Origin of the sequence: Streptomyces sp. NPDC037389, from assembly GCF_040636475.1 — a bacterium.
In the GTDB taxonomy this organism is placed as follows: Bacteria; Actinomycetota; Actinomycetes; order Streptomycetales; family Streptomycetaceae; genus Streptomyces; species Streptomyces hesseae.
This window is the reverse complement of record NZ_JBEZUS010000002.1, coordinates 316724-429594: the sequence shown is the minus strand read 5'-3', so window position 1 is coordinate 429594 and position 112871 is coordinate 316724. Positions and strand designations below refer to the sequence as shown.

At 72.4% G+C, this 112871-nt stretch carries 99 protein-coding genes and 3 pseudogenes (2 of these 102 running past the window's edge); 50 read left to right on the top strand and 52 right to left on the bottom strand.

What is annotated here, in order from left to right:
- Positions 1 to 613 carry the 5' portion of a thiolase family protein gene (locus AB0E98_RS05555; RefSeq protein WP_361698879.1) on the bottom strand. It extends 581 nt beyond the left edge of the window, so 613 of the gene's 1194 nt are visible here — the first part of the coding sequence; its start codon is at positions 611 to 613; the stop codon falls past the left edge of the window.
- Between the two features lie 154 nt (positions 614 to 767).
- On the opposite strand from AB0E98_RS05555, the gene hemG reads away from it, so the two are divergent.
- Positions 768 to 2204 carry a protoporphyrinogen oxidase gene (gene hemG, locus AB0E98_RS05550; RefSeq protein WP_361698877.1) on the top strand — a complete coding sequence of 479 codons (1437 nt, stop codon included), beginning with the start codon at positions 768 to 770 and terminating at the stop codon, positions 2202 to 2204.
- Positions 2205 to 2214: 10 nt separating this feature from the next.
- Positions 2215 to 2940 (top strand): hydrogen peroxide-dependent heme synthase, encoded by a 726-nt coding sequence (gene hemQ, locus AB0E98_RS05545; protein ID WP_361698875.1) that lies wholly within the window; start codon positions 2215 to 2217, stop codon positions 2938 to 2940.
- 67 nt (positions 2941 to 3007) lie between these two features.
- Here the strand turns inward: hemQ and AB0E98_RS05540 are convergent, their stop codons facing one another.
- From AB0E98_RS05540 to AB0E98_RS05530, 3 genes are all read right to left on the bottom strand, one after another.
- The gene (locus AB0E98_RS05540; RefSeq protein ID WP_361699358.1) at positions 3008 to 4570 is read right to left on the bottom strand and encodes an alpha/beta hydrolase; all 1563 of its coding nucleotides are present in this window, start codon (positions 4568 to 4570) and stop codon (positions 3008 to 3010) included.
- Positions 4571 to 4694: 124 nt separating this feature from the next.
- Positions 4695 to 5756 carry a DUF1996 domain-containing protein gene (locus AB0E98_RS05535; protein ID WP_361698873.1) on the bottom strand — a complete coding sequence of 354 codons (1062 nt, stop codon included), beginning with the start codon at positions 5754 to 5756 and terminating at the stop codon, positions 4695 to 4697.
- 6 nt (positions 5757 to 5762) lie between these two features.
- The gene (locus AB0E98_RS05530; RefSeq protein ID WP_361698871.1) at positions 5763 to 6677 is read right to left on the bottom strand and encodes a DUF4142 domain-containing protein; all 915 of its coding nucleotides are present in this window, start codon (positions 6675 to 6677) and stop codon (positions 5763 to 5765) included.
- A 341-nt stretch (positions 6678 to 7018) separates the two neighbouring features.
- On the opposite strand from AB0E98_RS05530, the gene AB0E98_RS05525 reads away from it, so the two are divergent.
- Positions 7019 to 7708: a nuclease-related domain-containing protein gene (locus AB0E98_RS05525; protein WP_361698869.1), complete on the top strand. Its 690-nt coding sequence runs from the start codon at positions 7019 to 7021 to the stop codon at positions 7706 to 7708.
- 28 nt (positions 7709 to 7736) lie between these two features.
- On the opposite strand, the gene AB0E98_RS05520 is transcribed toward AB0E98_RS05525, so the two are convergent.
- Entirely contained in the window at positions 7737 to 8135 is a 399-nt protein-coding gene (locus AB0E98_RS05520; protein ID WP_311610766.1) for a BlaI/MecI/CopY family transcriptional regulator, read from the bottom strand.
- A gap of 220 nt (positions 8136 to 8355) precedes the next feature.
- Between AB0E98_RS05520 and AB0E98_RS05515 the strand changes: the two genes are divergently transcribed.
- Positions 8356 to 10431 (top strand): transglycosylase domain-containing protein, encoded by a 2076-nt coding sequence (locus AB0E98_RS05515; RefSeq protein WP_361698866.1) that lies wholly within the window; start codon positions 8356 to 8358, stop codon positions 10429 to 10431.
- A 96-nt stretch (positions 10432 to 10527) separates the two neighbouring features.
- Here the strand turns inward: AB0E98_RS05515 and AB0E98_RS05510 are convergent, their stop codons facing one another.
- Positions 10528 to 11796 carry a hypothetical protein gene (locus tag AB0E98_RS05510; RefSeq protein WP_361698864.1) on the bottom strand — a complete coding sequence of 423 codons (1269 nt, stop codon included), beginning with the start codon at positions 11794 to 11796 and terminating at the stop codon, positions 10528 to 10530.
- Positions 11797 to 11944: 148 nt separating this feature from the next.
- Between AB0E98_RS05510 and AB0E98_RS05505 the strand changes: the two are divergent.
- The 3 genes and pseudogenes from AB0E98_RS05505 to AB0E98_RS05495 all read left to right on the top strand — a co-directional run.
- Positions 11945 to 12196: pseudogene (locus AB0E98_RS05505) on the top strand (amino acid permease C-terminal domain-containing protein); the annotation flags it as partial.
- 121 nt (positions 12197 to 12317) lie between these two features.
- On the top strand, positions 12318 to 14198 hold the full coding sequence (locus AB0E98_RS05500) for a hypothetical protein (protein WP_361698862.1): 1881 nt from the start codon (positions 12318 to 12320) through the stop codon (positions 14196 to 14198).
- Positions 14195 to 15139 (top strand): hypothetical protein, encoded by a 945-nt coding sequence (locus AB0E98_RS05495; RefSeq protein WP_361698860.1) that lies wholly within the window; start codon positions 14195 to 14197, stop codon positions 15137 to 15139. Before AB0E98_RS05500 ends, AB0E98_RS05495 begins: the two co-directional genes overlap by 4 nt.
- A 729-nt stretch (positions 15140 to 15868) precedes the next feature.
- Here the strand turns inward: AB0E98_RS05495 and AB0E98_RS05490 are convergent.
- The 9 genes from AB0E98_RS05490 to AB0E98_RS05450 form a co-directional block, all read right to left on the bottom strand.
- Complete coding sequence (locus tag AB0E98_RS05490) at positions 15869 to 17488, bottom strand: glycerophosphodiester phosphodiesterase family protein (RefSeq protein ID WP_361698858.1); 1620 nt, start codon at positions 17486 to 17488, stop codon at positions 15869 to 15871.
- Positions 17485 to 20028, bottom strand: coding sequence for a S8 family serine peptidase (locus AB0E98_RS05485; RefSeq protein ID WP_361698856.1), 2544 nt, complete (start codon positions 20026 to 20028; stop codon positions 17485 to 17487). The genes AB0E98_RS05490 and AB0E98_RS05485 overlap by 4 nt, the downstream gene beginning before the upstream one ends.
- A gap of 48 nt (positions 20029 to 20076) precedes the next feature.
- Positions 20077 to 21378 (bottom strand): hypothetical protein, encoded by a 1302-nt coding sequence (locus AB0E98_RS05480; RefSeq protein ID WP_361698854.1) that lies wholly within the window; start codon positions 21376 to 21378, stop codon positions 20077 to 20079.
- Positions 21371 to 22579 carry a hypothetical protein gene (locus AB0E98_RS05475; RefSeq protein ID WP_361698852.1) on the bottom strand — a complete coding sequence of 403 codons (1209 nt, stop codon included), beginning with the start codon at positions 22577 to 22579 and terminating at the stop codon, positions 21371 to 21373. Before AB0E98_RS05475 ends, AB0E98_RS05480 begins: the two co-directional genes overlap by 8 nt.
- Before the next feature lie 74 nt (positions 22580 to 22653).
- Positions 22654 to 24324: a GMC family oxidoreductase gene (locus tag AB0E98_RS05470; RefSeq protein WP_361698850.1), complete on the bottom strand. Its 1671-nt coding sequence runs from the start codon at positions 24322 to 24324 to the stop codon at positions 22654 to 22656.
- Positions 24321 to 24845, bottom strand: coding sequence for a gluconate 2-dehydrogenase subunit 3 family protein (locus AB0E98_RS05465; protein ID WP_361698848.1), 525 nt, complete (start codon positions 24843 to 24845; stop codon positions 24321 to 24323). Before AB0E98_RS05465 ends, AB0E98_RS05470 begins: the two co-directional genes overlap by 4 nt.
- A 2-nt stretch (positions 24846 to 24847) precedes the next feature.
- The gene (locus AB0E98_RS05460; protein WP_361698846.1) at positions 24848 to 26005 is read right to left on the bottom strand and encodes an HAD family hydrolase; all 1158 of its coding nucleotides are present in this window, start codon (positions 26003 to 26005) and stop codon (positions 24848 to 24850) included.
- 606 nt (positions 26006 to 26611) lie between these two features.
- Positions 26612 to 27334 carry a peptidyl-tRNA hydrolase gene (locus AB0E98_RS05455; RefSeq protein WP_361698844.1) on the bottom strand — a complete coding sequence of 241 codons (723 nt, stop codon included), beginning with the start codon at positions 27332 to 27334 and terminating at the stop codon, positions 26612 to 26614.
- Positions 27331 to 28242 carry a LysR family transcriptional regulator gene (locus AB0E98_RS05450; RefSeq protein ID WP_361698842.1) on the bottom strand — a complete coding sequence of 304 codons (912 nt, stop codon included), beginning with the start codon at positions 28240 to 28242 and terminating at the stop codon, positions 27331 to 27333. Before AB0E98_RS05450 ends, AB0E98_RS05455 begins: the two co-directional genes overlap by 4 nt.
- Before the next feature lie 103 nt (positions 28243 to 28345).
- Here AB0E98_RS05450 and lpdA point away from each other — a divergent pair, with 103 nt between their 5' ends.
- Together lpdA and AB0E98_RS05440 are read left to right on the top strand one after the other, a co-directional pair.
- Positions 28346 to 29761 (top strand): dihydrolipoyl dehydrogenase, encoded by a 1416-nt coding sequence (gene lpdA / locus AB0E98_RS05445; RefSeq protein ID WP_361698840.1) that lies wholly within the window; start codon positions 28346 to 28348, stop codon positions 29759 to 29761.
- Positions 29762 to 29971: 210 nt separating this feature from the next.
- Positions 29972 to 30892, top strand: coding sequence for a GNAT family N-acetyltransferase (locus AB0E98_RS05440; RefSeq protein ID WP_361698838.1), 921 nt, complete (start codon positions 29972 to 29974; stop codon positions 30890 to 30892).
- Positions 30893 to 30928: 36 nt separating this feature from the next.
- Here the strand turns inward: AB0E98_RS05440 and AB0E98_RS05435 are convergent.
- Together AB0E98_RS05435 and zapE are read right to left on the bottom strand one after the other, a co-directional pair.
- Positions 30929 to 31186 (bottom strand): annotated as a pseudogene (locus tag AB0E98_RS05435) (polysaccharide deacetylase); the annotation flags it as partial.
- An 87-nt stretch (positions 31187 to 31273) separates the two neighbouring features.
- On the bottom strand, positions 31274 to 32359 hold the full coding sequence (gene zapE / locus AB0E98_RS05430) for a cell division protein ZapE (RefSeq protein WP_361699356.1): 1086 nt from the start codon (positions 32357 to 32359) through the stop codon (positions 31274 to 31276).
- Between the two features lie 113 nt (positions 32360 to 32472).
- Here zapE and AB0E98_RS05425 point away from each other — a divergent pair, with 113 nt between their 5' ends.
- A complete protein-coding gene (locus AB0E98_RS05425) occupies positions 32473 to 33246 on the top strand; it encodes a pyrimidine reductase family protein (RefSeq protein ID WP_361698836.1) in 774 nt (257 codons plus the stop codon).
- 207 nt (positions 33247 to 33453) lie between these two features.
- Complete coding sequence (locus tag AB0E98_RS05420; protein ID WP_361698834.1) at positions 33454 to 33951, top strand: indole-3-glycerol phosphate synthase; 498 nt, start codon at positions 33454 to 33456, stop codon at positions 33949 to 33951.
- Positions 33952 to 34017: 66 nt separating this feature from the next.
- On the opposite strand, the gene AB0E98_RS05415 is transcribed toward AB0E98_RS05420, so the two are convergent.
- Both AB0E98_RS05415 and AB0E98_RS05410 read right to left on the bottom strand, forming a co-directional pair.
- The gene (locus AB0E98_RS05415) at positions 34018 to 34731 is read right to left on the bottom strand and encodes an ABC transporter ATP-binding protein (protein ID WP_361698832.1); all 714 of its coding nucleotides are present in this window, start codon (positions 34729 to 34731) and stop codon (positions 34018 to 34020) included.
- Positions 34728 to 35792, bottom strand: a complete 1065-nt coding sequence (locus AB0E98_RS05410; protein WP_361698830.1) for an ABC transporter permease — start codon at positions 35790 to 35792, stop codon at positions 34728 to 34730. The genes AB0E98_RS05415 and AB0E98_RS05410 overlap by 4 nt, the downstream gene beginning before the upstream one ends.
- Positions 35793 to 35986: 194 nt before the next feature.
- On the opposite strand from AB0E98_RS05410, the gene AB0E98_RS05405 reads away from it, so the two are divergent.
- The 4 genes from AB0E98_RS05405 (at position 35987) to msrB (ending at position 39760) form a co-directional block, all read left to right on the top strand.
- Positions 35987 to 37204: a sensor histidine kinase gene (locus AB0E98_RS05405; protein ID WP_361698828.1), complete on the top strand. Its 1218-nt coding sequence runs from the start codon at positions 35987 to 35989 to the stop codon at positions 37202 to 37204.
- Positions 37201 to 37842 (top strand): response regulator transcription factor, encoded by a 642-nt coding sequence (locus AB0E98_RS05400; RefSeq protein ID WP_361698826.1) that lies wholly within the window; start codon positions 37201 to 37203, stop codon positions 37840 to 37842. The genes AB0E98_RS05405 and AB0E98_RS05400 overlap by 4 nt, the downstream gene beginning before the upstream one ends.
- Positions 37843 to 37931: 89 nt before the next feature.
- On the top strand, positions 37932 to 39326 hold the full coding sequence (murC, locus tag AB0E98_RS05395; RefSeq protein WP_361699354.1) for a UDP-N-acetylmuramate--L-alanine ligase: 1395 nt from the start codon (positions 37932 to 37934) through the stop codon (positions 39324 to 39326).
- Between the two features lie 26 nt (positions 39327 to 39352).
- Positions 39353 to 39760, top strand: coding sequence for a peptide-methionine (R)-S-oxide reductase MsrB (msrB, locus tag AB0E98_RS05390; protein WP_361698824.1), 408 nt, complete (start codon positions 39353 to 39355; stop codon positions 39758 to 39760).
- A gap of 9 nt (positions 39761 to 39769) precedes the next feature.
- Here msrB and AB0E98_RS05385 read toward each other — a convergent pair whose 3' ends face one another.
- From AB0E98_RS05385 to glgX, 4 genes are all read right to left on the bottom strand, one after another.
- Positions 39770 to 40060, bottom strand: a complete 291-nt coding sequence (locus AB0E98_RS05385) for a DUF3303 family protein (protein WP_361698822.1) — start codon at positions 40058 to 40060, stop codon at positions 39770 to 39772.
- 118 nt (positions 40061 to 40178) lie between these two features.
- Positions 40179 to 41918, bottom strand: coding sequence for a malto-oligosyltrehalose trehalohydrolase (gene treZ / locus AB0E98_RS05380; protein WP_361698820.1), 1740 nt, complete (start codon positions 41916 to 41918; stop codon positions 40179 to 40181).
- Positions 41919 to 42000: 82 nt separating this feature from the next.
- The gene (gene treY / locus AB0E98_RS05375) at positions 42001 to 44376 is read right to left on the bottom strand and encodes a malto-oligosyltrehalose synthase (RefSeq protein ID WP_361698818.1); all 2376 of its coding nucleotides are present in this window, start codon (positions 44374 to 44376) and stop codon (positions 42001 to 42003) included.
- Between the two features lie 163 nt (positions 44377 to 44539).
- A complete protein-coding gene (glgX, locus tag AB0E98_RS05370; protein WP_361698816.1) occupies positions 44540 to 46687 on the bottom strand; it encodes a glycogen debranching protein GlgX in 2148 nt (715 codons plus the stop codon).
- Between the two features lie 272 nt (positions 46688 to 46959).
- Between glgX and AB0E98_RS05365 the strand changes: the two genes are divergently transcribed.
- Complete coding sequence (locus tag AB0E98_RS05365) at positions 46960 to 48210, top strand: SAV2148 family HEPN domain-containing protein (RefSeq protein ID WP_361698814.1); 1251 nt, start codon at positions 46960 to 46962, stop codon at positions 48208 to 48210.
- Between the two features lie 90 nt (positions 48211 to 48300).
- A complete protein-coding gene (locus AB0E98_RS05360) occupies positions 48301 to 49032 on the top strand; it encodes an exonuclease domain-containing protein (protein ID WP_361698812.1) in 732 nt (243 codons plus the stop codon).
- 48 nt (positions 49033 to 49080) lie between these two features.
- On the opposite strand, the gene AB0E98_RS05355 is transcribed toward AB0E98_RS05360, so the two are convergent.
- On the bottom strand, positions 49081 to 49395 hold the full coding sequence (locus AB0E98_RS05355; RefSeq protein WP_361698810.1) for a hypothetical protein: 315 nt from the start codon (positions 49393 to 49395) through the stop codon (positions 49081 to 49083).
- 187 nt (positions 49396 to 49582) lie between these two features.
- Between AB0E98_RS05355 and AB0E98_RS05350 the strand changes: the two genes are divergently transcribed.
- Positions 49583 to 50521: a zinc metalloprotease gene (locus AB0E98_RS05350; RefSeq protein ID WP_361698808.1), complete on the top strand. Its 939-nt coding sequence runs from the start codon at positions 49583 to 49585 to the stop codon at positions 50519 to 50521.
- 40 nt (positions 50522 to 50561) lie between these two features.
- On the opposite strand, the gene AB0E98_RS05345 is transcribed toward AB0E98_RS05350, so the two are convergent.
- A complete protein-coding gene (locus tag AB0E98_RS05345; protein WP_361698806.1) occupies positions 50562 to 51428 on the bottom strand; it encodes an aminoglycoside phosphotransferase family protein in 867 nt (288 codons plus the stop codon).
- 197 nt (positions 51429 to 51625) lie between these two features.
- Here AB0E98_RS05345 and AB0E98_RS05340 point away from each other — a divergent pair, with 197 nt between their 5' ends.
- On the top strand, positions 51626 to 52276 hold the full coding sequence (locus AB0E98_RS05340; RefSeq protein ID WP_361698804.1) for a LysE family translocator: 651 nt from the start codon (positions 51626 to 51628) through the stop codon (positions 52274 to 52276).
- Between the two features lie 21 nt (positions 52277 to 52297).
- Here AB0E98_RS05340 and AB0E98_RS05335 read toward each other — a convergent pair whose 3' ends face one another.
- The 13 genes from AB0E98_RS05335 to AB0E98_RS05275 form a co-directional block, all read right to left on the bottom strand.
- Complete coding sequence (locus AB0E98_RS05335) at positions 52298 to 53053, bottom strand: sirohydrochlorin chelatase (protein ID WP_361698802.1); 756 nt, start codon at positions 53051 to 53053, stop codon at positions 52298 to 52300.
- Positions 53054 to 53066: 13 nt separating this feature from the next.
- On the bottom strand, positions 53067 to 53957 hold the full coding sequence (locus AB0E98_RS05330; RefSeq protein WP_361698800.1) for an ABC transporter permease: 891 nt from the start codon (positions 53955 to 53957) through the stop codon (positions 53067 to 53069).
- Positions 53944 to 54717 carry an ABC transporter ATP-binding protein gene (locus tag AB0E98_RS05325; protein ID WP_361699352.1) on the bottom strand — a complete coding sequence of 258 codons (774 nt, stop codon included), beginning with the start codon at positions 54715 to 54717 and terminating at the stop codon, positions 53944 to 53946. Before AB0E98_RS05325 ends, AB0E98_RS05330 begins: the two co-directional genes overlap by 14 nt.
- Before the next feature lie 100 nt (positions 54718 to 54817).
- Complete coding sequence (locus AB0E98_RS05320) at positions 54818 to 55921, bottom strand: aliphatic sulfonate ABC transporter substrate-binding protein (protein WP_361698798.1); 1104 nt, start codon at positions 55919 to 55921, stop codon at positions 54818 to 54820.
- Positions 55922 to 56107: 186 nt separating this feature from the next.
- Entirely contained in the window at positions 56108 to 57436 is a 1329-nt protein-coding gene (locus AB0E98_RS05315; protein ID WP_361698797.1) for a GTP-binding protein, read from the bottom strand.
- Positions 57437 to 57438: 2 nt separating this feature from the next.
- Positions 57439 to 58356 (bottom strand): sulfate adenylyltransferase subunit CysD, encoded by a 918-nt coding sequence (gene cysD, locus AB0E98_RS05310; RefSeq protein ID WP_361698795.1) that lies wholly within the window; start codon positions 58354 to 58356, stop codon positions 57439 to 57441.
- Positions 58353 to 58919, bottom strand: coding sequence for an adenylyl-sulfate kinase (gene cysC, locus AB0E98_RS05305; protein ID WP_361698793.1), 567 nt, complete (start codon positions 58917 to 58919; stop codon positions 58353 to 58355). Before cysC ends, cysD begins: the two co-directional genes overlap by 4 nt.
- Positions 58916 to 59599 (bottom strand): phosphoadenylyl-sulfate reductase, encoded by a 684-nt coding sequence (locus tag AB0E98_RS05300; protein WP_361698791.1) that lies wholly within the window; start codon positions 59597 to 59599, stop codon positions 58916 to 58918. Before AB0E98_RS05300 ends, cysC begins: the two co-directional genes overlap by 4 nt.
- Complete coding sequence (locus AB0E98_RS05295) at positions 59596 to 59781, bottom strand: hypothetical protein (RefSeq protein ID WP_361698789.1); 186 nt, start codon at positions 59779 to 59781, stop codon at positions 59596 to 59598. Before AB0E98_RS05295 ends, AB0E98_RS05300 begins: the two co-directional genes overlap by 4 nt.
- Positions 59778 to 61475, bottom strand: coding sequence for a nitrite/sulfite reductase (locus AB0E98_RS05290; RefSeq protein WP_361698787.1), 1698 nt, complete (start codon positions 61473 to 61475; stop codon positions 59778 to 59780). The genes AB0E98_RS05295 and AB0E98_RS05290 overlap by 4 nt, the downstream gene beginning before the upstream one ends.
- A 130-nt stretch (positions 61476 to 61605) precedes the next feature.
- Entirely contained in the window at positions 61606 to 61689 is an 84-nt protein-coding gene (locus tag AB0E98_RS05285; protein WP_309471194.1) for a putative leader peptide, read from the bottom strand.
- Between the two features lie 128 nt (positions 61690 to 61817).
- Positions 61818 to 62414 (bottom strand): GNAT family N-acetyltransferase, encoded by a 597-nt coding sequence (locus AB0E98_RS05280; protein ID WP_361698785.1) that lies wholly within the window; start codon positions 62412 to 62414, stop codon positions 61818 to 61820.
- A gap of 24 nt (positions 62415 to 62438) precedes the next feature.
- On the bottom strand, positions 62439 to 63671 hold the full coding sequence (locus AB0E98_RS05275) for a GAF domain-containing protein (RefSeq protein WP_361699350.1): 1233 nt from the start codon (positions 63669 to 63671) through the stop codon (positions 62439 to 62441).
- Positions 63672 to 63932: 261 nt separating this feature from the next.
- Here AB0E98_RS05275 and AB0E98_RS05270 point away from each other — a divergent pair, with 261 nt between their 5' ends.
- The 4 genes from AB0E98_RS05270 to AB0E98_RS05255 all read left to right on the top strand — a co-directional run bounded on the left by AB0E98_RS05270 (position 63933) and on the right by AB0E98_RS05255 (position 68618).
- Positions 63933 to 65117, top strand: coding sequence for a YihY/virulence factor BrkB family protein (locus AB0E98_RS05270; protein ID WP_361698783.1), 1185 nt, complete (start codon positions 63933 to 63935; stop codon positions 65115 to 65117).
- Between the two features lie 196 nt (positions 65118 to 65313).
- Positions 65314 to 66411 carry a ribosome small subunit-dependent GTPase A gene (gene rsgA / locus AB0E98_RS05265; RefSeq protein ID WP_361698781.1) on the top strand — a complete coding sequence of 366 codons (1098 nt, stop codon included), beginning with the start codon at positions 65314 to 65316 and terminating at the stop codon, positions 66409 to 66411.
- A 213-nt stretch (positions 66412 to 66624) separates the two neighbouring features.
- The gene (locus AB0E98_RS05260) at positions 66625 to 68121 is read left to right on the top strand and encodes an AlkA N-terminal domain-containing protein (protein ID WP_361698779.1); all 1497 of its coding nucleotides are present in this window, start codon (positions 66625 to 66627) and stop codon (positions 68119 to 68121) included.
- A gap of 2 nt (positions 68122 to 68123) precedes the next feature.
- On the top strand, positions 68124 to 68618 hold the full coding sequence (locus tag AB0E98_RS05255) for a methylated-DNA--[protein]-cysteine S-methyltransferase (protein ID WP_361698777.1): 495 nt from the start codon (positions 68124 to 68126) through the stop codon (positions 68616 to 68618).
- A 52-nt stretch (positions 68619 to 68670) separates the two neighbouring features.
- On the opposite strand, the gene AB0E98_RS05250 is transcribed toward AB0E98_RS05255, so the two are convergent.
- Together AB0E98_RS05250 and AB0E98_RS05245 are read right to left on the bottom strand one after the other, a co-directional pair.
- Positions 68671 to 68991 (bottom strand): hypothetical protein, encoded by a 321-nt coding sequence (locus AB0E98_RS05250; protein ID WP_361698775.1) that lies wholly within the window; start codon positions 68989 to 68991, stop codon positions 68671 to 68673.
- Between the two features lie 57 nt (positions 68992 to 69048).
- Positions 69049 to 69633, bottom strand: a pseudogene (locus AB0E98_RS05245) (helix-turn-helix transcriptional regulator); the annotation flags it as partial.
- Between the two features lie 194 nt (positions 69634 to 69827).
- Between AB0E98_RS05245 and AB0E98_RS05240 the strand changes: the two are divergent.
- Both AB0E98_RS05240 and AB0E98_RS05235 read left to right on the top strand, forming a co-directional pair.
- Positions 69828 to 72257 carry a protein phosphatase 2C domain-containing protein gene (locus tag AB0E98_RS05240; protein ID WP_361698773.1) on the top strand — a complete coding sequence of 810 codons (2430 nt, stop codon included), beginning with the start codon at positions 69828 to 69830 and terminating at the stop codon, positions 72255 to 72257.
- Between the two features lie 166 nt (positions 72258 to 72423).
- A complete protein-coding gene (locus AB0E98_RS05235; RefSeq protein ID WP_361698771.1) occupies positions 72424 to 73002 on the top strand; it encodes an ATP-binding protein in 579 nt (192 codons plus the stop codon).
- Between the two features lie 123 nt (positions 73003 to 73125).
- On the opposite strand, the gene AB0E98_RS05230 is transcribed toward AB0E98_RS05235, so the two are convergent.
- Complete coding sequence (locus AB0E98_RS05230; protein ID WP_361698770.1) at positions 73126 to 74184, bottom strand: DUF2637 domain-containing protein; 1059 nt, start codon at positions 74182 to 74184, stop codon at positions 73126 to 73128.
- Positions 74185 to 74369: 185 nt separating this feature from the next.
- Entirely contained in the window at positions 74370 to 75221 is an 852-nt protein-coding gene (locus AB0E98_RS05225) for a (2Fe-2S)-binding protein (RefSeq protein ID WP_361698769.1), read from the bottom strand.
- A 118-nt stretch (positions 75222 to 75339) separates the two neighbouring features.
- Between AB0E98_RS05225 and AB0E98_RS05220 the strand changes: the two genes are divergently transcribed.
- On the top strand, positions 75340 to 76092 hold the full coding sequence (locus AB0E98_RS05220) for a GntR family transcriptional regulator (protein ID WP_361698768.1): 753 nt from the start codon (positions 75340 to 75342) through the stop codon (positions 76090 to 76092).
- A 114-nt stretch (positions 76093 to 76206) separates the two neighbouring features.
- Here AB0E98_RS05220 and AB0E98_RS05215 read toward each other — a convergent pair whose 3' ends face one another.
- A complete protein-coding gene (locus tag AB0E98_RS05215; RefSeq protein ID WP_361698766.1) occupies positions 76207 to 76974 on the bottom strand; it encodes a hypothetical protein in 768 nt (255 codons plus the stop codon).
- Between the two features lie 195 nt (positions 76975 to 77169).
- Positions 77170 to 78852: a PucR family transcriptional regulator ligand-binding domain-containing protein gene (locus AB0E98_RS05210; protein WP_361698764.1), complete on the bottom strand. Its 1683-nt coding sequence runs from the start codon at positions 78850 to 78852 to the stop codon at positions 77170 to 77172.
- Between the two features lie 226 nt (positions 78853 to 79078).
- Between AB0E98_RS05210 and AB0E98_RS05205 the strand changes: the two genes are divergently transcribed.
- From AB0E98_RS05205 to AB0E98_RS05180, 6 genes are all read left to right on the top strand, one after another.
- On the top strand, positions 79079 to 79966 hold the full coding sequence (locus AB0E98_RS05205) for a xanthine dehydrogenase family protein subunit M (RefSeq protein ID WP_361698762.1): 888 nt from the start codon (positions 79079 to 79081) through the stop codon (positions 79964 to 79966).
- Positions 79957 to 80436, top strand: coding sequence for a (2Fe-2S)-binding protein (locus AB0E98_RS05200; RefSeq protein ID WP_361698760.1), 480 nt, complete (start codon positions 79957 to 79959; stop codon positions 80434 to 80436). Before AB0E98_RS05205 ends, AB0E98_RS05200 begins: the two co-directional genes overlap by 10 nt.
- 4 nt (positions 80437 to 80440) lie before the next feature.
- Positions 80441 to 82819 carry a xanthine dehydrogenase subunit D gene (gene pucD, locus AB0E98_RS05195; protein WP_361698758.1) on the top strand — a complete coding sequence of 793 codons (2379 nt, stop codon included), beginning with the start codon at positions 80441 to 80443 and terminating at the stop codon, positions 82817 to 82819.
- Positions 82820 to 82893: 74 nt separating this feature from the next.
- Positions 82894 to 84354: an NCS2 family permease gene (locus AB0E98_RS05190; protein WP_361698756.1), complete on the top strand. Its 1461-nt coding sequence runs from the start codon at positions 82894 to 82896 to the stop codon at positions 84352 to 84354.
- Positions 84355 to 84392: 38 nt separating this feature from the next.
- Positions 84393 to 85535: an XdhC/CoxI family protein gene (locus tag AB0E98_RS05185; protein ID WP_361698754.1), complete on the top strand. Its 1143-nt coding sequence runs from the start codon at positions 84393 to 84395 to the stop codon at positions 85533 to 85535.
- A gap of 96 nt (positions 85536 to 85631) precedes the next feature.
- Entirely contained in the window at positions 85632 to 86291 is a 660-nt protein-coding gene (locus AB0E98_RS05180; RefSeq protein WP_361698752.1) for a hypothetical protein, read from the top strand.
- Between the two features lie 21 nt (positions 86292 to 86312).
- Here the strand turns inward: AB0E98_RS05180 and AB0E98_RS05175 are convergent, their stop codons facing one another.
- The 3 genes from AB0E98_RS05175 to AB0E98_RS05165 form a co-directional block, all read right to left on the bottom strand.
- Positions 86313 to 86756, bottom strand: a complete 444-nt coding sequence (locus tag AB0E98_RS05175) for an RICIN domain-containing protein (RefSeq protein WP_361698750.1) — start codon at positions 86754 to 86756, stop codon at positions 86313 to 86315.
- Positions 86757 to 86899: 143 nt separating this feature from the next.
- A complete protein-coding gene (locus AB0E98_RS05170; protein ID WP_361698748.1) occupies positions 86900 to 87451 on the bottom strand; it encodes a GNAT family N-acetyltransferase in 552 nt (183 codons plus the stop codon).
- Positions 87452 to 87470: 19 nt separating this feature from the next.
- Positions 87471 to 88157 carry an HAD family hydrolase gene (locus tag AB0E98_RS05165; protein WP_361698746.1) on the bottom strand — a complete coding sequence of 229 codons (687 nt, stop codon included), beginning with the start codon at positions 88155 to 88157 and terminating at the stop codon, positions 87471 to 87473.
- 94 nt (positions 88158 to 88251) lie between these two features.
- Between AB0E98_RS05165 and AB0E98_RS05160 the strand changes: the two genes are divergently transcribed.
- The 14 genes from AB0E98_RS05160 (at position 88252) to AB0E98_RS05095 (ending at position 103583) form a co-directional block, all read left to right on the top strand.
- Entirely contained in the window at positions 88252 to 89082 is an 831-nt protein-coding gene (locus tag AB0E98_RS05160) for a helix-turn-helix transcriptional regulator (RefSeq protein WP_361698744.1), read from the top strand.
- A gap of 20 nt (positions 89083 to 89102) precedes the next feature.
- The gene (locus AB0E98_RS05155; protein ID WP_361698742.1) at positions 89103 to 89450 is read left to right on the top strand and encodes a hypothetical protein; all 348 of its coding nucleotides are present in this window, start codon (positions 89103 to 89105) and stop codon (positions 89448 to 89450) included.
- Between the two features lie 90 nt (positions 89451 to 89540).
- Positions 89541 to 90011 (top strand): hypothetical protein, encoded by a 471-nt coding sequence (locus AB0E98_RS05150; RefSeq protein WP_361698740.1) that lies wholly within the window; start codon positions 89541 to 89543, stop codon positions 90009 to 90011.
- A gap of 623 nt (positions 90012 to 90634) precedes the next feature.
- Entirely contained in the window at positions 90635 to 93367 is a 2733-nt protein-coding gene (gene mgtA / locus AB0E98_RS05145; RefSeq protein WP_361698738.1) for a magnesium-translocating P-type ATPase, read from the top strand.
- A 58-nt stretch (positions 93368 to 93425) separates the two neighbouring features.
- On the top strand, positions 93426 to 94232 hold the full coding sequence (locus AB0E98_RS05140; RefSeq protein ID WP_361698736.1) for an MgtC/SapB family protein: 807 nt from the start codon (positions 93426 to 93428) through the stop codon (positions 94230 to 94232).
- A gap of 140 nt (positions 94233 to 94372) precedes the next feature.
- Positions 94373 to 95023: a phosphoribosylanthranilate isomerase gene (locus tag AB0E98_RS05135; protein WP_361698734.1), complete on the top strand. Its 651-nt coding sequence runs from the start codon at positions 94373 to 94375 to the stop codon at positions 95021 to 95023.
- A gap of 304 nt (positions 95024 to 95327) precedes the next feature.
- Positions 95328 to 96563 carry a hypothetical protein gene (locus tag AB0E98_RS05130; RefSeq protein WP_361698732.1) on the top strand — a complete coding sequence of 412 codons (1236 nt, stop codon included), beginning with the start codon at positions 95328 to 95330 and terminating at the stop codon, positions 96561 to 96563.
- 40 nt (positions 96564 to 96603) lie between these two features.
- A complete protein-coding gene (gene pdxH, locus AB0E98_RS05125; protein WP_361698730.1) occupies positions 96604 to 97194 on the top strand; it encodes a pyridoxamine 5'-phosphate oxidase in 591 nt (196 codons plus the stop codon).
- 112 nt (positions 97195 to 97306) lie between these two features.
- The gene (locus AB0E98_RS05120) at positions 97307 to 98041 is read left to right on the top strand and encodes a phenylalanine--tRNA ligase beta subunit-related protein (RefSeq protein ID WP_361698728.1); all 735 of its coding nucleotides are present in this window, start codon (positions 97307 to 97309) and stop codon (positions 98039 to 98041) included.
- Positions 98038 to 98736, top strand: a complete 699-nt coding sequence (locus AB0E98_RS05115; protein WP_361698726.1) for a YggS family pyridoxal phosphate-dependent enzyme — start codon at positions 98038 to 98040, stop codon at positions 98734 to 98736. Before AB0E98_RS05120 ends, AB0E98_RS05115 begins: the two co-directional genes overlap by 4 nt.
- 130 nt (positions 98737 to 98866) lie before the next feature.
- The gene (locus tag AB0E98_RS05110; protein ID WP_361698724.1) at positions 98867 to 101014 is read left to right on the top strand and encodes an FAD-dependent oxidoreductase; all 2148 of its coding nucleotides are present in this window, start codon (positions 98867 to 98869) and stop codon (positions 101012 to 101014) included.
- Positions 100998 to 102095 (top strand): anthranilate phosphoribosyltransferase, encoded by a 1098-nt coding sequence (trpD, locus tag AB0E98_RS05105; RefSeq protein ID WP_361698722.1) that lies wholly within the window; start codon positions 100998 to 101000, stop codon positions 102093 to 102095. Before AB0E98_RS05110 ends, trpD begins: the two co-directional genes overlap by 17 nt.
- 4 nt (positions 102096 to 102099) lie before the next feature.
- Entirely contained in the window at positions 102100 to 102921 is an 822-nt protein-coding gene (trpC, locus tag AB0E98_RS05100) for an indole-3-glycerol phosphate synthase TrpC (RefSeq protein ID WP_361698720.1), read from the top strand.
- A gap of 47 nt (positions 102922 to 102968) precedes the next feature.
- The gene (locus AB0E98_RS05095) at positions 102969 to 103583 is read left to right on the top strand and encodes a LysE family translocator (RefSeq protein WP_361698718.1); all 615 of its coding nucleotides are present in this window, start codon (positions 102969 to 102971) and stop codon (positions 103581 to 103583) included.
- Positions 103584 to 103586: 3 nt separating this feature from the next.
- Here the strand turns inward: AB0E98_RS05095 and AB0E98_RS05090 are convergent, their stop codons facing one another.
- Positions 103587 to 104468, bottom strand: a complete 882-nt coding sequence (locus tag AB0E98_RS05090) for a helix-turn-helix transcriptional regulator (protein WP_361698716.1) — start codon at positions 104466 to 104468, stop codon at positions 103587 to 103589.
- A gap of 246 nt (positions 104469 to 104714) precedes the next feature.
- Between AB0E98_RS05090 and AB0E98_RS05085 the strand changes: the two genes are divergently transcribed.
- Genes AB0E98_RS05085 through AB0E98_RS05075 form a run of 3 tightly spaced genes read left to right on the top strand, consistent with a single transcriptional unit; the run spans position 104715 to position 107612 of the window.
- The gene (locus AB0E98_RS05085) at positions 104715 to 105488 is read left to right on the top strand and encodes a glucose 1-dehydrogenase (RefSeq protein ID WP_361698714.1); all 774 of its coding nucleotides are present in this window, start codon (positions 104715 to 104717) and stop codon (positions 105486 to 105488) included.
- A 60-nt stretch (positions 105489 to 105548) separates the two neighbouring features.
- Entirely contained in the window at positions 105549 to 105983 is a 435-nt protein-coding gene (locus tag AB0E98_RS05080; protein WP_361698712.1) for an SRPBCC domain-containing protein, read from the top strand.
- A 27-nt stretch (positions 105984 to 106010) separates the two neighbouring features.
- Positions 106011 to 107612, top strand: a complete 1602-nt coding sequence (locus AB0E98_RS05075; protein ID WP_361698710.1) for an MFS transporter — start codon at positions 106011 to 106013, stop codon at positions 107610 to 107612.
- A 70-nt stretch (positions 107613 to 107682) separates the two neighbouring features.
- Here AB0E98_RS05075 and AB0E98_RS05070 read toward each other — a convergent pair whose 3' ends face one another.
- Positions 107683 to 108684: an Lrp/AsnC family transcriptional regulator gene (locus tag AB0E98_RS05070; protein ID WP_361698708.1), complete on the bottom strand. Its 1002-nt coding sequence runs from the start codon at positions 108682 to 108684 to the stop codon at positions 107683 to 107685.
- A gap of 489 nt (positions 108685 to 109173) precedes the next feature.
- On the opposite strand from AB0E98_RS05070, the gene AB0E98_RS05065 reads away from it, so the two are divergent.
- Entirely contained in the window at positions 109174 to 109974 is an 801-nt protein-coding gene (locus AB0E98_RS05065; protein WP_361698706.1) for an AfsR/SARP family transcriptional regulator, read from the top strand.
- A gap of 66 nt (positions 109975 to 110040) precedes the next feature.
- Here the strand turns inward: AB0E98_RS05065 and AB0E98_RS05060 are convergent, their stop codons facing one another.
- The 3 genes from AB0E98_RS05060 to AB0E98_RS05050 form a co-directional block, all read right to left on the bottom strand.
- Positions 110041 to 110751 (bottom strand): HAD-IB family hydrolase, encoded by a 711-nt coding sequence (locus AB0E98_RS05060; protein ID WP_361698704.1) that lies wholly within the window; start codon positions 110749 to 110751, stop codon positions 110041 to 110043.
- On the bottom strand, positions 110748 to 111260 hold the full coding sequence (locus AB0E98_RS05055; RefSeq protein ID WP_361698702.1) for a cupin domain-containing protein: 513 nt from the start codon (positions 111258 to 111260) through the stop codon (positions 110748 to 110750). The genes AB0E98_RS05060 and AB0E98_RS05055 overlap by 4 nt, the downstream gene beginning before the upstream one ends.
- A gap of 97 nt (positions 111261 to 111357) precedes the next feature.
- Positions 111358 to 112871, bottom strand: partial view of a 3-hydroxyacyl-CoA dehydrogenase NAD-binding domain-containing protein gene (locus AB0E98_RS05050; protein ID WP_361698700.1) — the 3' portion only. Its footprint extends 136 nt past the window's final position; the window shows 1514 of its 1650 coding nt (coding positions 137-1650); its start codon lies off the right edge, out of view — the gene reads right to left on this strand; it ends in the stop codon at positions 111358 to 111360.

Genomic DNA, 112871 nt, shown 5'->3' with positions numbered 1-112871 from the left:
AACGGCCCTCCCGCCACGCCGCGGCCGCCTTGCGGTGGCTGGCCAGCGCGAAGGCGTCCTGATCCGCGCGGGTGATGCCGTGCTTGTCGGCGATCAGCTCCGCGCCCTCGCCGAGGGAGACCGTCCACCGGGGCGGCATGGCCGGGTTGGTCATCCGCCAGCCCAGCGTCGTCGAGTACAGCTCCTGGTGGCCGGCCGGGAACGCCCGCTCCGGCTTGGGCAGCACCCAGGGGGCGCGACTCATCGACTCCACCCCGCCCGCGATCACCACGGACGCGTCGCCCAGGGCGACGGCCCGGTACGCCTGGACGACGGCCTCCATGCCGGACGCGCACAGCCGGTTGACGGTCGCGCCGGGCACGGAGACGGGCAGCCCGGCGAGCAGGACCGCCATCCGGGCCACGTCGCGGTTCTCCTCGCCCGCGCCGTTGGCGTTGCCCAGCACCACGTCGTCGACGCGGGCCGGATCCAGGTCGGGGGACCGGTCCACCAGGGCGCGCACGACGTGTGCGGCCAGGTCGTCGGGGCGTACGGAGGCGAGGGCGCCGCCGTACTTCCCGACCGGGGTGCGGACGGCGTCGACGATGTACACATCCCGGATGCGGTCGTTCATGGGGTCTCCGTAAACGTTCGTGGCGGGTGGGACGGTGAGACGGTCATATTGCGCGCGAGTCTCGGCCCGCTCCCGATCACTGTCAATGCCCGCTCCCGACCGCTGGCAATGGGGTGCCGACCGGCCGGGAGGGGCGGTTTGAGACAGTGGAGTCATGAGCGCAGCGCACACCCCCTCGCGGCATGTGGTGGTCATCGGCGGCGGCGTCTCCGGCCTGGCGGCGGCCCTGCGGCTGCTGGAGGGCGGGGTGCGCGTGACGGTCCTGGAGGCCTCCGGGCGCGTCGGCGGGAAGCTGCTCGCGGGCGAGATCGCGGGCGCGCCCGTGGACCTGGGCGCCGAGTCGGTGCTCGCCCGCCGCCCCGAGGCCGTGGACCTGGCCCGCGCGGCCGGCCTCGGCGACCGGCTGATGCCGCCCGCCGCCACCGCGTCGCTCTGGACTCGCGGTGAGCTGCGGCCCCTGCCCAAGGGCCACATGATGGGCGTCCCCGGCGACCTCGCCGAGGTGGCCGCCTCCGGCGTCCTGTCCGCCGAGGGCCTGGCCCGGGTCGCGAAGGACGAGGAGCTGCCGCCCACCGAGCTGGGCGAGGACGTCGCCATCGGCGAGTACGTCGCCGAGCGGATGGGCCACGAGGTCGTCGACCGGCTGGTCGAGCCGCTGCTCGGCGGCGTCTACGCGGGCGACGCCTACCGCATCTCCCTGCGGACCGCCGTCCCCCAGCTCTTCGAGGCGGCGCGCGCGCACGGCACCCTGACCGCGGCCGTGAAGGCGCTCCAGGAGCGGGCGGCCGCCGCGCCGCAGCAGTCGGGGCCGGTCTTCATGGGCATCGAGGGCGGCATCGGAACGCTGCCGGGTGCCGTCGCGGACGCGGTTCGGGCGAAGGGTGGCGAGATCTACCTCAACACCTACGTGCACGATCTGCGATGGGCCGACGACGAGTGGGAGGTCCACTCCTCCGACTGGATCATGGAGGCCGACGCGGTCGTGCTGGCCGCGCCCGCGCCGGAGGCCGCGCGGATCCTCCACGCCGCGGCCCCAAAGGCCTCCGCCGGGCTCGCCGGCATCGAGTACGCCTCCATGGCCCTGGTCACCATGGCCTTCCGCCGCTCCGACGTGGCGGGGCTGCTGCACGGCAGTGGTTTCCTCGTGCCGCCCGTCGACGGCCGCAAGATCAAGGCGTCCACGTTCTCCAGCAACAAGTGGCGCTGGAACGCCGACTCCGCCCCGGACCTCTTCGTGCTGCGTACCTCGATCGGGCGGTTTGGCGACGAGGAGGATCTGAAGCGCGAGGATTCCGAGCTGGTATCGATGTCGCTGAAGGACCTCGGTGAGGCCGTCGGCCTCGCGGCGGCACCGGTGGAGACCCGGGTGACCCGCTGGTACGGCGGGCTGCCGCAGTACCCGGTGGGCCACCTCGGCCGGGTCGCCCGCATCCGCGAGGAGGTCTCCCACCTGCCCGGTCTGCGCGTCTGCGGGGCGGCTTACGACGGTGTGGGCATCCCCGCCTGCGTCGCGAGCGGCCGGCGGGCCGCCGACGAGGTCCTGGCGGCGCTCACGCCGACCCTGACGGAAGACGCCGGCGGCGGCGAGTGAGAATAGGGACATGACTGACGCCTCTGACGCCCCTGTGAAGATCCCGAACGCCGGCAAGAAGGCCAAGGACCTCAACGAGGTCATCCGTTACACCCTCTGGTCGGTGTTCAAGCTGCGCGACGTGCTGCCGCAGGACCGCGCCGGCTACGCCGAGGAGGTCGAGGAGCTCTTCGCCCAGCTGGCGGAGAAGGACGTCACGGTGCGCGGCACCTACGACCTGTCGGGGCTGCGGGCCGACGCCGACGTGATGATCTGGTGGCACTCCGAGACCTCGGACGCCCTCCAGGACGCGTACAACCTCTTCCGCCGCACCAAGCTGGGCCGCGCCCTGGAGCCGGTCTGGTCGAACATGGCGCTGCACCGCCCCGCCGAGTTCAACAAGTCGCACATCCCGGCGTTCCTCGCCGACGAGACGCCGCGCGACTACGTCAGCGTCTACCCGTTCGTGCGCTCCTACGACTGGTACCTGCTGCCCGACGAGGACCGCCGTCGCATGCTCGCCGACCACGGCAAGATGGCGCGCGGCTACCCCGACGTCCGGGCCAACACGGTCGCCTCGTTCTCGCTGGGCGACTACGAGTGGATCCTCGCCTTCGAGGCGAACGACCTGTACCGCATCGTCGACCTGATGCGTCACCTGCGGGCCTCCGAGGCGCGGATGCACGTGCGGGAGGAAGTCCCGTTCTACACCGGTCGCCGCAAGGCCGTGGCCGACCTGGTGGCCGGGCTCGCCTGAGCCGGACGACGACGCCGGGCGGACCGGCAGGGTCGGTCCGCCCGGCGTCATTCGTGCGTGAACGACGTCACGTCGTCGCGCGTGGCTCCGGGCGAGGCGCGCAGTAGACGCGACGGGCGGGGACGTCGCCCGTCAGCAGGTACGTCTCCAGGTAGCGGTTGACGCAGGTGTTGGGCCCGCCGCCGATGCCGTGGGTGCCCGCGTCCCGCTCGGTGACCAGGGACGAGCCCGGGAGCCGCTTCTGGAGCTCCAGCGCGCCCTTGTACGGGGTGGCCGCGTCCCGCTCGGCGGCCAGCAGCAGCGTGGGCGGCAGGCCGGACTTCCGGCCCGGGCGGACGTCGAGCGGCTTCTGCCGCGGACCCTGCCAGTAGGCGCACGGCAGGTTCATGAAGGCGTTGCTCCATGTCTCGAACGGCGCCCGCTCGGCGAGCTTGCTGTTGTCGCGGTCCCACACCTCCCAGGAGTGCGGCCAGGGTGTGTCGTTGCACTCGACGGCCGTGTAGACGGCGTTCTCGTTCTCGGCCGCCCGCGCGCCCGCCTCGCCGCCGGCCACCGCGAGCAGCGGCTTGTCGTCGCCCTGGAGGTACGCGGAGAGGACCTGCGCGGCGCGCGCCCAGAAGCTGTCGGTGTATCCGGCCTTGAGGAAGACGCCCTGGAGCTGGCCGGGGCCGACCCTGCCGCCGGCGGCCCGGCGGGTCAGCGCGTGGACCGCCTTCTCGTAGGAGGCCAGCACCTCCTGGGGGGTGCGTCCCAGGTGGTAGACGGCGTGGTGCCGGGCGGCCCAGCGGCGCCAGTCGGCCCAGCGGCGGTCGAAGGCGGCGGACTGCTCCAGGTTGTTGCCGTACCAGACCTTGCGGGGGTCGGGGTTGACGACGCTGTCGAAGACCATGCGGCGTACGTGCGTGGGGAAGAGCGTGGCGTAGAGGGCGCCGAAGTAGGTGCCGTAGGAGGCGCCCACGTACGTCAGCTTCCGCTCGCCGAGCGCGGCCCGCAGGACGTCGAGGTCCCGGGCGTTGTTGACGCTGGTGAAGTGGCGCAGGTCGGCGCCGTTGCGGCGGGCGCACCCCTGGGCGTAGGCCTTGGCCTTCTTGACCTGGTCCTTCTTGTACACCTCGGTGGGGTGCTCGGGCGCCTGGGTGGGGCCCTTGCCGAAGCCCGCCGGGTTCACGCAGGACAGCGGCGCGGAGCGGCCCACGCCGCGGGGGGCGTAGCCGACCAGGTCGTACTCCTCGGCGACGTTCCGCCACTGGGGGAGGCGGGTGAGCAGCGGGTAGAACATGCCGTTGCCGCCGGGGCCCCCGGGGTTGAAGACGATGGCGCCCTGCCGGTCCTCCTCCCGGCCGAGGGCGCGGGCGCGGCTGACGGTGAGGTTGATCTGTTTGCCGCCCGGGTGGGCGTAGTCCAGCGGCACGGTCACGGTGCCGCACTCGATGGGGGCGGGCAGGCCCTCCGAGGCGGGGCAGTCGTCGAAGTCGACGCCCCGGGCGGCGGCCAGCTTGGCCGCCTGGGCGACACCGTGGGCCTCGGCCCGCCCGTCCGGGGCATGGGCATGGGCCGGGGCGGAGGGGAGGCCGGTGAGCCCTGTGAGGACCAGGGATCCGAGGGTTCCGTACAGGGCTGCTGCTCTCAGTGGCACTGGCGCCATCCCTTCATATGTAATGCGGCAAAAGGGATAATTAGGCCAGTAGTTGATGAAGTAAAGCACCGGGGTGCGATGTCGGGTGCGATGCGCCCGAAGAGAGGCCGGTCCCCGCTCAGCCGCAGCGCCGCCCCTCGTTGACGCAGCGCACGACGGTCGCCATCAGCCCGGCGGGCATCACGTCGGCGAAGTCGGCGTGGTCGGCGACGGGCTTGCGGAGCTGCTCGGGGAAGCTGTCCACGGCGAAGGACGGGCCCCGGGGAACGCTGTAGGTCAGCTCCATGCGCAGCTGCGGCACCGGCGTGAACCCGCGCCCGCAGCGACCCGTGGCGCTGTCGGGGAAGACCAGGTGCGTCCGGTGCCCGGCGGAGTCGGTGTGCTGCCCGTCCCAGCAGCTGGCGAAGTCCAGCAGCCGTACGACCGCGCTGCCGCGCGGGCAGAGCGGGTACTTGTCGGTGAGGTGCCGGTCGGCGAAACCGGTGCAGCTCCAGCGGGCGCGGGCGTCCTTGGCGTCGTCGGTGCCGTTGCTGCCGTTGGTGAAGGCCTTCGCGTCACCGGTGATCGCGCGCAGCCCCTCCGGCATGGCGGTGACCTTGGCGGTGGGGCTGCCGCGGAAGGTGAGGGCCACGCTGTCGGGGGTCAGGACGCGCCCGGAGTTCCCGCTGCCGTCTCCCTCGTCTCCCTCCGTGTCCGGCTCGGTGCCCGTCAGCCGCAGGACGGGCCAGAAGTACGCCGACTTGTCGCCCCGGGCGCAGGTGGTGCCGGCCGCGCGCAGCGAGCCGTCGGTGGAGAAGGCGTCGGTGGAGAGGTTGCCGACGTAGTCGTGGAGGTGGTGGGCGCCGTTGCGCACGCCCGGCGTGACGATGAAGTTGTCGGGGTTGCGGTGGCCGTTCTCGTTGCGGCCGCAGCGGGCGGTGAAGGTCCCGGTGGAGGCGGAGGGCAGGTTCCGGGGCGGTCGCGCGTCGGGGCGGGCGCGGCGGATGTCGGCGAAATCGGCGGGGGAGGTGCCGCCGTGGGCGTGACTGTCAGTGGGGTCTGTCACTCTGGGTGACGGACTCGGATGGGCGGAGGCGCTGCCGGTGACGGCGGCGAAGGTGCCCGCCGAGCCGAGTAACGCGAGCAGTGCGACGAGGATCAGGTGCCGGGCGCCGAGGCGGCGCCGGTGAGCGGCGGTCATGACGGCTCAGTTCCCTTCGGGGGATGAGGGGGACGCGGGGGAGGAGGTCCGTGGTGAGGGAGAGGACGACGGTGCTTCGGGCGAGGGCGGGGACACCGACATGGACGAGGACGAGGCTGGGGACGACGGGGACGACGCCGGGGAGCCGGACGGCGGCGTCGGCGACTCGGGGGACGGGGCCACAGCCGACGGGTTCACGGCCGACGGGGGCGGACCGGTGACGGCGGCGCCCGGGGACGACAACGGGGCCGGAGCCCCGGACGGCGGCGCCCCCAGCTGCCCCGGCTGCCCCAGCTGCGCCGTGAGGGCGTCGAAGTCGACGAGCCCGGTGTCCTCCAGCACCTTCATGTGGTCCAGGACGGTCGCGTTGGCGTCCTCGGCCAGCTCGCGCACGGCCGCGTTGCGGGTGGCCGCGCGGATCTGCCCGACCAGCGCGAAGACCCGGCCGTGCGCGAGCCGCAGGACGTTGGTGAACTCGTGGTCGTACGCGGCGCCGTGCGCCGCGTCCAGCCGCGACAGCCAGCCGCGCTGCTCGGCGGCGGGCTGGCTGGGCAGATCGACGCCCAGCCGCGCGGCCACGTCGCGGACGTGCCGGTCGAGCGAGGTGTGGCCCTCGACGAGATGCTCGCCCGCCCGTTTCACGGCCGCCGTGCCGCCCCGCTCCATGGCCTGCTGGCCGGCGGGCAGCTCCCAGAGCCCGGCCTGGCGGACCCGGGCGACGAAGTCGCGGTCGGCCGCCGACAGCGGCCCGAAGCGGGTGGACACCGAGCCCGCCGTGAGATCGGCGACGCCCGTGCCCGGGCCCGCGCGGTCGCGGTACGACCAGAGGGGGAAGAGCAGCGCGGCGGCCGTCGCCACCAGGGCGGTGACGACCAGACCGGTGCCGGTGAGGGAACGTACGGCGCCTTTCGGGGATCGCATGGCACCTCCTTGTGCGGCACCGCACGTTAGGGGCCCGGTGCTGATCGCCAAGGGGATTCCGGGAAGCCCTGCCGGCGGGCTGGCCCCGGAACCCCGGGCCGACCTGCGGCTCCGCCGCTCCGGAGGAATCCGGCGGGAGACTGTGCGCCACGTCACTTCCGGGGCGAGGGTGCCCGAGGAGCGGGCCGCCACCGGTAGGGTGCGCGCTTCCGCCGCCGGCCCGGGCATGGACGAGGCCCCGCGGTCGGGGGGATGCCGCGGGGCCTCGACCGGTTCAACGGACGTCCGATTGGGTTGGTTCCCGCACTTCTGCGGCAGTATGGCGGGTGGGGGTGATGGGCGTGCGCGAGCGGCCGGAAGCGAAGAGGAGCGCGAACGGAAAGGCTTACGACCCCGAGAGGCTTTTCCTCCCACCCGACGACGACCTCGCCCCGAACCGCCCAGGGGAGACCCTGCGCGCCAGGCTGGAGGCGTCCCGGACCGGCCGCGTGGGACTCGTGCTCGCCCGGCTGCTCGGCCGGCGGCCCGTGGAGGACACCTGGCGCCGCGAGCTGGCTGTCCAACAGCTCGTCGGGTCGGCGCTGGAGCTGCTGACGGCGGGCGGCTGGGAGGTCGTCCACTCGATCGTCCTGCCGGGGGACGACGTGATCCCCCATCTGCTGATCGGCCCCGGAGGAGTGTTCTGCGTCGCCCCCGAGCCCGCCCAAGGGGCACGGCTCACGGTGGACGACACCGCCGTCCGCTACGCGGGGGAGCGCCACCCCCGCCCGTACGTCCGGCGGATCCGGCACAGCGCGGCGCGGTCCTCGCTCGTGCTCTCGCGGGGCTGCGACTTCCCGGTGCGGGCGCGGCCCGTCCTGGTACTGGTCGGCGCGGCCGAGGTCGGGACGACCGGCCCGCCGGAGGACGTACGGGTGCTGCGGGAGCGGGACGTACCGGGGCTCGGCAGGCTGGGCGGCGTGCTGCGCCCGGAGCGGGTGGACCGGATCCACACCGTGGCACGCAACCGGCGCGTCTGGCTCCGGGCGTGACCGGCGACGGCTCCGGGAGGGGGACGGGTCAGCGGGGCCGGGGAATGCCGGTGAGGAGCTGCCGCAGCAGGTCCGCGTCCTCGGGGGCCAGGCCGTCGGCGAATCGGGTCAGCACGATCTCCCGGTCGGGGCGCCCCTCGAGCACCTTGTGCATCCGGCGGGCGGCGAGCCCGGCCTCGTCGGTGAGGGGAGCGTAGGCGTAGGCGCGGCCGCGCGGGGTGCGGGTGAGCACGTCCTTGACGAGCAGCCGGGAAAGGATCGTGACCACCGTGCTGTAGGTCAGTTCGCCCGGGAGGGTGCTCTGGACCTCGCGGGGGGTCAGCGGGGTGCCCGCGCGCTGTAGCGCGGCGAGGACCTCGCCCTCCAGCGCGCCGTTGGCACGGCGCCGGCCCCGGCGCACGTCGTCGGCGGGTGCGGCCGCTTCCATCTCTTCCGGCGTTCCTTCCGCTGTGCCCGTCATGACCTCTACAGGAGTGTAAAGGACTAACGGACTCCGGGTGACCTAACGGACGGACCTTCAGATTCCGGTATGACAGACTCCCGGTAATCGATCGGCAGAACCGAAGACGGATGTTCGGGCAAGGGCGGGGACAAGAGCGGTGAGCGAACGGCGCAGCAGGGCGCGTGCCCGTAAACCCTTCGCTTCCGTGCGCGGCCGCCGAGGGCAGCGGGCCGCCACGGGTGCCGGCCCGGGCGTCGGCACGAGCTCTTCCGGCCACCGGGCGGCCCGTCCCCGCCGGGGCGCCACCGGTGCCCGTACCGGCGCCCTCGGTACCCGCCTGGCCCGGCTGCGGCCCGCCTACCCCCGCCCGGGCCGGACGGGCGCGCGCCGCTGGATACCCTCGTGGCGCCAGACCCTCGGCCTGTTCGGCTGCCTCTTCGGCACCCTCGCCGCCGCCGTGGCGGTCCTCTACGCCACCACCGACATCCCCACCGACCTCAACGCCTTCGCCACCCAGCAGGACAACGTCTACTACTGGGCCGACGGCAGCGAGATGGCCCGCACGGGGCCCGTGAACCGCCAGGACGCCTCCCTGGACAAGGTCCCCGAGAAGGTGCGCTGGGCCGCCCTCGCCGCCGAGAACGAGACCTTCTACACCGACAGCGGGGTCTCCGTCAGCGGTATGACCCGGGCCGTCACGAAGATGATCGGCGGCGGGGACACCCAGGGCGGCTCCACCATCACCCAGCAGTACGTGAAGAACGCCTACCTCAACCAGCGGCAGACCTTCACGCGCAAGCTCACCGAGATGTTCATCGCCGTCAAGCTCGACAACAAGATGAGCAAATCGGACATACTCCAGGGCTATCTCAACACCAGCTGGTACGGGCGCGGCAGCTACGGCATCCAGCGCGCCGCCCACGCCTACTACGGCAAGGACGTCTCGGAGCTCACCCCCAGCGAGGGCGCCTTCCTCGCCGCCCTCCTCAAGGGCGCCGGCCTCTACGACCCCTCGCTCGGTCCCAAGAACCACGAGCGGGCCGTGGAGCGCTGGAAGTGGATCCTGGACCGCATGGTCGTCATCGGCAAGCTCTCGCCGCAGGAGCGGGCCACGTACACGACCTTCCCCGAGCCCAAGGCCCCGCCCAAGCCGGCCGGGCTGACCGGGCAGACCGGCTATCTCGTCGACACCGCCCGCGCCTATGTGAGCGCCCACACCGACGTCTCCGACGCGGACTTCGACCTCGGCGGCTACCAGATCCGCACCACCTTCGAGAAGCCCAAGGCCGACGGCCTGGCCAGGGCCGTCGCCGACGCCACCCGGGGCCTCGACCCCGACAAGCGGGAAGCCGACCGGGACGTACGGATCGGGGCCGCCTCGGTCATGGCCGACGGGCGGATCGTCGCCCTCTACGGCGGGCCGGACTACCTCAAGCAGGGCTTCAACGACGCCAATTCCACCGTCGTCCCGGCGGGGACGGCCTTCTCCCCGTTCGTCTACGCCTCGGCCCTGGCCAACGGCATCCAGCGCGAACGCGGCGGCCCCCGCGTCCCCGTCACCCCCGCCACCGTCTACGACGGCGACGACAAGATCGCGATACGGACGCCCGAGGGCCCCTACTGGGACCGCTCCGGGAAGATCGTCAAGGGGCGCAACGAGGGCGACAAGTCCTGGGGGAAGATCCCGCTGCGGGAGGCGGTGGCCCAGTCCGTCAACTCCTCGATCATGCAGCTCGGCATGGACGTCGGCCTGGACAAGGTCGGCCGCACGGCCGTCCAGTGCGGAATCCTGGAGGACAGCCTCGGCCCGCAGGTGCCCGCCTTCTCCCTCGGCACCACCCGGCCCAGCGCCATCCGCATGGCCGCCGCCTACGCCACCTTCGCGGCCAAGGGCATGAACGCCGAGCCGTACTCCGTCACGGAGGTCAGCCGCAACGGCGACCCCGTGTCCGTGGAGAAATCCGTCGCCGTGCGCGCGCTGTCCGCGAGCGTCGCCGGCGCGGTGGACGACGCCCTGCGCCAAGGCGTGCAGAACGGGCACGGGGCCGCGGCCAAGGCCGCCGGGGCGGGCACGGCGGCCACCGCCGGCACCGGCACGGACAACAAGTCCGCCTGGTTCGCCGGCTACCGGGGCACGGTGTCGACGGCCGTCTCGCTCTCCCGCATCGACCCCAAGACCCAGGAGCTGCTGCCCCTGGACGGGCTGGGCGGCGTCGCGAAGACGGTTCAGGGGAGCACGTACCCGGGGGACATCTGGACGCGGTACATGGCCAAGCGCTGACGCTCCCGCTGGGGGCGCGGTTCTGCCGGCGCGGGCCGGTGGGGGCTTGTCGCGCGGTTCCCAGCGCCCCTTAGGGGCGCGGTACCGCGCCGGACTTCACTTCAGGAACGTCTTCCAGTCCGGCGCCTGCGCGGGGTCCAGGCCGCGCAGCTTCGCCAGCACCTTGGGGTCCTGGGCGTCCAGCCAGTCGGCCAGCTGCTTGAAGGACACGCAGCGCACCCCGTCCTTCTTGCACACCGACTTCATGACGTCCTCCACGGCCTTCATATAGATGCCGTCGTTCCAGTCCTCGAAGTGGTTGCCTATGAAAAGCGGAGCCCGGCTGCCGTTGTAGACGCGATTGAAGCCGTTGAGATAGCCGTCGCGCGTCAGCTTCCGCCACTCCTCGTACTTCGCCGGGTCGCCCTTGGTGTTGTCGCCGGACTGGTTGTAGAGGAAGTTGAAGTCCATGGAGAGGACCTGTTTGTCGCTCTTGGGGTACGGGAGCAGCTGGAGCGGGAAATTCCAGATGCCGCTCATCTTGGACGGCCACAGCTGGAAGTCGCCGGGCGAGCTGGCGTCGTAGCGCCAGCCGAAGTCCTTCGCCGCCGTCAGCAGGTTCTTCTGCCCCTCAAGGCAGGGGGCGCGGCCGCCCGCCAGCTCCTTCTTGTAGTCGAAGGGCAGCGGGGGCAGGTCCTTGTAGCCGGTGTTCGTCTTCCAGTTCTCCACGAAGGAGTACGACTGCTCGATCTCGCTCTTCCACTCCGCCGGGCTCCAGTCGCCACCGCCCTTGGTGCCGCAGAAATGACCGTTGAAGTGGGTGCCGATCTCGTTGCCGTCCAGCCAGGCGCCGCGCACCTGATTCAGGGTGTCCCGGATGTGCTGGTCGGTTGCGTAGGATATCGCCGCGTCGCCCGGCTTGTGCTGCGGCGGCTTGTACAGCGTCGCCTTCGATTTCGGCAGCAGATACATGGAGGTCAGGAAGAACGTCATCTGCGCGTTGTTCTGCTTGGCGACCTCCCGGAAATGGGAGAACAGGTGGTCGTCGCCCTCCAGGGCGCCGTCCCAGGAGAAGACGACGAACTGCGGGGGCTTCTCGCCGGGCTTCAGCTTCTCGGGCTTGGCGACCTTCGGCTGCGGGCCGGTGAAGGACGTCGAGCCGTCCCCGAGGACCTTGACCTTGCCGTCCCAGGGCTCCTCGTCCTGCTTCTTGCCGTCACCTGCCGCGTCCGTCCCGCCGGCCCGCTCGGAGGACGACGAGGCGTTGCCCTTGCGGCCTTCGCCCCCGTCGCCCTGCGTCAGCACGACGACCAGCGCCGTCGCTATGCATATGGAGCCCAGCGCCGTCGGACCGTAGACAGACCTCTTCGAGAACGTCTTCGACAACGTCGTACTCCCTGGCACCGGTACAGATGTTCAGGCGCCAGTATCACAGGCGCGTGTGACAACTCCGCAGCAAGGGATGTTCCGCGACGACCGTGCACGAACCAGGAGCGATCTCGGTGAGTGCAGGAGCATGGATGTCACCGTCGCGGTGGTGTGAACGGCGGTGATCGTGCTGCGATACCGGCGCCCGGACCTGCCGCGCAGTTTCCGCTGCCCGTGGATGCCGGCGGTGCCGGGCATCGGGGTGGCCGCCTCGATCTGGCTGATCACCTATCCGGCCTGGCAGACGTGGGTGCGGTTCACGGTGTGGTTCGTCGTGGGGCTGGTGGTGTACTTCTGCTACTCCTACCGGCACTCGGAGCTGGCGCACGCGGATAAGCGCGGCATCCCGCAGGGCTGAGCCCCCTTCCATCCCTTTGGGTGATCCTTCACGCTTTCATTGCGCTTCATCCGCTATGGGGTGTCCTATCGCGGATGGTGCCTCGTCGTCCGGGGGCCGGCTTCGACTTGGGAGGTTGTCGATGGGTGAACCGATCAGCAAGTTCGATCCGGCCGGCAAGGCATCGATCCTCAGTTACAACGTTCCGGAACCCACCTCGTACACCGGCCGGAACATCATCGCGTTCGACTTCGTGGGACCGCTCACCGACTGGTTCGTCAGCGACGCGTTCAAGCCCCCGGAGCGCAACTTCTCGCTGGCGGCTGTCACTCCGGAGCAGGTGGCGGAGGCGTTGCGCACCGGCGACCTGAAGACGTTTCCCGGCATCAAGAACCCGGCCGCCACCAGTGCCGGGCTGTTCGCCACGCACACCGCCGTCTTCCAGAGTTCGGGTGCGCTGGACACGGCGACGACGAGCGTGCTGGCCCAGGGGCTCCGCAGGGGAACGGTCGCCCCCGATCTGCTGCCGCTGGTCGGCCTGAGCCGGTCGTCCCCCGGGATCCGTGAGGGAGCCGCGGCGGGGCAGGCTGCGGAACAGGATGCACAGGGCCTGGCCGAGACGGAAGTGACGCACTTGCCGAAGGCCGCGGCCGGTTCGGTGCTGACGGAGGCCGCACTGGGTGACCACCGGGTCCGGCCGCGGGTCACGGACATCGACGTGCCGCTCATCACGACCATGCTCCAGGCGGGCAAGCGGCTGAGCGTGCACCGGAGCCTGTGGGGCGACTACACCCACACGTTCCTGCCGGAGCCCTTCCCTCCGGCAGCGGCCGACGCACCGGCCCAAGGACGGCCGCAGATCGCGCTGGTGGAGACCTACCGGCTTTCCACGTTCCTCGGCCAGTACGGCGCGGGCCGCACGCTGAAGACGTTCAGCCTGCTTCCGGGCGAGAAGACCACCATCAGCATCAAGACGTGGCGGAAGACGGAGACCGACAGCAAGTCGGCCTCCAGCATCCTCGACTCCTTCTCCAAGGAGAGCGCCGACGATTTCGAGACCACGGTGACGCGCGAGCAGTCGGACAAGCAGGCCGAGCAGAAGAGCCTGGAGTGGCACGTGGAGGCCGAGGCCTCCGGTTCCTGGGGATTCGCCAGCGCCAAGGTCAGCGGCGGCGTCAAGGGATCCACCGCCTCCCAGCGTGAGCAGTTCGCCAGGAACACCAGCAACGCGGTCAACAAGCACGCCTCCAAGGCGTCCGCCAAGCGCGATGTGCAGGTCAACACCTCCAACGAGGTCAAGACCGAGAGCGGCGAGGAGACCGCGATCACCCGGCAGCTGGAGAACATCAACGTCGGCCGCACCCTGAACTTCGTGTTCCGGCAGATCAACCAGGAGCACATCACGATCCTGCACCTGATCGACGTCCGCGTCGGGTTCTGGAACGGCTACGGCGAGAGCGTGGTGGAAGTACCCCTGTCCGGGCTGGACGACCTGCTGGCGACGTACGTCCAGCCCGCCAAACGGGCGGAGGTGCGCAAGATGGCGATCGAGCAGCTCTCCACGCTCTTCGACTACAAGGACACCCTGGTGCAGCCCCCCATGGTGGAAGAGCGCCAGCTCGGTCCCAACGACACCTATCTGCGCTGGCGCAGGACCACCTCCACCTACCGCGACGAGACCGGCAACGAGGTCACCGTCCCCGGCGTCATCATCAACGTCGACAAGGTCGTCATGCGTACCGACGGCGTCATCGCCGACGCCCTCCTCGGCCAGGGCAACGCCCTCGACGACTACTCGGCCGCCCTGCAGGCCAACGCCGTCCGCCAGCGCACGCTGGCCAACGACCGTGAGTCCCTCGGCCAGGACATCGTCAAGGACTCGGACAGCATCAAGGCCCGCATCTACCACGACCTCTTCCCGCTCTCGGTCGGGCTGCCCGGCAAGATCTCCGTCTCCGCCTCCGACTCCGGCACCACCGTGTCCACCACCCCGACCGCCACCGGCCAAGGTGATACACAGTGACCGACCCCGTCCCCGGCGGGGATGCCGCACTGGCGGACGGCACGGCGGCAAAGGCCCCACAGGTCCTCGCTCCCGCGGCTCTCGCCCAGCCCGCCGCCGCGACGCCCAACGCGTCGGACCCGGTCATCGTCATCGACCGGCCCAAACCGGGTGAGACCTTCTTCATCGGCCCGGAGCCGGCCATGCCCGCCATCCCCTGCGACGCACGGATCGTCGGAGTGAAACCCGACCCCACGCCGACCACACGGTTCCAGTGGACCCTGACCATCGACGACACGACCGCGCGGCTGGTGCACTGCCGCACCACGACACCGGGCACCGACGTGGTCGGCGGGCACTGGGATCCGCCGCTGACGGACTTTCTGGGCGGCGAGGTGACGATCAGGGTCACCGCGACGATCTTCAGCGGCATCCCGGTCCCCGGCTTCACCATGCACAACGAGGTGAAGGTGAGGATCCGTGGCAAGAACCCGGCGAAAGCGGACATTCGGGCGCTGTGTCTGTCGGAACAGGAGCCCGACGCCTTCCTGATCGCCGCCCACGAGACAGGCGGCACATTGCAGCAGTTCGCCCAGGAAGACCTCCCGCTGTTGAACGCGGGCAGTGGTGCCACCGGCCTTATGCAACTGCTGGTTCCGCCGCCCACCTGCGCCCAGCGATGGGACTGGCGCGAGAATGTCAAGGGGGGCGTCAAACTCCTGAAGGGGCATCGAAGCATCGCGAGAGGCCTCCTCGGCCAACACCGGACCAACGGGAAGTTTCCCAACACCGAGGGGCTGGACGACGCCCAGGTCGTGCGGCTCGAAACACTCATGCTGTACGCGGGCGGGCGCTACTGGGAATGGGACGAAAAGAACTCCCAGTTCTTCCCCAACCCAAGAGGGAACAATAAGAATTTCATCGACGAGCTCAAGAACAAATTCGGCCTCAAGATCCCCTGACCCCTTCCTGCTCCAGCGGACTGCTTCAGCAGCCGGGAGAGCCTGCGATCGGCCAGCGGCTAGGTGACCGCATCGCCCTCCGATCCTCAAGTACCGCGGGGGTCGGTATAGACCACGGTGTAGCCGTGGCGGCACCAGTAGTCGGCGACCGGCGGCGTCGTGCCTTGCTGCACGAAGTGGGGACACCTGACGTGAGGGAGGCGCGGGGAGGTGTGAGTGGGTGTGAGGAAATGGCCTAAGAGTCCGGCTCCTCGGTAAAACCGTACGTGAGAAGCGTCATGGTTTTGGGTTCGACTCCCCTCGCGCTGCTTGGCGGGCAGCGCTGGTGGTGGAGGATGCGGCACGCGACGGCAGCGGCCACTCAGGCGCGCCGAGTGCCGGGAGCGCGCACGGCCCCATCTTGGTTCTGGGAACCCTGTGGCCCGAGTGCGCCAGGACTCCGCCCACGGCTCAGGGTTGCAGATCGCTAGGGTGGAGATGATCACGTCGCGGCGGATCTGCTCGACGGACTCGCCACTCCGGTACCGCGTCGGGCACTGGCATGGCTGCTCCCCCGAGAACACGTGCGGGCTGCGTGCGGACGATGCCCTCCATGATCGACGGGCGCACCGCTCGGTTCACCGGCCGTACGGCTGGCACCCGCCGGCCGCGCCGATTTCACCCGCGGGTATCAGCGGGCGAGGCGGACCACCGGGACCGCCAGGACCACCGCCTGCCGAACCGGTGCGCTCAGAAGTAGCACATGATGTGCAGGTCCCGGAAGACGAACTCGTTGGCCTGAATCGGCACGTAGCGCGTCGGGTCGGCCGCGTCCTCCTGGCGCCAGCGTTTCCCGGAACACCGCAGGTGCACGGTCTCGTTCATCGAGTCGTTGCGCACCGTCCCGACGCACACCCAGTCGTGGGCATCGACGTCGTTACGGGTGTACGCGGCGAAGTAGGCGCCGCGCCGCTCCAACCGCAGCCGGGCCGCGAGCACACGACCGTCGCCGACGGGCGGCCCGTACTGGTTGGTGTCGTAGAGCGTGCCCAGGTTCCAGTTGATCCGGTAGCCGTCGTCCTCGTCGTGTTCGGCGCCGACGAACGGCGGTGCACCGTGGGGGTCGTAGAAGGCGTCCTTGTCGCGGAAAGAGCGCGGGAACCACGGCGAGCCGTCGTCGTTGTACGGCGGGTGGTGTGTGCCGGGGTCGGCGTTGACCGCAGCCATCTCGCACATGGTGGCCTGGGCCGCCACGGCCGAGTCGACCCGCACCTCGGCGGCGAAGTCGCCGCGCAGACCGCGGATCACGCCGACGCCGCCGCCGCTGTAGAACGGCCAGTCGCCGAGGGCGTCCCAGGTGCGTTCCTCCAACTCGGCGAGACGGAGCTCGATCGGGTCGGCGGGCCGGGGCGGCTGGGGGTCACCCGTGTACGGGGTGATGCGGATGTGGATGCCGTCGTCCTGGAAGACGTGGCAATAGGGATTGGCCTTGGCGTAGCCGAGCGCGAAGCGGCGGGTGTCGACGTGGGTGCCGGCGAATGTCTCGTCGAGCCGGCGGGTGCCGGGGCGGAGGGCTTCGGCGGTGTCGAAGGTGGACTCGGTACCGACGGCCCACGTATACGGCTGCGCGGCGGCGAGTGCGTAGTCATTGAGGCCCCGGCCGGCCCGAGGCAGGACGAGCACGCCGAGCCGTACGCCTTCCGGGCGTTTGGCCTCGCTGAGTCGAAGGCCGAGGCCGGTGGGCCGGCCGTCGGGGCCGATCAGATCGTCGATGTCGGCGAGGACCAGGTCGAGAGCCCCGTCCTGAAGGGCTGTGTCGAGCAGGCCCGGGTCGGGGCCGGCACCGGGGCCGACCAGCGTGGGTCCGGTCAGCGCGGTGCCCACGTCGAGGCCGAGCCCACGCGCGTGGCTCAGCAGTCCGGGGTCGCAGGCGGCGACGACGAGGCGTGCGGTGGCGGCGCGGTGGGTGAAGATGCCCATGACGGCGGCGACCGTGTCCGCGCCGCCGGTGCTCACCCGCACTACATAGGTGACTTCGTCGGGCAGAGCATCGAGGAGGTCGTCGAGCGCTTCGATGCGCACGGGCGCGTGGCCTTGGGGCCGGTAGTGAAAGTGCGGGGAGTCGCGCGGCGTGAAGGTCGCGCTCAGGTCGAGCGCGCGTAGTCGGGTGAGCGTGAGTTCGCCGACGGAGGCCGCCGAGCCGGCTTGGCCGGGCAGACCGCGATCGGAGCCGGGCACGACGTGTCCGTCGGCGGTCACGGCGACGTCGAAGACGAGGATGTCGGCGCCTTGGACGTAGGCGGACGTCAGCGCGGTACGGGTGTGGGGCGGGGCGTGCAGGGCGTTGCCGCCGATCGCGGCGATCCTCATGGCATCGTCAACTCCTCTTCGCTGATCGGGCCGGCGGCGCACACCGCGTAGCCCTGCGCGGGGAAGGGCGTGTTCTGCGCGAACACCTTGATCGTGTAGGTGCCGGGCGCCGGGTTGCCGATCCGGACGGCTTCGACCGTGTTGGCGCGGTCGAGAGGGAGACCGGTGAGTTGCGCCACGGCGCTGCGGTCGAAGCCGGGGACCTTGTTGTAGGTGTGCTCCTCGTTGCCGACGTGAATGGTGCCGTCGGGTGTGGTCACCGCGAGGTCGAGGTTGTTCTGTACGGCGCTGCCGGGGCGGTCAGTCCAGGCCAGCACGATGCGCAGGTCGTCGGTGTGGGGGCCGTCCGGCACGGTGAGGCGGTAGGTGCGACTGCCGTGTCGGGTGCCCTCCGGGTCGGCGAACGCTTCGAGCGCGTCGGGATCGGCGTCGGACAGGTCGGCCCATACGAGCCGACGATCCGGCGGCGCGTCGGGGGTGGGCAGGACGGTGGTCAGGTCCAGCCGCCCGAAGCCCTGGTCGAAGTCGGGGTAGCCGAGATCCTGTGCGGTGTGCGGCGTGCGCAGCGAGGGCAGGCGGCGTGTCGCGGCGATGAGGACGGCTTTCATGAGCATGGCGGAGGGCGATGCGAGTCGGTGGACCTCGCGCAGGTATTGCCGGAGGACGGCGGCGGCGCCGGCGACGACGGGAGCGGCCATGCTGGTGCCGCCGATGTACATGTAGTGCCCGTCGTGGTCGGGGCAGTCGCGCCAGGGCAACCGCGGGTCCATCTGTGCGCTGCTGCTGCGGGCCGAGAGCACGAAGGTGCCTGGGGCGAGCAGGTGCGGCACGACGCTGCCGTAGTCGCTGGGGCCTCGGCTGCTGATCGCGGCAGGCAGGTCGGGGTTGCCGCATACGTGCTCGCCGCCTGCCGGCGGCAGCGGGAACTGGGGCTGACGGAAGCGGTTCCAGGTCAGATCGGCGAGGCCGTCGTTGTCGCGGTCGGTGTCGCACGCGCCGACGGTGAGCGCGTTCTTGGCGGTGGCGGGGGTGCCGCAGGTGTTGAACTCGTGGGTTCCCTCGGGGGCGACGCCGCTGTTGCCGGCCGCGACGATGACGAGCACGTCGGGATGCTCGGCGACGAACTTGTCCACGGCGAGCGAGTATTGGTCGTAGGTGCCCGACAGCGGGTTGCCCCAACTGAGGTTGATGATGTGCGCTCCCGCGTCGACGGCACGGGTGAGCATCGGGCCCAGGCTGGGGCCTACGCGGAGTCGGTTGTCCTCGTCGAAGACGCGGAAGACGGCCAGCCGGGCGCCGGGGGCGACACCGGTGATCAGGCCACCGCTCGCCGCGCCGGAGCCGACGATGATGCCGGCTACGTGGGTGCCGTGGCCGCAGAAGTCGAACGCCTCGCCGCCGACCAGGGATTCGTTGACGACGATGCGGTCGACGAGGTCGGGGTGGGTGCCGTCGACGCCGCTGTCGAACACGCCGACGATCTCGTCCGCCCCGGTCCAGGGTGGCTGGGCCGTCGGCGCGGCATGGTCGGCTCGCGGTCCGATGCGGTCCACGCCGACGAGCCGACGGGCATGGTCGGCATAGAGCAGAGGCGGCCGGTAGGGGGTGACCTGACGGGTTTCGTACCGGGCGGCGACGACGGCGAGCAGGTCGCGCCGCCGGTTCCCGGTCAGGTCGGTGCGAAAGCGCAGCATGACATCGACGGCGGCGAGCACCTCGACGCCGGGCGTGGCCTCGAGAACGGGGCGGAGCGTGGCGAGGTCGAGGGGATCGTGCACGAGAACGTCGAAGGTGTCGAGGTAGGGGTCCGGTGCGGCGACGCCCTCGTCGGCGAGCAGTTGTGGACCGGCGGCACGGTGGGCGTCTCGGTCGAGCGCGTCGTCGAGCGCGCGCGTGACCGTGTCGGCGAGGCCCCACGGGCGCACCGCGGTCACCCACGGCAGGTCGGCGACCAGGTCGCGTTGCTCGGGAGTGAGGCGGAGGCAGTAGGTTCCGGGCGGCTGAAATTGGGTGACGCGGGCACCGATCCCGGCGAAGGCGGCGCGGCGGGCCCGGTCCAGCGGTCCTCGCAGACGTACCAGGTAGGTGTTGTGATCCGGCTCGCCCGGCGGGATGGGAAGGGGCACCGCGGTCTCCGCGTCGGCCGCATCCTGTGCGCACGCTTCCACGGCACGTTCGGTGAGGTCGGCCACGAAATCCGGGTCGGGCGCGACTCGGTCGGTGGTGCCGGCCGCGCCGGCGCCGCGCGGAGGCAGCATGCTCTGCGGGCCGTCACTGCCGGGTAGCGCGTCCGTCGCGGTGGGCTCGTGCCGGGCCGCGTGTTCGGCTGTGAGATCGGCGCGGACGTCGACGACGCAGCCGGCCGCGCGAAGTCGGGCGATCCGCTCCCCGGAGGTCTCGGCGAGGATGACCCCCTGGTAGCGGTGCGTCCGGTCCCCGAGGATCGCCTCGATCCGCTCGGCCTCTCGGCCGGTGTCGAAGTAGACGGCGATGCGGTACGGCCTGTCGGGTGCTTCCTCGGGGTCGACTCTGCCGGACATCGTGGTCTCGCTTTCGGAGGGTGGCGGCGCTGGTGGGGCGTTTCGGCGTCAGTCCTCCCGATCGTCGGTGTGTGCCCAGACCTCGGCGACGGGTGCGGCCCGTTCGGTGATGCCGTCGAGCAGCCTCAGCTGGGTGCGTTTCTCCGCCCCGACGGGCGCCGATCCGTCGGCGAGCAGGGCGGGGCCACCGCCCGGGAGCGGCGTGAGCACGTCGGCGTACGGGCACGGGCCGATGTCGAGCAGGGGACAGAAGGAGCACGAGCCGCGGGGGCGTGTCAGATGCCCGATGCGTTCGTCGTGACCCAGCCGGCCGGAGCGGGCCTCGTGCAGGAGTTGTTCGACGAGCAGCGGCCGGGCCCGCGCGTAGTCGTCGGGGTGCCCGGTGGGATGAGGGGCGAACAGCACCCGGGCGTCGAGTTCCTCGCCGTTGTCGAGGGCGCCGTAGGTGAGCCGGATCTCGGTCGCCATCAGTTGCGCCATGGTGGTGTCCGGGGCAGGCACGGGTGCCAGGCGGTCGCCGAGTTCGCCGGTGAACGCGTTGGCGGTGCTCTGTCCGAGCACGAGGATCACGGCAGGCAGCGACTGGAACATCTGGCGCAGCAGGTGGCGGCGGGTGCGGAAGCACTCGCCGACGATCCCGACGCGCTGGTCGTCGGTCATCGGCGGAAGGGCGGGGTCGTGCGGATCGGTCCGGGTGGTCCACTTGGCCGAGGCGCAGGCGACCATGTTGCCGTACGACAGGTCCTCGCCGACGGTGAGCGTGCCTTGGTCGAGTCCCAGTTCCGCGCCGAGGGCGTCCAGCAGTTGCTGGTAGACGAGGTACATGCGCTGCGGCTGCTCGCGGACCGGGATCTCGCGGCGGCCCCGCGCGTCCTCGGGAACGGTGAGCGGGACCCCGGCCAGGGGATCGTCGTCGGGTCCGCCGCCGAAGGCGCGATACGCGTCGTCGGGCAGCTCGGGCTTGAACACCCCTCGGTGCCGGAAGTAGTGCGCGTACTGGCGCACGGAGTCGAAGTCGGGGGTGAGCGAGTTGTGGCTGTCGGGCCACCAGCCCGGGAGGTTGGGGTTGATGCCGACGGCGAGGATCGGGGCCTTGCGGCAACCGGACAACGGTTCCGGCAGCGCGGTCATCCGGCCGGTGTAGTGCGAGGGCCGCACGATCGAGGCGTCCGGCGGCGGCTCGTCGGCGTCGTAGTCGTAGGCGTGATAGGTACCCCACGAGCGGAAGTAGGCACACGGATGGGCACCGGGTCCGGCGTACTGCGAGGTACGCAACGCATTGCACGGCATGAGCTCGAACAGCAGCTCAACCTCGATGGGGAGCCGGGTGACGGCCGGAGGGTCAGGCATTGTCGATGCCCGCCTCGGAGAGTCCCGCGAGCAGGCCCCATGTGGTGAGCGCACCGCAGACGCTGGTCCAGTAGCCGTACGCCTTGTAGTAGGTCACCGCCCACATGGTCTGCTGGTTGAGGCGGAAATCGCGAGTGGGCAGTTCGCCGTTGATCTGGGGGTCGGACATGTTGCGGACCACCACCCAGTCGGGCACGTGATCCGCGCCCGCGTCGGTGAGGTCGGCGCAGGCCAGACCGAGTGCCGCGTCGCCCATCTCGACGGCCGCTCCCTCGTGTTCCAGGCCGTTCGTGGATGTGCCGTACTCGAAGTAGTCGGTGGTCAGGATCGGGTGGAACTCGGGCATGTCCCGCGTACCCTGCTCGATGCGGACGGTCGGATTGTTGTCGGGCGGTTTGAGCAGCGGCCCGACGAAGGGGAATCGGGTGGACGGTGGGCCGAGCGGTGGTTCGGCGAGCCGGTTGGCGAAGCCGCGCATCAGGGTTTGCGCGTCGTCGATCCGGCCGAGCGGGAGGGTCCAGTCGCACTTGAATGTCCGGCCGTTGAAGTCCTCGTTGAGAAACTCCTTTTTGCAGTGGAACTTCGCCGCGCGCGTGACCACCACGTCGCCCAGGGGGAAATCTCCGAAGACGCTGCCCGAGGTGCCGATGGTGGCGATCACTCGTGGCCGGACCTCCTCGATGATCTGCTTGAAAAAGTCCCGGACGGGCAGGGTGGCGGTGCCTTCGCCGGTCTTGATGCCGTCCTGGTTGAGGTGGAGTTCGGACTTCACGCACAGCAGGTCCAGGTTGCCGAGCTTGACGGGGAAGTACGAGCCCAGGCGTGGCGGGCGGCCGCCGAGCGAGGGCGCTCCCTTTCTGATGAGCGGCCGGTAGTGCTCCTCGAAGCGACGGGTGTACCGATACCAGCGCAGCCGCCCGAAGCCTTGGGTGAACACGTCGGCGAGGGCGTCCTGTTCGTCGTTCGTCCAGGTGATCACAACGACGTCGGCGCGAGGCAGCGCGGCGTCGGGGGACGGTTCGACGTCGAAGGGCTGTGGGACGGGTGCGAGCCCGTCGGGGAAGACGATCCCCAGGCTGGCGGCGAGGACGGGGCCTTCGGGCGCCGCGGCCAGGTCGGGTGACAGCTCGAGGTCGGCCGGGGTGATCCCGGCGGACAGCAGGGCGCGGGCGATGTCGACTCGCTCGTCGAGGGTGTCCATGGTGCTTCCTTTCGCATCGTTCCCGGTCGACCCGGTGTCGGTGTGTCGGTACCTCCTTGTCGAGGGCGTGCGCCTCAGTCGGGGTCCGGGAGCTGCTCGCACACCCGGTAGGCGTTGGCGAGAAGCGTCAGGGTGGGGTTCGAGGCGCCGGCGGTCGGCATGAACGCGCAGTCGAGGACATAGAGTCCGGAGACGGTGTGCGACTGGCAGTTCTCGTCGAGCACCGAGGCGCCGGGATCGGTGCCGGCGCGCAGCGTGCCCTGTACGTGCCCGTAGCCGGGGTTCTCCGTGCCGGGAACGTCGTAGCCGCGCAACTCGCCGCCCGCGTCCTCCATCACCCGCACCACGCGATCGATGGCGTAGCGAGCCGCGGCCAGGTCGTAGGCGTGGTGCCGGTACCAGATTCGGGCGGCGGGCATGCCCCACGGGTCGGTGACGTCGGGGTCGAGTTCGACCCGGTTGTCGTACAGGGAGAGTGCCTCGCCGGTGAAGGAGAAGGAGACGCCGCCCTGGTGACGCAGTTCGTCGAGGTAGGTGTACAGGTCCTCGCCCCACAGGCCGCCGCGGCCGGGTCCGAGCGCGGCGCCCTTGACGAGCCGGACCGGCGGCACGCACGTGTAAGGGTCGTATACGGAAAACTTGCCGGCCTTGGTGACCGGGGTGGCGGGGTCGTCGACCACGTACAGGTCGCGCAGTTGTAGGGAGCCGATCGCGGTGGAGGGCTGTTGGGCGCCGTTGCCGGTCCACACGGGCTGGAGCGGCAGGGTGACTTCGGCGCTTCCATGGGTGTGATAGGTCAGATAGTGGCCGATCATCCGGTTGGGGTCGGGCACCTGCGACACGAGGAACAACCGCGCCGACTCGATGGTCTGGATGGAGACCACCACCTGGGATGCGCCCAGGAACCGTTCGGGTCCGCCGGGCTCGGTGCGATACATCACGCCGCGCACCCGCCCGTCCTCGTGCACGAGCCGGGTCACGCAGTGTCCGGTCAACAGGTCGCACCGGCCGGTGGCCAAGGCGCGCTGGAGCACCGTGTTCAGCGCCGAGGCCCGTGAGTTCAGACCGCAACCGAAGAACTGGTTGAAGCCGCAGAACGAGCAGGCCGGACGGCCGTCGTACACCCGGGAGTTGATCGCCCGGGGGCCGAGGTAGGGCCGCATGCCGGCGCGGCCGAACGCCTCGGTCAGGAACGGCACGGCCGCGTGCGGGCGCAGCGGCGGCATCGCGTAGTCGTAGCCGACCCGTATCGGTTCCTGAGCCGGGGACTGCCGGGCCCGCCCGGAGACGCCCCATTCGTACTCGGCCCGTTCGAACCACGGCTCGAACTCGCGATAGGTCCACGGCCAGTTCACCATGTTCGCTTCGGGCGGCACGTCGCGCAGGTGGTCGAGGACGCGGAAGTCCTCCTCGGTGTAGCGGGGCACGTTGGCGTCCCACACGTTCGTCGCGCCGCCGACCATGTTGACGTTCCACCAGCGCTCGACCCGGGTGGGCCGGTCCTGGGCGGGGCCGGCCATGTAGATGTTGGGGTCGGTGTCGCGGTGCGGGATGAGCGCCTTGTGCGTGTGGAAGTGGAGTTCGTCGTAGGGAAGGAAGTCGTCGGCGGCCGGGAGCGGGCCCTTCTCCAGCACGGCGACGCGGCGTCCTCGCGCGGTGAGCACGCGAGCCGCGGTGCCGCCGCCCGCGCCGGCGCCCACGACGATCGCGTCATACGCGCCGGGTGCGGTGGTCGTGGCGGTCATGAGTCCTCCCCGGGCCGGTCGGCGGTTGCAGCGGTGGGGCGGGTGAAGGGTTCGGCCGGTGTGGGATAGCCGTACCAGCGCCAGATCACCGCTTCGCGGTTGCCGCCCCAGCGTGGGTCCCCGAAGCAGCCCTCGATGCAGTGGGCCCGCAGCAGGGCGAACGCGGCCGGCTGGGCAAGGGCGGCCGCGGGCCAGGTGGGCAGGGTCCCCGTCGCCAGGTCGCGCAGCAGCGCGGTGGCCTCGGCGCGGTCGAGTTCGGCGACGCCGCGTCCACCGTGCGCCTGTTGCGCGGCGGTGTCGAGAGCGGCGAGCAGCACCGGGTAGGCCAGGCGCCACGCCGGAATCTCGGGATGCGTCTCGGGGCCCATGACCAGGAGCCGGTCGACGTATTCGGCGGCGTCGGCGTCGGCCGCGCCGGGTCGTCGGGGTCCGCCGGGCAGGACCGCGTCGAACAGCACCTCCACGGCTCGCCGCTGGTCCTTGTCGAAACAGCCGGTGTCGGGCGGTCGCAGGATCCACATGGTCAGGCCTTTCCGGCGATCCGGGTCGCCCCGTCCGTGCTGTCCACGTCGTCCGTGCCGCGCGCGGGGTCCGCGGCGTCTGCGATATCCGCGTTGTCGAGGGCCTCCTCCATCGCGCCGACGATCGCCGCGTAGGGTCCGATGTCCGGCGGGCCGGTGTGGCGGACGATGGAGAGCACGGTCGCGTCGTCCGCGTCGGTGAGGTGGTGGCCCAGCTCCGGATACAACTCGTCGTTCTCGCGTACCGCATGCGACCGGAAGAGCAGTACGAAGCCCTCCGTGCAGCGGCGGAAGTCGGAGATCGCGTAGGACACGTCGCGGGGGTCGCCGTTCTGGATCCGTCGCCAGGCGACGCGGATCGCCTCCCAATAAGCGCGGGCCTGGTCGTGCTGGTCGAACATCCAGCGGGCATGGTCGGGTGGCATGCCGCGTGCGACGGCCAGCGGCACGATCGCTTCCTCGGCCTTCAGGTGAGCCTGGTCCGCGAAGTTGGTGAGCACGTACACGAACATCCCCATCGCGGTGTGTACCTCCGGCGGGATGTCCTGTGCCTGGTGCACCGAGTCGAGCGCTTGCACGATGCGGCTGCCACACGCGAAGATGCGTTCGCCGAGCAGGTGCTCCTGTTCGAGGCACTCCTCGAAGGCACGGCCGCTGTCGCGGACCGATTCCCCCTGCCGAGTGATCACCGCGGGCTGAAATTCCTTGCCGGGTGGCGACGGCTTGAGCATGCCTCGCATGCCGGCTGCCTGGGCGGCGAGGACTTCGATGAGGTTCTCCCCGACGAACAGGCACCGCCCGATCGGTACGCGCATCTGATCGGCCGCGAAGCGGTAGATGGCGGGATCGGGCTTGTCCAGCTTGGCCTCGTGGTTGATCACGATGCCTTGAGGGTCCAGGATGTCGGCGAGGTGGACGACGCTGCCGTTCTTCTCGGTGACGACGGCCTCGGCGATCATCCGATGTCCCTGCTCGGCGCTGACCTCCGCGGGCAGGTTGGTGATCACGCCGACACGCAGCCCCACCAGATCCCGCATGGCGTCGAGCAGCTTCTCGGTGCTGGGGCGGTACAGCGCGAGGTGACCGGGCCGGTCGACGTCTCCGAGGGTGTCGCGCAGGTCGAAGAAGACCACGTCGCAGTCGACGGTGGCGGTAGGCATGGGACGCCCCTTCCCTGGATGTGTACGAGCGAGACGGACGCGACGTCGTGGGGCGCGCCGGGCTGTGTGGTTGGAGAGAGTGGGCCGCACCACCTGCAGACCAACCGGTGGTTTGCACGACATCGTGGGAAACCTTGATTTCCGTACGCGATCGTCCGGCGAAGAGCACCGATCGGCACGAGGGCGTCCGGATGCTCCGAGGCCACGGCGCCTCGACGCCCCGCCGATCCGGGACGGTCGGCGGGGCGTCGAGGCGCCGCCTCGTCGAGCGCACCCGACACGCACCACCGCACGAGGCTCAGACGCAGATGCGGGTGGCCGTACCTTGAGGGTCGCTCGCCGGCGGTTGCGCTGCCGGAGCGCTGTCGTTGAGTATCCGCCCGGTTTCTTCGCTCAGATCTCCGGACCAAGAGATGAATACCTTCATGGCGTCATCCCCGTTTCAGCCATGGTCGCTCTGGACTGGCGCTGCCGCCACTCGGCTGCAAGAGCGTCGAGGCCGGAGCTGGTGGATGATGCGGCACGCGGCGGCCACCCGGGCGCGCTGAGTTCGGGAACGCGCACGCCTCCCGCTCCGCTGCCGTGTCGGGGACCAGAGTGGTCCGCCTACGGTCGTTGCAGGGGCGGGAGAGAGCCGATGCGGTCGATCCCTTCGACTGCAACAGTCAGCCCGGGGGCGATCTCCGTGAAACCGGCGTCCCTCACCACCGGCAGCCCGCTCGTCGTCAGCTCCACCCAGCGCCCGGGCTCGGCCGTGCGCACCGACAGCGCGAAACCGTCCCTCCGCCAGGCGTCCCGCGCCGCGTCGTCCAGGGCCCACCACGCGAGCTGCGCGCCGTGCCCGGCCTGGGCCATGGTCTTGCCCGCCGACATCTCCAGCTCCGGGTTGAGCCACAGCACCGGCCGGGCGGGGTCCGGCGCGGCCGGCGGCTCGGGGTCGTCCAGGTCGGTGCCCGACACCTGAAGTTTCACCAGCTCCTTGGGCCAGCCGTCCAGCGGCACGGGCGGGAAGACCCGCACCTCGGCGGCCTCGCCCGCGACCTCGATGCCCGGCAGCGCGGACGCCTTGCGCCACTCCGCCCCGCGCGCCCGCCGCACGACCTTGCGGATGCGGGCGTCCTGCCAGTCCGCCACCGCCCGGGCCCACTCGCCGTCCCCGGCCGCCCGCTCGTCCGACAGCAGGAACAGCACCGCCCGCGCCGCCGTCTCCAGCGCGTCCGTGCGCGCCGGGGGCGCGGCCTTCTCGATCCGCACCACGAGGGGCAGGACGAACTGGGGGGCGCCATCGCGGGGGTCCTCGTCGTACGGGACGGTATCGGTGCTGGTCACACCCCCAGTCTGCCAGCCGCCCCCAGAGACTCCCCGCGCAGGATCTCCACGCACCGCGCCACGAACACGGCCGCCACCCCCGTCGGCTCCACCCGCGAGAACACCGTCTGCTCCCGCCGCCAGCGCGGATCGACGGCCACCGGCACCGCGCCCGCCGCCGCGGCCGCGAGGTGCCGGGGCGCCGCCACGATCCCCAGCCCGGCGGCGGCCATCCGCACCGCCGTCGACGACTGCTCCGTCTCCACCGCCGTCACCGGAGTGAAGCCCCGCTCCTCGCACACCACGTCCAGCCACCGCCGCCCGCCCACCACCGGCTCCAGCGCGCACCGCACCCACGCCCGGTCCGCCAGTTCCTCCAGCGCGACCGGAGCCGTGCGTCCGGCCAGGGGGTCGTCGGCGGAGACGACCAGGACGATCTCCTCCTCGCCGAGGGAGACCACCGGACCCGGCCAGCCCTGCGGACGGGGCCCCACGGCCAGGTCCGCGACACCGCGCTCCATGCGGTCCCGCAACTCGTCCGTGGTGACGCACTCGTGCAGCCGCAGCGCTACCCCCGGGAACTCGGCCCGCCAGCGCGCGAGTACCAATGGCAGAACACCGACCGCCAGCGCGTGCAGCGTCACGATGTGCAGCTCACCGCCCTCCGCCCCGGCGGCGGCCCGGGCCGCGCGGCGGGCCCGGCCCGCGCTGCGCACGGCGAGCTCGGCGTGGGGCAGGAAGGCCCGGCCCATCGGCGTGAGTTCCACGCCGCGCGGCAGGCGCTCCAGCAGGGGGCCGCCGACGGCCCGTTCCAGCGCCTTGATCTGGTGGGACAGCGCGGACTGGGTGACGTTGAGGGTGTGCGCGGCCCGGCTGAAGGACCGTTCCTCCACGACCGCGACCAGGTACTCCATCTGCCGCAGACTCATCCGTACGCCCCCAGCCGGCCCCATGGCCCTATGAAGAGCCGTCATCGACCCCATCAAAAACTTGCGTTGGACTCATCATCACTGGTGGGCGGAGGGTTGAGGCATGCATGAGACAGATGTCATCGTCATCGGCGGCGGAACCGGCGGCTACAGCACGGCGCTGCGCGCGGCGGCCCTCGGACTCGGTGTCGTCCTCGTGGAGCGCGACCTCGTCGGCGGCACGTGTCTGCACCGCGGCTGCGTCCCCAGCAAGGCGATGCTGCACGCGGCGGAGCTCGTCGACGGAATCGTGGAGGCGCGTGAGCGGTGGGGGGTGAAGGCGACGCTCGAGTCCGTCGACTGGTCCGCCCTGACCGCGACCCGCGACGACATCGTCTCCCGCAACCACCGCGGGGTGGAGGGCAAGCTGACGCACGCGGGCGTGCGCGTCGTCCGGGGCTCGGCCGCCCTGACCGGACCCCGTGACATACGGATCGGCACCGGCGCCGAGGCGGGCACCGCGTGGCGGGCCCGGCGCGGCGTCGTCCTTGCCACCGGCTCGCGGCCCCGGACGCTCCCCGGGCTGGAACCGGACGGCGTCAGGGTCGTCACCAGCGACGACGCGCTGTTCGCACCCGGGCTGCCGGGCTCGGTCGTGGTGCTGGGCGGCGGGGCGATCGGCGTCGAGTACGCCTCGCTGCACCGCTCCATGGGCGCCGAGGTGACCCTGCTGGAGGCCGCCGGCCGACTGCTTCCGCTGGAGGACGCCGACGTCGGCCGCCATCTGACGCGCGGTCTGAAGAAGCGCGGCATCGACGTCCTGACCGGCGCGCGCCTTGTGGAGGCGCACCCGTACGACGGGGGTGTACGGGTCGCCTTCCGCACGGCGCGCGGCGAGACGCGGACGCTGGAGACGGAACGGCTGCTGGTGGCCGTCGGCCGGGTCCCGGTCACCGACGGCCTCGGCCTCGCGGCGGCCGGACTGGCCACCGACGCCCGGGGCTTCGTCGCCCCGGCCGACTGGTCCCGGCTGGAGACGGCCGTCCCCGGCGTCCACGTCGTCGGCGATCTGCTGCCGCCGCCGTCGCCCGGCCTGGCCCACGCCTCCTTCGCGGAGGGCCTGCTGGTCGCCGAGACCCTGGCGGGCCTCACGCCCCGGCCCGTCGACTACGCGGCCGTGCCCCGCGTCACGTACTCCAGCCCGCAGACGGCCTCGGTGGGCCTCACCGAGGACGGGGCGCGGGAGCTGGGCCACCCGGTCCGGGCCGTCACGATGCCGCTGACCGCCACCGCCAAGGGCATGGTGCACGGCCAGGGCGGCATGGTGAAGGTCGTCGCCGAAGAGGACGGCGGCCGGGTGCTGGGCGTCCACCTCGTGGGCCCGCACGTCTCCGAGATGATCGCCGAGAGCCAGCTCGTCGTCGGCTGGGACGCGGAGGCCGCCGACGTCGCCCAGCACATCCACCCGCACCCGACGCTCTCGGAGGCGGTCGGCGAGGTCATGCTCGCGCTGGCGGGGCGGGGCCTGCACCAGCCGTAACGCCTCGGTAAAGCGCTGCGGTAAATCGTTGGACGCCCACGCCTGACGGCCCCTAAGGTCGCCGCAGACGTCCGAGAACCCGGAAAGGAGGGGCGAGAGATGAACCGCACCGACAGCACTGTCCCGCGCTCCCGCCCCCTCCGCCGGGCGTCCTCCGTCTGACATCTCGTCCGACCGGGAGCGCGACCACCCGCCTCCGGAAGGATCCCCATGACCTCCCTGGTCATCCGTGCCCTCACCGAGCACGACACCGCCCTCTTCACCGCCCTCGACACCGCCCCCGCCCTCGTCGGCAGGGCCGCCTTCGGCCGGACCTATACACCCGTCCACCTCGGCGGCGAGTACCGCCCCGACTGGACCTGGGTGGCGCTGCGCGACGGCCGCGTCGTCGCCCGCGCCGCCTGGTGGGGCGGGCCCGACGACGAGACGCCCAAGGCCCTCGACTGGTTCGACTTCGCCGACGGCGAGACCGAGGCGGCCGTCCGGCTGCTGCGCACCGCCCCGCTGAACGCCGAGTACGCCCTGCTCGCCCCGCCCGGCTGGCGCGACCTGCCGCGCGTACGGGCCGCCGTCGAGGCACGCGCCGCGGCGGCCGAGGCTGCCGGGATGCGGCGGCTCGTCGAGCGGTACCGCTACGAGTGGACGCCTGCCTGCCCGCTGCCGGAACGCACCGGCCGCCTGGAGTACCGCCCCGAGCCGGACGACGCGGTGTTCCGGGACGCGGTGCGCCGCACCATGGACGGCACGCTGGACGCCCACGACCGCCGCACCATCGCCGAGTCCGGCCTCGAAGCCGCCGTCGACGACATGATGGGCCTCCTCCACTGGATGCCCTCGCCCCGCGAATGGTGGCGGCTCGCCTTCACCCCCGACGGAGACCTCGCCGGCCTCCACGTCCCCGCCCACAACCCGGCCGGCCCCTGCGTCGGCTACATCGGCGTCGTCCCCGAACGGCGCGGCCACGGCCACTCCCACGACCTGCTCGTGGACTGCACCCACGACCTGCTCGACCGGGGCGCCACGAGGATCGCGGCCGCCACGGACAAGGGCAACACCCCGATGGCGGCGAGCTTCTCCAGGGCGGGGTATCCGGTGACGCAGGAACGGATCGATTTCGTGCCGGCGGATTAGGGGAGTTCGCCCCGCCTCCCCCTGGGAAGAGGGCGGTCAGGGGCCGGAACCCGCCGGATCAGAGACCCGCACGAACTCGTACCCCCGGGCCCGCGGCTCCGGCACGATCCTCCGCACCGCCTCCTCCGTCACCGGCGCCGCGCTGCGCGTGCGGAGCATCACCACCACCGAGCCCGGTTCGACCCGTGAGAGCACCTCCGTGGCCACGGGCCCGGCCCGTTTCGCGAAGGCGTCGCCGCTGACGACGTCCCACTGGGCGGCCGTGACCTTCGTCGGGTCTGTCCCGCGCAGAGCGCCGGCGCGGCGGCCGGTGCCAGGGCGCGCCGGGCGCGCCGGGCGCGCGAAGAAGGGCTCACCGCGCCCGTGGGTCGGCCGTGGCGGTCACTCGCCGGCGTCGACGAGCGGCTTCGCGTCGCGCGCCAGCGCCGTGAGCCGGGAGATCGCCCGGAAGTACTTCTTGCGGTAGCCGCCGTTCAGCATCTCCTCGCTGAACAGCTCGTCGAAGGGCCGCCCGGACGCCAGGACCGGGACCTCGCGGTCGTAGAGCCGGTCGGCGAGGACGACCAGGCGCAGCGCGGTCGACTGGTCCGGCACGGGCCGGACGCCGGTCAGGCAGACGGCCCGGACGCCGTCGCACATGGCGCCGTAGCGGCTCGGGTGGACCTTGGAGAGGTGGTCGAGGAGGTCGGGGAAGGCGTCCAGGGAGGCGCCCTCGGTGCGGTGCGCCACCCGCTCGACGGTCGCGTCGTCGTAAGGGGCGGGGGCCTGCGGCAGGCCGCGGTGGCGGTAGTCCTCGCCGTCGATGCGCAGGGGGCGGAAGTGGGCGGAGAGGCCCTGGATCTCGCGGAGGAAGTCGGCGGCGGCGAAGCGGCCCTCGCCGAGCTTGCCGGGCAGGGTGTTGGAGGTCGCGGCGAGCGCCACGCCCGCGTCGACCAGCTTGCCCAGCAGGGTGGAGACGAGGACGGTGTCGCCCGGGTCGTCGAGCTCGAATTCGTCGATGCACAGCAGCTTGTGGCCGCTGAGGGTCTGGACGGTCTGCTGGAAGCCCAGGGCGCCGACGAGGTTCGTCAGCTCCACGAACGTGCCGAAGGCCTTCCGCTCGGGGGCGGCCGGGGTGGCGTGCCAGAGGGAGGCGAGCAGGTGGGTCTTGCCGACGCCGTAGCCGCCGTCGAGGTAGACGCCGCGCGGGCCGGCGGGGGTGGCGGGCTTGGTCTCGCGCCGGAACCAGCGCTTGCGGCCGCCGGCGGCCTCGCCGTCGAGCCCGCCCGCGAAGCCGCCGAGGATCTTGACGGCTTCGGTCTGGCTGGGCTGGTTGGGGTCGGGGATGTACGTGTCGAAGCGCACCGAGTCGAAGCGCGGCGGGGGCACCATCTCGGCGACCAGGCGGTCGGCCGGGACGTGCGGGGCGCGCGAGGTGAGAGCGACGGGGGTTCCGGCCGGGCCGCCGGTTATCGGACCGGGGGCCACGGGGCCCGTGGCGCTTGCGGGTGATGCGGTGGAGGACGACACAGCTGTCCAGCGTAGCCCCTGAAAGTGCGGTGGCCCGCCCGCGCGGAGCGAGCCATGTCACACTGCGGCCTATGCGACGCCTGTTCCCCTCCCCGTTCAGCCCCGCCGACCTCGACGACCGTGAATGGGGGCTGGACGAGCTCGCCGATCTCTACGCGTACCCGGCCGATCTTTCCGCCGGGACGGCGTGGCTGCGGGCCAACATGGTCTCCTCGCTGGACGGCGCGGCCCATCACGAGGGCCGGTCGCAGCCGCTGTCCTCGGCCGCCGACATGCGGATCTTCGGCACGCTGCGGGGCCTGGCCGACGCGGTGGTGGTCGGCGCGGAGACCGTACGGCAGGAGGGCTACCGGCCCGCGCGGGCCCGGGAGGCCTTCGCGGCGCGGCGGGCGGCGCTCGGCCAGGGGCCCGCGCCGGTCATAGCCGTGGTGAGCGCGGGGCTCGACCTGGACTTCTCGCTTCCGTTGTTCACCGAGCCGCTGGTGCCGACGATCGTGCTGACCGGGGCGGACGCCCCGGCGGAGCGCGTGGCCGCCGCGCGGGCGGCGGGCGCCGAGGTGCTCGTGGCGGGCGAGGGACCCGGCGTCGACGTGGCGCGGGTGCCGGGGCTGCTGGCCGGGCGGGGGCTGACGCGGCTGCTGACCGAGGGCGGCCCCCGGCTGCTGGGCCAGTTCGCGGCGGCCGGGGTGCTGGACGAGATGTGCTTGTCGCTGGCGCCCGTGGTGGCCACCGGGACGGCCCCGCGGATCATGGCGGGGCCGCCGCTGGCGGTGCCCGAGCGCTTCGCGCTGGGGTCGGTGCTGGAGGACGGCGGTTTCCTCTTCACCCGGTACCGACGGGTTTGACGCGCCGGCGGTCCGTCGGCGGGTCTGACAATCGGCGGAATTTACCGTTCCGGTTTAACTCGGGGTGGGCAGAATTGAGTCAGACGCTCCCCCGGGGGCACAGGATCAAAACAGGCGGGTTCCCGGGGAGCCCGCGCAGGATGGTTTCTGTTGGGGCCCGGTGGCCCATGGAGTAGAAGGGCTCCCACCGTGTTCACGAGCGTATTGATGATCGAGCAGCCGCTCTCCGCGACGGATGTCGACTTCGTCACCACCCTCCACGACGACAGCATGTCGTTCGTGGTCCTCATGCGCCCCAGAGGCGACGAGGACCGGCTGCTGCGCGCCATCGACGACGTGGCCCTCGGCGAGCTGGAGCAGGCGCTCCACGAGGCCGACGAGCCCGAGGGCGACGCGGCCGTACGGCCCGCCGCGGTGGCCCTGGAGCACTCGCTGCGCCTGCTGCGCGAGGCGGGCTGCGAGGCCGTCGGCCAGCTCATCGACGGCCACCCGCTGGACCTCCTGCGCTCCGTCGTGGAGCAGACCCACGCCGACGAGGTGATCGTGCTGACCGCGCCCCACCTCGTCGAGGAGTTCTTCCACCGCGACTGGGCCTCGCGCGCCCGCCACAAGGTCGGGGTGCCCGTCCTCAAGCTCTACGCGCACGCCGACGGGGAGGGGGAGGGCGAGGGCGAGGAGGCGCCGGCGGCGGGCGGGCGCGACTGAGCCGGACGGGCGCGACACCGCGCCGTGCCAGGCCGTGCCCGGCACGTCACCCGGCCGCGCGTCCCGTCACCCCAGCCTGCCGTCGCGCATCGTCAGTACCCGGTCCGCCCGGCCGAGCAGCCCCCGGTCGTGGGTGACCAGCACCGTCGCCGTGCGGTGCCGGCGGGTGACCTCGGCCAGCAGTTCGACGACCCGCTCGCCGCGCTCGTGGTCCAGGGCCGACGTCGGCTCGTCCACCAGCAGCACGGCGGGGTCGCCGAACAGCGCGCGGGCGATGTTCACGCGCTGCCGCTCGCCCCCGGACAGCTGATGGGGACGGCGCCGCCGCTTCGCCGCGTCCAGCCCGACCGACTCCAGCAGCTCCGCCGCCCGCGCCCGGGCCGCCCGGACGGTCCCGCCGCGCAGGTGCGCGACCGCCAGCAGCTGTTCCTCGGCCGTCAGCGACGGCAGCAGGTTCGGCTGCTGGAAGACGATGCCGATCCTTTCGCGCCGCAGCGCGGTGCGCTCCTTGGCGCTCAGCGGCCCCGTGTCGCGCCCCGCCACCACCACCCGCCCCGCGTCGGGGCTGCGCAGCGTCGCCGCGACCGCCAGCAGGCTGGACTTGCCCGAGCCCGACGGCCCCACGACCGCCACCAGCTCGCCGGGCGCCACGGCCAGCGACACCCGGTCCAGAGCGGTGAGCGTGCGGTCCCCGTCGGGGTAGGTGAGGACGGCGTCCTCCAGACGGAGAGCCGTCTTCAGGGAAGCCGTCTTCGGGGAAGGGCTCGTCGAGGCGGTCATCGGGTGGCTCCCAGCGCGGTCAGCGGGTCGACGGACGTGATGCGGGCGACGGCGAGCGCCGAGCCGGCCAGCCCCAGCAGCACCATGGCGGCCACCGGTACGGCCACCGCCGCCGCGCTCAGCTCGAACGGCACCGCCGACGACGCCAGCGCCCCGCCCGCCGCACCGGCCGCGGCGCCCGCGGCCGCCCCGGCGGCCAGCACCGCCGCCGCCTGCCCGAGCGCGTCCCGCACCAGATAGCCGCTGCTCGCGCCCACGGCCTTGAGCACCGCCACGTCGGGCCGCCGCTGCACCGTCCACACGGTGAAGAAGGCCCCCACCACCAGCGCGCTCACCACGAACAGGAAGCCCTGGACCATCCGGAGCGTGCCGTGCTCGGCGGCGTAGCCGTCGATGCCGTCCAGCGCGTCGTCGAGGGCGACGGCCTTCGTGGTGCGGGCGACGGCCCCCGAAGGCGTACCGGAGCCGGTCACGGCCAGCGCGGTCGGCCTCGGCAGGTGGCTCACCTCGCGCCAGGTGGCGAGCGTCGTCCAGACGGTCGGCGCGTGCCCGTGGCCACGGTCGGGCGTGACGCCGGAGACGGTCAGCTCCCGGGTGCCCAGGGTGATCCGGTCGCCGGGCCGCAGCCCGTGCTCCCGGGCGATCCGCCGGCTCACGGCTGTCTGCCCGTCGGCGGGAGCGGCCCCCGCCTCGGGCGCCGGCGCCAGCCGCTCCGGGCCGCCGATCACACTCACCGACTCCGCCGAGCCGCCCGCCGTCAGCCGTGTCATCCCCACGCCGAACGGCTCCGCGGACCGCACCCCCGGGGCCCGGCGCCACGCCTCGGCCTGCCGCTCGTCGACGGTGCTGTTGGAGAACGACACCTCGGGCGCGGCCCCCGCCGGGGCCCCGAAGACCACCCGGCCCGCCGGCAGCCCCGCCACGGCCGACGACGCCTCCCTGGCAAGGCCGTCGGTCAGGCCGTAGAGGAAGACCACGAGCGTGGTGATGAGCGCGACGACCGTGCCCATGAGGGCGAAGCGCCCCCGGGCGAAACGGATGTCGCGGAGCGCGACGAACAAGGGATTCCCTCCGGTGCCGGATCGACTGCGTCAACCGCGTCGACTGCGGACTCCAGGCTGCCGCCCCGCGCCCGCGCCGCCATCGGGCCGGGGGACGGTCCATGGACCGTCCGTCCGATGCACCCGGAAATCAATCGAACGGTTGATGGCGGCCGGTTCCGGAGCGTCCGGCACGGGCCCGTACGCTCGGTGGGATGAGCCGAACGAGTCCTCCCGACCCCGGCGCGCCCGCCGCGCTCCCGCGCGGACGCGAGGCCTCCGACGTGCCCCCGCTGCACCTGGTCCGCCTCGCCTTCCACGGCGCCTTCTACGCGCTGCTGGGCGTCGCCCTGGCCCCCACCGTGGCCGGCCGGCCGTCGGCGGGACCCCTGGCCGTACTGCCGCTGGGCGCGCTGCTCGCCGCCGTGTACGCGGCCGGGACCGCCCGCCCCGCCCGCCGCCCCGGACTCTGGCTCTCCGCCGTCACGGCCCTGTGGCTGGCGCTCCTCGCCCTGGACCGCGGCTTCAGCTACGTCGCCTTCCCGCTGTTCTTCCTCTTCCTGCGAGCCCTCCCCGTCCGCTGGGCGCACCCCGCCGTCGTCGCCGCCACGGCGGCCGTCGTCGCCGCCCAGGCGACCGCGCCCGGCGGGCTCACCGTCGCGAAGGTCATCGGCCCCGCCGCCGGGGCCGCCGTCGCGATCCTCACCGCCTACGGCTACACCGCGCTCCACCGCGAGGGACAGCGCCGCCAGCGGCTGATCGACGACCTCGTGCGCACCCGGGACGAGCTCGCCGCCGCCCAGCGCGAGGCGGGCCGGCTCGCCGAGCGGCAGCGGCTCGCCCGCGAGATCCACGACACCCTCGCCCAGGGCCTGTCCAGCATCGTCCTGCTCGCCCGCGCCGCCGAGACCGCCGAGCGGGACACGGCCCGGGAACGGGTCCGCGAGATCGGGCTGACCGCCGCCGACAACCTCGCCGAGGCCCGCCGCTTCGTCCAGGCCCTCACCCCGCCCGCCCTGGAGGACGCGCCCCTGCCCGAGGCGCTGCGCCGGGTGACCGCGCGCACCGTCCCCGGGGCCGTCTTCCGCCTCGACGGCGAGCCCCACCCCCTGCCCGTGGAGACCGAGGTGGCCCTGCTGCGCCTGACCCAGGAGGCCCTGGCCAACGTGGCCCGGCACGCGCGGGCCGAGCACACGGCCGTCACCCTCGCCTTCCTCGACGGGCAGGTCGCCCTCGACATCTACGACGACGGCGTCGGCTTCGCCCCCGGCCGGGGCCCGGCCGACGGCCGCCGCACCTTCGGTCTCCACGGCATGCGCGAGCGCATCGCAGGCCTCGGCGGCACCTTCACCGTCGAGTCCGCCCCCGGCGAGGGCACGGCCATCGCGGCGACGGTGCCGACGGAGATCCGCGTCGTGGGAGCGGCGGCATGAGCGCCCGCATCGGGGTCCTCCTCGTCGACGACCACCCCGTGGTGCGGCGCGGGCTGCGCGCCATGGTCGACGACCTGCCCGACGTGGAGGCCGTGGGCGAGGCCGCCGACGGTGCCGAGGCGCTGCGGCTGCTCGCCGAGGGAGCACGCCCGGACGTCGTCCTCATGGACCTCCAGATGGGCGCCGGAATGCACGGCGTGGAGGCCACCCGGCGCATCACCGCGCTGCCGTCCCCGCCCGCCGTGCTGATCCTCACCACCTACAGCACCGACGCCGACATCCTGGCCGCCGTCGAGGCCGGTGCCACCGGCTACCTCCTCAAGGACGCCCCGCCCGAGGAGGTCGCGGCAGCCGTCCACGCCGCCGCCCGCGGCGAGACCGTCCTCGCCCCGCCCGTCGCCGCCCGCCTGCTGGGCCGGGTACGGGCCGGCGGCCGGCCCGCGCTCTCCCCGCGCGAGACGGAGATCCTGGGGCTGGTGGCCGAGGGCCTGGCCAACCGGCAGATCTCCAAGCGGCTCTTCATCAGCGAGGCGACGGTCAAGACCCACCTCGTGCACATCTACGACAAGCTCGGCGTCGACAGCCGCACGGCGGCGGTCGCGGCGGGCCTGACGGCGGGGCTGATCCGGGCGGTGTGACGGCGGTGTGACGGGTGCGGCCGGGGCTGTCCGAGCCGGGGAATAGAGTTAGGCCCGCAATGAGCACCGACCTCCAGGGAGCACCGCACATGGCACCGGCCGTCCCCACGACGATGGACCGACCGCACTTCATCGGCATCGGCGGCGCCGGCATGTCGGGCATCGCGAAGATCCTCGCCCAGCGCGGCGCGGCCGTCGCAGGCAGCGACGCGAAGGACTCGGCCACCGCCGCGGCCCTGCGCGAGCTGGGCGTCACGGTGCACATCGGCCACGCCGCGGAGCACCTGGCGGCCGACGCCACCTGCGTCGTCGTCTCCAGCGCCATCCGCGCCGACAACCCCGAGCTGGCCGCGGCCGCCGAGCGCGGCGTCCCGGTCGTCCACCGCTCCGACGCGCTGGCCCGGCTGATGGACGGGCTGCGCCCGATCGCCGTCGCGGGCACCCACGGCAAGACGACCACGACGTCGATGCTCGCCGTCTCCCTGGACGCCCTGGGCCTGGCCCCGTCGTACGCCATCGGCGGCGACCTCGCCGGCCCCGGCACCAACGCCCTCCACGGCTCCGGCGACATCTTCGTCGCCGAGGCGGATGAAAGCGACCGCAGCTTCCACAAGTACGCGCCCGAGGTCGCGATCGTCCTCAACGTGGAGCTGGACCACCACGCGAACTACGCGTCGATGGACGAGATCTACGAGTCCTTCGAGACGTTCGTCGGCCGCGTCCGCCCCGGCGGCACGCTCGTCGTCTCCGCCGACCAGGCGGGCGCCCGCGAGCTCACCGAGCGGGTCTCCGGCCGCCACGACATCGAGATCGTCACCTACGGCACGGCCGAGGACGCCGACGTGCGCGTCCTGAAGGTCACCCCGCGCGGCCTGGCCAGCGAGGTCACCATCCTGCTGAACGGCAAGATGCTCACCTTCGCCGTCTCCGTGCCCGGCAGCCACTACGCGCACAACGCCGTCGCCGCCCTCGCCGCGGGCGTGGCCCTCGGCATCCCGGCGCACAACCTCGCCTCCGCGCTCGGCAAGTTCACGGGCGTGGGCCGTCGCCTCCAGCTCAAGGGCGAGGCCGCCGGCGTGCAGGTCATCGACTCCTACGCGCACCACCCCACCGAGATGACCGCCGACCTGGAGGCCATCCGGGGCGCCGCCGCCGGCTCCCGCGTCCTGGTCGTCTTCCAGCCGCACCTGTTCAGCCGCACCCAGGAGCTCGGCACGGAGATGGGCCGGTCCCTGGCCCTGGCCGACGGCTCCGTGGTCCTCGACATCTACCCCGCCCGTGAGGACCCGATCCCGGGCATCACCAGCGCCCTGATCATCGACGCGGCGGAGAAGGCCGGCGCGGACGTCCGCCCCGAGCACGACATGGCCGCGATCCCGGACGTGATCGCGGGAATGGCCCGCCCCGGTGATCTCGTTCTCACGATGGGCGCGGGTGACGTCACGGACCTCGGTCCGAAGATCCTGGCCCGCCTGGAGAACTGACCGACACACCGCGGAGGGCGTACGGCATGGCGTACGAGGTCGAGAAGACGGACGAGCAGTGGCGAGCGGAGCTGACACCGGCGGAGTACCAGGTGCTCCGCCGGGCGGGCACCGAGCCCGCCTTCCGCGGTGAGTACACCGACACGAAAACGGTGGGCGTCTATGCCTGCCGGGCCTGCGACGCGGAGCTGTTCCGCTCCACGGAGAAGTTCGAGAGCCACTGCGGCTGGCCGAGCTTCTACGACCCGAAGGACTCCGACGCCGTCGAGGTCCTGGAGGACCGCACCCACGGCATGGCCCGCGTCGAGGTCCGCTGCGCCCGCTGCGGCTCCCACCTGGGCCACGTCTTCGAGGGCGAGGGCTACCCCACCCCCACGGACCAGCGGTACTGCATCAACTCCATCTCGCTGCGGCTGCGCCCGGAAGAGGGCTGAGCCCGTTCGCTAGGAGAGGGCCGCGAGGCCCTTCTTCAGGTCGTCCAGGTCCATCACCGGGTGGAGCTCGACCTCGGCCTCCGCGCTCAGGAAGAACTTCTCGCAGATGGCGGGCATCTGCGAGGGGTCCTGCATGTCGAAGACCATGAGGCAGGAGCGGCCGCCGTCCAGGGCCGCGAAGTAGGCGGCCTCGGGCTTGAGCTGTTCCACGACCTGCTGGATCAGCTCGCCCATGCTGCCGTCCCTGATCGCCTCGTTCGACGTATGGGTGTCCATCCGGGCCCGCAAGAGCATGCGCATGGCCCTCACTCCTTCACCTGCGCGGCCACGCAGGGGCGCCGGTCCCACGCTCCTGCCGGGCGCGGTCGCGTCACTACCAGGGTCGGCCCGGGGAGCGGAGGGGCGCAAGCGGGCCGGTTCAGCGCAGCACCACCGCCGTCTCCGGCGGCAGCCGCAGCACGCCGCCGTCGCCGTCCGGCAGGCCCACCGGCCGCCACGCCGCGACGGCCTCCGTCACCGGGCCCGTCAGGCGCGGGGCGGCCGGGCGGGCGGCGAGGTTGACCGCGATGTGCAGCGGGCCGCGCCGGAAGGAGACGACGCCCTCGGCGGTGACGGACAGCGCCTCGTACCGCCAGCGCGGATCCGTCAGGGCGGGCTCGGCGCGCCGCAGGGCGATCAGGCGGCGGTACCAGGCGAGGAGCCGGGCGTGCGGGGGGCGGCCGGGTTCCGTCCAGTCCAGACAGGAGCGGTCGCGGGTGGCCGGGTCCTGGGGGTCGGGGATCTCCTCGGCGGGCCAGCCGTGGGCCTCGAACTCCCGGCGCCGGCCGGTCCGTACGGCCTCCGCCAGGGCCGGGTCCGGGTGGTCGGTGAAGTACTGCCAGGGCGTCCGGGCGCCCCACTCCTCGCCCATGAACAGCATGGGGGTGAAGGGCGCGCACAGCACGAGCGCTGCCGCGCAGGCGAGCAGGCCCGGGGAGAGCCGGGCGGAGAGGCGGTCGCCGAGCGCCCGGTTGCCGACCTGGTCGTGGGTCTGGGCGTAGCCGAGGAGCCGGTGGGCGGGGGTGGCGTCCGGGTCCAGGGGACGGCCGTGGGGGCGCCCCCGGAAGGCGGAGTGCGTGCCGTCGTGGAAGAAGCCGCCGCGCAGGGTCCTGTCGAGGGCGCGGGCCGGGTCGGCGGCGAAGTCGGCGTAGTAGCCCTGGGACTCGCCGGTGAGCGCGGTGTGCAGGGCGTGATGGAAGTCGTCGTTCCACTGGGCGTGGAGGCCGTGGCCGCCCGCCTCGCGCGGGGCGGTGGTGGCCGGGTCGTTGAGGTCGGACTCGGCGACGAGGAACAGCGGTCTGCCCAGCCGTCCGGCCAGCTCGTCGACGGCGGCGGACAGGTCGGCGAGGAAGTGCCGCGGGCCGGTGTCGGCGAGCGCGTGCACGGCGTCCAGCCGCAGCCCGTCCAGCCGGTAGTCGCGCAGCCAGGCCAGGGCGCTGCCGGTGAGGTACGCCCGTACCTCCGGGGAACCGGGCGCGTCGAGGTTGACGGCCGCGCCCCAGGGGGTGTGGTGGGTGTCGGTGAAGTACGGGCCGTACGCGGGCAGGTGGTTGCCCGACGGGCCCAGGTGGTTGTGGACGACGTCGAGGACGACGCCCAGGCCGAGGCCGTGCGCGGCGTCCACGAAGCGCCGCAGCCCGTCCGGGCCGCCGTAGGGCTCGTGCACGGCCCAGGGCGCCACCCCGTCGTACCCCCAGCCGTGCCGGCCCGGGAAGGGGCAGACGGGCATCAGCTCCACGTGCGTGACGCCCAGATCCGCGAGGTGGGGCAGCCGCTCGGCCGCCGCGTCGAAGGTGCCCTCGGGGGTGTACGTGCCGGTGTGCAGCTCGTACAGGACCGCGCCGGGCAGTCCCCGGCCGGACCACGGGTGCCGCCAGGCGAAGCGGGCGAAGTCGACGACGGCGCTGGGCCCGTCCGGCCCGTCCGGCTGCCGCCGCGAGCGCGGGTCGGGCCGGGTCGGGCCGCCGTCGAGGGCGAAGCCGTAGCGGGTGCCGTGGCCCGCGGGAGCCTCGCCCCGCCACCAGCCGGGACGGGCCGGGCCGGCCTCCGTGGCGTACGTCCGGCCGGCCGCCTCCAGGGCGACGTGCCGGGCCTGCGGTGCCCACACCTCGAACAGCACGACGGCTCCTCTCGACGCCCGATGGGGGAATGCTTCCCGGACGGGCCGGCTTCAGCCCGTCCGGCGCCTGCGGGCCGGGGGTTCAGGGGCGCGCGACCAGCAGTGCCACCGGCCCCGCCCGCAGCAGCTCCGCGACGGCCACCCGTCCCTCCCATATGCCACCCGTCAGCAGATCCCGCCACGCGTGGTCACCCGGCAGCTCCAGCGCCGTTCCCCGCCAGCGTCCGGCCTCGGCCAGCCTCCGCGCCAGCCGTGTCACCACGGCGATCGCCCCGCCCGCGCGGGCGAAGGCCACGACGTGCCCTGCCCCCGGACCGTCCGCGTACAGCGGCACGTAAGCCCCCTCCTCCCCGAACCACTCCGGGTGCTCGCGGCGCACCCCCAGCGCGGCCCGCGTCAGTCGTAGCTTCTCGGCGGAGAGGCCCTCCTCCGTCTCGTCTTCGCCGGGGGAGGGCGGCACCGACCGGTTGTCCGGGTCGACGAGTGCCCGGTACACCCCCTCCGTTCCCATGTACACATCCGGCACCCCCGGCATCGTCAGATGCAGCAGCGCCGCCCCCAGGGTGTTGGCGCGTATCGCGACCCCGGCCTCTTCCCCGAACGTGGCCAGCGCCTCCCGGCCCGCCGCCCCGCACGGGCCGGTGGTGACGAACTCCTCCACCGCCGCCTCGTACGCCGCGTCCGGCTCCGTCCACGTCGTCAGCAGCGCGGCCTCCCGGGCGCTCTTCAGCACGGCGGGCACGAGCCGGCCGGCGTCGGGGTCGCCGAGCCCGAAGGCGTTCTGCCAGGCGGTCCACGCCAGATGGGGGTCCGGAGCGGGGGAGCCGGACCGGAGCCGGTCCATCAGATGGGCCCAGAGCGCCGGGTGTTCGCTCAGCGTGGCGATCCGCGCCCGCGCGTCCGCGCTGCGCTTGGTGTCGTGGGTGGACAGGACGGTCCCGCCGTGGGGCCGGTCGCGCTGCGCGAGGGCGCAGAAGGCGTGGAACTCCTCCGGGTCGACCGCCGGCCGGTCGGGGGTGCCGCCCACCTCCGTCACCGACAGCAGGGGCGCGTAGCGGTAGAAGGCGGTGTCCTCGACGGACTTGGCGCGGAGCGCCGACGCCGTCTGGGCGAAGCGCGCGCAGAAGTCCCGCTGGTCGGGGCCGTCGCCGAGGCGGCCCAGGGCGGCGTCGCGGATCAGGTCGACGGCCCGGGCCTCGCCGGGCACGGCGAAGGCGCCTCGGGCCCCCCGGGCGGCCTCGTCCAGCAGCGCGGCGTCTGCGGGAGCGGCGGGCCGGCCGGCCGTGACGTACGGGCGGTAGACGGGCAGCCGGACGAGGATCTCGCACAGGGCGGTGCGCAGCGCCCAGGGGGCGTGGTCGCGCAGCGTGTGGGAGGTCTCGCAGAGCCGGACGGCGGTGCGGACGAGCCGCTCGGCCTCGGCAGCCAGCTCGTGGCCGATGACCCGGTAGGCGGCGCGGCGCACGGTCGCGGGCCAGTCGCCGCCCCGGTCGGGCGGGCAGCAGGTGAAGGCGAGGTAGGCGGCGGTGAGTTCGCCGAGCCCGGCGGGGTCGGTGAAGAGGCCGTCGAGCCGGCGCAGGGCGTCGTAGCCGGTGGTGCCGGCGACGGGCCAGTCGGCGGGCAGCCGTTCTTCCCCGGCGAGGATCTTCTCGACGACCGTCCACCGCCCGCCGGTGGCGTCGCGCAGCCGTCGCAGATAGCCGGGCGGGTCGGCGAGCCCGTCGGGGTGGTCGACGCGCAGCCCGTCGAGGACGCCTTCGCTCAGCAGCCGCAGCACGGTGGCGTGGGTGGCGGCGAAGACCTCGGGGTCCTCCACGCGTACCGCGATCAGCTCGGAGACGGTGAAGAAGCGCCGGTAGTTGAGCTCGGTGCGGGCCAGCCGCCACCAGGCGAGGCGGTACCACTGGGCGTCGAGCAGCTCGGGCAGCGGCAGCCGTTCGGTGCCGGGCCGCAGGGGGAGGGCGTGGTCGCCGTAGCGCAGTAGGCCGTCGGCGACGGTGAAGCGGTCCAGCTCGGCGCCGAGCCGGTCGGCCAGCACGGGCAGCAGAACCTTCCCGCCGTGCTCGGCCCAGTCGACGTCGAACCAGCGGGCGTACGGGGAGGCCGGTCCGTCGCGCAGCACGTGCCACAGGGGGCCGCCCGGGCGTCCGGCGGCGGGCAGGGCCATGTGGTTGGGCACGATGTCGGCGATCAGGCCCAGCCCGTGCGCGTGGGCGGTACGGGCCAGGGAACGCAGCCCGTCCTCGCCGCCCAGCTCGGCCCGTACCGCCGTGTGGTCGACGACGTCGTAGCCGTGGGTGGAGCCCGGGACGGCCTCCAGGATCGGGGAGAGATGCAGATGGGACACGCCGAGCCCGGCGATGCGGGGCACGGCCCGCTCGGCCGCCGCGAAGGGAAAGGCGGGCTGGAGCTGGAGCCGGTACGTGGCGGTAGGCGGGTGACGGCTGTCGGGCTTCACAGGAACATACGTACCCACCACAGGGCCCCGTGGAGCGCCGGGCCGTCAAGGACCGATGCGGTACCGCGCCCCGTAAGGGGCGCGGGGAACTGCGCGACCAGCCCCCACCGGCCGGCAGGTGACCGGACCGCGCTTCCGGCAAGGCCGCTCCCGGCGGAAGCGCTCACGCCGGCCGCTGCAACACCGCCAGACTGCGGTCCGTGAGCGTAAGCCGTTCCCCCGCCCGGACCTTCGGTCCATCCGCCGCCACGCCCTCCGGGCGCGCGGTGTCGACGACGACCTGCCACTGCGCGCCGTGGTCGGCCGGAACGGTGAAGTCCAGCGGCCGGTCGTGCGCGTTGAACATCAGCAGGAAGGAGTCGTCGGTCACCGGCTCGCCCCGCGGCCCGGGCTCGGAGATGGCGCCCCCGTTGAGGAAGACGGTCAGGGACCGGGCATGGGCGACGTGCCAGTCGCCGTCCCGCATTTCCTCCCCTTCCGGGGTGAACCAGGCGATATCGGAGAGGTCGTCGTGGGTGCCCTGCACCGGGCGGCCGTGGAAGAAGCGCCGGCGGCGGAAGACGGGGTGGTCGCGGCGGAGCCAGACCAGCGAGCGTGTGAAGCGCAGCATCCGCAGCGCCCGTGCCGTCGCCTCGTCGACGTCCTCCTCCGCCTCCTCCGGGCGGCCCGGCCACCGCACCCAGGACAGCTCGCCGTCCTGGCAGTACGCGTTGTTGTTGCCCCGCTGGGTGCGGGCGAACTCGTCGCCGTGGCTGAGCATCGGCACGCCCTGGGACACCATCAGGGTGGCGATGAAATTGCGCATCTGCCGCTCGCGCAGGGCGAGGATCCCCGGGTCGTCGGTCGGTCCCTCGGTCCCGCAGTTCCAGGAACGGTTGTGGCTCTCGCCGTCCCGGTTGTCCTCGCCGTTGGCCTCGTTGTGCTTGACGTCGTACGAGACGAGGTCGTGGAGGGTGAAGCCGTCGTGACAGGTGACGAAGTTGACCGAGGCCAGCGGGCGCCGGCTGTCGCCCTGGTAGAGGTCGGAGGAGCCGGTCAGCCGGGAGCCGAACTCCGCCAGGGTGGCCGGCTCGCCCCGCCACAGATCCCGCGCGGTGTCCCGGAACATTCCGTTCCACTCGGTCCACAGGGGCGGGAAGTTGCCGACCTGATAGCCGCCCTCACCCACGTCCCACGGCTCCGCGATCAGCTTCACCTGACTGACCACCGGATCCTGCTGCACCAGGTCGAAGAACGACGACAGCCGGTCCACCTCGTGGAACTGCCGCGCCAGCGTCGCCGCCAGATCGAAGCGGAAACCGTCCACCCGCATCTCGGTCACCCAGTAGCGCAGCGAGTCCATGATGAGCTGGAGCACATGCGGACTCCGCATCAGCAGCGAATTGCCGGTGCCGGTGGTGTCCATGTAGTAGCGCGGATCGTCGGTCAGCCGGTAGTACGACGCGTTGTCCAGCCCCCGGAACGACAGCGTCGGCCCCAGATGGCTGCCCTCGGCCGTGTGGTTGTACACCACATCCAGAATCACCTCGATGCCCGCCGCGTGCAGCGCCCGCACCGCCGTCTTGAACTCCAGCACCTGCTGACCCCGGTCGCCCCACGACGCGTACGCGTTGTGCGGAGCGAAGAAGCCGATGGTGTTGTAGCCCCAGTAGTTGACCAGCCCGGCGTCCACCAGCCGGTGGTCGTGCACGAACTGATGGACCGGCATCAGTTCGATCGCCGTGACCCCCAGCTCCGTCAGATGCCCGATCACCGCCGGATGCGCCAGCGCCGCGTACGTGCCCCGGATCTCCTCCGGCAGCGCCGGGTGAAGCATCGTCAGGCCCTTCACATGGGCCTCATAGATGACCGTGCGGTGATACTCCGTCCGTGGCGGCCGGTCGTCCGCCCAGTCGAAGTACGGATTGACCACCACCGAAGTCATCATGTGAGGTGCCGAGTCCATGTCATTGCGCTTCTCCGGCCGCCCGAAGGGATAGCCGTAGACCGCCTCCCCCCAGTCCACCGCGCCGCTCACGGCCTTCGCGTACGGGTCGAGCAGCAGCTTGGCGGAGTTGCAGCGCGGCCCCCGCTGCGGCTCGTACGGGCCGTGCGCCCGGAAGCCGTACCGCTGACCCGGCATCACACCCGGTAGATAGGCGTGCCATACGAACGCGTCGGTCTCCCGCAGCTCCACCGCCATCTCCGAGCCGTCCTCGTGCAGCAGACACAACTCGATCCGTTCGGCGGCCTCCGAGAAGACCGCGAAATTGGTCCCGGCGCCGTCGTACGTGGCACCGAGGGGGTACGCCTGTCCCGGCCAGACCTGCATGCCCAGAAGTCTTCCACCCCGGGCCGCGCTTTCCGCAGATCTTCGGCAAAAGCCGGTCCGCCGCCCGCCCCGAGGGCTCCGCCGAGCGGGTGACGCCACCCTTCCGGCTACTTCTGGCTATGAATCAGATCACGTCCGGCGTCCGGCTTTCGGACAACCGGCACGTCCGACGGCAGAGTTGGCCGAAGGGCCGCCGGACGTGGATGCACCCCCTCCCGCCCGCACAGTAGTCTGCCTTGATCGTTGGGACGGGGGCGGAAGGCGGTGCACAGGTGAGCTCGGGCGGGCTGGAGCTGCCTCCTGGGGACGGCTGTCCGGAAGAGGACTGCACGTCCGACACCCCTCCGGGCGTGGTCTCCCTGACCCGCCCGAGGGAGATCGGGGCGGAACTGGACTGGGGCGCCGACGCCTGGGGCGAGGTGCGCACACGCGCCCGCCGGGCGGGGCGTGCCTACATATGGCTCAATCTGGTCGAGCAGCGGCTGCGCGCCGTCGTCGCCGCCGTGCTGCGCCCGGTCTACGAGCCGGTCCACGGCGACGAGGAATGGGTCGTCGCGGCCGCCGGCCCGGCCGGCCAGGAGTGGGTGCAGCGCGCCGTCGCCGTCCGCGAGGTCAGCCGCCGCAAGGGCTATCTGCTCGACCCGGCCGACGACAACGTCCTCAGCTTCCTCACCCTGCCCCAGCTGCGCGAGCTGGTCGTCCAGCACTGGCCGTGCTTCGAGCCCTACCTCGACGACCGGCGCGAACTCGAACTCGCACTGGACGAGCTCGAGGTGGCCCGCAACGTCGTCTCCCGCAACCGGGCGCTCTCCCAGACCGTCCTCGCCCAGGCCGAACGCGCCTCGGCCAGGCTGCTGGACATCCTCGGCGGCGGCCACGGCGCGGGCACGCCCTCCGCCGACCGGCTGCCCATAGACGCCGTCGAGGACCTCGTCGGCGACCGCTACGCCGACGTCGTCGGCGTCCACCCCGACCGGGTGCGCCTCCAGCGCCAGCTCCCCGTCGAGGACCTCTTCGGCAGCGCCCGCCGCCTCGACGCCGTCGGCATAGGCCTGAACCTGCTCGTCCAGAACTACTCCGGGCGGCGCATGGTCCGCCTCGCCGAGGCCGGCTGCCGCACCCGGCTGCTCTTCCTCAACCCCGCCAGCAGCGCCGTGCGCCGCCGGGAGCGGGAACTGGGGATCAAGAAGGGCGAGATGAGCCGGTCCGTGGAGATGAACATCATGCACATGCGGCGGGTCCGCGACCGGCTGCGCGACCCCGGCGCCTTCGAGATCCGAGTCTTCGACGAGACCCCCCGCTTCACCGCCTACCTGATCAACGGCGACGGCTCGGACGGCGTGGCCGTCGTCCAGTCCTACCTGCGCAAGGCCCGCGGCATGGAGTCGCCCGTGCTCGTCCTGCGCGGCGGCCACGGCCGGGGCGTGCTGCGGGAGGGCCGGACCGACGCGGACGGCGGGCTCTTCGAGACCTACCGCGAGGAGTTCGAGGGCGTGTGGGAGGACTCCCGGCCGGTGTCGTAGCGGCCCCTTCTCCAGTCCCGGGCCCGTTGTCAGTGGGCCGTGCGACGCTGGGGACCACACGGGGGAAGCACAACCTGAGGGGGGATCGCGATGTCCTGGCACGAAGAGCGTCTGGTCGGCTTCGATCTGGAGACGACGGGCACCGACCCGTCGACGGCCCGGATCGTCACCGCGGCGGTCGTGGAGACCAAGGGCGGCGAGGTCGTCGCGAGCCGGCTCTGGCTGGCCGACCCGGGCACGCCGATACCGGCCGAGACCACGGCGATCCACGGCATCACGACCGAGCGGGCCGCCGACTGCGGGCGGCCCGCGCGCGAGGTGGCGGAGGAGGTGGCCACCGCCCTGGCCGGCCACTGGTCCATGGGCGTGCCGGTCGTCGCGTACAACGCCGCCTTCGACCTGAGCCTGCTCTCGGCCGAGCTGGAGCGGTACGGCCTGCGGTCGCTGACCGAGCGGCTGGACGAGCGTCCGGGCGAGGACGGCGCGGGCGCGCCGCTGGCCGTGGGCCCGGTCGTCGATCCCCTCACCATCGACCGTGCCGTCGACCGCTTCCGCAAGGGCCGGCGCACTCTGGCCGCCGCCTGCGGGGAGTACGACGTCGTGCTCGACGGGGCGCACGAGGCGGGTGCGGACGCCCTGGCGGCCGTGCGCGTGGCCCGCGCGATAGCCGAGCGGTACGAGCACATCGCGGCGGCCGGCCTGTGGGAGCTCCACCGTGACCAGGAGCGGTGGTACGGGGAGTGGGCGGCCGGCTATCAGAAGTGGCTGCGGCGTCAGGGGAATCCGGAGGCGGTGGTGGAGGGGACGTGGCCGCTGCGCTGAGCGGAGCCGCCGAGCCGGATGCGCGCGGCGACCGGCACGGCCCTGGACCTAGCCCCGCACCCTGAGCACGCTCTCGTCGCAGGAGACGATCTCCAGCTCCCGTCCGGGCCGCCCGGCCGCGGGGAAGGAGATCGTCAGCCGGGCGCCGTCCTTGGTCTGCCAGACGCCGGGCACGGAGTCGGGGGCGTCACCGCGCCCGATGGGGTGGTCGATGAACGTTCCGTCGGCGGCGAACTCCATCCCTTCCCGCCCTCGCGAGGGCGGGAAGGGATGGTCGGCGGGCCGGTAGACGGCGATGTCGGCGGAGTCCTCTTCGCGGGAGTGGGTCCAGCTCCGGAAGAGAGCCGGGGGTGGCTCGTTCATTCCTCAAATACCTCAGCAATTACCCGGATTCACCTGAATGGCGGGATCCGGAAGGTTGGCATACGGTTGGAATTGAATTCCGCGATATCCATCTCTTTTCACGTCCTACGGGTCTACCGTAGACGCCATCGGGCCCGACTCACTCCCGTAACTCGCCGCGTTTCACGGCGGTCAGAGGAGGTGCAGCATGCCCGAGAACCGGCAGAACGCCACAGCCGAGAGGTCACCCGAGAGCCTGCTGTGCGGGACCATGGAAGTCCACCGCAGACTGCTCACCGAACACGCCCCGTACGCGGCGGCGCGTGCGGCCCTGGAGAACAAGGCCTTCGCCTATGAGAAGGGGCGCGAGCGGACCACCCGTGCCGGAGTGACCCTCATCCAGGTCGTCGTCCACGTCGTGCACCAGAACGGCGCGCAGAACATCGACGACACCCAGGTCGCCAGCCAGATCGAGGCCCTCAACCGGGACTACCGCAAGACCAATACGGACGTCTCCGGCGTCCCGGCCGTCTGGCAGGCGCTGGCGGCCGACTGCAACATCGAATTCCAGCTGGCCACCACCGACCCGTCCGGGGCGCCGACCGACGGCATCACCCGCACACAGACCGCGACCGCGAGTTTCGGCACCGACGACGCAGTGAAGTCGACGGCGACCGGCGGCCAGGACCCCTGGCCCACCGACCGCTATCTCAACCTGTGGTCCTGTGAGCTGGGCGGCGGGCTGCTCGGGTACGCGCAGTTCCCCGGCGGACCGGCCGCCACCGACGGGGTGGTCATCCTCCACTCCGCGTTCGGCACCAGCGGGACCGCGACGGCCCCCTTCAACCTGGGCCGCACCGCGACCCATGAAGTGGGCCACTGGCTGAACCTCTTCCACATCTGGGGTGACGACGGCACGGCCTGCAACGGCACCGACTTCGTGGCCGACACGCCCAACCAGGGCGGGCCCAACTTCGGCAAGCCGGGCTTTCCCCGCGTCACGTGCAACAACGCACCCGACGGCGACATGTTCATGAACTACATGGACTACGTCGACGACGCGGCCATGTTCATGTTCACGGAGGGCCAGCTGACGCGCATGAACGCCACCCTCGACGGACCGCGCGCCTCGTTCCACACCGCGTAGCCGCGCCGGCCGGGAGCCGGTCAGACCGGCCGGGCGCCGGTCAGAAGGGGTACCACCGCACCGCCGGGTCGTCCTCCCGCAGCGAGGCGACCCGGCGCCGGAACTCCGCGAGGGCGGCCGGATTGCCCGGCGCGTGCTGAGCCACCCAGGCGCAGCTCGCCGTCTCCCGGGCCCCGCGCAGCACGGCGCAGCCCTCCCACTCCCGGACGTCCCAGCCGTAGGAACGGACGAAGGAGTGATAGGCGTCCGGGTCCAGCCCGTACCGGTCCTTGCTGAGGGCCATCACCACCAGGTCGTGCTCCCGCAGGTCCGAGGCGAAGGTCTCCAGGTCGACGAGTACGGGCCCGTCCGGCCCGATGTGGACATTGCGGGGGAGGGCGTCACCGTGGATCGCCCCCGGCGGCAGATGCGGGGTGAGGGCGGCGGCCGCGGCGGCGAACCCGTCGCGGCGCTCGCGCAGATAGTCGGCGTCGGCCGGATCGATCGCCGTCCCGGCCAGCCGCAGCCACCGCTCGACGCCGCCCAGCAGATCACGCCGGGGCAGCCCGAACCCCGGGTCCGGCAGGGCGTGCACCTGCCGGAGCAGGACAGCCAGATCGGCGGTACCGGCAGGGCGCTCCGCCGCCGGGAGCCGGTGCCAGAGCGTCACCGGATGCCCGTCGGCGACCAGCACCCCGGGCTCCGCCGCGCGCACGGCCGGCACTCCGGCCTCCGCGAGCCAGGCGGCGATCCGCAGCTCCCGGCCGGCGCGCTCCACGAGGGAGGCGTCCCGCCCCACCTTCGCGACGAGGCCGTCGGCGGCGAACACCGCGTTCTCCCCGAGGGCCAGCAGCTCGGCCTCGCCGGCCGGAAGCGGAGCGTCCGCCGCCGCGAGGAGCTCCCGCGCCCGTTGTTCGGTGAATGCCACGCCGTTCCTTCCGCTTCTCCGCCGTACGCGCGTACGAGATGCCGCCAGTCTCCCTCATGGGCGGCGGTGGCCGGACACGCCGGGAGTTCGGTCCATCACGTAACCCCTGGTACGGTCGCGTCCCATCGGCTGCCGTGCCCAACCCCCACGGGGCACGGCGGCCGTCTCGATAGGCTCCCCCACATCTGCGTGATCTTGTGAGAAGAGCTTTCGCCCATGACCGCCGCGATACTCGGCTTCGCCCTCTTCTCCCTGCTGGTGGCCATGGCCCCAGGCCCGGACACCCTCCTCGTGCTGCGCAACTGCCTGCGCGGCGGCCGCCGCACGGGCAGCGCCACCGCCTCGGCGCGGCGGCCGGCTCCCTCGCCTGGGGCGTCGCCGCGGCCTTCGGTCTGGCGGCGGCACTCCGGCGCTGGGACGCGGCCTTCACGGTCGTCAGGCTGGCGGGGGCGGCGTACCTGGTCTTCCTGGGTGCGCAGGTGCTCTGGGCCCAGCGCCGCGCGGGTGCGGTCGCCGCGGAGACGCCGGCCGGGGGCGGGGCTGCCCCGGGGCTGGGCGAGGCGTTCCGGCAGGGGCTGCTGAGCTGTCTGCTCAACCCCAAGGTGGGGGTCTTCTTCGTGGCCGTGGTGCCGCAGTTCCTCCCGGAGGGCGACGGATCGGCGCTGGGCACGACGCTGCTGTTCGGCGCGGTCGACGCGGCGGTCGCGGGCGCCTGGCTGCTCCTCGTCGCAGCCGGCGCCACGCGCCTGCTGGGCTGGCTCCGCCGTCCCCGCGTCCACCGCAACCTGGAGCGGACCATGGGCGGAGTGCTGGTGGCGCTGGGGGTGGGGACGGCGGTGGAGCCGTAGGGGTCGACACCCTTACGCTGCTCACCCGGTAGCCGCCACGCGGCCGACGAGCGGACGCACCATCTGCGCCTCCTCGTACCGCCGCAGCACCAGCGCGGTCACCTCCGGGGCCGGGCCCAGCACGTCCGCGACGAAATCGGCGCCCCGCGCGCCCGTCGCGATGCGGTCCGGCAGGCGTCCCGGTGCCAGGACGTACGGGGCGACCGCCACGCGCCGTACGCCCTCGGCGCGCCGTAGCGCGCGTACCGCGTCCTCCGTGCGGGGGAGGGAGGCGGAGGCGAACGCGGGTCGCACGGCACACCAACCACTCGTGTGCCGCCACTCCCGCGCGATTTCTGCGATCACCGCGATCGCCTCCGGGTCCGATGAGCCCGCCGAGGCCAGGACGACCCCGGTCGAGCTCCGGTCGGCGTCCCGCACCCCGGCCTGCCGCAGCCGTCGTTCCAGCGCGTCCGTCAGCAGGGCCGACGGGCCGAGGACGTCCGCCTGGTGGACGGTCAGCCCCGGCAGCCGGGCGGTCGCCCCGGCCAGCGCGGCCGGGATGTCGGACTTGGCGTGGAACGCCCGCGTCAGCAGCAGCGGAACCGCCACCACCTCCCGTACGCCCTCCGCCGCCAGCCTTTCCAGGACACGCGGCACGCCCGGTGCGCAGAAGTCCAGGAAGCCGACCTCCACCCGAAGCCCGGGCCGACGGGCCGCGACCCTTGCCCGCAAAGTGGCGACCGTCGCCGCGTGCCGGGGGTCGCGGCTGCCGTGGGCCACGAGGAGCAGAACCACCGCCGCGCCCCGGCTACCGCGTCGCCAGGCCGCGCGAGCGCAGCACCCTGCGCTCCAGCGGGCTGAAGACGATCAGGTCGATGGCGATGCCGACGAACAGGATGAGGGTGATGCCCAGCAGTACTCCCGGCATGTCGGAGTCGGTGCGGGCGTTCTCCAGGTACTGGCCCAGGCCCAGGCCCAGGTCGGGCGAGGAGGCGATGAGCTCCGCCGCCATCAGTGATCGCCAGGAGAAGGCCCAGCCCTGCTTCAGCCCGGCGAGGTACCCCGGCAGGGCCGCCGGCAGCAGTACGTGCCACGCCCCGCGCACGCCCGTCGCGCCCATCGTGCGGCCGGCCCGCAGATACAGCGGGGGCACCTGGTCGATGCCGGAGACCAGGCCGTTGGCGATGGACGGCACGGCGCCCAGCAGGATCACCGCGTACATCGCCGAGTCCGTGATGCCCAGCCAGATGACGGCCGCCGGCACCCAGGCCACCGACGGGAGGGATTGCAGCCCCGACAGGACCGGCCCCAGTGCTGCCCGTATCAGCGGCACCCTGGCCACCAGGAGCCCCAGGGGGGTGCCGATGGCGAGGGCGGCGAGGAAGCCGAGCAGGCCGCGCGAGACGCTGGTCCAGACGATCCCGAAGAGCGTGCCCTCCAGCCACAGTCTGCGCAGCGCGCCCCAGACGGCCGACGGGTCGGGGAGCTTGTAGTCGTCCGTGACACCGGCCAGGACCAGCAGCTTCCACACGACCAGCACCAGTACGACGGCGGTGACCGGCGGCAGCACCTTGCGCAGCAGCACCTCCCGCAGCGGTGTGCGCTTCACCGGTACCGTGTCGAGGGCGTCGAGCCCGGCTTCCAGGCCGGCCAGGTCCCCTTCCGCGGCCCGGGGCCGTTCGGTCTCAGTCCCGGCCATGGCGGCGGATCTCCCCCCGGAGCTCTTCGGTGATCTCGACCGACAGGTCCGCCACCGCCGCGTCCTCGATCCGGCGCGGCTGCGGGATGTCCACCGTCCACTCCCGCACCACGCGCCCCGGCCGGGACGACAGCAGCACCACCCGCTGGCCGAGCCGCACCGCTTCCCGGACGTTATGGGTGACGAACAGCACCGACAGCGAGGTCTCCGACCAGATGCGCGTCAGCTCGTGGTGCAGCACGTCCCGGGTGATGGCGTCCAGCGCGGCGAACGGCTCGTCCATCAGCAGCACCCTGCTGTCCTGCGCCAGGGCCCGCGCCAGCGCGACGCGCTGCCGCATCCCGCCCGACAGCTCGTGCACGCGCTTGCCGTACGAGCCGCCCAGCCGGACGAGCTGGAGCAACCGCTCCGCCTCCGCCCGGCGTTCCGCCCTCGGCACGCCGCGCAGCCGCAGGGCCAGCTCGATGTTGCGGCCCGCCGTCAGCCAGGGGAACAGCGCGTGCTCCTGGAACATCAGCGCCGGGCGGCCGCCGGGCACCTCGATGGTGCCGGCGGACGGGCGGTCCAGACCCGCCACCAGGTTCAGCAGCGTCGACTTGCCGCAGCCCGAGGCGCCCAGCAGGCACACGAACTCACCGGGGCGGACGTCGAGGGTGATGTCGTCGAGTACGGGACGCCCGTCGTGCGAACGGCCGCCGTAGCTCTTGTGGACGTGGTCGATCCGGACGGCCGCCGGCGCGTCGTCACCGACGACGGCCATGGCGGGCGTACTACCGGACGTATCGGTGCTCAGTGCCGGTGCCATCCGGTCACCTCCTGGTCGGGGAGCGGGCATACGAGCCCCTACTGCTGCGTACACGTCACTGCCTGCCGAGCTGCGCCGCGCCGGCCGCGGGCCTGCCCTCGGCCCCCAGGACCTTGTTGAGCAGGGTCAGGTCGTAGATGCCGGTCAGATCCGGCTTCTCCAGCAGCCCCGCCTTGACCGCGTGGTCCGCCTCGGCCTGGAGGGTGGCGGCCAGCGGGTCGTCCGTCGTCCTGATGGACTGCCACGCCGGATCGAGGATCTCCGGCGGCAGGTCCTTGCCCGTCAGCTTCTTCAGCGCCGCGTTGGCCGAGGACTTCGCCCGGTCGGGGTTCGCGGCGATCCAGGCGTTGGTCTTCACCGAGCCCCGCAGTACGGCCTCCACCACGTCCGGGTGCGCGTCGAGGAACTTCTGCGACACGACCACATTGGTGATGACGAACTTGCCGTCCGGCCAGAGGGTGCTCTCGTCCAGCAGCACCTTCCCGCCCTCCGACACCAGCTTGGACGCCGTCGGCTCGGGCACCCAGGCACCGTCCACGGAACCGGACTTGAAGGCGTCCGGCGTCACCTTGTTGTCCGTGCGGACGACCGAGACGTCGCCCTTGCCGCTCTGCGGGTCGACCTTCCAGCCCTGCCCGGAGATCCAGTTGAGGAACGCCACGTCCTGGGTGTTGCCCTTCTGCGGGGTGGCGATCCGCTTGCCCTTGACGTCCTCCAGCGAGGCGATCTTCTTGGGGTCGACGACCAGCTTCACCCCGCCGGAGGCCGAACCCGCCACGATCCGCAGGTTCTTGCCCTTGGACTTCACATAGCCGTTGATGGCGGGCGAGGGGCCGATCCAGCCGATGTCGATGGAGCCCGCGTTGAGCGCCTCGATCTCCGACGGCCCGGCGTTGAAGGTGGTCGAGGTGAGCTCGGTGGTGCCCAGCTCCTTCTGGAGGATGCCCGCCTGCTCGCCGACCAGCGGCGTGGCGTGGGTGATGTTGGGGAAGTAGCCGATCCGCACCTTCGCGGCGGAGAGCTTCGCGCCGGTGGCGGCCGCGGGGCCGGCGTTGGTGCCGGAGGCCTTCTGGGAGCCGTAGCCGCAGGCGCCCAGGGCGACGGTCAGCAGCGGCAGGGCGGCGAGCGCCGCCAGTGCCCGGCGGGCGGGGGATGACACGAGGGGGGTTCCTCTCGTTCAGCGGTATACGCGGTGTACGCGATATGCGCGGTACAGGGGACGGGGACGTACGTCAGCCCGCACATCGCCCCACGCCGCCCTGCCCGCTGCCGAGGGCACCGCTGCCGATGCGGCCGCCTTCCTTGTCGAACGTCGCGAAGACGTCCTGGACCCGGCCCGCCATCGCTAGAAGTCCCAGCCGTCGTCGTCGGCCGCCGCGCGCGGGGCGTCCGCCGCGAACGCCGTCCCGGCCATGCCCGCCGTCAGCGTCGTGCCGTCGGCGGGGTCGATCAGCAGGAACGAGCCGGTGCGCCGGGAGTCGGCGTACGCGTCCAGCGCGAGCGGCTCGGCGGTGCGCAGGACGACCCGGCCGATGTCGTTGGCGGCCAGCTCGCCGGGGTCCGGGCACTGGGTGAGGTCGTCGAGGGCCAGCCGCGACGGCACCGCCTTGACCAGCGCCTTCACCGTCCGCGTGGTGTGCTTGAGCAGCACCCGGTCGCCGGTGCGCAGTGGCCGGTCGGCCACGTGGCAGACGGTGGCCTCGACGTCCTGGGTGGTTCCGGGTGCCGCGCCGGCGGGGGCGATGAGATCGCCGCGCGAGACGTCGAGGTCGTCGGCGAGCCGCAGGGTGACCGACTGCGGTGCCCAGGCCACGTCCACCGGCCCGGCCAGGCCGTCGATGGCGGCGATCGTGCTCGTACGCCCCGACGGCAGGACCGTCACCGGTTCGCCGACGCGCAGCACGCCGGAGGCGATCCGGCCGGCGTAGCCCCGGTAGTCGCGATGTTCGGGGGTCTGTGGGCGGATGACGTACTGGACGGGGAAGCGGGCGGGCTCGGCGGTGGGGTCGTCGCCGACGGGCACGGTCTCCAGGTGCTCCAGGACGGTCGGGCCGCCGTACCAGTCCATGTGGGCGGACGGGGTCACCACGTTGTCGCCCGCGAGTGCCGAGATCGGGATCGCGGTGACCTCGGGTATCCCGAGCGAGGCGGCGTAGGCGCCGAACTCCCCGGCGATCGTGGCGAAGGCGGACTCGGCGTAGCCGACGAGGTCCATCTTGTTGACGGCCAGCACCACGTGGGGGACGCGCAGCAGCGCGGCGACGGCGGCGTGGCGGCGGGTCTGCTCGACGACGCCGTTGCGGGCGTCGACCAGCACCACGGCCAGCTCGGCGGTGGAGGCGCCGGTGACCATGTTGCGGGTGTACTGCACATGGCCGGGCGTGTCGGCGAGGATGAAACGACGGCGCGGGGTGGCGAAGTAGCGGTGGGCCACGTCGATGGTGATGCCCTGCTCGCGCTCGGCCCGCAGCCCGTCGGTGAGCAGAGCCAGGTCGGGGGCGTCCTGGCCGCGGCCCAGCGACGCCCGTTCGACGGCCTCCAGCTGGTCGGCCAGGACCGACTTGGAGTCGTGGAGCAGGCGTCCGACGAGTGTGGACTTGCCGTCGTCGACGCTTCCGGCGGTGGCGAAGCGCAGCAGTGAGGTGGCCTGGTCGGTGGCGGTGTCGGTGCTCATGGCTAGAAGTACCCCTCGCGCTTGCGGTCCTCCATCGCGGCTTCGGACAGCTTGTCGTCGGCCCGGGTCGCGCCCCGCTCGGTGAGCCGGGACGCCGCGATCTCGGCGATGACGGCGTGGATGGTGGCGGCATCGGAGTCGACGGCGCCGGTGCAGGACATGTCCCCGACGGTGCGGTAGCGGACCAGGCGTCTCTCCACGCGCTCGCCGTCGCGGGGGCCTCCCCAGTCACCCGGGGCCAGCCACATGCCGTCGCGGGGGAAGACCTCGCGTTCGTGGGCGTAGTAGATCGAGGGCAGTTCGATCTTCTCGCGGGCGATGTACTGCCAGACGTCCAGCTCGGTCCAGTTGGACAGCGGGAAGACGCGCACGTGTTCGCCGGGGGAGTGGCGGCCGTTGTAGAGCTGCCACAGCTCGGGGCGCTGCCGGCGCGGGTCCCAGCCGCCGAACCCGTCCCGCAGCGAGAAGACCCGCTCCTTGGCCCGGGCCTTCTCCTCGTCGCGCCGCCCGCCGCCGAAGACCGCGTCGAAGCGGTTGCCGCCGATGGCGTCCAGCAGCGGCACCGTCTGGAGCGGGTTGCGGGTGCCGTCGGGGCGTTCGCGCAGCTCGCCCCGGTCGATGAAGTCCTGTACGGACGCCACGTGCAGCCGCAGGCCGAGTTCGGCGACGGTGCGGTCGCGGTAGGCGAGGACCTCGGGGAAGTTGTGCCCGGTGTCCACGTGCAGCAGCGGGAAGGGCACGGCCGCCGGGGCGAATGCCTTGAGGGCGAGGTGCAGCATGACGATGGAGTCCTTGCCGCCGGAGAACAGCAGCACCGGCCGCTCGAACTCGCCCGCCACCTCCCGGAAGACGTGGACCGCCTCCGACTCCAGCGCGTCCAGATGCGTCAGGGCGTACGGGCTGTCCGCCGCGGTACTCACAGCAGCCCCCTTTCCGTCAGCAGCGTGTACAGCGCCGCCGCCGACTCCCCGACGCTCTGCTCGTGCGCGGGGATCCGCAGGTCCGGGTCGGCCGGCACCTCGTACGGGTCGTCCACACCGGTCAGGCCGGATATCTCGCCCGCCGCCCGCTTGGCGTACAGGCCCTTCACGTCCCGGGCGGAGCACACGTCCACCGGAGTGGCCACATGGACCTCCACATAGCCCGTGCCGTTCGCCCGGTGGCGCTTGCGCACCGCCTCGCGGGAATCCGCGTAGGGCGCGATGACGGGCACGAGCACCTTCACGCCGTGCGCGGCCAGCAGTTGGGCGACGAAGCCGATCCGCTGGACGTTGGTGTGCCGGTCCTCGCGGGAGAAGCCCAGGCCCGCCGAGAGGAACTCCCGGATCTCGTCGCCGTCCAGCACCTCCACCGGCCGCCCCTCGGCGCGCAGCCGGTCCGCGAGCGCACGGGCGATCGTCGTCTTGCCCGCGCTCGGCAGGCCGGTGAGCCACACGGTGGCGCCCACGCTCATATTCCTCTCCAGCTCCAGGAGTTCCGTCATCCGTGCAGTCCGCATTCCGTCTTGCCCGTGCCCGCCCAACGGCCGGCCCGCGCGTCCTCACCCGTCAGCGTGCGACGCGTGCAGGGCGCACATCCGACGGAGGTGTAGCCGTCCATCAGCAGCGGGTTGACGAGTACGCCGTGCTCGTCGACGTACGCGTCGACGTCCGCCTCGGTCCAGCGGGCGATCGGGGAGACCTTGACCTTGCCGCGCCGGGCGTCCCAGCCCACGACCGGGGTGCCGGCCCGGGTGGGGGACTCGTCGCGGCGCAGGCCGGTCGCCCACGCGTCGTACGCGGCCAGGCCCTCCGCCAGTGGCTCGACCTTCCGCATCCGGCAGCACAGGTCCGGGTCGCGCTCGTAGAGCCGCGGCCCGTACGCCGCGTCCTGCTCGGCGACGCCGCGGCGCGGGGTCAGCGTCAGGACGTGGACGTCCATGACGGCCTCGACCGCGTCGCGGGTGCCGATGGTCTCCGGGAAGTGGTAGCCGGTGTCCAGGAAGACCACATCGACGCCGGGGCGGACGCGCGAGGCGAGGTGGGCGACGACGGCGTCCGCCATGGAGGCGGTGACGCAGAAGCGCTCGCCGAAGGTGTCGGCGGCCCAGCGCAGGATCTCCAGGGCGGGCGCGTCCTCCAGCTCCCGGCCCGCCTCGACCGCCAGCTTCTCAAGATCGGTCATGTGCCCGCCCCTTGACCATGTGCCCGCCCCTTGACCAGGCCCCGGGCCAGGAGCCCGAGGAAGGAGAGCTTGAAGGCGCGGTTGCAGGCGCCGCACTCCCAGGCGCCGTGACCCTGCTCACCGGGCCGCAGGTCCTCGTCCCCGCAGTAGGGGCAGTAGAAAGGGGCGGCGCGCTCACTCATGAGAGGGCCTCCTCGTCCGCCCTGGCCGCCCATTGGGCGAACCGTTCCCCCTCGGCTCTCTCCGCCCGGAAGCGCCGCAGGACGCGCTCCACGTAGTCCGGGAGCTCCGCCGAAGTGACCTTCAGGCCGCGCACCTTGCGGCCGAACCCGGCCGCGAGGCCGAGCGCCCCGCCCAGGTGCACCTGGAAGCCCTCGACCTGCTCGCCCCGCTCGTCGGTGACCAACTGGCCCTTGAGGCCGATGTCCGCGACCTGGATACGGGCACAGGCGTTGGGGCAGCCATTGATGTTGATCGTGACGGGCTCGTCGAAGTCCGGGAGCCGGCGTTCGAGTTCGTCGATGAGCGCGGAGCCCCGCGCCTTGGTCTCCACGATCGCGAGCTTGCAGAACTCGATGCCCGTGCAGGCCATCGTGCCGCGCCGGAAGGGGGAGGGCGCGACGCGCAGGTCCAGCGCCTCCAGTCCCGCCACCAGCGAGGAGACCTGTTCCTCCGGCACGTCCAGCACGATCATCTTCTGCTCGGCCGTGGTGCGTATCCGGCCCGAGCCGTGCTGCTCGGCCAGCTCCGCGATCTTGGTGAGCGTGGTGCCGTCGACCCGGCCGACGCGCGGGGCGAAGCCGACGTAGAAGCGGCCGTCCTGCTGCCGGTGCACACCGACGTGGTCCCGCCAGCGGTGCAGGGGCTGTTCGGGGGCCGGGCCGTCGACGAGCCGGCGGCCGAGGTACTCGTCCTCCAGCACCTGGCGAAACCGTTCGGCGCCCCAGTCGGCGACGAGGAACTTCAGCCGGGCTCGATTGCGCAGCCGTCGGTAGCCGTAGTCGCGGAAGACTCCGATGACGGCGCCGTAGACGTCCGCCACCTCGTCCAGCGGTACCCACGCGCCGAGCCGGACGCCGATCCGGGGGTTGGTGGACAGCCCGCCGCCCACCCACAGGTCGAAGCCCGGGCCGTGCTCGGGGTGACGGACGCCGACGAACGCGACGTCGTTGATCTCGTGGGCGACGTCGAGCAGCGGGGAGCCGGAGACGGCCGACTTGAACTTCCGGGGCAGGTTGGAGAAGTCGGGGTTGCCGATGAAGCGGCGGTGGATCTCCTCGACGGCCGGGGTGCCGTCGAGGATCTCGTCCTCGGCGATACCGGCCACGGGCGAGCCCAGGATCACCCGGGGCGTGTCCCCGCAGGCCTCCGTGGTGGACAGGCCGACGGCCTCCAGCCGCCGCCAGATCTCGGGCACGTCCTCGATCCGGATCCAGTGGTACTGGATGTTCTGCCGGTCGGTGATGTCGGCGGTGCCCCGGGCGAACTCCTGGGAGACCTCGCCGATGACGCGCAGTTGCGCGGTGGTCAGCCGGCCGCCGTCGATGCGCACCCGCAGCATGAAGAACTCGTCGTCCAGCTCCTCCGGGGGCAGGACGGCCGTGCGGCCGCCGTCGATGCCGGGCTTGCGCTGGGTGTAGAGGCCCCACCAGCGCATCCGGCCGCGGAGATCGCTGGGGTCGATGGAGTCGAAGCCGGTCTTGGAGTAGATCGTCTCAATGCGTGTCCGCACATTGAGACCGTCGTCGTCCTTCTTGAACTGCTCGTTGGCGTTCAGCGGGGTGAAGTGGCCGACGGCCCACTGGCCTTCACCTCGGTGGCGGCCGGACTTGCGCCGCGCCGGGGCGGCGGGGGAGCGGGAAGGGGTGTCAGCCATTGAGAAATGTCCTTAAAGTCCGCATGTGTCCCCGATGGGTGCGCGGGGCACGGCATACGAAGGGGAGGCAGGGGCCACCTCGTCGGCACGACGGGGCCGACGGAGGGGAGGGGCGGTGGTGCTGTGACTGTCAGCCCGCCGGACAGATGGCGCTGGACATGCGGCCGAGGTCGACGTGACGCCGACTCACCAAGGCGATTCCAGCTCGGGACATGACGGCAGCGTGGCACGGCAGTCTTCGGCCAGTCCACTGTTGTCCGAATGACAAGATGGACCATTCCGGAATGTGGAATGGTCCATTGTGCTCGCGGGCGCCGCCCGCCGTCGCCCCGCCCGCTGCGGCTACGCCGCCTTCTCAGGGTAAGCGCCGGGCCAGGGGCCCGGAGTGGGCGCGTCCGGCTCTTCCGTCACCTCGGTGCCGAACACCCGGAAGCCGCGCCGCTCGTAATTGCCGAGCGCGTGCGGTCCGTCCAGGCTGCACGTGTGCACCCACACCCGCTTCGTGGGCTCCCGCTCCGGCCACCGCGCGGCCAGGTCCCAGGCCCGCGCGGTCCCGACGCTCAGCAGATGCCCCCCGACGCGCCGCCCCCGGAACCGCGGGATCAGCCCGAAGTACACGATCTCGACGGCCCCCTCCGGCTGGGCCTCCAACTCCACGTACCCGGCCGGCGTGCCGTGCTCGTACGCCACCCAGGTCTCCGTCCCCGGCCGCTCCAGAAAGGCCGCCCACCGCTCGTACGACCAGCTCAGCCGGTCCGTCCAGGTGATGTCCCCGCCCACGGCGGTGTACAGGAAACGGCTGAACTCGGGGCAGGGCACGGCCGCCCGTTCGATCCGGATGCCGGACGAAGCGTCCGGAACGCGAGCCGGGACGAGATCGGCCGGCGAGGTCTGCTCCAGCGACCAGGTGGTCACGGTCGTCGTCGTGCTGTCGCTCATGGCCGAAACCTCATCACACCGCTGTCAGCACTCCACGGGCAGCCCCCGGCGCGCCGCCAGCACCAGTGGTGCCGTCGAGGCGGGCAGCAGGTCCTCGGGGGCCTCCGGCTCCAGCAGATGCACCTCCAGCCCGTCGGCGAAGCGGTACGGGCGGTGGCTGAGCACCCCAGCCAGGGTGCGCCGCAGCCGGGAGAGCTCCGCCCGCACCGTCACCGTGCGCGAGGCGTCGCCGAAGAGGTCCGCCGCCAGCTGGGCGGCCGTCCGCCCCGCCCGGTGCCGGGCCAGCACGTACAACAGCTCGGCGTGGCGCGGGCTGAGGTCGTGCGACCACTGTCCCGCCGCCCCGGCGACGCTCACCGTCCAGGTGCGCGGCTGGCGCAGGTCCAGCACCAGCCGCCCGGGCGGAGTCTCCTCGTCCGCGCCCCGGTCCAGCCGGACCAGCCAGCCGTCCGGCAGCGGTTCCAGTGTGCACGGGCCCAGGGACGGCAGCCACACCCGCCCCGGGGCCGCCTCCCGGGGCAGCACCACCCGGCTCACCGGCGCCATCCCCGTCACGGCCGCCGTCCAGCCGTCGCGGTCCACCGCCAGCGCCCGGCCGCCCAGCCGGGCCAGCATCGGCGCCGCGACCGTGCGCAGCCGGTCCACCGACTCCCAGTGCCGGGCGCGCAGCTCCGCCTCGGCCACCTTGGCCACGGCCGTCACCAGGGCCAGCGTCGCCGGGTTGAACGCGGGCACGGGCCCCGACACGTTCAGCACGCCCAGCAGCCGCCCGTCGCGCGGGTCGTGCAGCGGCGCCGCCGCGCACGTCCAGGCGTGGTGCGTCCGTACGAAGTGCTCGGCCGAATGGACCTGCACCGGCCGGCGCTCCACCAGCGCCAGCCCGATGCCATTGGTGCCCACCCGCTCCTCGGTCCAGGACGCGCCCACCTCGAAGCCCAGCCGGTCCGCGCTCCGGCGCACCCCGGCGCTGCCCTCCCGCCACAGCACCCGGCCCTCGGCGTCCGAGACCACGATCAGATGCCGCACGGCGTCCACCGCCTCGCGCAGCCCCTCCCGCACCTGCGGCAGCAGCCCGCCCAGCGGGGAGCTCCGGCGCAAGTGCTCCACCTCCGCCGCCGAGATCAGGGCGACGGGCCCGCCGGTGTCGGGGTCGAGGCCGTGGCGGCGCGCGCGGTGCCACGACTCGCCGATCACCGGACGCGGTCGCACGGGCGACTCCACGCCGCCGAGGGCGGCCTCCCGGATGGCGGGCAGCAGTCCCGCGTCGATCGGTATGCGCTTCACGCTGCAATGGTGCCGTCGCGAGCCGCTCCGCGCCGGGTCATCCGCGATATTGCAACGCCTTGCAACCATTGCGAACGCACCCGTTCCGGGCGGAAGGTGAAGGGGAGCGGCCGGAGGGTGGTGCCGAGTCGGCGCAGCATCACCCTCCGCGGCCTCCCACCTGCAACGGTTCCGCCCGGCCCGGCGCCGGGCCGCAGGATGAACCGACCCGCCCGCGGCGGATACGGTTAGGCCGTGCAGGCAGCAAAAGAACATTCGGGCCGGGAGGTCGGCCGGCTCCGCAGGGCTAGGGCTCTGTACCGAAATGTCTCCAAACGCAGGATGGCGTGGCTGCTCCTGAAGGACACCGTCAACTCCTGCATGGAGTACCGCGTCACGGGACTGGCCGCCGAAGCCGCCTTCTTCACCCTGCTGTCGCTGCCCCCGCTGCTCCTCGCCCTCCTCGGGTTGCTGCGCTACCTGGACGACTGGACGGGCACCCGCACCATCCTCGGCATCCAGGAGAGCATCCTCACCATGTCCTCCGCCGTCCTGTCGGACAAGGGCACCAAGGAGATCGCCGAGCCGCTGGTCCGGGACGTCCTCAAGCTCGGCAGCCCGGACATCATCTCCGTCGGCTTCGCCATCGCCCTGTGGTCCGGCTCCCGGGCCGTGAACGTCTTCGTGGACACCATCACGATCATGTACGGGCTGGAGGGCAAGCGCGGCATCGTCAGGACCCGGCTGCTGGCCTTCCTCCTCTACGTCGTCGCCCTCGTCGTCGGGGCGGTGGCGCTGCCGCTGATGGTGGCCGGGCCGGAGACGGTGGTGAACGTCGTGCCCTGGAGCGCGGACGTCGTCCGCTTCCTCTACTGGCCCGTCGTCACCCTCCTGTCCATCGCCTTCCTCACCACGCTCTACCACGTGTCCGTCCCCGTGCGCTCCCCCTGGGCGGAGGACATCCCCGGCGCCTTCGTCGCCCTCACCATGTGGGTCCTCGGCAGCCTCCTGCTGCGCGTCTACCTCACCCACACCGTCGAGGGCGTCACCATCTACAGCTCGCTGGCCGCGCCCGTCGCCGTGCTCCTGTGGATCGGCGTCTCCGCCTTCGCGGTGCTCGTCGGCGCCGCCGTGAACGCCGCGATCGACCGGGTCTGGCCCTCCGTCACCACCGCCGCCGCCCGCGCCGAGGTCGACCGGCAGCGCGAGGCCGCCGCCGCCCGCGCGGCCGCCGAACGGGCCGCCCGGGCCCTGGTCCACGAGATCGACGACGACCCCTGGGAGCCCGAGGAGGGCGTCATCGGCCAGGACCGGGAACCCCCCTCGGAATTCCCCGAGCGCTGGGCCCAGTTCCTGCCCCCCGAGGACGTCCGCTCCCGGCTCCACAAACCGGACCACCCGCCCAAGCACGCCAAACCGAACAACAAACGGGATACGTGATCAGGACCGCCGACGGGCCGCGAGAAAACCACTCGCGGCCCGTCGGCGTTCGCGCCTACGATCGCTTTCGCCAGGACGAACCGCTCCAGGCACTCGGACCGCTCCACAGGAGGTGAGCACGCGATGACTGTCGTCGCCACGGGCCGCGCCCGCGCTCAGAAGACCATCCACACCTCCCTCCTGAAGGACCACAGTCTTGTCCGAGCTCAATGCTCCGCACCCCCTCTCCGCCTACGGCTGGGACGCGGGGTTCGCTGACGGCTTCACCCCGTACGCCGCCGAGGGGCTCGTCCCCGGGCGGATCGTCCGCGTCGACCGCGGTCGCTGCGACGTCGTCGTCGCCGACGGCGAGGCCGGCGTCCGCCATGTCATGGCCGACACCTCGCTCGTCACCACGGGCGACCCGCTGAACATCATGTGCACCGGCGACTGGGCCGCCGTCGACCTCTCCGGAGGCCATGTACGGGCCCTGCTGCCGCGCCGCACCGCCTTCGTCCGCTCCACGTCCTCCAAGCGCTCCGAGGGCCAGGTCCTCGCCGCCAACGTCGACCACGCCGTCGTCGCGGTCTCGCTGGCCGTCGAGCTCGACCTGGGCCGGATCGAGCGGTTCCTGACGCTGGCCTGGGAGAGCGGCGCCGCCCCGCTCGTCGTCCTCACCAAGGCCGACCTCGTCCCCGACCCCGCGACCCTGGCCCACCTCGTCGCCGACACGGAGACGGCGGCGCCGGGCGTGACGGTGCTGGCCGTCAGCGCCGAGACGGGCGACGGTATCGACGTCCTCGCGGCCGTGCTGTCGGGCGGCGCGTCCGTCCTCCTCGGCCAGTCCGGCGCCGGCAAGTCCACGCTGGCCAACGCTCTCGTCGGCGGCGAGGTCCAGACCGTACAGACCACCCGCGACCGCGACGGCAAGGGCCGCCACACCACGACCACGCGCAACCTGCTGCCGCTGCCCGGCGGTGGGGTCCTCATCGACACCCCCGGACTGCGGGGAGTGGGCCTGTGGGACGCGGAGGGCGGCGTCGGCCGCACCTTCGCCGAGATCGAGGCTCTCGCCGCGGACTGCCGTTTCCAGGACTGCGGCCACGGAGGGGAACCGGGCTGTGCCGTTCTCGCGGCGCTCGAGGACGGCACCTTGCAGCCACGCCGCCTCGACAGCTACCGCAAGCTCCTCCGCGAGAACGAATGGATCGCCTCCCGCACCGACGCCCGCCTGCGGGCGGAGATCCGCCGCGACTGGAAGCGGAAGCAGGCGGAGGGCAGGGCGGCGATGGCGCGGAAGCGGGGGGTCAGCTGACGCCGGGGGTGCCCCCGGGGCGTTTGCCTCCCCCGGGCCGGGGGTGCCCCGTGCCCGGGCGGGCCGCTGCGGCCGGGCGGGCCGGGGGCCGGCTCGGCGGTGCCGAACCGACCCCAGCCGGTCGGGCAGCCCCGGCGCGGGAGCGGACACGGCCCCGAGGGCCGTGTCCGATTTCCGCCAGCCCAGCGGCAGGCGCTCCCGCAGACTGGACACATGGAACGCACGACGGCCCACCCCCCACCCCTCGACGACGACACCCGGTACCAGGCCGTGACCAGCCGGGACGCGCGTTTCGACGGGGTGTTCTACCTTGCCGTCGTCACCACCGGCATCTACTGCCGGCCGAGCTGTCCCGCCGTGACGCCGAAGCGGGCCAATGTCCGCTTCCATCCGTCGGCGGCCGCCGCCCAGCGTGCCGGGTTCCGGGCCTGTCGGCGGTGCCGGCCGGACGCCGCGCCCGGGTCGCCCGAGTGGAACGTCCGCGCCGACCTCGTCGGCCGTGCCATGCGGCTGATCGGCGACGGCGTCGTCGACCGCGAGGGCGTCGCCGGGCTCGCCGCCCGCCTCGGCTACAGCTCCCGCCAGGTGCACCGCCAGCTCACCGAGGAGCTGGGCGCGGGCCCGGTCGCCCTCGCCCGGGCCCAGCGCGCGCACACCGCGCGGGTGCTGCTCCAGACCACCGACCTGCCGGTCACCGAGATCGCCTTCGCGGCGGGCTTCGCCAGCGTCCGGCAGTTCAACGACACCATCCGCGCCGTCCACGCCCGTACCCCCAGCGAACTACGCGCCCGTCCCGCCCAGCGGCGCGGGACCGACGCCGGCCCCGCCGGCATCCCGCTGCGGCTCGCCCACCGGGGCCCGTACGCCGCACGCGAGGTCTTCGGCTTCCTCCAGCGCCGCGCCATCACCGGCATCGAGGAGGTCCTCGGCACCCCCGGCTCCCGGGTCTACCGCCGCACCCTGAGCCTCCCCTACGGCACCGGCACGGCTGAGATCCACGAGCCGGACCCCGCCGGGACCCGCCGGCACGGCGACTGGCTCGACTGCCGGCTCCACCTCGCCGACCCCCGCGACACAGCCGCCGCCGTCCAGCGCGTCCGGCGTCTGTTCGACCTCGACGCCGACCCGTTCGCCGTCGCCGAGCGGCTCGGCGCCGACCCGCTGCTGCGCCCGCTGGTCGAGGCCCGCCCCGGACTCCGCTCCCCGGGCGCCGCCGACGGCGACGAACTCGCCGTACGGGCCGTCCTCGGCCAGCAGATCTCCGTCCCGGCCGCCGCCCGGCTCGCGGGCACACTCGTGGCCGCGTACGGAAGACCGCTGGCCGCGCCGGACGGCGGGCTCACCCACCTCTTCCCCGACGCCGTCACCCTCGCCTCCGCCGGCCTCGCCGAGCTGGGCATGCCCGACACCCGCCGGCGGACCCTGCGCACCCTCGCCACCGCCCTCGCGGACGGCGCGGTCCGCCTCGACGGGGGCGTGGACCGTGACGAGACCGAGCGTGCCCTGCTCGGCCTGCCGGGCATCGGCCCCTGGACCGCCGGCTACATCCGCATGCGGGCCCTCGGCGACCCGGACGTCTTCCTCCCGGGCGACGCCGGGGTACGCCATGGACTCGCCGCCCTCGGCGCCACGCCCGGCGGCGCCGACGCCTGGCGCCCCTGGCGCTCCTACGCCCTCCATCACCTGTGGAACGCACCGAAGGACTCCTGACCATGCTGTACACGTACGTCCCCGGCCCGCTGGGCCCGCTGCTGCTCACCGGCCTGCCCTCCGCCACGGCCCCCGGCGGCACCGCCCTGACCTCCCTCACCGTGCCCGGCCAGAAGAACGCCCCGGCCGTCGGCCCGGACTGGCGCGAGGATCCCGCCGCGTTCGCGGAGGCCGAGCGCCAGCTCGACGCCTACTTCACGGGCCGGGCCAAGGAATTCCACCTCGAATTCGCCGCCGAGGGCACGGACTTCCGGCGCAGGGTGTGGGAGGCGCTCGACTCCATCCCGTACGGCGCCACCACGACGTACGGCGGGCTGGCCGCCCGCATCGGGGCCTCGCGCGCGGCCGTCCGCGCGATCGGCGGCGCCGTCGGGGCCAATCCGCTGCTGATCCTCCGGCCGTGTCATCGGGTGATCGGGGCGGACGGGTCCCTGACGGGGTACGCGGGGGGACTGGACCGCAAGCGGCTGCTCCTCGAACTCGAGGGCGCCGCGTAGCCGGAATAGCCGGAATAGCCGGAACAGCCGGAGGGGCCGTGCGGCCACGGCCTCAGCCCAGCACCACCGCCGCCACCCAGGACCCGACCACCACCAGACAGGCGGAGAGCGTCGTCGCCCATGCCTCCTCCGCCACCGTGGTCGTCGTCCGGCGTGGCGGCGGCAGTGGCCGTAGCCGGACGACGGCCTGGTCGAGCAGCAGGAGCCCGGTCCCGCCGGCGAGCACCGCCCAGGCCACGGCCGAGAGTTCGGCCATCGTCCACCAGAGCGTGCCCGCCCAGACGATCAGCGGCCCGGGTACGCCCGGGGTCACGACGCCGAGCAGGCCGAGCACCATCACCAGGCCGACCAGGAGCAGCTGCCACGTCCCCATGCGTCAAGGTTGCCGGAACCCGGACGCGGCCGCCCCCGGGCGAATTCGGTCAGAGCTTCACCGGCGTACCGTCCAGCCGCGCTCGGCCGCCTGCCAGCCCAGTTGGAGCCGGGTGGTCACCCCGGCCAGCTCCATCAGCCGCCGCACCCGGCGCTGAACGGTCCGCAGGCCCAGCCCGAGTTGTTTGGCGACGCTCGCGTCCGTCAGTCCCGCCAGCAACAGGGACAGCACCTCCAGGTCGGTGGCGTCGGGCCCGGCCGGGCCGTCGCCCGGGCTCCCGTCCGCGCGCAGGGGACGGCCCTCGCGCCAGGCGCCCTCGAACAAGTCGATCAGCGAGTCCAGCAGCGTGCCGGAGTGGACGACCAGGGCGGCGGTGACGGTCGCGCCGGCGGTGCCCGAGGCGAGGGGCAGCATCGCGACCCTGCGGTCGACGATCACCAGTTCGGCGGGTATCCGGTCGACCATCCGGCATCGGCCGGGGAACGACGCGGTGCCCTCGACGACGGTCCGGTGGGCCACCGCGGCCCCCTCCGTCAACACCCCTACCCGGCCCGTCAACATGACGCACACTTCTTCCGACGTGCCCAGCCGGAGCCCCGACAGCCGCCGGGCGACCGCCCCGGCACCCGTCACGACCTCCACCTCACCCGCCCCGGCAGGCTGCTCCGCTGGACTTTCCGCGTGTGCCGTCCGTTGTATGGCGTCCACACCCATGGAACCGAGCACGCGACTTTCCTCCCCATCCCCGCGACCGCCCTATGGCTCGGGCCATCATCCCTGGGGTGGTGTTCGCCGTGCACTCTTCCCGTATGCCCCACAGTGTGGACAATAAGGGCATGAGTCAGCAGGGGGACCAGTACGCCGAACAAGAGGACGCCTGGTGGCGCGAGTTGTACGGCAGGAGTGAACCCGACACGGGAGGCGGCGCCGTCGGCGACAGCCTCGACGAACGGTTCTCCTCCGCCTCGGCGGTGGTCGGTCCGGAACCTCTCCGTCCGAGAGCGGAGCCACGACGGCCCGAGCCGCCCAGGAGGGCCGCCGGGTCTGCGGACGGCCCGCCCGGCCCGCCGCCGGGCGCCCCCTCCGGGCTCTCGCCCGCCGTGTCCCGCGGCGTGCCACGGCAGACCAAGCGCTGGACCCCGCCCGCGCCCGCCCCCGCCTCCACTTCCGGAAACGACGGCGGCGACCGCGGCGCGTCCCCCACCGTCAACGGTGCGAACGGATCCGACCGGGCGGGCCCCGGGACGGGTGCGGCCAATGGCACGAGCGGAGCCAACGGTACGGGCGCGGGCAACGGCACGGCCGGGGCCGCGGCCAATGGATCCAGGGGCGGCCCCCGTTCCGGCGGCGCCCCCCGATCCAGCGGCGGACTCGGCCCCAACGACGGCCGTGCGGCGAACGGCGGTCTCGGGCCCAGCGGCGGCCTGGGGTCCAACGGTGGCCTCGGGCCGAACGGCGGTCTCGGGCCGAACGGTGGCCGTGCGGCGAACGACGGCCGTGCGGCGAACGGCGGTCTCGGGTCCAACGGTGGCCTCGGACTGAACGGCGGTCTCGGGCCCAACGGTGGCCGTGCGGTGAACAGCGGCCTCGGGCCCAGCGGCGGCCCTGAAACGAACGACGGCCTTGGGTCCGACGGCCGTCCCGCAGCGAGCGACGGTCTCGGCTCCAACGGCGGCCTCGGTGGGAGCACCGGTCACGGAGCGAGCGGCTCCGCCGGGCCCGACGGCGCCATCGCGCCCGACGGCTCCGCCGGACCCCACGGCCCAGCCGGACCCCACCGCACCGGCGGAGCCAGCCGCACCGGCGGAGCCTCCCGGGATGCCGCCCTGCCCGTTCCGGCCGCCCCCCGGCGGCAGCCCCCGCCCCCGCCTCCCGAACTGACCGCGCCCGTAGGGCCGGAGCGCCTCCCCGACGGGCCGCCGCCCCCCGACCCCAGGACCCGTGTCTCCCCGCCGCCTCCGCCCCTGCCGGTGCCGCTGGACCCCCCGGAGCCGCCCGGCATCACCGACCCCCGCGCGGGCGCCGAACCGGACCGGTATCCGGGCCCGGCCGAACGCGCGGAGCTGACCAAGCGCAAACGCGGCCCGGGCGGCCCCGGCATCCCCGATGCCCCGGAGCCGCCCGGCTTCCCCGAGCTGCCGGAGCTCCCCGACCTCTCCGATTTTCACGGGCTCTCCGGCATCCCCGGCCTCTCCCGGGCGGCGGCCGCCCCCGGCACCGCCCTGGAGACCACCGAGGCCTCCGAGCTGCCCCCGCCCGAGCGGTCGCCCGTCGCCGGGTCCCCGCGCCGGAACGGCGCGCGGCTGCGCACCCCCGAGTACGTGGGGCGGCGGCCGCCCACCTATGAGGCCGAGCCGACCTCCTGGCCGCCCGCGGACCCCGGCGGGCTGGAGGACCTCGTGCCCGACACCGTGCTGGACGGTGCCCGGTACGGGGCGATGACGCTGCGGGCCGGCTCGCTGCGCGGGGACTCCGCCCGCTACCGCGGCGAGCCCCGCCGGGACGCCCTGCTGACCGCGCGCTTCGGCACGGGCGACGACGCGCTGCTGCTCGTCGCCATGGCGAGCGGGGCCCGCGCGGCGGAGGGCGCCCACCGGGCGGCGCGGGAGATCTGCGCCTGGCTGGGCGGCGCGGTCGGGCGCAGCCACGCCCGGCTGGTCGAGGACATCCACGCGGGCCGCCGCGACGAGCTCAAGTCCGGGCTGCACCGGCTGACGGACCGTACGTACGGCCGGCTGCGCGTCCGCGCGGGCGAACTGGGCCTGCGGCCGGCCGAGTACACGGCGGGGCTGCGCTGTCTGCTCCTCCCCGTGGACATGCGCTGCCGGACGCGCGTGTTCTTCGGCGTGGGCCCGGGCGGGCTCTTCCGGCTGCGCGAGGGCACCTGGCAGGACCTGGACCCGGAGCCGCGGACCCCCGCCGCCGAGGCGGAGGCCGAGCCGCTGGCGGGCTACGACGTCGCCGACCGGATCACCGTCGACCTCGGCATCCCCACGCCCGGCACCGCGCCCGTCATCGACCCCGCCGAAGTGCCCTCCGAGCCCTTCCGCTTCCGCGCCTCGATCGCCCGGCCCGGCGACGCCCTGCTGCTGTGCAGCGCGGGCCTGGCCGACCCACTGCGCGGCGAGGCGGAACTGGGCGTGCGACTGGCCGAGCGGTGGGCCCGGCCGGAGCCGCCCGGGCTGGCCGAGTTCCTCGCGGACGTCCAGCTGAGGGTGAAGGGGTACGCCGACGACCGTACGGCCTGCGCGGTCTGGGAGGGCTAGGAGCCTCTCGGCGCAGCAATTCCCGTGCGACACAACAGGCTTCGGGATTCCGGTCGTATAACCATGTTGATGCGTCAACAGGCGTCGACCCGACGGCCTTGGGGCATGCATTTGTCGTGAGCGTGTTCGAGGCCGGGGCGCCGGGGAGGGGTCGGGTCGGCGAGGGATGAAAAGGCGGACTGCACACTGGGCGGGCGCGGAACGGCGCGAGGGCAGGGGAGGGTCCGCGGAAGGCACCACGACGGAGGGATCCGGTGAATCCGGTGCGGCGGCTCAGCCACCTCAGCCACCGCACTGGGAGAGACGACTACGGGGCAAGGATCTGGCGGCAGTCCACGACGTCCGCGCAGGGCTGCGCGCGCTGCTCGCCCGCTGGGGCGCCCCGGGCCGGGCCGACACCGCCGAGCTGCTGGTGAGCGAACTGGTCACCAACGCCCTGGTGCACACCGACGGCGGAGCCGTGGTCACCGCCCGCCTCACCGGCGGTCCGGCCGCGTCCGTCAAGGGCCGGCTGCGTGTGGAGGTGCGGGACTTCCTCGCCCGGCATCCGACGCTGCGGGCGCCCGCCATCGGCCCCCAGGGCCGCAAGGGCGAACGGGGCGGCGCGGGAGAGGCGGACGTGGACACGGCGGCCACCTCCGGGCGGGGCCTGCTGCTCGTCCACGCCCTCGCGGACGGCTGGGGGGTGCGGACCCACGGCGTGGGCAAGTCCGTCTGGTTCGAGCTGGACGCGCAGGAGCCCTGAGACGCACAAGAGCCGACGCACAAGAGCCGACGAAGAGCCGACGCACAAGAGCCCTGATCCGCCTCCATGAGGCGGATCAGGGCTCCGGGGCCGCTGTGACGATCGTCGGCGGTGCCGGCTTCGTCAGCCGAACTGCCGCTCGATCCGGGCGAGTTTCTCCTCCAGTGAGTCGAGCCGCGGGATGGCCTGGGTGTCGTCCTCCGCTGTGAGGTCGATGGGGACGGGCCTGTCCACCGACTGGAGCGGGCGAGAACGTACCGGAAGCTGCCCCGGCTCGACTATGGAGGGCTCCGGCCCCGCCTGCGAGCCGATCTGGGCGGGCTGCGGGGCGGCCGGCACGGCCGGGCCGGTCACCTCGACCTGCCGTCCGCCGCGGACGCGGGGCCACATCCGGTGCTGCCGGTTGTAGGCCTTCAGCCGGGCGCGCTCCAGCTTGCCGGCCTCCCGGCGGCGCATCCGGTGCTGGGCCTGCTGGCGCTTGTCCTCGCGGACCTCCTCAACGGCCTCGTCCAGCGACCGTACGCCCTCCAGGAGCATCAGCGACCAGGCGCCGAAGGTCTCCCGGGGTGCCCGCAGCCATCGCACCATCCGGATCTGCGGCAGCGGGCGGGGCACCAGGCCCTGCTCGCGCAGCGCCGCGCGGCGGGTCTGCTTGAGCGCCCGGTCGAAGAGCACGGCCGCCGACAGCGACATGCCGGCGAAGAACTGCGGAGCCCCCGCGTGGTCCAGCCCGCGCGGTGCGTGCACCCAGTTGAACCAGGCGGCCGCGCTCGCGAACGTCCACACCAGCATCCGGGAGCCCAGCGCGGCGTCGCCGTGGCTCGCCTCGCGCACCGCCAGCACCGAGCAGAACATGGCGGCGCCGTCGAGACCGAAGGGCACCAGGTACTCCCAGCCGTCCGTCAGCCCCAGGTTCTGCTGCCCGAAGCCGACCAGGCCATGGAAGGAGAGGGCCGCGGCGACCGCGGCGCAGCAGAAGAGGAGTACGTACGAGGCGCTGCCGTAGAGGGCTTCCTTGCGGCGTCTGCGTTCCTCGTTGCGCTCCCAGGAGTCCGTGCCGGCGGCCCCGTCCTCCCGGACGGTGTTCCGGCCGCGCGTGTACACCGTCACCGCCACCACCGCCCCGATGAGCGCCACGGCACTGGGGAGCGCCCAATTCAGCGGTATGTCGGTCACTCTCATCTTCGTCCCTTGCATGCAGTACGGCGTTTCGCGCGCCATCCTGGCGGACTCGCGCCGGATGCCAAGGGGTTTCGCGGTAACTCACCGCCAATGGACGGCAAGGATATACGGAGAGCGACGAATGAATTCGAACGCCCGCCAGCAGTAAGTGAATTGAGTTCTAACAATCCACCCGATCGAGTGGCTTAGTCGATTCGGTCGGCTGACAGCCGCTCGATGCGGACGGCGTCGAGAGTGCGTGGGCACGTCGCGCACGAGTCCTCGGGGCGGAGGGTGTAGAAGAAGCAGCAGCTCGCGCGGTCCCGGGTGAGCAGTTTCTCGCCCCGGGGGCCGGTCAGTTCACGGAAGGCCGCGTCACCGACGTACGGGGCGGTGTCCCCCGGGAGCAGCAGCTCCAGCTCGCGCCGGACCCGTCCCTCCTCGCCCAGCAGCCGCCCCACGTGCCACAGCCCCTCGGCGGTCTCGTCCGTCACCATGCCCCACAGGGCGCGCCCGCCGCGCCGCATCCGCGGCCCCAACGCCGCCAGCAGCGGCGCGAGATGGGCCGCCACGGCCGAGCGCAGCTCGGCGCGCAGCGCCTCCTCGTCCGTCATGGTCACGGCGTCCGGGTGTCCGGCCGCCGGGTCGCCCGGCAGACAGGCGAACGCCGCGGCGTCCGCCGTGATCCGCCCCGAGGCGCGGTGCAGGGACACCGCCTCCACCGGCAGCCGGGGCACCCGGCGGTGGAGGAACCACGGGAGGGTGAACAGTAGACACACGTGCCAGGCGTAGCGGTGCAGCCCGAAGCTCGCGACGACGTCCGGGCGGGGCTCCTGCCCGTACTCGCGCAGTACCTGCGCCTCGTCCCACGCGAGGAACGCGTCCAGTGCCGGGCCGCCCGCGGCGAGCTCCGCGGCCGTCACCCAGCCCTCGCCCCGTCCGGGCGGCCCGCACCGGACGGTGATCGCGGGAAGGGCCTCCGTCAGCCGGGCGTACGAGTCCGCGACGGGGGAGACGTGCGGGGCGGAAGAGGGAGGTGCAGCCGAGGCAGCGGACATCGAGGGGACCACCGAATCCCGATCGTAAACAGGTAAGCCTAACCTTACCCAACCGTATCGGGGTTTGAACTGCCGGATTCGCCGCCTATGGTTCCGATGGGACACCAGGAGGACCTCAATGGAGCAGGGCAGACCCCACAGCGCAGTATCGCGGCCGTATACCGGTGTATCCGCGCAGGCCACGCCGAGCGCGCGCGGGGAGCACACCCATGACGAGAGCGAGTACGCCTACGTCCCGGGTGCCCGCCCCGCACCCCGGGTCCCACAGCGCTACTCCGTCCGGGGACAGGTGCTCGACGCCCTGCGCAAGGCGCTCGTCAGCGGTGAGCTCGTGCCCGGCGAGGTCTACTCCGGGCCCGCGCTCGGCGAGCGCTTCGGGGTGAGCGCGACTCCCGTGCGGGAGGCCATGCAGCAACTCGCCCTGGAGGGCGCGGTCGAGGTCGTCCCCAACCGGGGCTTCCGCGTCACCAGCCGCACGGAGCGCGACCACGCGGAGCTCGCGGAGGTTCGTGCCCTGCTGGAGGTGCCCGCCCTGCTGCGGGTCGCCCGCACCGTGCCGGCGACCCGCTGGCGTGAGCTGCGACCACTGGCCGAGCGCACGGCCGCCGTGGCCGCCGAGGGCGACCGCGCGGCCTACGCGGAGGCCGACCGGGCCTTCCACCGGGCGCTGCTGGAGCTTTCCGGCAACCGGCAGTTGGCGATCGTGGCGGAGGAGCTGCACCGGCGGGCGCAGTGTCCAGGCGGACCGCCTTCCACGGTGGGGCTCCTCGCGCACGCGGAGGAGCACCTGGCGCTGCTGGACGCACTGGGCACGCGCGACTTCGCGACGGTCGAGGCGCTGGTGACCCGGCACTGCGCCGTCCCGGCATAGGGCTGCTCCTCAAACTCCCCCAGCTACCGCCAACGGGCTGAAAATCAGCCCGTCCGGCGTTTGAGGACGACGCGCGACAGCGCGGAACGGGGTCCGGGGGCAGAGCCCCTGGGGTCATGGCCGGAGCCGCTCCGCCAACCACCCCGGCACGCCCCCCAGCAACCGCACCAACCGCCGCGCCTCCTCCCGCAGCCGTTCCGCCTCCTCCGGGTCGGCCACGACCGCCGCGAGGGAGGCCAGGGCGGGGGCGATGCCGACGAGGTAGCCGAGTTCCTCGCGGATCCGCAGTGACTCCGCGAAGCCGTGCCGGGCCGCCGGGAGGTCGCCGTCGTGTTCGGCCATCGCCGCCACGTGGCGCCAGGTGAAGGAGAGCAGTAGCCGCTGTCCGTGCGCGGCGGCCCCCGCGTGCGCGCGCTGGAAGACGGCCGTGGCGTCGGAGGGGTTGCCGGACAGGTGCTGGGCGATCAGGCCGCGGCGGAAGTCCAGCAGGGGGCGGGTGGGTGAGTGCGGGGCCAGCAGGGCCGCCGCCCGGCCCAGTGCGGACCGTGCCTCGTCGGCCCGGTCCCGTACGCCCAGCAGGGTCGACGCGTAGGCGAGGTGGCCACGTTCGCACGCGGCCGCGCCGCGCTCCTCGTCGTCCGTGGCGAGGGCCTCCGCCTCGCGGAGCGCGGCCTCCGCGGGGGCCCAGCCCTCCGCCGTGAACACGCACCGTTCGATCAGCACGGCCGTCCGCCGCAGCGCGGCCCCCGGCTCGGTCGTTGCGCGGGGTGCGAGCAGTGCGGCGGCGTCCTCCCAGCAGGCCCGCGACCGCAGTCGCCAGACGGCGTGTTCGAGGGGGTCGTCCCCCGGGACGTGTGGCTCCGACAACCCAGAATTCCGCATGGCGGTGTCCGCCACAGTGCCCTCCCCAAGCGCGCCGTCGAGCTGGAAGCCTGCCTCGATCACAGCACGGCGAACCGCGCCCGGCCAAGGGTCAGGTGTGAACCAATTCACAAACTCCGGGGCGAAGGCTACCCAAAGATGATCGGCTTCATGAGCGGGAGTCCGCTCATCTGGTCGCCGGGGAAGGAACTGTCCTCAGCTCATGCGCAGCGCCAGGAAGAAGTCCAGCTTGTCCTCCAGCCGGGACAGATCGCGTCCCGTCAGCTGCTCGATGCGTCCCACCCGGTACCGCAGCGTGTTCACGTGCAGATGCAGCCGCGTCGCGCAGCGCGTCCAGGAGCCGTCGCAGTCGAGGAAGGCCTCCAGCGTGGGGATGAGCTCGGCGCGGTGGCGCCGGTCGTAGTCGCGCAGGGGGTCCAGCAGCCGGGCCGTGAAGGCGCGGCGCACGTCGTCCGGGACGAAGGGCAGCAGCAGGACGTGCGAGGCCAGCTCCTGGTGGCCGGCGGCGCACGCGCGCCCCGGGCGCGCGGCGGCGACGCGGCGGGCGTGCCGGGCCTCCTCCAGGGCGCCGCGCAGACCCTCCGCGGAGTGCACGGCGGCGCTGACGCCGAAGGTGAGGCGCCCGTCCCCGTCGAGCCCGCGCTCCAGCGGCTCGCGGATGGCGGCGAGCAGCGCGTCGGCGTGGAGGCCCGCGCCGCTCAGCGGCTCGTCGGGCCCGGTGACCACGGCGGGCAGCGGCACCAGCGCGACGGCCTCGTCGCCCGTGTGGGCGACGGCGATCCGGTCGGTGGGCTCGGGTCCGGTGCTGTCCTGGTCGACCAGGACCTCCTCCAGCAGCGCCTGTGCCACCGGGCCGCCGGGGACGTCGCCGCCCTCCCACTCCACCCGGGCCACGACGACCTGCCAGTGCGGGGCGGTGCCCAGGCCGGGCAGCAGCACCGGGGCCGCCACCCGCAGCCGGGCCGCGATCTCGGCGGGCGCGGCGCCCGCCTGGACCAGCTCCAGCACCTCCTGGGCGAGCCGGCGGCGCACCGTGCGGGCCGCGTCGCGGCGGTCCCGCTCGACGGCGATCAGCTGGGTGACCCCGTGCAGCAGGTCCAGGCGTTCCGCCGGCCAGTCGCCCGCGTCGGCCTCGACGGCCAGCAGCCAGTCCGACAGGACCGTCTCGCGCACGTCGGACGCCGACGCCGCGCGGGCGGTGCCGCCCACGGGGAACAGCGAGTACGTGCTGCCGCCGGTGGTCACCCGGTGGGGGCCGCGCCGGCCGGTGCGCGAGGCGGCCAGGTGCTCGCCCGCGAGGGCCGCGCCCGTCTCGGCGGACAGGCCGGGGCCCGCGTCCGCCAGCGAGGACCCGGCGATCCGGCGGCCGGTGGGGGAGAGCACCCAGGCGCGCAGGTCCAGGTCGGTGCCGAGCAGATCCAGGACGACCTCGGGGCCGCCGCCCGCCGGGCCGCCCGTCATCAGCCGCCGGTGGCGGTCCACGACGGCCGCCAGGTCCCCGGCGCGCTCGCTGGAGACCTGCCGGACGACGTGCTCGGTGATCGAGGCGAAGGAGACCGTCTCGTTCACGGAGAACAGCGGCATCCGGTGCCGGGCGCAGGCCGCGATCAGGTCGTCGGGGGTCGAGGCGATCTCCGCCTCGCCCGCCGCCAGCCCGGCCACGCCCGCCGCCGTGAGGATCCGCACGAAGCGCTCGGAATCCTCCGGCTCGCGCCGCCAGGCCAGGCCGGTCAGCACCAGCTCGCCGCCCGACAGGTAGCGGCTCGGGTCCCGCAGGTCGGTGGTCATCACGCCGCGTACGGTGCGGTCCAGCTCGTCCTCGCCGCCGAGCAGCCGAAGGCCCAGCGCGTCCGTCTCCAGCAGTGCGCGCAGCCGCATCCTCGTCGCCGCCGATCTGTCCTCAGGTAACCCGTGGAATGCAGTGAGGTTTCTGCATCCCGTCTTTCGTTCGAATCTACAAGACATGGGGCCTGGCCAGCCAACCAGCTTCATGTTTTCGGTGACTGCACCGGGCCGGTCACGCGTCGCTGTACTGGCGGTGCGCCGCGTGAACAGGACATGAAGCCCCCCTCGAACCCCTCGATCCCTCGAGAAGAGACCGCCCATGGAATTCCTGCGCCCCGCCGCCTGGGAGGAAGCGCTGGCCGCCAAGGCCGAGCACCCCACGGCCGTGCCCATCGCGGGCGGCACGGATGTGATGGTCGAGATCAACTTCGACCACCGCCGTCCGGCACACCTCCTGGACCTCACCCGCATCGGTGAACTTTACGAATGGGACGACGACGGTCCCGACATCCGCCTCGGCGCCGCCGTCCCGTACACCCGCGTCCTCGACGAGCTCCGCACCCCGCTGCCCGGCCTCGCCCTCGCCGCCCACACCGTCGGCTCCCCGCAGATCCGCAACCGGGGCAGCGTCGGCGGCAACCTCGGCGCCGCCTCCCCGGCCGGCGACAGCCACCCCCCGCTGCTCGCCGCGGGCGCCCGGGTGGAGGCGGAGTCGGTACGTGGTACCCGGTTGATCCCGGTCGAGGAGTTCTACACCGGCGTCAAACGCAACGCCCTCGCCCCGGACGAGCTCATCCGCGCCGTCCGCGTCCGCAAGGCCACCGGGCCGCAGCAGTTCTCCAAGGTCGGCACGCGCAACGCCATGGTCATCGCCGTCTGCGCCTTCGGCATCGCCCTCCACCCCGAGAGCCGCACGGTCCGCACCGGCATCGGCTCGGCGGCGCCCACCCCGGTGCGCGCCCGGGCCGCCGAGGACTTCCTCGCCGCGGTCCTGGACGAGGACGGCCTCTGGGAGTCGGGGCGCCCCATCACCCCGTCCGCCGTACGGCAGTTCGCCGAGCTGTGCTCGGGCGCCTGCAACCCGATCGACGACGTGCGCGGCAGCGCCCGCTACCGCCGCCACGCCGTCGGCGTCATGGCCCGCCGCACCCTCGGCTGGGTGTGGGACGCGTACACGACGGGGGAAGGAGAAGCGCGATGCGCGTGACGTTCACGGTCAACGGCCGCACCCAGCAGGCCGACGACGTCTGGGAGGGCGAGTCCCTGCTGCACGTCCTGCGCGAACGGCTCGGCCTGCCGGGCTCCAAGAACGCCTGCGAACAAGGCGAATGCGGCTCCTGCACGGTGCGCCTCGACGGCGTCCCCGTGTGTGCCTGCCTCGTGGCGGCGGGCCAGGCCGAGGGCCGGGACGTCGACACCGTCGAGGGCCTGACCGACCAGGAGACCGGCGAACTCTCCGTGGTCCAGCAGGCGTTCATCGCGACCGGCGCCGTCCAGTGCGGCTTCTGCACCCCCGGCCTCCTCGTCGCCGCCGACGACCTGCTCAAGCACCGGCCCGACCCCTCCGACGCCGACATCCGCGAGGCCCTCTCGGGCAATCTGTGCCGCTGCACCGGATACGAGAAGATCCTCGACGCCGTCCGCCTCGCGGCGGCCCGCACCGGAGCGGAGGGCTGACCCGATGCGCGACCTGACCCCCACCGGGCTCACCCAGGCCGGCGACGCCAAGGGCGGCATCGGCGAGTCCACCCTCCGCCCCGACGGCACCCTCAAGGTCACCGGCGAATTCGCCTACGCCTCCGACCTGTGGCACGAGGACATGCTCTGGGGAGTGACGCTGCGCAGCCCCCACGCCCACGCCCGCATCCGCTCCCTCGACATCGCCGAGGCCCTCGCCACCCCGGGCGTCCACGCCGTCCTCACCCACGCCGACCTGCCCGCCGCCACCCGCTACGGGCTGGAGATCAAGGACACCCCCGTCCTCGCCGACGGCGTCGTCCGCCACCACGGCGAGCCCGTGGCGCTCGTCGCCGCCGACCACCCCGAGACCGCCCGCCGCGCCGCCGCGAAGATCCGCGTCGGCTACGAGCCGCTGCCCGTCGTCACCGACGAGGCGAGCGCCACCGTCCCCGGCGCCCCCGTCCTCCACCCGGGCCGCACGGACGACCACGCCCCCCACGTCCCGCACCCCAACATCGTCCACCGCCAGCCCGTCGTCCGCGGCGACGTCGCCGCCCACAAGGACCGCGCCGCCGTCGTCGTCACCGGCGAGTACGAAGTCGGCATGCAGGACCAGGCGTTCCTCGGCCCCGAGTCCGGGCTCGCCGTCCCCGCCGAGGACGGCGGCGTCGACCTCTACATCGCCACCCAGTGGCTCCACGCCGACCTCCGCCAGATCGCCCCCGTCCTCGGCCTGCCCGAGGACAAGGTCCGCATGACGCTCTCCGGCGTCGGCGGCGCCTTCGGCGGCCGCGAGGACCTGTCCATGCAGGCCCACGCCTGTCTGCTCGCGCTGCGCACCGGCCGGCCGGTCAAGATGGTCTACAACCGCTTCGAGTCCTTCTTCGGCCACGTCCACCGCCACCCCGCCAAACTCCGCTACGAGCACGGGGCGACCCGCGACGGCGACCTCGTCTATGTGACGGCCCGCATCGTGCTGGACGGCGGCGCCTACGCCTCGTCCTCCCCGGCCGTCGTCGGCAACGCCGCCTCCCTCGCCGTGGGCCCGTACGTCGTCGAGCACGTCGACGTCGAGGCCCTCGCCCTCTACACCAACAACCCGCCCTGCGGGGCGATGCGCGGCTTCGGCGCGGTCCAGGCGTGCTTCGCCTACGAGGCGCAGATGGACAAGCTCGCGGCCGCGCTCGGCATGGACCCGGTCGAGCTCCGCCGCCGCAACGCCATGGCGCAGGGGGCGGTGATGCCGACCGGCCAGGTCGTCGACTCGCCCGCGCCCGTCGCCGAACTGCTGCGGCGCGTCAAGGCGATGCCGCTGCCACCGGCCCGGCAGTGGGAGTCGGCGGGCGGTGACCCGGACGTCCGGGCGCTGCCGGGCGGTCTGTCCAACACCACCCATGGCGAATCGGTCGTCCGGGGCGTCGGCTACGCGGTCGGCATCAAGAACGTCGGCTTCTCCGAGGGCTTCGACGACCACTCCACCGCCCGCGTCCGGCTGGAGGCGGTGGGCGGCGAGGCCGTGGCCACCGTCCACACCGCGATGGCCGAGGTGGGACAGGGCGGGGTCACCGTGCACGCCCAGATAGCCCGGACCGAGCTGGGCGTCGCCCGGGTGACGATCCACCCCGCCGACACCCGCGTCGGCTCCGCGGGCTCCACCTCCGCCTCCCGGCAGACGTATGTCACCGGCGGTGCGGTCAAGCACGCCTGCGAGCTGGTGCGGGAGAAGCTCCTGGAGCTGGCCCGGGCCCGGTTCGGCACCTACCACCCCGCGTGGGCCACCGGCGAACTCCTGCTGGAGGACGGCAAGGTGGTCACCGACGGCGGCGAGGTCCTCGCCACGCTCGTGGACGTCCTGGAGGGCGAGGTCGTCGAGGTCGAGGAGGAGTGGCGGCACCGCCCCACCCAGCCCTTCGACCGGCGCACCGGGCAGGGCTTCGGGCACGTCCAGTACTCCTTCGCCGCCCACCGGGCGGTCGTGGAGGTCGACACCGAGCTGGGCCTGGTCAAGGTCGTGGAGCTGGCGTGCGCCCAGGACGTCGGCAAGGCGCTCAACCCGCTGTCCGTGACCGGCCAGATCCAGGGCGGTACGACACAGGGGCTGGGCCTCGCGGTGATGGAGGAGATCGTCGTCGACCCGGTGACCGCGAAGGTCCGCAACCCCTCCTTCACCGACTACCTCATCCCCACCATCCTCGATACGCCCGCCATCCCGGTCGACGTCCTCGAACTCGCCGACGACCACGCCCCGTACGGTCTGCGCGGGGTGGGGGAGGCCCCCACCCTCTCCTCGACGCCGGCCGTCGTGGCGGCGATCCGGCAGGCCACGGGCCTGGCCCTCGCCCGGGTCCCGGTCCGGCCGGAACACCTGACGGGCACCTGACCCTCTCTTCCCACACCGTCTCGGGCCGTCCCCCGGGTCGTGCGGCCCCCACCGGAATCTGGAGCAGCCACACCATGACCCATGCATCCGTGCGGCCGGGGACCACGGCGGAGGACGCGGGCGCGGGCTCGCGTCCGCCCGCCGGACGGTCCGCGCTCGATCGTTACTTCCACATCTCCGAACGCGGCTCGACCCTCGCCCGCGAAGTGCGCGGTGGCGTCACCACGTTCATGGCGATGAGCTACATCCTCCTGCTCAACCCCTTGATCCTGTCCGGCCCGGACGCCGAGCGGCACACCCTCGCCCGGACGGGCCTGATCACCGCGACGGCCTTCGCGGCAGCGCTGTCCACCCTGCTGATGGGCCTGATAGGCAGAGTTCCGCTGGCACTCGCGGCCGGCCTGGGGGTCTCCGGGGTGCTCTCCACCCAGGTCGCGCCCCAGCTGACCTGGTCGCAGGCCATGGGCATGTGCGTCCTCTACGGCGTCGTCATCATGGCCCTCGTCCTCACCGGGCTGCGCGAACGCGTCATGAACGCCATCCCGCTGGAGCTCAAGCACGCCATCACCATGGGCATCGGCATGTTCATCGCCCTGATCGGCCTGGTCAAGGCGGGTTTCGTGCACGCCGCGAAGTCCGGGGGACCGGTCACCCTCGGCCCGGCGGGCGAGCTGGCCGGCTGGCCGGTGCTGCTCTTCTGTATCACCCTGCTGCTGATCTTCATGCTCCAGGCGCGCGACGTGCCCGGCGCGATCCTCATCGGCATCGTCGCCGGCACCGTGCTCGCCGTCGTCGTGAACGCGGCCTTCGGCCTCGGCCCCCGCACCTGGCAGAACGGCGCCCCGAAACTCACCGGCGGCGCCGTCTCCATGCCCGACTTCTCCCTCTTCGGCCAGGTCGAGTTCGGCGGCTGGGGGAAGGTCGGCGGGGTGACCGTGGGGATGATCGTCTTCACACTGGTGCTGGCCGGGTTCTTCGACGCCATGGCCACGATCATCGGCGTGGGCACCGAGGCCGGACTCGCCGACGAGCGCGGCCGGATGCCCGGCCTGAGCCGGGCGCTGCTCGTCGACGGCGCGGGCGGCGCGATCGGCGGGGTGGCCGGGGCCTCGGGCCAGACGGTCTTCGTCGAGTCGGCGACGGGCGTGGGCGAGGGCGCCCGTACGGGCCTGTCGTCCGTCGTCACCGGACTGTTCTTCACGGCGTGCCTGTTCTTCACGCCCCTGACCAGGATCGTCCCCGGCGAGATCGCCGCGGCCGCGCTGGTCGTCATCGGCGCGATGATGATGAGCCACGCCCGCCACATCGACTGGACGGACCGGGCGGTCACCATCCCGGTCTTCCTGACGGTGGTGCTGATGCCGTTCACGTACTCCATCACCGTGGGCGTCGGCGGCGGCGTCATCGCCTACACCGTCATCAAGGCCGGGCAGGGCCGCTGGCGCGAGCCGGGCGTCTTCATGTGGGTGCTGACCCTCGTCTTCGCGGGCTACTTCGCCCTGCACCCGATCGAGCAGTGGCTGGGCGTGAAGTAGGGAAGCCAGAGAAGTCAGGGAAGCAGGGGGCATCGGCTGTGTTGGACATCGCCTCGGAACTGCACCGGTGGTGCGCGGAGGGCCGTGACTTCGCGGTGGCCACGGTGGTGGCCGTCCGGGGCAGCGCGCCCCGCCCGCCGGGCGCGGCCCTCGCCGTCGACAGCGAGGGCACGGCCGTCGGCTCGGTCTCCGGAGGGTGCGTGGAGGGCGCGGTGTACGAGCTGTGCCGGACGGCCCTGGAGACCGGGGAGACCCTGCTGGAACGATTCGGCTACTCGGACGAGGACGCCTTCGCCGTCGGCCTCACCTGCGGCGGCGAACTCGACGTCCTGGTGACCCCGGTACGGCGGGACCCGGTGCTGGCCTCGGCGCTGTCCGCCGCCGCGCGCGGCGAGCCGCTGGCGCTCGCGCGCGTGGTGACGGGCCCGCCCGGGACGCCGGGCCGCGCCCTGCTCGTACGGCCCGGCGGCCGTCCGGTCGAGGGCGGCCTGGGCGGCCCGGCCGTGCTGGAAGCGACGGCGGCCCGGGCGGCGCTGGCCCTGCTCGACGCGGGCCGTACGGCCCCGGTCGACGTCGGCGCGGACGGCTCGTGCTGCGGGGAGCCGGTACGGCTGCTGGTGGAGTGCAGCGTGCCGCCGCCCCGGATGCTCGTCTTCGGTGCGATCGACTTCGCGGCGGCGCTGGTGCGGGCGGGCAAGTTCCTCGGCTACCACGTGACGGTGTGCGACGCCCGCCCCGTCTTCGCGACGGCGAAGCGCTTTCCGGAGGCGGACGAGGTCGTGGCCGACTGGCCGCACCGGTATCTGGACAGGGTGGCGGTCGACGCCCGTACGGTGGTGTGCGTCCTGACGCACGACGCGAAGTTCGATGTCCCGCTGCTGGAACGGGCGTTGCGGCTGCCGGTGGCGTACGTGGGCGCGATGGGCTCGCGGCGTACGCACGAGGCGCGGCTGGCGCGGCTGAGGGAAGTGGGGCTGTCGGAGGGGGAGCTGGCGAGGCTGTGCTCCCCGATCGGCCTGGACCTCGGCGCCCGGACACCGGAGGAGACGGCCCTCTCCATCGCAGCGGAAATCATCGCGCAGCGGCGTGGGGGATCGGGGATTCCGCTGACGGGCGGGAGGGTGCCGATCCACCACGACGAGAGCTGGGGGAGGGCGGTGGAGCCGGTGGTCGCCCGGTGACGGGGGTCGAGCGTGGCCGGAACCTCACCATGGGTGGCCGGACGCGTTCTCCTACGCTGAGCGCGTCGTGTGTTCGGTACGGGGGAGGAACCGGCGATGTCCAGGTGGGCATGGGTGTGCGTGCGGGTGGTGGTACTGGCGGTCAGCGTTCTCGGCCTCGTCCACGTCCCGTCGTGGGTGGAGGACGCGTACCGGGACCGGGTGGTGTACGAACGGGCACCCCTGTGCCCCGCCGGCGGCCCGGCCGGTGCCGACTGCTTCGAGCGGGTGAAGGGCGAAGTCGTCGACATGGGCACCAGGGGCTGCCCCGGCGACGGCTGCCCGCCCGAAGAACAACGGCTCCGCGTCCGCTACGGGCGGGACACCGTCTGGCTGACGGTCAAGGGCAGTACGTACGACGCCGCTCGGCGGGGCACCCCGGCCGACGTCCGGCTGTGGCGCGGCACGATGACCCGCGTGGAGGTCGGGGGGCACGCCACCGACTACCTCCCGTCCGCCGGGAGTTCACTGCTGTGGCGCCTGTCCGGCTTCTGGCTCCTGGCCGGGGTGGCGGTATGCGCGGCAGCGTGCTCCCGCCGGCGCTCCCTGGCCTTCGCCGGCAGCGCCTGGCTGCTGCTGACCGCGCCGGTCGTCGTGATCGCGGACACGTCTCTTCTCGGCACGCTGGGCGTTGTCGACGTGATCCTCGCGGGGATCCTGGCCGTGCCGGGGCTCGCCGTGAGCGTCGTAGGGCTGCGGAAGGCCCGGGAGCGGTGAGCGCGCCCGAGCCTGTCCTGGCTACTTGACGGCCGTGAGGCGCCACTTCTGGTTGTCGCCGCCGTTGGAGCCCCAGATGATCACGTTCGTGCCGTTGTCCAGGCCGTTGTTCTCGACGTCCAAGAGCTTGCTGCTGTGCACGTTGGTGAGCGTGTAGACGTCCCCGCCGAGCGGGGTCAGCCGCCACTTCTGACCGGGACGGTCGTCCTTGGCCGTCCACTGGAGGACGTTCGCACCATTGCCGGTGCCGCTCTCGTGCACATCCAGCACCTTGCCGCTGCAACGGGCGCGCAGCAGATAGACGCCCTCCTGCCCGCCGGGCAGGAATTCCCATGCCTGCGCGTCGGTGCCGTTGGCCTCCCACTGGTAGACGTTGCCGCCGTCCTGCGTGCTCGCGCCTGCCACGTCCAGGAGCTTGCCGCTCTTGACGGACGTCAGGGTGTGGAAGCCGGTGATCGCGGTCATGCGAGTCCTCTCTGCGGAGGGGCGCGTGTCGCCCCGGCGGGGGAACGTAGCGTTCTTGATCGCGAACGTCCATGGCGCGTTGCGTACACACATACGGATCCGGCCATGGGCCGGGTTCGTGGACCGTTGCCACGAACCCGCCTTCACCGCAGGCCGAGCACCATGGCGTCATAGACCGGCGCCTCGTCCCACGGCCGGGTCCGCCCGACCTTGACGTACCCCCATGCCTCGTACGCGCGTTGCGCGGGCGCGGCCTCCGGCTCGGGGCGCATCGTCAAGGTGACCCGCTCGACACCGAGGCCGTCGACGAGCCGAGTGTGCAGCGCGTCGGCGATGCCGCGTCGGCGCCATGGCTTACGGACCGCCAGCTCGATGATGGTGAAGGTGCGCTCCCCGGTTTCCCGGGTGAAGTCCTGCGACGGCAGCGGTGTGAGCATCCCGTTCCACCACGAGGTGTCCGCCGGAAGCCGGTACCCGAAGGCGAAGCCGACGACTTCGTCGTCATCGCGGGCGAGGATTAACCGGAAGCCGGGGCGCAGGGCCTGGCGCTGGAAGAGCTCGATGAACTCGGCCACCTCCCGGGGGCCTTCGCTGTAGGGCGCCTCGACGTACACCTCCTCGTAGGCCGGGAGGAAACCGTCGAGCAGGGTGGCTGCGCCGGGGCCGTAGCTCCGCTCATAGGTCACCTCGGCCATGCGACCTCCTCACTGTGCATCACCCATGCGTTCCGTTCAGGATCAGGTCGACAGCGTCACGATGGGCGGAAAGGTCCGCTACGACTGCTTCGGCACCGGCGGAGCGCAGCTCCTCCTCGCTGCTCCGTCCGGTGGCCACGGCCACCACGCGCACCCCGGAAGCCAGCCCGGCCCGCACGTCTCCCGGGGTGTCCCCGACGAGGACCGCGTCTGCGGCCGGGCAGGACGCCCGGGCGAGGGCCAGACCCACGAGGCCGGCTCGCTCTTCGGATTCCTCGCCATACGCGCCGATAGTGAGGTCGAGGTGGCGGTCGAGGCCGAAGGCCGCGAGCTTCACCTCGGCCGCGACGCGGATGTTACCGGTGAGGACGGTTTGCCTGACGCCGGGGACTTGGCTCAGCGCGGTCAGCGCTGAAGCCGCGCCGGGCAGGGCTCGACCCCGGTCGCGTAGTCCGGCGATGCCGCGCAGGTGGGCCTCGGCGAGAGCGACGGCGAAATCCGCGAACTCGGCGGAGCTGGTGCGCAGTCCGTGCATCCTGGCAGTCTCGCGGAAGATGACCGGCTCGGTCAGACCGTCGATGCGGGGCTGGCCGGTCATCCGCACACCTGTCACCCGCAGGAAGGCCTCGGCGAACAATGCCCGCCCGGCTCCTCGGGTGTCGACGAGCGTGTGATCGATGTCCCAGAGAACGAGCCCTGTCGTCATGCGTGCCCCCTACCGCCTGTGCTCAGCTTGTCACAGGCAGGGTCGGATCCCGCTACGCTGGGGCGATCGCTCGGCTTGAGGACGGAGGGCGGCGATGGTCGCTCCGGATCTGCCCGTGGGCGCCAGGATCCGCCGCTACCGGAAGCAGCGTCGGCAGGACGTCATCGCAGGGCTTGTCGGCATCTCACCGGATTACCTGTCGCAGATCGAACGAGGGCTGAAGATCCCTTCGATCCCGGTTCTGCAAGCTATTGCACGGGAACTCGGCGTGCCCGTAGCCGCCTTGCTGGGTGAGGAACCCGTGGCGGCCGGCGCGCCCGAAGTCTCTTCCGCGCCAGGCCTCGTTGAGGCTTTCCTGGGCATCGGCCTGCGGCACGCCGGGGCTTGTGCCGGCCCGGCCGATCTCCGGGAGCGGGTCGAGGGAGCATGGCGAAGCTGGCAGACTTCCCCCACGCGGTTCACCGATGCGGCTGCGGTCTTGCCTCACCTCATTGGTGATGTCGAGCAATCCCTGCGTGCGCACCGGGTCGGCTCCGATGCGAAGGCCCGGCGGGAAACCTCCGGAGTAGCTGCCGACCTCTGCTTCCTGCTGCGTTCCTACCTTCGCCGCACAGGCCGCACCGACCTCTGCCTGCTCGCCGCGGACCGTGGCCTCCGGGCCGCGGAGGACAGCGACGACCCCATCCGGATCGCGGCCGCCGAGTGGAACTTGGGACACGCGCTCCTCGCGTCCGGCGAGCCGGATGGAGCCGAGCAAGTCGTCATGCGCGCTATCGGGGAGTTGTCGGCCGGGCGAGGCAACGATCCGGAGCGGATCGCGATGGTCGGCGCACTTCACCTGGCGCGGCGGTCGCGGCGGCACGACGCCGGGACTGGTGGGGTGCCCGGGAGCGGATCAGGCGGCATGCCCGTCCGGCGGCGCTGAGTGTTGGCGAAGGCAATGTCATGTGGACAGTGTTCGGCCCCACGAATGTCGAGCTGCACAGCATCGGCATCGAGATCGAGGCCGGTGAGACCGGAGAAGCACTGCGCATGGCGGATGTCGTGGACACGAGCACACTCGAGTCGCTGGAGCGGTCGTTCACATTCACAGCCGACATCATCCGGTGCTATGACCTCCGACGTGAGGATCCCGCTGTGTTGCTCCACCTCCTGCAGTTGGAGCAACTTGCCCCTGAAGACCTGGCTCGTTCGCCAATGGCCCGCGACATGGTGCTGGGGCTCGTCAAGCGTGCCCGCGTCATACATGCCAAGCAGGCCGAATCGCTGGCGGAGCGCATCGGGTTGCTGTGAGGAAGAGCCAGTGGCTCAGAGGAAGAGCCAGTGGCTCACCCGAGCTGACAGCTCGGGTGGCTCAGGTGTGGCATCCCTACGGTCAACGGCATGAACACCCACCGCTTCAGTGACAACGAACTCGCCACCCGCTGGCTCGTATCCCGTGAAACTCACCCCCGCGAAGCGCGCGAGGCGTGGGCGCGGGGCGAACCCGCGATGATCCGGATGGGCATCCACGTCGAGGCCGTCCGTCTGCCCGCGAGGTTCGTGTACGTCCGCGCGGGCGGCGAGGACAGGGCGGCGGTCGAGGGGGCCTTCCGGCAGGTGGGCATCGTTCGCGCCGTCATCGCCGACGCCCACCACCGCTGGTACTACGCGCTCGTACCACCCGGCACGTCCGCCGCCGCGGACGAGCCCCGGCTCGCCTGCTGCGGCGTCGGCGGCTACCTCGGCGTACCCCCGACGCACCGCGTCGGCCCGCCTGGGACGTACTGGCTGCTCGCGCCGCCGACCGACGAGGCGGGGCTCTGCGACCTCGGCGCCCTGCGCGAGCTGGCCGCTGCGGCAGCCCGGGACTGAGGGCGGCGCCGGGCGAGGGACGGACGGCGGCGCGCGCCGCGCACGCGTGCCCTGCCGCCCCCGACGACCTGCGCGAGCTGGTGGCGGCAGTCGGTGCCACTCCCGGCGCCCGGAGCGGCGTACGGGCACCCGAAGCGGCACCCGAACCCTTTGCGGGTTCATTACCCCGAACGGGTGGCCCCCCACGACTCCTGTGGCATGCTGGGTGCCGAAGGTGCCGTTCCGGCCCGCTTCGGCGTGTATGTCGGCGGCACCCGCGCTGTCCGTACGAGCGAGGAGGTGATCGGGATGACCAGTCGGAGTCCCGAGGGAAGTCCTCGCCACAGCGCACCTCTCCCGCGCACGGCCCGCTGACGCCGTTTTTCCGCTGACACGTCGGCTGTTCGTCGATCGGTGACAGACCCGCCACGGTCTGTTCGCTGTCGCGTGTGATTCCCCTTCCTCATCGGCCGTTGTTGTCGGCCTTTTCCTTCGCCTGAACCCGCGGACACGGGTGGTTTCCGCTGCCCTCCGCGCGTCGGGCCGTCATATCTTCACGCCCACTTTTCCGTGCCCACGGTGCGGCGAGGCACGTCCCCGTGCGCCACGCCGCCATGCCGTCATGCCCGGAGAGAGGTTCCGCCATGACCAACACCACCCTCACCCCCCAGAAGCTCGCACCGCCGGGCCGGGCCCGCCGGGAGCGGAAGGCCGCCGAGCTGGAGGCCGGGACCCGTGCCGTCGCCGGGCGGCTCGCCCGGTACAGCGCCCTGCCCGGGGCGCAGGTGCTCCAGGACGTCCGCGCCACCCCGCAGGGGCTGCGGCAGGACGAGGCCGAGGAGCGTCTGGAGCGCGACGGCGCCAACGTCGTCGCCCACGACCGCGGCCCCCGCTGGTACGCCCAGCTGGCCAGGGCCTTCTGGAACCCGTTCATCCTGATCCTGACCGCCCTCGTCGTGATCATGTACGCCCAGTGGCTCCAGGTCGCCGACGAGGAGCCCTTCGACCCCAAGATCCCCATCCTCGGCGCGATGGTGCTGATCAGCGGCCTGCTGCGGTTCTGGCAGGAGTACCGGTCCTCCTCCGCGGCCGCCGCGCTGCGCGCCCTGGTCACCACCACCACGGCCGTCCAGCGCCGGGCCGGGCGGGACACCGCTCCGGCCACCGTCGAGATCCCCATGGACCGGGTCGTCAAGGGCGACGTCGTCCGGCTCGCCGCCGGCGATCTCGTCCCCGCCGATCTGCGGCTGCTCACGGCCAAGGACCTCATGATCAGCCAGGCCGCGCTCTCCGGGGAGTCGCTGCCCGCGCCCAAGGCCGACACCCGCGTCCACGACTACGGGCAGTCCACGACCACCGACCCCGTCGAGGCCGACAACCTCGCCCTCATGGGCACCTCCGTCACCTCCGGCACCGCCACCGGCGTGGTCATCGCCACCGGCTCGGACACCTACTTCGGATCCATGGCCGGCTCCCTCGTCGGCGAGCGCCCCGAGACCAGCTTCGACACCGGTGTGAAGAAGGTCAGCTACCTGCTGATCCGCTTCATGCTGGTCATGGTCCCGCTGGTCTTCGCGATCAACGGGTTCACCAAGGGCGACTGGGCCGAGGCCTTCACCTTCGCGATCGCCGTGGCCGTCGGCCTCACCCCCGAGATGCTGCCGATGGTCGTCACCACCAACCTGGCGCGCGGCGCGGTCGCCATGTCCCGCCACAAGGTCGTCGTCAAGCGCCTCAACGCCATCCAGAACCTCGGCGCCATGGACGTGCTCTGCACGGACAAGACCGGCACCCTCACCGAGGACCGCATCGTCCTCGACCGCTACCTCGACGTCCGTGGTGGCGAGGACAGTGAGGTACTCGAATACGCCTACCTCAACAGCCACTTCCAGACCGGGCTGCGCAATCTGCTGGACCAGGCCGTCATCGACCGCGTGCTCGAAGCCGAGGAGGTTGTCGTCGACGCCCGTTTCGCGATGGTCGACGAGATCCCCTTCGACTTCGCCCGCCGGCGGATGTCGGTCGTCCTCGCCCGGAAGGAGCTCACCGGGCCCGCCGCCGAGAACGTCCTCATCACCAAGGGTGCCGTCGAGGAAGTCCTCGCCCTGTGCACCCACATCACCGACCGCGGCGCCCGCGTCCCCCTCACCGACGCGCTGCGCCGTGAGGCGGTCCTGACCGCCGAGGCCAACAACCGGCTCGGCCTGCGCGTCCTCGCCGTCGCCACCCGTACGACGCCCGCCGATCGCGAGACGTACACCGTCACCGACGAGTCCGGGCTCACCCTCATCGGCTTCCTCGCCTTCCTCGACCCGCCGAAGAAGGACGCCGCCCGCGCCCTGACGGCGCTCGCCGACAGCGGCATCGCCGTCAAGGTCGTCACCGGTGACAACGAGCTGGTCGCCGCCCGGGTCTGCGCGGACGTCGGCATCGACGTCGGCCGCGTCGTCACCGGCGCGGAGATCGACGAGCTGGACGACGCCGCGCTGCGCGAGCTGACGGCCACGACCACCGTCTTCGCCAAGGCGAACCCCGTGCAGAAGGCCCGGATCGTCCGGGCCCTCCAGGCCGAGGGCCACACCGTCGGCTTCCTCGGCGACGGCATCAACGACGCCGCCGCGCTGCGCGACGCCGACGTCGGCATCTCCGTCGACACGGCCGTCGACATCGCCAAGGAGTCCGCCGACATCATCCTGCTGGAGAAGGACCTCATGGTCCTGGAGCAGGGCGTCATCCAGGGCCGGCAGACCTTCGGCAACACCATCAAGTACATCAAGATGACGGCCTCCTCGAACTTCGGGAACGTCTTCTCCGTTCTCGTCGCCTCCGCCTTCATCCCCTTCCAGCCGATGCTGGCCATGCAGCTGCTCGTGCAGAACCTCGCGTACGACATCTCACAGCTGGCCACCCCCTGGGACCGGATGGACAAGGAGTACCTGCGCGAGCCCCGTGCCTGGGACGCCCGGGGCATCGGCCGCTTCATGCTCGTCCTCGGGCCCACCAGCTCCGTCTTCGACATCACCACCTACCTGCTGATGTGGCACGTCTTCGGGGCGAACAGCGAGGCGCACCAGGCGCTCTTCCAGTCCGGCTGGTTCGTCGAGGGCCTGCTGACCCAGACCCTGGTCGTCCATATGCTGCGCACCCGGAAGATCCCCTTCCTGCGGTCCCGGGCCACCGCGCCCGTGCTGGTGATGACCGCGCTGATCATGGCGTTCGGCATCTGGGTGCCGTTCTCCCCGCTCGCCGGGGTGCTCGGGATGCAGGCGCTGCCCCTGACGTACTTCCCGTGGCTGGCCGGCACCCTGCTCGCCTACTGCCTGCTGACCCAGGGGGTGAAGACCTGGTACATCCGCCGGTTCAACAGCTGGCTCTGAGCGGCCGATAAGGCCGATGAGAGATCGACGCAGGAGAAGGACTCAGGAGGGGCGGATCATGGCCATGGTTCACGAGTGGCAGCTCGCGGCCAACATCGGGGCAGGACTCGGCTTCGGTGCGATCATCGGGCTGGAGCGGCAGTGGCGGGCCAGAATGGCGGGGCTGCGCACCAACGCGCTCGTCGCCGCCGGATCCGCCCTCTTCGTCCTGCTCTCCACCTACGGTTTCAGCAGCGCCACCAGCACCACCGGCTACGACGGCTCGCGCGTCGCCGCGCAGATCGTCTCCGGCATCGGTTTCCTCGGCGCGGGCGTCATCATGCGCGACGGACTGAGCGTGCGCGGCCTCAACACCGCCGCCACGCTGTGGTGTTCGGCCGCCGTCGGCGCCCTCGCCGGCACCGGGCTGTACGTCCTCGCCGCTCTCGGCACGGTCGGGGTGGTGGGCGCCAACACCCTGCTGCGCCCGCTCGCCCGGGGCCTGGACCGGGGGGCGTACGGCGGGGCCGAGGTGGTCACCGACTACCACTTCGAGGTGGTCTGCACCGAGCCCGAGGAGGCGCACGTCCGGACACTCGTCGTCCAGGCCGTGACCCGGCCCGGCTTCCGGCTGCGCTCGGTGCACAGCCGGGACGCGGAGACGGCGGGGAAGGTGACGGTCGCGGCCGAGATCGGCACCGAGCGCCGGGACGACAGCCTCCTGGAGGAGGCCGTCAGCAGGCTCTCGCTGGAGCCCGCCGTCTCCGCCGTCAGCTGGACCGTGCTGCACGGCCCGGACGATGACGACGACAACGGCGGTGACGACGACTACACGGCGGGGCGCCGGGCCAGGCGCCGGGTGCGGAACCTCTTCACCGGCCGGTGACACCGCCGGTGAGACCGTCGTCGGCGCCGGTGACGCCCGTGGGCGCCCGAGCAAGGAGGCGACCGGCCCTGTTGCGGCGGGCGCGGGGTGCTGTACGTTCGCGGGTGATCCGGCGATGGGAGAGTTTCAGCGTGACTGGCGTGAACGGTTCGAACGCGTCGGAGGCACCGGAGGCGTCGCGCACGCCGCTGTTCGTCAAGATCTGCGGCCTGCGCACGGCCGAGGACGTGGACACGGCCGTCGAGGCCGGGGCCGACGCCATCGGCTTCGTCTTCGCGCCGGGCGGCCCGCGCACGGTGGACCCCGCCCTCGCCCGTTCGCTGGCCGAGCGGGTGCCCGGGCACGTCCTGACCGTCGGGGTCTTCCGCGGCCAGCCCGTGGCCGAGGTGCGCGCGCTGGCGCGGGCCGCGGGCGTCGGGGCCGTACAGCTCCACGGCGACGAGGGGCCCGCGCACTACGCGGAGCTGCGGCCCGACGGCTGGACGCTGATCCGCGCCACGTCCAGCCACGGCGAGCCGCCGGTCCTGGGCGAGCTGGGGGAGGACCTCCTCCTGCTCGACGCCCCGGCCCCCGGCTCCGGCCAGCCGTGGGACTGGTCCGCCGGGAGCTTCACCCCGCCGGCGGGCCGCTGGATCCTCGCCGGAGGGCTGAACCCCGGGAACGTGGCGGACGCCGTCCGCACCACGGCCCCCTGGGGTGTGGACGTCTCCAGTGGCGTGGAGGCGCGGCGCGGAGTAAAGGACCCGTATTTGATCAGAGAGTTCGTGCAGGTCGCCCGCTCCGTGGAATGATTCCGGCCGTCGGATCAGGACCAACTCCGGCCCACGCGTGTAGACTTCGAACGCCAGCGCGGTAAGTGAACGCCTGTCCTGGCATATCCCCCTGACAACCCTTCAATGGATCGCGGCGCCCTCGACGCGCCGCGCGGTTCCGGCCTGTCCGCGAACCGGAAGCTCACGATCTCCAGCACCCGAGAACCTCGCACCACCTTGCACTTCGCACGTCCGTGTACGGCAAGAGCGTCGGTCAGGAACTTCGGTATCCAGAGAGTGAGGCGGCGATATGTCCGCGAACGACTGTCAGAGCGACTGTAAATTGACCGGTACCTGGCTCGGTGAGGTCGATCTGCGACCGATCGCCGAACGAGTGGGGACACCGGTCTTCCTCTACAGCGAAGCACAGATCGTCAAGAACATAGGACGCGTACAGAGCGCCGCCGAGGCGGCCGGTATCGGCTCCCGCGTGGAGCTCTACGTCCCCTTCTTCCCCAATTCCAACCCCCATGTCCTGCGGCCGTTCCAGGACCTGGGCGTGGGCGTCCTGCTCCAGCTGCCGAGCGAGTACGAGCTCCTCACGAAGTTCGGCTTCGACAAGTTCATCGTCTCCCCCGGCCATGTCTCCGACGACGAGATCAGCTTCTGGGACCGGGCGGGCTACCCCACCTTCCTCTCCAGCCTGGACGAGGTCTCCCACTCGCTGCGCAACGACGCCCCCTCGATCAGCGTCCGGATCGACAGCCTCGAGTCCGGGAAGCCCGGCATCAAGCTCAGCGAGCTCAAGAACCTGTCGGACCTGCTGGAACGGCACGGGCGCGACCTCGACTGCCTTGAGGTCTACTGCGGAAGCGGCAACTCCCTCGATGACATGGTCGGCATCATCGAGACGATGTTCACCATCTTCCAGACCCACTTCCCCAAGGCCCACTCCATCAACTTCGCGGGCGGCCACGGCTTCGTCTACGAGAAGTGGGACGAGACGGAGAAGCACTTCGACTGGGGCCAGTACTTCAAGGCGCTGCGGGCGAGCGCCGACCGGATGGGCATCCCGGAGCATGTGAAGTTCCTCTTCGAGCCGGCCCGGGACGTGCTGGCCGACACCGGAGCCCTCCTGCTCAGCGTGGAGCGCAACGTCATCACCAACTCCGTCGGCAGCCTCGTCGTCACCGACGGCTCCCGGATGCTGATGCCCTCGGCCCAGCTCCGCGACCGTCGCCACAACGTGGTCTTCCTCGACGGCGACATGAAGGAGATCCCCGCGGGGGACTCCACCGGCACTGTCCACGCGGCGCTGCGCGGCCGCAGCATCCTGCGCCACGACTACATCCTGCCCGGCGAGTACCCGGTGCCCGAGGGCGTCGACGCCCGCAGCCACATGCTGATCCTCGACGTCGGCGCCTACTGCGCCACGCAGCACATGGAATTCCTCAACATCCCGCCGGCGGCGGAAGTCCTCGTGGACACCGCCGGAACGCCGCACCTCATCACCGCCCGCGGTGGCGACCTCGACAAGTGGCGCCATCTGCTCGACGAGAAGCAGGCCGTGAAGCTCTGACGCGCGTTTTCCGCGAGGAGTGATTCGAGGAGTGAGTTCCGTGCACGAAGTGAACGCCCCCATCGAACTGTTCCGTGAATGGTTCCGGGACGCCGAAGCCGGCGAAGTGAACGACCCCAACGCCATGTCGATCGCCACCACCGACACCGACGGACTGCCCGACGTCCGTATCGTGCTGCTCAAGGGGTTCGACGCCGACGGGTTCGTCTTCTACACCAACAGCAGGTCGCAGAAGGGCAAGGAGCTCGCCGGCAACATGCGGGCCGCCGGCGCCCTGCACTGGAAGTCCCTGCGCCGCCAGGTGCGCTTCCGGGGCCCGGTCGAGCAGGTCACCGACGCCGAGGCCGACGCCTACTTCGCGTCCCGCGCCCGGGACAGCCGCATCGGCGCCTGGGCCAGCCTCCAGTCCCAGCCGCTGGCCGACCGTACCGAGCTGGAGGCGGCCGTGGCCCGCGAGACCGCCCGCTTCGGCGAGGGCGAGGTGCCGCGTCCGCCGCACTGGCTCGGCTACCGGGTCCGGCCGGTCTATGTGGAGTTCTGGACCGAAAAACCGTTCCGGCTGCACGACCGGCTGATATTCACGAGGGAGAAGCCGGAGGGCGAGTGGGACCGGAAGCGGTTCTACCCGTAGCGGGCACCACCCGTGGGCGCCGGCCGGCGGCGCCGTCCCCGGACGGCGACCACCGGCCGGCGCCGCCCTCCGGTGCCACCGGTCCATCCGTACAGCGAGCAGGGACAGAACCATGTACTTCACGCATGCCGATCCGGTCTGGAACGCCCACCCGCGCCTGCGCGCGGTCACCCTGGCCGTCGACGGCGTCCTCGGGACGACGAGCGGCCACGAGAGCGGCCGGGAGCGCCGGGAGGCGCTCACCGCGCGCGTCGAGGAGCGACTGGACGCGGCGAGCGAGTCCGCGATGCCGGAGATCGCCGCCTGGCGCGAGGTGTTCTCCAAGATGGGGCTCAAGCCGACCCAGTACCGGTGTGCCTCGGAGGCGCTGCTCCGGCGCTATCGCAAGGAGCGGAATCTGCCGGGCTTCCACCCGCTGGTCGACTACCTCAACGTCGTCTCCATGGCCTTCGCCATCCCCATCGCCGTCTTCGACTGCGACAAGGTCACGGACGGCATCACGGTCCGCCACGCCGACGGCTCGGAGGTCCACCGGACCTTCCAGGGCGAGACCGAGCACCCCGCCCCCGAGGAGATCGTCTTCACGGACGCGGCGGGCCACGCCCACTCCCGGCGCTGGACCTTCCGCCAGAGCGCCCTGTCCGTCGTCTCCAAGGAGACGGACCGCGCGCTCATCGTTGCGGAGGCGCTGCACCCCACGGCCGCCGAGGACCTCGCGGCGCTGGAGCGGGAGCTGACGGCCGGGCTGCCGGAGGCCGGGGTGCGGATCGCGGCGTCCCGGAGGATCGACGCCACGGATCGCCGGCTGGAGTTCTCGTACGCGCGACGAGATGAGGAGACAGCATGAATCCGATACCCGACCCCACCACCGGTCTCGACGACGTACGGCGGGCCGTCGCCGAGGCCTGCGCGCGAGCGGGCCGCGAGCCCGGCTCGGTGACGCTCGTCGCCGCGTCCAAGACCGTGCCCGTGGAGACCCTGGAGCGGACCATCGAGGCCGGCCACCTGGTCTTCGGCGAGAACCGGGTCCAGGAGGCCAAGGCCAAATGGCCGGAGCTCCGCGGCCGATGTCCGGACCTCGAACTCCACCTGATAGGGCCGCTCCAGAGCAACAAGGCCCGAGAGGCGGTGGCGCTGTTCGACGTCATCCACTCCGTCGACCGGCCCAGCCTGAGCGCGGCGCTGGCGCGCGAGTGCGTCCGCCAGGAGCGCAGGCCTCGGCTGTTCGTCCAGGTCAACACGGGCAAGGAGCCGCAGAAGGCCGGTGTGCTGCCGGACGACGCGGACGCCTTCCTGACGGACTGCCGGGAGACCCACGGCCTGGACGTCGTGGGGCTGATGTGCATCCCGCCGGCCGGGGAGCCGCCGGAGCCGCACTTCTCCATGCTGGCGAAGATCGCAGCCCGCAACGGTCTGGAACAGCTCTCCATGGGCATGAGCACGGACTTCGCGACGGCCGTCGAGTACGGCGCCACGCATGTGCGCGTGGGCAGCGCGATCTTCGGCTCCCGGCCGCCGCTGAATCCTTCCGGCACGGCCTGAGACGCACCGGGCGGCCCGGTCAGGACCCCTGACCGGGCCGCCGCCCGTGCATGCCCTTCTTCCGTCCGAGGATCCGTCCACGACGAACACCGGGTCCACGGCAAACTCCGGCCCCTGGAGAACCGTTCGCATGGAGAACCGCACACCCCGCCGCCCCGCCCGCTACGACATCCTCTTCGAACCCGTACGGATCGGCCCGGTCACCGCGAAGAACCGCTTCTACCAGGTGCCCCACTGCAACGGCATGGGCCGGGCCTTCCCCAGCTCGATGGCCGCGATGCGCGGCGTCAAGGCCGAGGGGGGCTGGGGCGTCGTCGTCACCGAACAGTGCGACGTCCACCACTCCGGCAACCACCAGCGGGAGATCAGGATCTGGGACGAGAAGGACCTGCCCTACCTCACCCGGGCCACCGACGAGATCCACCGGCACGGCGCCCTCGCCGGCGTCGAACTCGCCCACAACGGCTTCCACGTAGGCAACCTGGAGAGCCGGACGATACCCATCGCCCCGAGCCTGAAGGCCACCCGGGGCAACCTCCCCATCACCGCCCGGGCCATGGACAAGGACGACATCCGCGCCGTCCGCCGCTGGCACCGCACGGCCGCGCTCAACGCCAAGCGCGCGGGCTTCGACATCGTCTACATCTACGCGGGCCACGACATGACGCTGCCCGTCCACTTCCTCTCCCGCCGCCACAACCACCGCACCGACGAATACGGCGGCAGCCTGGAGAACCGCGCCCGGCTGCTGCGCGAGCTCATCGAGGACGCCAAGGAGGCCGTCGGCGACACCTGCGCCGTCGCCGTCCGCTTCGGCGTCGACGAGCTGATGGGACCGCGCGGCATCGGCGCCGAGGACGAGGGGCGCGACGTCGTCGAGATGCTCGCCGAGCTCCCCGACCTCTGGGACGTCAACCTCAGCAACTTCGACAACGACGGCCAGACCTCCCGGTTCAGCGACGAGGGCTTCCAGGAGAACTACGTCAAGTTCGTAAAGAGCGTCACCAGCAAACCGGTCGTCGGCGTCGGCCGGTTCACCTCGCCCGACACCATGGTCTCCATGGTCAAGGGCGGCACGCTCGACCTCATCGGCGCGGCCCGCCCCTCCATCGCCGACCCCTTCCTGCCGAGGAAGATCGAGGAAGGCCGCTTCGACGACATCCGCGAATGCATCGGCTGCAACATCTGCGTCGCCGGCGACAAGGCGAGCGTGCCGATGCGCTGCACCCAGAACCCCACCATGGGCGAGGAGTGGCGGCGCGGCTGGCACCCCGAGTACATCCCGCCCAAGGACACCGACGACACCGTCCTCGTCGTCGGCGCCGGCCCCGCCGGCCTGGAGGCCGCCCGCGCCCTGGGCCAGCGCGGCTACGACGTCATGCTCGCCGACCGCAACCGCGAACTCGGCGGCCGCGTCACCCTGGAGAGCCGGCTGCCGGGGCTGGGGGAGTGGGCACGGGTGCGCGACTGGCGGCTCACCCAGCTGCGCCGCATGCCCAACGTCCAGCTGCTGCCGGACAATGAGATCACCGCCGGGATGGCCCTGGAGGCCGAGTGCTCGCTCGTCGCCGTCGCCACCGGCGCCGCGTGGCGGGCGGACGGCGTGGGCCGCTATCACAGCTTCCCCATGGAGGTACCGGCGGAGACCCCCGTCCTCACCCCGGACGACATCATGGCCGGCCGGCTGCCGTCCGGCCGGGTCGTCGTCTTCGACGACGACCACTACTACATGGGCGGAGTGATCGCCGAACGTCTCGCCGAGCACGGCTGCGAGGTCACGTTCGTCACGCCCGACAGCGTGGTGTCGTCGTTCACACAGTTCACGGCGGAGCAGAAGCGCGTCCAGCGGCGGGTGATGGAGAAGTGCGCCGCCGTCCACACATCGACGGCGCTCCTGCGGGCCGAGCCCGGTGCCGCCCGGCTGGCGTGTGTGTACACGGGCCGGGAGACGGAGGTCGCCGCCGACGCGCTCGTCCTGGTCACCGGCATGGTGCCGCGCGACGAGCTGTACACCGGGCTGCGCGCGTACGGCGAGGACGCCCTGGGCGCGGCGGGCATCCGGCGCGTCGTCCGGCTGGGCGACTGCCTGGGCCCGGGGATCATCGCGGCGGCCGTCCACAGCGGCCATCTGTTCGCCCGCACCCTGGACACCGCGATCACCGATGAGACGCCGTACCGGCGGGAGAACGTCGAGCTCGACTGGGACCAGCCGCTGCCGGTGAGCAGCGGCGGTGTGTGGGCACGGGAGAAGAGGCAGGGACATGGACGGCAGCTCTGACGACGCCCGGTTCGAGGAGTTCAAGGACCTGGTCCGCAAGGTGGCGACCGGCGCCACCCTCACCCGCGACGAATCGGCCCGCGCCTTCGACCTGATGATGGCCGGCCGGGCGACGCCCTCCCAGATGGGCGGGCTGCTGATGGCGATGCGGATGCGCGGCGAGACCGTGGAGGAGATCACCGGCGGGGTGATCGCCATGCGGGCGAGGATGCGCGGGGTGCAGGCGCCGCCCGGGGCGATGGACCTGCTCGGCACGGGCGGTGACTCCTCCGGTTCGTACAACATCTCCACCTGCGCGGCGCTCATCGTCGCGGGAGCGGGTGTGCCGGTGGCCAAGCAGGGCAACCGGGCGCTGTCGTCGCGCAGCGGCGCGGCGGACGTCCTGCGGGCACTGGGCGTACGGATCGATCTGCGGCCCGAGGACGTGGGGCGCTGTATCGCCGGGGCCGGGATCGGCTTCATGTTCGCCCCCGACCACCACCCCGCGACGGGGCACGTCCACCCCACCCGTGTCGAGCTCGGCACGCGCACCGTCTTCAACCTCATGGGGCCGCTGACCAACCCGGCGGGCGTACGGCGCCAGATGGTCGGCGTGTTCGCCGAGGAATGGGTCGAGCCGCTGGCCCGGGTGCTGGGCGAACTCGGCTCGGAGCGCGCCTTCGTCGTCCACGGATCGGACGGCCTCGACGAGATCACCACCACCGGGCCCACCACCATCGCCTCGCTGGAGAACGGCACGGTGCGTGTCTTCCGGGTGAGCCCCGAAGACGTCGGACTGCCGCGTGTGGCGCCCGAATTACTCAAAGGCGGCGACGCGCGAGCCAACGCGGAGGCGCTGCGCGGCGTCCTTACGGGGGAGAAGGGGCCGTACCGCGACATCGCGGCGTTCAACGCCGCGGCGGCACTCGTGGTCGGCGGCCGGGCGAAGGACCTGAAGGACGGCATGGAGCTCGCCACGGAGTCGATCGACGGCGGGGAAGCGCACCGCAGGCTGGAACGACTGATAGCGGAATCCAACCGGCACGATTCCCGCCGAAGTGATTCCCACCGAAGCGAATCCCACCGAAGCGAAGGAGCGTAAACGGATGCCCGGCTTCCTCTCCAGGATCGAAGCGGCCAAGCGTGAGGAGATCGCTGCCGCGAAGCGCGACCGCCCCCTCACGTCGCTGGAACGCGAGGCGGCCGCCGCACCGGCCCCGCGCGGCTTCCTGACGGCCGTCGAACGCCGCGCGGCCCGGGGCGAGTACGCCCTGCTCGCCGAGATCAAGAAGGCGAGCCCGTCCAAGGGCCTCATCCGCGCCGACTTCGACCCGCCGCTCATCGCCCGCGCCTTCGAGGCCGGGGGCGCGGCCTGTCTGTCGGTGCTGACCGACACCCCGTCCTTCCAGGGCGGCCCGGAGCACCTCGTCGCGGCCCGCGAGGCGACGGAACTCCCGGCCCTCCGCAAGGACTTCATGTACGACCCGTACCAGGTCGTCCAGGCGCGCGCGTGGGGTGCCGACTGCATCCTGATCATCATGGCCGCGGTCGACGACGCGGCGGCGAAGGACCTGGAGGACACCGCCTTCGACCTCGGCATGGACGTCCTGGTCGAGGTGCACGACGAGGCGGAGCTCGAACGCGCCTCGCGCCTTCGCTCCCGCCTCCTCGGCATCAACAACCGCGACCACCACACCTTCGAGACGACGCTCGCCACCAGCGAACGGCTGGCTCCGAAGGTGCCCAAGGACCGGGTGATCGTGGGGGAGAGCGGTCTGTCCACCCCCGCCGACCTGGCCCGGCTCGCACGGGTGGGCATCTCGGCGTTCCTGGTGGGCGAGAGCCTGATGCGCAACCCCGACATCGAGGCGGCGACGCGGGCCCTCCTGGCCCGTCAATTCCCGCACGGTGGCCCGGAGATCGAGTAGAAACGTATCGTCACCCGATACATACAGCAGCAAGAGGAGTATGGCCCGTGGGCATCGAATTCCTGGTCACGTCCTTAATCGTGACCGCCTCACCCGGCACCGGCGTTCTCTACACGCTGGCCACCGGCCTCTCGCGCGGCTTCCGCCCGAGCATCGTCGCCGCGTTCGGATGCACCCTGGGCATCGTTCCCCACATGGCGGCCACCATCATGGGTCTGGCCGCCCTGATGCACACCAGCGCCCTGGCCTTCCAGACCTTCAAGTTCCTGGGCGTCGCCTATCTGCTCTACGTCGCCTGGAACACCTGGCGCGACCGGGGCACCCTGAGTGTGGAGGAGCAGGCGGGTGAGCCGCCGTCCGTGGTGCGGGTGATCTGGACGGGCATCCTGCTCAACATCCTCAACCCCAAGCTGACCATCTTCTTCCTGGCCTTCCTCCCGCAGTTCGTCAGCACGGACGAGGCGCACCCGGTGCCGCGCATGATCGAGCTGAGCGCGGTCTTCATGCTGATGACCTTCGTCATCTTCGTGGGCTATGGGCTGCTCGCGGCCTCGGTCCGCGACCATGTGATCTCCCGGCCGCAGGTCATGACCTGGATGCGCCGCACCTTCGCCGGGGCGTTCGTGGCCCTGGGCGCGAAGCTGGCGTTCACGAACATCTGAGGTTCACAAACATCTGAGAGAGCTCGCCGGCTGGGACTCCAGCAGCCGCTCCAGCCGGCGCCTCGCCTCGAAGCCCTCCCGGGGCAGGTGCACGGTCACCCGTAGGTCGTGCCGGCTCGACGGGTGGAGCACCAGATGGTCGAAGGTCATCTCGCCGAGTACCGGATGGAGCACGGCCTTCGTACCGTTCGACTCCTTGCGCACGTCGTGCTGGTCCCACAGTTTCGCGAACTCCGGGCTCCGGGCGTTGAGCTCGCCCGCGATGGCGGTGAACCGCCCGTCATCGGGATAGGCCGCGGCCGACCCCCGGAAATCGGCCACGACCTGCGGCGCCAATGTGTCCCAGTTCGCAAAGAAAGACCGGTACTTTGCGTCCGTGAAGAAGGAGATCAGGCAGTTCTGCCCGTATCCCCGCAGTCCGAAAACCGCCTGTGCCGACTCGTTGATGATGACGAAATTCCACCAACGGTCGAGAACATAGGCGGGATAAGGGGACCAGGCGTCCACCAGCCGCTCCAGCTCGTGCATGAGCGCGGAGTTCTCGAGGATCTTCTCCTCCGGCGGCTTGAGCCCGACCAGCTGATAGAGATAGGCCCGCTCGGCGTGGTCCAGGCGCAGCACACGACCGATCGACTCGACTACTGAGTCCGATACGTTGATCGTCCGCCCCTGTTCCAGCCAGGTGTACCAGGAGACTCCTATACCGGCGAGGGTGGCGACCTCCTCGCGGCGCAGACCGGGCGTACGCCGCAGTCCGCGCCCCGGAAGACCGACGTCCTCCGGCCGCACCCTGGCACGGCGCGAACGCAGGAACGCCCGCAGCTCCTCCCGCCGCTGAGGCGCCTGCTCCGTCCGGTCGGCTGCTGTCGTGTGGGTGGTGGTCATGACACCACCATAAGTTGGCTCTACTCATGTCCGGGCAATACCGCGCACGATGGTGGGCGTGATCAACCACCCGCCCCGCGCGGAAAGCCGCCCAACCCCCGGGGTGGCTTCCCACAAGGGGTGGCGGCGGAGGCGCCGGCGGGCAGCCGGCGCCTCCGCGCGATGCCGGGCGATATGCCGGAGCACTTCCGGCCGTCGTTTTTATCTCCACTTATTTCATCACCCATCGATCGATTCGGGTATTTCATGACGCTAAACATTGCGGGTGCGGCACGCTTCGACGGCAAGGTCGCCCTGATCACCGGCGGTGCCACCGGCATGGGGTTCGCCACCGCCCAGCTCCTCCTGGCCGAGGGCGCCGAGGTCGTCATCACCGGGCGCAGCGAGGACCGCCTCAAGCTCGCGGCCGAGCGGCTCGACGGGGGAGACCGCCTCCTGACCGTGGCCGCCGACGTCTCCAGGCCCGCCGACCTCGCACGGCTGACGGACGCGGTCCGTGAGCGGTTCGGCCACCTCGACGTGGTGTTCGCCAACGCGGGCGTCGGGGTCTTCAAGCGGATCGAGGAGTTCACCGAGGAGGACGTCGACTACGTCGTCGACGCCAACTTCAAGGGCGTCTTCTACACGATCCAGAGCTCCCTGCCGCTGCTCCGCGACGGCGGGTCCATCGTCATCAACGCCTCCTGGACCCTCCACCGGGGCCTCGCCATCGGCTCCCTCTACGCGGCGACCAAGGCCGCGGTCGCCAACCTCGCCAAGACCCTGGCCAGCGACCTCGCCGACCGGCGCATCCGGGTCAACTCGGTCAGCCCCGGCTACATCGACACCGACATGTTCCGCGAGTCCGTCCCCACCACCGAGGCGCGCGAGGACAGCGCCGCCCAGTCGGTGCAGAAGCGGGTCGGCACCCCGGAGGAGGTCGCCTCGACTGTCGCCTTCCTGGCCTCCGACGCGGCGGCCTTCGTCAACGGCGTCGACCTCCTGGTCGACGGCGGCGTCGTCAACGCCATCCCCGCGTAGGTTCCCGCGCCGCCTCGGCGGCCCGTCGGCGATCCCTTCGAACAGGAGTCAGGACAGGACATGCGTTCCATCGAGACGTTCGTCAATATCGACGCTCCCCTGGAAACGGTGTGGGACGTCATCGTGGATTTCGACCGCTACGGCGAGTGGAATCCCTTCATCCTGGAGGCCCGCGGCAAGGCCGAGGCCGGTCAGCAGCTGTGGCTGCGCATGCAGCGCCCCAAGAAGCCGAGGGAAGAGGTCCACACCCCCACGGTCACCGTGGTGGAGAAGAACCGCCACCTCCAGTGGTCCGGTGTCATCCGGCACGCCACCGTCTTCCGGGCCCGGCACGAGTTCCTCCTGGAGGAGACCGATTCCGGTGTGCGGCTGCGTCAGCGGGAGGACTTCGGCGGCCTCACGATGCCTCTCGCCGGCGGCATGATCTGGCGCATCGAGGAGGGCTTCCTGCTGATGAACGCCGCCCTGAAAGTACGAGCCGAAGCCCTGCGCTGATGCGCGAGTGACGAAGGAGCACGCGAAGTGGATGCCCTGTTAACCGGACGCACACGCCGGACGAGTCCCGCGATCACCTTGTGCGCGGTGCTGTTGACGCTGCTGATCCTGCCGACCTCGGTGACCGGGTCGGGGGTGGCGCTCCCTCATATCGGTCAGGACACCCACGCGTCGCTGGACGCGTTGCAGTGGGTGGTGCACGGGTACAACCTGACCTTCGCGAGCTTCATGCTGGCCTGCGGCTCCCTGGCCGACCTGATCGGCCGGCGGCGGATGTTCGTGGCCGGCGCCGTGGTGTTCACGGTCGCCTCGCTGGTGAGCGCCGTGGCGAGCGACATCATCCTGCTCGACCTGGTGCGCGGCGCGGCAGGTGTCGGCGCCGCCGCCCTGCTGACCAGCGGCAGCTCCATCCTGGCCACCACCTTCGACGGCGCGGTCCGCACCAAGGCGTTCGCCGCCGTCGGCATCGCCACGGGCGCCGGGCTCGCCCTGGGCGCCATGGTGGCGGGCGTGCTGGCCGACACGCTCGGCTGGCGCTCCTTCTACGGGGCCCACGCCGTGCTCATGGTGCTGGTGCTGTTCGCCATCCCGTTCATGCGGGAGTCGCGCAACGAGTCGGCGACCAAGGTGGACTGGGCGGGCACCGTCACCTTCGTCGGCAGTCTCTTCCTGCTGATGCTCGGCATGGTCGAGGGCCCGCAGTGGGGCTGGGCGAGCGCCGGAGTGCTCGGCATGCTGGTGGGCTCGGTGCTGCTGATGGCGCTCTTCGCGCTGGTGGAGCGGCGCGTACCGCACCCCATGTTCGACCTGAAGCTGCTGCGCAACGGCAGGTTCATGGCGCTGTGCCTGATCCCCGTGGTCGTCACGTTCGCGTTCGTCATCCTGCTGCCCCTGCTGCCGAACTACCTGCTGGTCGCCAACAAGTCGAGCAGCCAGGCGGCCGGCACCATGATGCTGCTGATGACCCTGCCCATCCTGATCACCCCGCTGCTGGCCGGCCGACTGGTGAAGTGGGGCTGGAGCAACCGGGCCGTGTTCGCCGCGAGCCTGGTGTGCCTGACGGTCGGCGTCGCGTGGCTGGCCCTGGTACTCGAACCCGGCGTCGGCGCCGGAGCGCTGGCCGGACCCCTGATCACGCTCGGCGTGGGGCTGGGGCTCAACTTCGGCCTGGTCGACGGAGCGGCGCTGGACGTGGTCCCGCCCGAGGCCACCGGAACGGCGGCCGGGTTCCTCAACACCCTCCGCCTGGGCAGCGAGGCCGTCGTCATCGCGGCCGCCGGCTCGGCCCTGGTCAACCTGATGCAGAACTGGCTGAACGACGGCCTGGACCGGTTCCCCGCCTACCGCGGCGAGCCCGTCGAGCTGGCCAACAGCGTCAACTCGGGCGACCTCACCGGACCGTTGTCGAAGCTCCCGGAGAACGTCCGGCCGGGCTTCTTCGACTTCGTCACCGACGGCTTCACCGACGCCTGGCACGTGGTCCTGTGGGCGAGCGCCGCGATCTGCGCGGTGCTGTCCGTGGCCATCTACGTCATGCTCCGCGAGCCCGAGCGGCAGCCCGCGGCGGTGGACGGCCCGGTGACCGCCGTGCCGAAGAAGAACGAGGTCACCGCGGACACCCTCTCGTAAGGGCCGCACCCCGCGGTGCACAGGGCGGGCGATCCCACCGGGTCGCCCGCCCCTCCGCGTTCCGGCCGCCTCAACGTTCCGTCCTCCTGGCCGGTTTGACCACGAATCCCCGCTTGTAGGCATGGGTGATGATCTCCGTGGCGACATCCGTGATGTTGGGAATGCTCCCCAGCCGCTCGCTCAGGAAGCGGTAGAGGTCCGCCTCGTGCTCCAGGCACACCTCCACGATCAGGTTCTGGACGCCGGTGATGGCGGCGCAATAGCGCACCTCGGGGGAGGAGGCCAGCGCGACACCGACAGTCTCCAGCGCCGCAGGGTGCACTTTGAGACACATTTGAGCCTGGACGGGTCTGCCCAGCAGCTCCGGTTCGACCTCCGTACGCAAATAGAGCATGCGCCGTTCGAGCAGGGACGTGACGCGCCGGCCCGCCGTCGCCACCGAGAAGCCCAGCTCCCGCCCCAGGTCGGTGAGGCTGACCCGGGCGTTCCGGATCAGCTCCTCCGCCACGCGCCGGTCCGTGGCGGTCAGCTCGTAGCGGTCCGCGGGATCGGGGAGGGGCCGTACCGTGCAGTTGCGCAGCGCCGTCTCCTCCTCCGCCGTCAGTACTGGTACGCGCCACTCGGCCGCGGTGACGAAGGTCTTGAGGGTGGTATGCACCTCGACCTTCCTGATCCGGGGGATTTCCGGAAACCCCTCCGCTATCAGGGTGTGGAGGCCCGGCCGGTGCGCCACGATCATCTCGCACCACAGCACGTCGCTTCGCCCGCTGACCGCGACGACCCGGCGCAGATCGTCCCGCCGGACCAGCGCCCGCGCCACGTCCTCCAGCGCCCCGCACTCCGTTTCGAGCCGCAGTTGAACAGCGTTTCCCAGGCCGCACCGCATGGTGTCGTAGACCGCCGTCGGCTGGATTGCCCCCCAGGCGATGAGCCGGTGGACCCGCCGGGCGACGGTGCGCTCGTGCTCTCCCAGGATCCGCCCGATTCCGCCCAGTCCGGCCCGCGGACTGATCTGGAGAGCCGCGACCACGCGTCTGTCGTCTTCATCGAGAATGTCGGAATCTTTCACCATGGCTCGATCATTGCAAGGTAGCTAACGAAGCGCATAGGTCTGTTGTCTGAACTCACCGGTCAGTGGGAAAATCGGCAACAGACGGCGACGCAATTCTGGACACGCGCTGTCAACGGGGGGATGAGAGTGGCGTGCGCGCCTGCGACGGCCCGGCCGGGCCGTGACGCGTCCGCTCGCTCTGTCCCGGGCACGGAGACCGTGCCAGGGCTTCGATGCGCGCCGCCTGGTGAGGCGCGACACCGCAAGGGTTTGCTGTCCGGGTCCGTGCCGGACAGGCGAATCGTGGCCGCGGCCGCCGATGACGTCGGCCGCCCTTCCCTCCCGCCGTGGGCGCTGCCATGTGCGTACGCCGCGCCCTGTCTCGACAGACGGGAAGCCGCCCGGACCGATTCCGCGTCCGTTTCCCGGCTTCACGAACGGACGCCCGGCACCTGATCCGTGCGACCAGCCCTCAGGGCCCGTTCCACGACTCACACTCGGGAAGACGCTATGGAATTTCGCACCCTCGGAAACCTGGCCCTATGCATCGACGGACGGGACATCACACCGACCGCCCCCAAGCAGAGACAGGCCCTCGCCCTGTTGCTGCTGCGCACCGGGCAGCGTGTCAGCATGCCCACGCTCATCGACGAGATCTGGGACGGCAGCCCGCCGCGCACGGCCATGACCGCCCTCCAGACCTATGTCGGGGTCATCCGCCGCACCATGGCCGAGGCCGGCGGCACCACGGTCAAACAGGTCACGGCGGAACGGCTGATGACGGACGGCAACACCTATGTGCTGCGCGTCGCCGACGACGAGTGGGACAGGCCCGCCTTCGACCTGTTCGTCCAGCGCGGCCGTGAGGCCGTCGCCCAGGGCGACGCGGCGGAGGCCGAACGGCTGCTGAGAATGGCGCTCTCCCGCTGGCGGGGACAGCCCCTCGGCAACGTACGCCTCGGCAGGATCCTCGCCCCGTACGCCGAGCGACTGGGCGAACTGCACCTGGGCGCCCGGGAGCTGCTGGTGGAGGCGCTGCTGCGGATGCGCAGGTCGCAGGAGGCCGTGGAGGAGGCCACGGAGCTCGCCTCCGAGTTCCCGTACCACGAGAACGTCCACGCGCAGCTGATGCGCGCGCTGTACGGGGCCGGCCGCAGGGCGGCCGCGCTGGAGGTCTACCAGCGGCTGCGCAGCCGGATGGGCGAGGCACTCGGCATCTCCCCCTCCCCGAGCGTCAACACCCTCCACCATGTGATGCTCCAGGACGAACCGGACGAGCAGTTCCTGGCGTTGTCGGGCGCGGCCCGGTAAGGCGGCGGGCCCACCGGGAGAGGGAGCGCGCCGTGCGGGCTTTCCCTCCCCGGCGGACCCGCCGGGTCAGCCGCTGATGCCAGGGAGCCGTCCGCCCCCCACTTCCCGGACGTAGGCGCCCAGCCGGGCGTCGTCCCCCACCGCCACGGGATGGCCCACGGCACGCAGCAGGGCGAGGTCGGAGGCGTGGTCGCCGTACGCGGCGGCCCGCTCCGGCGCGATGCCACGGCGCGCCATCAGCTCGCGGGCCGCGGCCGCCTTGTACGGGCCGATCATGGGCGTCGGCAGCCGGCCCGTGTAGACGCCCGCCTCGGTCTCCGGCTCGCTGCACAGCAGCAGGTCGGCACCCAGGAGCGCACGGACCGGCTCCAGGCAGGGCGGGAACGAGCCGGAGACCAGGACGGTGAGCGCCCCCGCCTCCCGGTGGCGGTTCAGGGCCGCCACCGCCGGGCCGTGCAGCGCGCCGCCGGCCGCCAGTTCCGCGGCGAACCACGCCCTGCCGTGGGTCATCACCTCGGCCACCGGACGGCCCGCGTAGTTGCGGTAGTACTCGCGATTGGTCTCGTCCCGGGGGACGCCCTCGGCGGCCAGCAGGCGCAGCTCCTCCTCCGCGAGCCGGGCGCGGTCCGGTGGCAGACCGCGCTCGGCGAAGTGGTGGGCGAGGAAGCGGAACATGCTCTTGAAGGTGAGCAGGGTCTCGTCCACGTCGAAGAAGGCGACGCCCACCGGTGCGTCGACGGCGCCTGTGGCGGCCGTCCGCCCGATCGGGGCGCTCACCGCGCGGTGGGGCAGCCAGGGTCGGCCGCGGGCTTGGAGAAGGGAGCGCCGGCCGGCAGGACGTCCGTGATGTAGAGCACCACCGGCTCGGTGCCCCGGTTGACGCCGTAGTGCACCTCGTCGGGTCCGGTGGGCTCGACGAGGGCGTCGCCCGGCTTGAAGGCGCGGACGGTGCAGTCGGCGCCGTTGATACGCGTCAGCGTCCCGGACTTGATGACGGCGATCTCCGCTCCGACGTGGTAGTGCCAGCCGGTGGCGGCGCCCGGCGGGACGACGGCCTTGCGGTACACCAGGTGCCGGGGGCCGTCGGCGTCGACCTTGAACGGCAGGCCGGAATCGCCCTCGGAGAGGGTCTCGCTGGTGATCGGGCCGGGGGTGGCCTGCCCGGCCGGCTGCCCGGCCGACGCGGCGGCGTTGGCCACCCCGCCCGCCGTCAGGCACAGTGCGGCGGCCATCGCGGTGTAGCCGAGCGTGCGCCGGTGGGCGCGGGAAAAGGGCATGACGGACATCGCGTGCTCCTTGATGTGGTTCAAGTGATGGGCGATTTCGCTGAGGAGTTCGCTGAGGAGAGAGAGGAAGGACGGCGTGGACGGCCCGAAAGGGCGGTCAGACAGCGGCGGTCCGGGCCTCGTCGGCCAGGAAGGCGCGCACGCCCCGGCCGGAGGTCTTACGGCCGAGGAACCCGTGGTCCACGAGGTCCCGCAGCAGTTCGGCGGGGGCCAGTTCGGGCCGGCCCGAGTCCGCGTACAGGCGGCGCTGCACCTCAAGGGCGACGTCGGCGCCGACGACGTCCAGGAGCCGGGTGGGGCCGACGGGCTGACCGCCGACGGACTTCATGACGGAGTCGAGCAGCGCGGGCGTGACCGAGGGGTGCCGCAGCGCGGCCAGGGCGTCGTTGAGGCAGGGGAACAGCAGAGCGTTGACGATGAAGCCGGGGCGGTCGGCGCACTCCACGCCCGCCTTGCCCAGCCGGGCGAGGACGGCGCGGGCCCGGGCGACCGCGGCCTCTCCGGTGTGCTCGCCGCGGACCAGCTCCACCAGCTCCATGGCGGGCGCCGGATTGAAGAAGTGGAGGCCCAGGACGTCCTCGGGGCGCCCGGACGCGGCGGCGCAGTCGCGCACCGAAAGGCTGGACGTCGTGGTGGCCAGCAGGGTGCCGGGGGCGCACAGCGTGCCGAGCCGGGCGAAGAGGTCGCGCTTGACGCCGAGGTCCTCGACGACCGCCTCCACCACGACGCCCGCGTCGGCGACCGTCGTGAGGTCGGTGGTGCCGGTCCACCGGCCGAGGTGCCCGGCGAGCCGTTCCTCGTCGGCGCCGGCCCGCAGCAGCCCGAACTCGACGGCTTCCCGGGCGTCGGCGGCCTTGCGTTCCGTGCGGGCGACGAGCACGGTGCGGTAGCCGGCGCGCAGGAACACCTCGGCGATCCCGGTGGCCATCGTGCCGGAGCCGATGACGGCGACGGTCCCGGTGGAGTCCGCCGGTTCACCGGCGCCGCCCGCCGGCGGGCGGGCCGTCGAGCCCGCCGTGTCCGGGCCGGTCTCCGTGCCGAGCGGGGCCGGTGCGAAGCGGTCGCCCAGGCGCCGGTGGAGTCCGCGCAGGATGTCCCCGGCCGTGCGGTGGCCGATGGCGTCCAGGATCTCCAGCGGCCCCTCGGCCCAGCCGCAGCCAAGTCGTACCGCCGTGTCGAGGGACTCCTGGTCCGCGTAGCCGTCGTGGCGCATCCACGCCGCCTGGTTGAGGAAGCCGAAGAGCAGCCGCGGGGCGAGGGAACCGGGCACGTCGGGCACGGCGTGTGTCCTCACCCCGGCCCGGTCCAGCAGCGCGGCGACGGTCGCCGCGGCCTCGTCCGAGGTGCGGGGGGCGCGGGCCAGCTCGGCCGCGTCGAGCCGGTCGGCGCGGGCGAAGCGCAGGGCGAGCAGCTCGCCGCCCGCCGCGTCGGCCAGTTCGGCCGCGGGCGTGGTGAGCGCCGTGGTCACCACGGGCGCGCCGGCCCGGCGGTGGCCGGCGATCGCGGCGAGCACCTCCCGTTTGCCGGGTCCGGGCTCGGGCACGGCCTCCAGCACCACATCGGCGGCGGCCACGGCGGAGAGGTCCGCCGTCACCTCCACCCCGGTGCGCC

Coding starts and splice junctions, on each gene's coding strand:
- AB0E98_RS05260 (WP_361698779.1), top strand. CDS start 66,625: ATGGAACGCACGACGGCCCACCCCCCACCCCTCGACGACGACACCCGG.
- AB0E98_RS05415 (WP_361698832.1), bottom strand. CDS start 34,731: ATGACCGCCTCGACGAGCCCTTCCCCGAAGACGGCTTCCCTGAAGACG.
- AB0E98_RS05230 (WP_361698770.1), bottom strand. CDS start 74,184: ATGAGAGTGACCGACATACCGCTGAATTGGGCGCTCCCCAGTGCCGTG.
- AB0E98_RS05235 (WP_361698771.1), top strand. CDS start 72,424: ATGAAAAGGCGGACTGCACACTGGGCGGGCGCGGAACGGCGCGAGGGC.
- AB0E98_RS05215 (WP_361698766.1), bottom strand. CDS start 76,974: ATGCGGAATTCTGGGTTGTCGGAGCCACACGTCCCGGGGGACGACCCC.
- AB0E98_RS05200 (WP_361698760.1), top strand. CDS start 79,957: ATGCGCGTGACGTTCACGGTCAACGGCCGCACCCAGCAGGCCGACGAC.
- AB0E98_RS05500 (WP_361698862.1), top strand. CDS start 12,318: ATGGGTGAACCGATCAGCAAGTTCGATCCGGCCGGCAAGGCATCGATC.
- AB0E98_RS05535 (WP_361698873.1), bottom strand. CDS start 5,756: ATGACCGCCGCTCACCGGCGCCGCCTCGGCGCCCGGCACCTGATCCTC.
- AB0E98_RS05355 (WP_361698810.1), bottom strand. CDS start 49,395: ATGAACGAGCCACCCCCGGCTCTCTTCCGGAGCTGGACCCACTCCCGC.
- AB0E98_RS05080 (WP_361698712.1), top strand. CDS start 105,549: ATGCGTTCCATCGAGACGTTCGTCAATATCGACGCTCCCCTGGAAACG.
- AB0E98_RS05160 (WP_361698744.1), top strand. CDS start 88,252: ATGGTCGCTCCGGATCTGCCCGTGGGCGCCAGGATCCGCCGCTACCGG.
- AB0E98_RS05480 (WP_361698854.1), bottom strand. CDS start 21,378: ATGCCTGACCCTCCGGCCGTCACCCGGCTCCCCATCGAGGTTGAGCTG.
- lpdA (WP_361698840.1), top strand. CDS start 28,346: ATGCATGAGACAGATGTCATCGTCATCGGCGGCGGAACCGGCGGCTAC.
- AB0E98_RS05425 (WP_361698836.1), top strand. CDS start 32,473: ATGCGACGCCTGTTCCCCTCCCCGTTCAGCCCCGCCGACCTCGACGAC.
- AB0E98_RS05330 (WP_361698800.1), bottom strand. CDS start 53,957: ATGGCCGGGACTGAGACCGAACGGCCCCGGGCCGCGGAAGGGGACCTG.
- AB0E98_RS05240 (WP_361698773.1), top strand. CDS start 69,828: ATGAGTCAGCAGGGGGACCAGTACGCCGAACAAGAGGACGCCTGGTGG.
- AB0E98_RS05470 (WP_361698850.1), bottom strand. CDS start 24,324: ATGACCGCCACGACCACCGCACCCGGCGCGTATGACGCGATCGTCGTG.
- AB0E98_RS05465 (WP_361698848.1), bottom strand. CDS start 24,845: ATGTGGATCCTGCGACCGCCCGACACCGGCTGTTTCGACAAGGACCAG.
- AB0E98_RS05520 (WP_311610766.1), bottom strand. CDS start 8,135: ATGGAAGCGGCCGCACCCGCCGACGACGTGCGCCGGGGCCGGCGCCGT.
- AB0E98_RS05165 (WP_361698746.1), bottom strand. CDS start 88,157: ATGACGACAGGGCTCGTTCTCTGGGACATCGATCACACGCTCGTCGAC.
- AB0E98_RS05250 (WP_361698775.1), bottom strand. CDS start 68,991: ATGGGGACGTGGCAGCTGCTCCTGGTCGGCCTGGTGATGGTGCTCGGC.
- AB0E98_RS05175 (WP_361698750.1), bottom strand. CDS start 86,756: ATGACCGCGATCACCGGCTTCCACACCCTGACGTCCGTCAAGAGCGGC.
- AB0E98_RS05295 (WP_361698789.1), bottom strand. CDS start 59,781: ATGAGTGAGCGCGCCGCCCCTTTCTACTGCCCCTACTGCGGGGACGAG.
- AB0E98_RS05350 (WP_361698808.1), top strand. CDS start 49,583: ATGCCCGAGAACCGGCAGAACGCCACAGCCGAGAGGTCACCCGAGAGC.
- AB0E98_RS05285 (WP_309471194.1), bottom strand. CDS start 61,689: ATGTCCCGAGCTGGAATCGCCTTGGTGAGTCGGCGTCACGTCGACCTC.
- AB0E98_RS05140 (WP_361698736.1), top strand. CDS start 93,426: ATGGCCATGGTTCACGAGTGGCAGCTCGCGGCCAACATCGGGGCAGGA.
- AB0E98_RS05110 (WP_361698724.1), top strand. CDS start 98,867: ATGGAGAACCGCACACCCCGCCGCCCCGCCCGCTACGACATCCTCTTC.
- AB0E98_RS05055 (WP_361698702.1), bottom strand. CDS start 111,260: ATGTCCGTCATGCCCTTTTCCCGCGCCCACCGGCGCACGCTCGGCTAC.
- AB0E98_RS05280 (WP_361698785.1), bottom strand. CDS start 62,414: ATGAGCGACAGCACGACGACGACCGTGACCACCTGGTCGCTGGAGCAG.
- AB0E98_RS05530 (WP_361698871.1), bottom strand. CDS start 6,677: ATGCGATCCCCGAAAGGCGCCGTACGTTCCCTCACCGGCACCGGTCTG.
- AB0E98_RS05360 (WP_361698812.1), top strand. CDS start 48,301: ATGTCCTGGCACGAAGAGCGTCTGGTCGGCTTCGATCTGGAGACGACG.
- AB0E98_RS05090 (WP_361698716.1), bottom strand. CDS start 104,468: ATGACCACCACCCACACGACAGCAGCCGACCGGACGGAGCAGGCGCCT.
- AB0E98_RS05115 (WP_361698726.1), top strand. CDS start 98,038: ATGAATCCGATACCCGACCCCACCACCGGTCTCGACGACGTACGGCGG.
- trpC (WP_361698720.1), top strand. CDS start 102,100: ATGCCCGGCTTCCTCTCCAGGATCGAAGCGGCCAAGCGTGAGGAGATC.
- trpD (WP_361698722.1), top strand. CDS start 100,998: ATGGACGGCAGCTCTGACGACGCCCGGTTCGAGGAGTTCAAGGACCTG.
- AB0E98_RS05155 (WP_361698742.1), top strand. CDS start 89,103: ATGTGGACAGTGTTCGGCCCCACGAATGTCGAGCTGCACAGCATCGGC.
- AB0E98_RS05440 (WP_361698838.1), top strand. CDS start 29,972: ATGACCTCCCTGGTCATCCGTGCCCTCACCGAGCACGACACCGCCCTC.
- AB0E98_RS05300 (WP_361698791.1), bottom strand. CDS start 59,599: ATGACCGATCTTGAGAAGCTGGCGGTCGAGGCGGGCCGGGAGCTGGAG.
- AB0E98_RS05180 (WP_361698752.1), top strand. CDS start 85,632: ATGTCCAGGTGGGCATGGGTGTGCGTGCGGGTGGTGGTACTGGCGGTC.
- mgtA (WP_361698738.1), top strand. CDS start 90,635: ATGACCAACACCACCCTCACCCCCCAGAAGCTCGCACCGCCGGGCCGG.
- AB0E98_RS05120 (WP_361698728.1), top strand. CDS start 97,307: ATGTACTTCACGCATGCCGATCCGGTCTGGAACGCCCACCCGCGCCTG.
- AB0E98_RS05205 (WP_361698762.1), top strand. CDS start 79,079: ATGGAATTCCTGCGCCCCGCCGCCTGGGAGGAAGCGCTGGCCGCCAAG.
- AB0E98_RS05070 (WP_361698708.1), bottom strand. CDS start 108,684: ATGGTGAAAGATTCCGACATTCTCGATGAAGACGACAGACGCGTGGTC.
- AB0E98_RS05085 (WP_361698714.1), top strand. CDS start 104,715: ATGACGCTAAACATTGCGGGTGCGGCACGCTTCGACGGCAAGGTCGCC.
- AB0E98_RS05420 (WP_361698834.1), top strand. CDS start 33,454: ATGATCGAGCAGCCGCTCTCCGCGACGGATGTCGACTTCGTCACCACC.
- hemQ (WP_361698875.1), top strand. CDS start 2,215: ATGACTGACGCCTCTGACGCCCCTGTGAAGATCCCGAACGCCGGCAAG.
- AB0E98_RS05450 (WP_361698842.1), bottom strand. CDS start 28,242: ATGAGTCTGCGGCAGATGGAGTACCTGGTCGCGGTCGTGGAGGAACGG.
- AB0E98_RS05460 (WP_361698846.1), bottom strand. CDS start 26,005: ATGCCTACCGCCACCGTCGACTGCGACGTGGTCTTCTTCGACCTGCGC.
- AB0E98_RS05150 (WP_361698740.1), top strand. CDS start 89,541: ATGAACACCCACCGCTTCAGTGACAACGAACTCGCCACCCGCTGGCTC.
- glgX (WP_361698816.1), bottom strand. CDS start 46,687: ATGCAGGTCTGGCCGGGACAGGCGTACCCCCTCGGTGCCACGTACGAC.
- msrB (WP_361698824.1), top strand. CDS start 39,353: ATGGCGTACGAGGTCGAGAAGACGGACGAGCAGTGGCGAGCGGAGCTG.
- AB0E98_RS05290 (WP_361698787.1), bottom strand. CDS start 61,475: ATGGCTGACACCCCTTCCCGCTCCCCCGCCGCCCCGGCGCGGCGCAAG.
- AB0E98_RS05400 (WP_361698826.1), top strand. CDS start 37,201: ATGAGCGCCCGCATCGGGGTCCTCCTCGTCGACGACCACCCCGTGGTG.
- AB0E98_RS05255 (WP_361698777.1), top strand. CDS start 68,124: ATGCTGTACACGTACGTCCCCGGCCCGCTGGGCCCGCTGCTGCTCACC.
- AB0E98_RS05170 (WP_361698748.1), bottom strand. CDS start 87,451: ATGGCCGAGGTGACCTATGAGCGGAGCTACGGCCCCGGCGCAGCCACC.
- AB0E98_RS05485 (WP_361698856.1), bottom strand. CDS start 20,028: ATGTCCGGCAGAGTCGACCCCGAGGAAGCACCCGACAGGCCGTACCGC.
- AB0E98_RS05065 (WP_361698706.1), top strand. CDS start 109,174: ATGGAATTTCGCACCCTCGGAAACCTGGCCCTATGCATCGACGGACGG.
- cysC (WP_361698793.1), bottom strand. CDS start 58,919: ATGACGGAACTCCTGGAGCTGGAGAGGAATATGAGCGTGGGCGCCACC.
- AB0E98_RS05475 (WP_361698852.1), bottom strand. CDS start 22,579: ATGGACACCCTCGACGAGCGAGTCGACATCGCCCGCGCCCTGCTGTCC.
- AB0E98_RS05225 (WP_361698769.1), bottom strand. CDS start 75,221: ATGTCCGCTGCCTCGGCTGCACCTCCCTCTTCCGCCCCGCACGTCTCC.
- pucD (WP_361698758.1), top strand. CDS start 80,441: ATGCGCGACCTGACCCCCACCGGGCTCACCCAGGCCGGCGACGCCAAG.
- AB0E98_RS05325 (WP_361699352.1), bottom strand. CDS start 54,717: ATGGCCGTCGTCGGTGACGACGCGCCGGCGGCCGTCCGGATCGACCAC.
- AB0E98_RS05385 (WP_361698822.1), bottom strand. CDS start 40,060: ATGCGCATGCTCTTGCGGGCCCGGATGGACACCCATACGTCGAACGAG.
- AB0E98_RS05190 (WP_361698756.1), top strand. CDS start 82,894: ATGACCCATGCATCCGTGCGGCCGGGGACCACGGCGGAGGACGCGGGC.
- AB0E98_RS05405 (WP_361698828.1), top strand. CDS start 35,987: ATGAGCCGAACGAGTCCTCCCGACCCCGGCGCGCCCGCCGCGCTCCCG.
- murC (WP_361699354.1), top strand. CDS start 37,932: ATGGCACCGGCCGTCCCCACGACGATGGACCGACCGCACTTCATCGGC.
- AB0E98_RS05315 (WP_361698797.1), bottom strand. CDS start 57,436: ATGAGCACCGACACCGCCACCGACCAGGCCACCTCACTGCTGCGCTTC.
- AB0E98_RS05220 (WP_361698768.1), top strand. CDS start 75,340: ATGGAGCAGGGCAGACCCCACAGCGCAGTATCGCGGCCGTATACCGGT.
- AB0E98_RS05490 (WP_361698858.1), bottom strand. CDS start 17,488: ATGAGGATCGCCGCGATCGGCGGCAACGCCCTGCACGCCCCGCCCCAC.
- AB0E98_RS05210 (WP_361698764.1), bottom strand. CDS start 78,852: ATGCGGCTGCGCGCACTGCTGGAGACGGACGCGCTGGGCCTTCGGCTG.
- hemG (WP_361698877.1), top strand. CDS start 768: ATGAGCGCAGCGCACACCCCCTCGCGGCATGTGGTGGTCATCGGCGGC.